General features: G+C 61.5%; 101 protein-coding genes, 13 tRNA genes and 2 pseudogenes (1 of these 116 running past the window's edge). 38 read left to right on the forward strand and 78 right to left on the reverse strand.

What is annotated here, in order from left to right:
* Together ISP15_RS01615 and ISP15_RS01620 are read right to left on the reverse strand one after the other, a co-directional pair.
* Positions 1-107, reverse strand: a pseudogene (locus ISP15_RS01615) (IS481 family transposase); the annotation flags it as partial.
* A gap of 69 nt (positions 108-176) precedes the next feature.
* Positions 177-398: pseudogene (locus ISP15_RS01620) on the reverse strand (leucine zipper domain-containing protein); the annotation flags it as partial.
* A gap of 358 nt (positions 399-756) precedes the next feature.
* On the opposite strand from ISP15_RS01620, the gene ISP15_RS01625 reads away from it, so the two are divergent.
* The gene (locus ISP15_RS01625; protein WP_404544378.1) at positions 757-2,187 is read left to right on the forward strand and encodes an aldehyde dehydrogenase family protein; all 1,431 of its coding nucleotides are present in this window, start codon (positions 757-759) and stop codon (positions 2,185-2,187) included.
* Positions 2,188-2,239: 52 nt separating this feature from the next.
* On the opposite strand, the gene ISP15_RS01630 is transcribed toward ISP15_RS01625, so the two are convergent.
* A complete protein-coding gene (locus ISP15_RS01630) occupies positions 2,240-3,178 on the reverse strand; it encodes an AraC family transcriptional regulator (RefSeq protein ID WP_404544380.1) in 939 nt (312 codons plus the stop codon).
* A gap of 203 nt (positions 3,179-3,381) precedes the next feature.
* Here ISP15_RS01630 and ISP15_RS01635 point away from each other — a divergent pair, with 203 nt between their 5' ends.
* Entirely contained in the window at positions 3,382-4,443 is a 1,062-nt protein-coding gene (locus ISP15_RS01635) for an NAD(P)-dependent alcohol dehydrogenase (protein WP_404544382.1), read from the forward strand.
* A gap of 63 nt (positions 4,444-4,506) precedes the next feature.
* On the opposite strand, the gene ISP15_RS01640 is transcribed toward ISP15_RS01635, so the two are convergent.
* A complete protein-coding gene (locus tag ISP15_RS01640) occupies positions 4,507-5,265 on the reverse strand; it encodes a YdcF family protein (RefSeq protein ID WP_404544384.1) in 759 nt (252 codons plus the stop codon).
* A gap of 76 nt (positions 5,266-5,341) precedes the next feature.
* Between ISP15_RS01640 and ISP15_RS01645 the strand changes: the two genes are divergently transcribed.
* The 3 genes from ISP15_RS01645 (at position 5,342) to ISP15_RS01655 (ending at position 8,987) form a co-directional block, all read left to right on the forward strand.
* Positions 5,342-5,938, forward strand: a complete 597-nt coding sequence (locus ISP15_RS01645) for an IMPACT family protein (RefSeq protein WP_404544386.1) — start codon at positions 5,342-5,344, stop codon at positions 5,936-5,938.
* A gap of 97 nt (positions 5,939-6,035) precedes the next feature.
* Positions 6,036-7,187 (forward strand): acyltransferase family protein, encoded by a 1,152-nt coding sequence (locus ISP15_RS01650; protein ID WP_404544388.1) that lies wholly within the window; start codon positions 6,036-6,038, stop codon positions 7,185-7,187.
* 27 nt (positions 7,188-7,214) lie between these two features.
* On the forward strand, positions 7,215-8,987 hold the full coding sequence (locus ISP15_RS01655; RefSeq protein ID WP_404544391.1) for an ABC transporter transmembrane domain-containing protein: 1,773 nt from the start codon (positions 7,215-7,217) through the stop codon (positions 8,985-8,987).
* Between the two features lie 132 nt (positions 8,988-9,119).
* Here ISP15_RS01655 and ISP15_RS01660 read toward each other — a convergent pair whose 3' ends face one another.
* The 7 genes from ISP15_RS01660 to ISP15_RS01690 form a co-directional block, all read right to left on the reverse strand.
* Complete coding sequence (locus tag ISP15_RS01660) at positions 9,120-9,326, reverse strand: cold-shock protein (RefSeq protein ID WP_126672720.1); 207 nt, start codon at positions 9,324-9,326, stop codon at positions 9,120-9,122.
* Between the two features lie 162 nt (positions 9,327-9,488).
* The gene (locus ISP15_RS01665; protein WP_404544394.1) at positions 9,489-10,238 is read right to left on the reverse strand and encodes an S-methyl-5'-thioinosine phosphorylase; all 750 of its coding nucleotides are present in this window, start codon (positions 10,236-10,238) and stop codon (positions 9,489-9,491) included.
* 102 nt (positions 10,239-10,340) lie between these two features.
* Positions 10,341-10,904, reverse strand: coding sequence for a hypoxanthine-guanine phosphoribosyltransferase (locus tag ISP15_RS01670; protein WP_404544395.1), 564 nt, complete (start codon positions 10,902-10,904; stop codon positions 10,341-10,343).
* Between the two features lie 10 nt (positions 10,905-10,914).
* Positions 10,915-11,916, reverse strand: coding sequence for a beta-N-acetylhexosaminidase (nagZ, locus tag ISP15_RS01675; RefSeq protein ID WP_404544397.1), 1,002 nt, complete (start codon positions 11,914-11,916; stop codon positions 10,915-10,917).
* On the reverse strand, positions 11,916-12,446 hold the full coding sequence (locus ISP15_RS01680) for a CYTH domain-containing protein (RefSeq protein ID WP_404544399.1): 531 nt from the start codon (positions 12,444-12,446) through the stop codon (positions 11,916-11,918). Before ISP15_RS01680 ends, nagZ begins: the two co-directional genes overlap by 1 nt.
* A 9-nt stretch (positions 12,447-12,455) precedes the next feature.
* Positions 12,456-13,769, reverse strand: coding sequence for a 23S rRNA (uracil(1939)-C(5))-methyltransferase RlmD (rlmD, locus tag ISP15_RS01685; protein ID WP_404544401.1), 1,314 nt, complete (start codon positions 13,767-13,769; stop codon positions 12,456-12,458).
* Between the two features lie 124 nt (positions 13,770-13,893).
* Positions 13,894-15,915 (reverse strand): translocation/assembly module TamB domain-containing protein, encoded by a 2,022-nt coding sequence (locus ISP15_RS01690; RefSeq protein WP_404544405.1) that lies wholly within the window; start codon positions 15,913-15,915, stop codon positions 13,894-13,896.
* 47 nt (positions 15,916-15,962) lie between these two features.
* Here ISP15_RS01690 and ISP15_RS01695 point away from each other — a divergent pair, with 47 nt between their 5' ends.
* Positions 15,963-16,685 carry a response regulator gene (locus tag ISP15_RS01695; RefSeq protein WP_404544408.1) on the forward strand — a complete coding sequence of 241 codons (723 nt, stop codon included), beginning with the start codon at positions 15,963-15,965 and terminating at the stop codon, positions 16,683-16,685.
* Between the two features lie 5 nt (positions 16,686-16,690).
* Here the strand turns inward: ISP15_RS01695 and recO are convergent, their stop codons facing one another.
* From recO to ISP15_RS01750, 11 genes are all read right to left on the reverse strand, one after another.
* Positions 16,691-17,401: a DNA repair protein RecO gene (recO, locus tag ISP15_RS01700; protein WP_404544411.1), complete on the reverse strand. Its 711-nt coding sequence runs from the start codon at positions 17,399-17,401 to the stop codon at positions 16,691-16,693.
* Positions 17,402-17,449: 48 nt separating this feature from the next.
* Positions 17,450-18,385 carry a GTPase Era gene (gene era / locus ISP15_RS01705; RefSeq protein ID WP_404544414.1) on the reverse strand — a complete coding sequence of 312 codons (936 nt, stop codon included), beginning with the start codon at positions 18,383-18,385 and terminating at the stop codon, positions 17,450-17,452.
* 118 nt (positions 18,386-18,503) lie between these two features.
* Complete coding sequence (rnc, locus tag ISP15_RS01710; RefSeq protein ID WP_404544417.1) at positions 18,504-19,163, reverse strand: ribonuclease III; 660 nt, start codon at positions 19,161-19,163, stop codon at positions 18,504-18,506.
* 8 nt (positions 19,164-19,171) lie between these two features.
* Positions 19,172-19,654, reverse strand: a complete 483-nt coding sequence (locus ISP15_RS01715) for a DUF4845 domain-containing protein (protein WP_404545309.1) — start codon at positions 19,652-19,654, stop codon at positions 19,172-19,174.
* Positions 19,655-19,689: 35 nt separating this feature from the next.
* The gene (gene lepB, locus ISP15_RS01720) at positions 19,690-20,589 is read right to left on the reverse strand and encodes a signal peptidase I (protein WP_404544420.1); all 900 of its coding nucleotides are present in this window, start codon (positions 20,587-20,589) and stop codon (positions 19,690-19,692) included.
* Between the two features lie 22 nt (positions 20,590-20,611).
* Complete coding sequence (gene lepA / locus ISP15_RS01725) at positions 20,612-22,402, reverse strand: translation elongation factor 4 (protein ID WP_404544423.1); 1,791 nt, start codon at positions 22,400-22,402, stop codon at positions 20,612-20,614.
* A gap of 156 nt (positions 22,403-22,558) precedes the next feature.
* Positions 22,559-24,034: a Do family serine endopeptidase gene (locus ISP15_RS01730; RefSeq protein WP_404544424.1), complete on the reverse strand. Its 1,476-nt coding sequence runs from the start codon at positions 24,032-24,034 to the stop codon at positions 22,559-22,561.
* A gap of 118 nt (positions 24,035-24,152) precedes the next feature.
* Positions 24,153-24,836, reverse strand: a complete 684-nt coding sequence (locus ISP15_RS01735) for a sigma-E factor negative regulatory protein (RefSeq protein WP_404544427.1) — start codon at positions 24,834-24,836, stop codon at positions 24,153-24,155.
* Positions 24,833-25,429, reverse strand: a complete 597-nt coding sequence (rpoE, locus tag ISP15_RS01740; protein WP_404544431.1) for an RNA polymerase sigma factor RpoE — start codon at positions 25,427-25,429, stop codon at positions 24,833-24,835. Before rpoE ends, ISP15_RS01735 begins: the two co-directional genes overlap by 4 nt.
* Positions 25,430-25,571: 142 nt before the next feature.
* Positions 25,572-28,133 (reverse strand): putative bifunctional diguanylate cyclase/phosphodiesterase, encoded by a 2,562-nt coding sequence (locus ISP15_RS01745; RefSeq protein ID WP_404544434.1) that lies wholly within the window; start codon positions 28,131-28,133, stop codon positions 25,572-25,574.
* 32 nt (positions 28,134-28,165) lie between these two features.
* The gene (locus ISP15_RS01750) at positions 28,166-28,645 is read right to left on the reverse strand and encodes a hypothetical protein (protein WP_404545359.1); all 480 of its coding nucleotides are present in this window, start codon (positions 28,643-28,645) and stop codon (positions 28,166-28,168) included.
* A gap of 214 nt (positions 28,646-28,859) precedes the next feature.
* On the opposite strand from ISP15_RS01750, the gene ISP15_RS01755 reads away from it, so the two are divergent.
* Complete coding sequence (locus tag ISP15_RS01755) at positions 28,860-30,935, forward strand: 3-hydroxyacyl-CoA dehydrogenase NAD-binding domain-containing protein (protein ID WP_404544436.1); 2,076 nt, start codon at positions 28,860-28,862, stop codon at positions 30,933-30,935.
* A 49-nt stretch (positions 30,936-30,984) separates the two neighbouring features.
* On the opposite strand, the gene ISP15_RS01760 is transcribed toward ISP15_RS01755, so the two are convergent.
* From ISP15_RS01760 to ISP15_RS01780, 5 genes are all read right to left on the reverse strand, one after another.
* On the reverse strand, positions 30,985-31,548 hold the full coding sequence (locus ISP15_RS01760) for a DUF2058 domain-containing protein (protein ID WP_404544439.1): 564 nt from the start codon (positions 31,546-31,548) through the stop codon (positions 30,985-30,987).
* Between the two features lie 28 nt (positions 31,549-31,576).
* On the reverse strand, positions 31,577-31,789 hold the full coding sequence (locus tag ISP15_RS01765) for a SlyX family protein (RefSeq protein WP_404544441.1): 213 nt from the start codon (positions 31,787-31,789) through the stop codon (positions 31,577-31,579).
* Between the two features lie 5 nt (positions 31,790-31,794).
* Positions 31,795-33,135, reverse strand: coding sequence for a UDP-glucose dehydrogenase family protein (locus tag ISP15_RS01770; protein WP_404544443.1), 1,341 nt, complete (start codon positions 33,133-33,135; stop codon positions 31,795-31,797).
* 149 nt (positions 33,136-33,284) lie between these two features.
* Complete coding sequence (locus tag ISP15_RS01775; protein ID WP_404544446.1) at positions 33,285-34,085, reverse strand: FKBP-type peptidyl-prolyl cis-trans isomerase; 801 nt, start codon at positions 34,083-34,085, stop codon at positions 33,285-33,287.
* A 166-nt stretch (positions 34,086-34,251) separates the two neighbouring features.
* Positions 34,252-36,018 carry a cation:proton antiporter gene (locus ISP15_RS01780; RefSeq protein ID WP_404544448.1) on the reverse strand — a complete coding sequence of 589 codons (1,767 nt, stop codon included), beginning with the start codon at positions 36,016-36,018 and terminating at the stop codon, positions 34,252-34,254.
* A gap of 156 nt (positions 36,019-36,174) precedes the next feature.
* On the opposite strand from ISP15_RS01780, the gene ISP15_RS01785 reads away from it, so the two are divergent.
* From ISP15_RS01785 to ISP15_RS01795, 3 genes are all read left to right on the forward strand, one after another.
* Positions 36,175-36,250 (forward strand) — tRNA-Ala (locus ISP15_RS01785).
* An 8-nt stretch (positions 36,251-36,258) separates the two neighbouring features.
* Positions 36,259-36,334: transfer RNA gene (locus ISP15_RS01790), tRNA-Glu, on the forward strand.
* 85 nt (positions 36,335-36,419) lie between these two features.
* Positions 36,420-36,496 (forward strand) — tRNA-Asp (locus tag ISP15_RS01795).
* A gap of 64 nt (positions 36,497-36,560) precedes the next feature.
* Here the strand turns inward: ISP15_RS01795 and ISP15_RS01800 are convergent.
* Positions 36,561-37,025 carry a DUF1249 domain-containing protein gene (locus ISP15_RS01800; protein WP_404544450.1) on the reverse strand — a complete coding sequence of 155 codons (465 nt, stop codon included), beginning with the start codon at positions 37,023-37,025 and terminating at the stop codon, positions 36,561-36,563.
* Between the two features lie 19 nt (positions 37,026-37,044).
* The gene (gene ppsR, locus ISP15_RS01805; RefSeq protein WP_404544452.1) at positions 37,045-37,860 is read right to left on the reverse strand and encodes a posphoenolpyruvate synthetase regulatory kinase/phosphorylase PpsR; all 816 of its coding nucleotides are present in this window, start codon (positions 37,858-37,860) and stop codon (positions 37,045-37,047) included.
* Positions 37,861-38,082: 222 nt separating this feature from the next.
* Here ppsR and ppsA point away from each other — a divergent pair, with 222 nt between their 5' ends.
* The 3 genes from ppsA to ISP15_RS01820 all read left to right on the forward strand — a co-directional run bounded on the left by ppsA (position 38,083) and on the right by ISP15_RS01820 (position 41,478).
* A complete protein-coding gene (gene ppsA, locus ISP15_RS01810; protein WP_404544455.1) occupies positions 38,083-40,455 on the forward strand; it encodes a phosphoenolpyruvate synthase in 2,373 nt (790 codons plus the stop codon).
* Positions 40,456-40,599: 144 nt separating this feature from the next.
* Positions 40,600-41,313, forward strand: a complete 714-nt coding sequence (gene lepB / locus ISP15_RS01815) for a signal peptidase I (protein WP_404544457.1) — start codon at positions 40,600-40,602, stop codon at positions 41,311-41,313.
* A 75-nt stretch (positions 41,314-41,388) separates the two neighbouring features.
* Positions 41,389-41,478: transfer RNA gene (locus tag ISP15_RS01820), tRNA-Ser, on the forward strand.
* Between the two features lie 193 nt (positions 41,479-41,671).
* Here ISP15_RS01820 and ISP15_RS01825 read toward each other — a convergent pair.
* Positions 41,672-42,256 (reverse strand): DUF998 domain-containing protein, encoded by a 585-nt coding sequence (locus ISP15_RS01825; protein WP_404544459.1) that lies wholly within the window; start codon positions 42,254-42,256, stop codon positions 41,672-41,674.
* A gap of 394 nt (positions 42,257-42,650) precedes the next feature.
* Here ISP15_RS01825 and ISP15_RS01830 point away from each other — a divergent pair, with 394 nt between their 5' ends.
* Together ISP15_RS01830 and ISP15_RS01835 are read left to right on the forward strand one after the other, a co-directional pair.
* On the forward strand, positions 42,651-43,853 hold the full coding sequence (locus ISP15_RS01830; RefSeq protein ID WP_404544461.1) for an acyltransferase family protein: 1,203 nt from the start codon (positions 42,651-42,653) through the stop codon (positions 43,851-43,853).
* 303 nt (positions 43,854-44,156) lie between these two features.
* Positions 44,157-44,858 (forward strand): PP2C family protein-serine/threonine phosphatase, encoded by a 702-nt coding sequence (locus ISP15_RS01835; RefSeq protein ID WP_404544463.1) that lies wholly within the window; start codon positions 44,157-44,159, stop codon positions 44,856-44,858.
* A 17-nt stretch (positions 44,859-44,875) separates the two neighbouring features.
* Here ISP15_RS01835 and dnaQ read toward each other — a convergent pair whose 3' ends face one another.
* From dnaQ to ISP15_RS01850, 3 genes are read right to left on the reverse strand one after another with little or no spacing between them, the layout of a single operon-like run.
* Positions 44,876-45,592: a DNA polymerase III subunit epsilon gene (dnaQ, locus tag ISP15_RS01840; RefSeq protein ID WP_404544465.1), complete on the reverse strand. Its 717-nt coding sequence runs from the start codon at positions 45,590-45,592 to the stop codon at positions 44,876-44,878.
* Positions 45,589-46,032 (reverse strand): ribonuclease HI, encoded by a 444-nt coding sequence (gene rnhA, locus ISP15_RS01845; RefSeq protein WP_404544468.1) that lies wholly within the window; start codon positions 46,030-46,032, stop codon positions 45,589-45,591. Before rnhA ends, dnaQ begins: the two co-directional genes overlap by 4 nt.
* 31 nt (positions 46,033-46,063) lie before the next feature.
* A complete protein-coding gene (locus ISP15_RS01850) occupies positions 46,064-46,741 on the reverse strand; it encodes a class I SAM-dependent methyltransferase (RefSeq protein ID WP_404544470.1) in 678 nt (225 codons plus the stop codon).
* Positions 46,742-46,943: 202 nt separating this feature from the next.
* Between ISP15_RS01850 and gloB the strand changes: the two genes are divergently transcribed.
* From gloB to ISP15_RS01870, 4 genes are read left to right on the forward strand one after another with little or no spacing between them, the layout of a single operon-like run.
* Positions 46,944-47,708 carry a hydroxyacylglutathione hydrolase gene (gloB, locus tag ISP15_RS01855; protein WP_404544472.1) on the forward strand — a complete coding sequence of 255 codons (765 nt, stop codon included), beginning with the start codon at positions 46,944-46,946 and terminating at the stop codon, positions 47,706-47,708.
* Entirely contained in the window at positions 47,705-48,952 is a 1,248-nt protein-coding gene (locus ISP15_RS01860; RefSeq protein ID WP_404544473.1) for a LysM peptidoglycan-binding domain-containing protein, read from the forward strand. The genes gloB and ISP15_RS01860 overlap by 4 nt, the downstream gene beginning before the upstream one ends.
* A 39-nt stretch (positions 48,953-48,991) precedes the next feature.
* Positions 48,992-49,525 (forward strand): enoyl-ACP reductase FabI, encoded by a 534-nt coding sequence (locus tag ISP15_RS01865; RefSeq protein ID WP_404544475.1) that lies wholly within the window; start codon positions 48,992-48,994, stop codon positions 49,523-49,525.
* Between the two features lie 47 nt (positions 49,526-49,572).
* A complete protein-coding gene (locus ISP15_RS01870) occupies positions 49,573-49,845 on the forward strand; it encodes an SDR family oxidoreductase (protein WP_404544478.1) in 273 nt (90 codons plus the stop codon).
* A gap of 81 nt (positions 49,846-49,926) precedes the next feature.
* Here the strand turns inward: ISP15_RS01870 and ISP15_RS01875 are convergent, their stop codons facing one another.
* The 17 genes from ISP15_RS01875 to ISP15_RS01955 all read right to left on the reverse strand — a co-directional run bounded on the left by ISP15_RS01875 (position 49,927) and on the right by ISP15_RS01955 (position 63,069).
* Complete coding sequence (locus ISP15_RS01875) at positions 49,927-51,831, reverse strand: SurA N-terminal domain-containing protein (RefSeq protein ID WP_404544480.1); 1,905 nt, start codon at positions 51,829-51,831, stop codon at positions 49,927-49,929.
* A 221-nt stretch (positions 51,832-52,052) separates the two neighbouring features.
* Positions 52,053-52,129: transfer RNA gene (locus ISP15_RS01880), tRNA-Asp, on the reverse strand.
* A gap of 6 nt (positions 52,130-52,135) precedes the next feature.
* A tRNA-Val gene (locus tag ISP15_RS01885) sits at positions 52,136-52,210 on the reverse strand.
* 18 nt (positions 52,211-52,228) lie between these two features.
* Positions 52,229-52,501, reverse strand: a complete 273-nt coding sequence (locus tag ISP15_RS01890) for an HU family DNA-binding protein (RefSeq protein ID WP_126672756.1) — start codon at positions 52,499-52,501, stop codon at positions 52,229-52,231.
* A 332-nt stretch (positions 52,502-52,833) separates the two neighbouring features.
* Positions 52,834-55,353, reverse strand: a complete 2,520-nt coding sequence (gene lon / locus ISP15_RS01895) for an endopeptidase La (RefSeq protein ID WP_404544482.1) — start codon at positions 55,351-55,353, stop codon at positions 52,834-52,836.
* A 168-nt stretch (positions 55,354-55,521) separates the two neighbouring features.
* Entirely contained in the window at positions 55,522-56,823 is a 1,302-nt protein-coding gene (gene clpX, locus ISP15_RS01900; RefSeq protein ID WP_404544484.1) for an ATP-dependent Clp protease ATP-binding subunit ClpX, read from the reverse strand.
* Between the two features lie 105 nt (positions 56,824-56,928).
* Positions 56,929-57,558 (reverse strand): ATP-dependent Clp endopeptidase proteolytic subunit ClpP, encoded by a 630-nt coding sequence (gene clpP, locus ISP15_RS01905; protein WP_404544485.1) that lies wholly within the window; start codon positions 57,556-57,558, stop codon positions 56,929-56,931.
* A 91-nt stretch (positions 57,559-57,649) separates the two neighbouring features.
* Positions 57,650-58,942, reverse strand: coding sequence for a trigger factor (gene tig / locus ISP15_RS01910; protein ID WP_404544487.1), 1,293 nt, complete (start codon positions 58,940-58,942; stop codon positions 57,650-57,652).
* A 79-nt stretch (positions 58,943-59,021) separates the two neighbouring features.
* A tRNA-Leu gene (locus ISP15_RS01915) sits at positions 59,022-59,107 on the reverse strand.
* A 236-nt stretch (positions 59,108-59,343) separates the two neighbouring features.
* Positions 59,344-59,419: transfer RNA gene (locus ISP15_RS01920), tRNA-Lys, on the reverse strand.
* Positions 59,420-59,446: 27 nt separating this feature from the next.
* A tRNA-His gene (locus ISP15_RS01925) sits at positions 59,447-59,523 on the reverse strand.
* A gap of 14 nt (positions 59,524-59,537) precedes the next feature.
* Positions 59,538-59,614, reverse strand: a tRNA-Arg gene (locus tag ISP15_RS01930).
* A 22-nt stretch (positions 59,615-59,636) separates the two neighbouring features.
* Positions 59,637-59,713, reverse strand: a tRNA-Pro gene (locus ISP15_RS01935).
* 170 nt (positions 59,714-59,883) lie between these two features.
* A tRNA-Arg gene (locus tag ISP15_RS01940) sits at positions 59,884-59,960 on the reverse strand.
* Positions 59,961-60,101: 141 nt separating this feature from the next.
* Positions 60,102-60,905 (reverse strand): amidohydrolase, encoded by an 804-nt coding sequence (locus tag ISP15_RS01945; protein ID WP_404544489.1) that lies wholly within the window; start codon positions 60,903-60,905, stop codon positions 60,102-60,104.
* Complete coding sequence (locus ISP15_RS01950) at positions 60,893-62,038, reverse strand: pyridoxal phosphate-dependent aminotransferase (protein ID WP_404544492.1); 1,146 nt, start codon at positions 62,036-62,038, stop codon at positions 60,893-60,895. The genes ISP15_RS01945 and ISP15_RS01950 overlap by 13 nt, the downstream gene beginning before the upstream one ends.
* Positions 62,039-62,079: 41 nt before the next feature.
* Positions 62,080-63,069, reverse strand: a complete 990-nt coding sequence (locus tag ISP15_RS01955) for a LysR substrate-binding domain-containing protein (protein ID WP_404544495.1) — start codon at positions 63,067-63,069, stop codon at positions 62,080-62,082.
* A gap of 113 nt (positions 63,070-63,182) precedes the next feature.
* Here ISP15_RS01955 and ISP15_RS01960 point away from each other — a divergent pair, with 113 nt between their 5' ends.
* Entirely contained in the window at positions 63,183-63,764 is a 582-nt protein-coding gene (locus ISP15_RS01960; protein WP_404544497.1) for an FMN-dependent NADH-azoreductase, read from the forward strand.
* 63 nt (positions 63,765-63,827) lie between these two features.
* Here ISP15_RS01960 and zipA read toward each other — a convergent pair whose 3' ends face one another.
* From zipA to ISP15_RS01980, 4 genes are all read right to left on the reverse strand, one after another.
* Complete coding sequence (gene zipA / locus ISP15_RS01965) at positions 63,828-64,826, reverse strand: cell division protein ZipA (RefSeq protein ID WP_404544498.1); 999 nt, start codon at positions 64,824-64,826, stop codon at positions 63,828-63,830.
* A gap of 11 nt (positions 64,827-64,837) precedes the next feature.
* On the reverse strand, positions 64,838-68,347 hold the full coding sequence (gene smc / locus ISP15_RS01970; protein WP_404544500.1) for a chromosome segregation protein SMC: 3,510 nt from the start codon (positions 68,345-68,347) through the stop codon (positions 64,838-64,840).
* Between the two features lie 127 nt (positions 68,348-68,474).
* Positions 68,475-68,735: a BolA family protein gene (locus tag ISP15_RS01975; protein WP_404544502.1), complete on the reverse strand. Its 261-nt coding sequence runs from the start codon at positions 68,733-68,735 to the stop codon at positions 68,475-68,477.
* Positions 68,732-69,034 (reverse strand): YciI family protein, encoded by a 303-nt coding sequence (locus ISP15_RS01980; protein WP_404544504.1) that lies wholly within the window; start codon positions 69,032-69,034, stop codon positions 68,732-68,734. The genes ISP15_RS01975 and ISP15_RS01980 overlap by 4 nt, the downstream gene beginning before the upstream one ends.
* A 270-nt stretch (positions 69,035-69,304) precedes the next feature.
* Here ISP15_RS01980 and ISP15_RS01985 point away from each other — a divergent pair, with 270 nt between their 5' ends.
* From ISP15_RS01985 to ISP15_RS02010, 6 genes are read left to right on the forward strand one after another with little or no spacing between them, the layout of a single operon-like run.
* Entirely contained in the window at positions 69,305-69,625 is a 321-nt protein-coding gene (locus ISP15_RS01985; RefSeq protein ID WP_404544507.1) for a hypothetical protein, read from the forward strand.
* Between the two features lie 3 nt (positions 69,626-69,628).
* Positions 69,629-70,003 (forward strand): GntR family transcriptional regulator, encoded by a 375-nt coding sequence (locus ISP15_RS01990; RefSeq protein ID WP_404544509.1) that lies wholly within the window; start codon positions 69,629-69,631, stop codon positions 70,001-70,003.
* Complete coding sequence (locus ISP15_RS01995) at positions 70,000-70,857, forward strand: ABC transporter ATP-binding protein (RefSeq protein WP_404544512.1); 858 nt, start codon at positions 70,000-70,002, stop codon at positions 70,855-70,857. Before ISP15_RS01990 ends, ISP15_RS01995 begins: the two co-directional genes overlap by 4 nt.
* Complete coding sequence (locus ISP15_RS02000) at positions 70,854-71,822, forward strand: hypothetical protein (protein ID WP_404544515.1); 969 nt, start codon at positions 70,854-70,856, stop codon at positions 71,820-71,822. The genes ISP15_RS01995 and ISP15_RS02000 overlap by 4 nt, the downstream gene beginning before the upstream one ends.
* Positions 71,823-71,871: 49 nt before the next feature.
* A complete protein-coding gene (locus ISP15_RS02005) occupies positions 71,872-72,402 on the forward strand; it encodes a hypothetical protein (protein ID WP_404544517.1) in 531 nt (176 codons plus the stop codon).
* Between the two features lie 55 nt (positions 72,403-72,457).
* A complete protein-coding gene (locus ISP15_RS02010; protein ID WP_404544519.1) occupies positions 72,458-73,057 on the forward strand; it encodes a hypothetical protein in 600 nt (199 codons plus the stop codon).
* A 57-nt stretch (positions 73,058-73,114) separates the two neighbouring features.
* On the opposite strand, the gene ISP15_RS02015 is transcribed toward ISP15_RS02010, so the two are convergent.
* Complete coding sequence (locus ISP15_RS02015) at positions 73,115-74,503, reverse strand: class II fumarate hydratase (protein WP_404544522.1); 1,389 nt, start codon at positions 74,501-74,503, stop codon at positions 73,115-73,117.
* Between the two features lie 99 nt (positions 74,504-74,602).
* Between ISP15_RS02015 and purB the strand changes: the two genes are divergently transcribed.
* The 10 genes from purB (at position 74,603) to pilH (ending at position 86,868) form a co-directional block, all read left to right on the forward strand.
* Positions 74,603-75,970 carry an adenylosuccinate lyase gene (gene purB, locus ISP15_RS02020; RefSeq protein ID WP_404544524.1) on the forward strand — a complete coding sequence of 456 codons (1,368 nt, stop codon included), beginning with the start codon at positions 74,603-74,605 and terminating at the stop codon, positions 75,968-75,970.
* A 66-nt stretch (positions 75,971-76,036) separates the two neighbouring features.
* Positions 76,037-76,786, forward strand: coding sequence for a sulfite exporter TauE/SafE family protein (locus ISP15_RS02025; protein ID WP_404544527.1), 750 nt, complete (start codon positions 76,037-76,039; stop codon positions 76,784-76,786).
* 32 nt (positions 76,787-76,818) lie between these two features.
* Positions 76,819-78,030 carry a JmjC domain-containing protein gene (locus tag ISP15_RS02030; protein WP_404544529.1) on the forward strand — a complete coding sequence of 404 codons (1,212 nt, stop codon included), beginning with the start codon at positions 76,819-76,821 and terminating at the stop codon, positions 78,028-78,030.
* Between the two features lie 2 nt (positions 78,031-78,032).
* Positions 78,033-78,536 carry a DUF7931 domain-containing protein gene (locus ISP15_RS02035; RefSeq protein ID WP_404544532.1) on the forward strand — a complete coding sequence of 168 codons (504 nt, stop codon included), beginning with the start codon at positions 78,033-78,035 and terminating at the stop codon, positions 78,534-78,536.
* 244 nt (positions 78,537-78,780) lie between these two features.
* A complete protein-coding gene (locus ISP15_RS02040) occupies positions 78,781-81,618 on the forward strand; it encodes a 2-oxoglutarate dehydrogenase E1 component (protein ID WP_404544534.1) in 2,838 nt (945 codons plus the stop codon).
* Between the two features lie 50 nt (positions 81,619-81,668).
* On the forward strand, positions 81,669-82,868 hold the full coding sequence (odhB, locus tag ISP15_RS02045) for a 2-oxoglutarate dehydrogenase complex dihydrolipoyllysine-residue succinyltransferase (RefSeq protein WP_404544535.1): 1,200 nt from the start codon (positions 81,669-81,671) through the stop codon (positions 82,866-82,868).
* Positions 82,869-82,998: 130 nt separating this feature from the next.
* Positions 82,999-84,423: a dihydrolipoyl dehydrogenase gene (lpdA, locus tag ISP15_RS02050; protein ID WP_404544537.1), complete on the forward strand. Its 1,425-nt coding sequence runs from the start codon at positions 82,999-83,001 to the stop codon at positions 84,421-84,423.
* Positions 84,424-84,598: 175 nt separating this feature from the next.
* The gene (locus tag ISP15_RS02055) at positions 84,599-85,195 is read left to right on the forward strand and encodes an LOG family protein (RefSeq protein WP_404544538.1); all 597 of its coding nucleotides are present in this window, start codon (positions 84,599-84,601) and stop codon (positions 85,193-85,195) included.
* Positions 85,196-85,225: 30 nt separating this feature from the next.
* Positions 85,226-86,227: a YhdH/YhfP family quinone oxidoreductase gene (locus ISP15_RS02060; RefSeq protein WP_404544540.1), complete on the forward strand. Its 1,002-nt coding sequence runs from the start codon at positions 85,226-85,228 to the stop codon at positions 86,225-86,227.
* A 275-nt stretch (positions 86,228-86,502) separates the two neighbouring features.
* A complete protein-coding gene (gene pilH, locus ISP15_RS02065) occupies positions 86,503-86,868 on the forward strand; it encodes a twitching motility response regulator PilH (protein WP_404544542.1) in 366 nt (121 codons plus the stop codon).
* An 82-nt stretch (positions 86,869-86,950) separates the two neighbouring features.
* Here pilH and ISP15_RS02070 read toward each other — a convergent pair whose 3' ends face one another.
* On the reverse strand, positions 86,951-87,850 hold the full coding sequence (locus ISP15_RS02070) for a DnaJ C-terminal domain-containing protein (protein WP_404544544.1): 900 nt from the start codon (positions 87,848-87,850) through the stop codon (positions 86,951-86,953).
* Positions 87,851-88,091: 241 nt separating this feature from the next.
* A complete protein-coding gene (locus ISP15_RS02075; RefSeq protein ID WP_404544546.1) occupies positions 88,092-88,547 on the reverse strand; it encodes an Hsp20/alpha crystallin family protein in 456 nt (151 codons plus the stop codon).
* Between the two features lie 139 nt (positions 88,548-88,686).
* Here ISP15_RS02075 and ISP15_RS02080 point away from each other — a divergent pair, with 139 nt between their 5' ends.
* Positions 88,687-89,178, forward strand: a complete 492-nt coding sequence (locus ISP15_RS02080) for a peroxiredoxin (protein ID WP_404544550.1) — start codon at positions 88,687-88,689, stop codon at positions 89,176-89,178.
* A 150-nt stretch (positions 89,179-89,328) separates the two neighbouring features.
* Entirely contained in the window at positions 89,329-89,610 is a 282-nt protein-coding gene (locus ISP15_RS02085) for a hypothetical protein (protein WP_404544554.1), read from the forward strand.
* 116 nt (positions 89,611-89,726) lie between these two features.
* Here the strand turns inward: ISP15_RS02085 and gyrA are convergent, their stop codons facing one another.
* The 21 genes from gyrA to nuoG all read right to left on the reverse strand — a co-directional run.
* Entirely contained in the window at positions 89,727-92,330 is a 2,604-nt protein-coding gene (gyrA, locus tag ISP15_RS02090; RefSeq protein ID WP_404544555.1) for a DNA gyrase subunit A, read from the reverse strand.
* 138 nt (positions 92,331-92,468) lie between these two features.
* The gene (locus ISP15_RS02095; RefSeq protein WP_404544557.1) at positions 92,469-92,879 is read right to left on the reverse strand and encodes a GtrA family protein; all 411 of its coding nucleotides are present in this window, start codon (positions 92,877-92,879) and stop codon (positions 92,469-92,471) included.
* Complete coding sequence (mtnA, locus tag ISP15_RS02100) at positions 92,876-93,901, reverse strand: S-methyl-5-thioribose-1-phosphate isomerase (protein ID WP_404544559.1); 1,026 nt, start codon at positions 93,899-93,901, stop codon at positions 92,876-92,878. Before mtnA ends, ISP15_RS02095 begins: the two co-directional genes overlap by 4 nt.
* Before the next feature lie 123 nt (positions 93,902-94,024).
* The gene (gene phaC / locus ISP15_RS02105; protein ID WP_404544561.1) at positions 94,025-95,092 is read right to left on the reverse strand and encodes a class III poly(R)-hydroxyalkanoic acid synthase subunit PhaC; all 1,068 of its coding nucleotides are present in this window, start codon (positions 95,090-95,092) and stop codon (positions 94,025-94,027) included.
* Between the two features lie 9 nt (positions 95,093-95,101).
* Positions 95,102-96,142: a poly(R)-hydroxyalkanoic acid synthase subunit PhaE gene (locus ISP15_RS02110; protein ID WP_404544564.1), complete on the reverse strand. Its 1,041-nt coding sequence runs from the start codon at positions 96,140-96,142 to the stop codon at positions 95,102-95,104.
* A gap of 109 nt (positions 96,143-96,251) precedes the next feature.
* On the reverse strand, positions 96,252-98,357 hold the full coding sequence (gene pnp, locus ISP15_RS02115; protein WP_404544567.1) for a polyribonucleotide nucleotidyltransferase: 2,106 nt from the start codon (positions 98,355-98,357) through the stop codon (positions 96,252-96,254).
* Between the two features lie 77 nt (positions 98,358-98,434).
* A complete protein-coding gene (rpsO, locus tag ISP15_RS02120) occupies positions 98,435-98,704 on the reverse strand; it encodes a 30S ribosomal protein S15 (protein ID WP_115476760.1) in 270 nt (89 codons plus the stop codon).
* Positions 98,705-98,847: 143 nt separating this feature from the next.
* On the reverse strand, positions 98,848-99,810 hold the full coding sequence (truB, locus tag ISP15_RS02125; protein ID WP_404544570.1) for a tRNA pseudouridine(55) synthase TruB: 963 nt from the start codon (positions 99,808-99,810) through the stop codon (positions 98,848-98,850).
* A 63-nt stretch (positions 99,811-99,873) separates the two neighbouring features.
* Positions 99,874-100,233, reverse strand: coding sequence for a 30S ribosome-binding factor RbfA (gene rbfA, locus ISP15_RS02130; protein ID WP_404544572.1), 360 nt, complete (start codon positions 100,231-100,233; stop codon positions 99,874-99,876).
* Positions 100,234-100,392: 159 nt separating this feature from the next.
* Positions 100,393-103,173, reverse strand: a complete 2,781-nt coding sequence (infB, locus tag ISP15_RS02135; protein ID WP_404544575.1) for a translation initiation factor IF-2 — start codon at positions 103,171-103,173, stop codon at positions 100,393-100,395.
* 124 nt (positions 103,174-103,297) lie between these two features.
* On the reverse strand, positions 103,298-104,803 hold the full coding sequence (nusA, locus tag ISP15_RS02140) for a transcription termination factor NusA (RefSeq protein ID WP_404544578.1): 1,506 nt from the start codon (positions 104,801-104,803) through the stop codon (positions 103,298-103,300).
* Positions 104,804-104,862: 59 nt separating this feature from the next.
* Complete coding sequence (locus tag ISP15_RS02145) at positions 104,863-105,375, reverse strand: ribosome maturation factor RimP (RefSeq protein ID WP_404544580.1); 513 nt, start codon at positions 105,373-105,375, stop codon at positions 104,863-104,865.
* Positions 105,376-105,561: 186 nt separating this feature from the next.
* Positions 105,562-105,638: transfer RNA gene (locus ISP15_RS02150), tRNA-Met, on the reverse strand.
* A gap of 89 nt (positions 105,639-105,727) precedes the next feature.
* Positions 105,728-107,167 (reverse strand): NADH-quinone oxidoreductase subunit NuoN, encoded by a 1,440-nt coding sequence (gene nuoN, locus ISP15_RS02155; protein ID WP_404544583.1) that lies wholly within the window; start codon positions 107,165-107,167, stop codon positions 105,728-105,730.
* A gap of 12 nt (positions 107,168-107,179) precedes the next feature.
* Positions 107,180-108,688 (reverse strand): NADH-quinone oxidoreductase subunit M, encoded by a 1,509-nt coding sequence (locus tag ISP15_RS02160; protein ID WP_404544586.1) that lies wholly within the window; start codon positions 108,686-108,688, stop codon positions 107,180-107,182.
* A gap of 15 nt (positions 108,689-108,703) precedes the next feature.
* Positions 108,704-110,818, reverse strand: coding sequence for an NADH-quinone oxidoreductase subunit L (gene nuoL / locus ISP15_RS02165; RefSeq protein WP_404544588.1), 2,115 nt, complete (start codon positions 110,816-110,818; stop codon positions 108,704-108,706).
* A gap of 5 nt (positions 110,819-110,823) precedes the next feature.
* The gene (nuoK, locus tag ISP15_RS02170) at positions 110,824-111,129 is read right to left on the reverse strand and encodes an NADH-quinone oxidoreductase subunit NuoK (protein WP_126682804.1); all 306 of its coding nucleotides are present in this window, start codon (positions 111,127-111,129) and stop codon (positions 110,824-110,826) included.
* On the reverse strand, positions 111,126-111,779 hold the full coding sequence (locus ISP15_RS02175) for an NADH-quinone oxidoreductase subunit J (protein WP_404544591.1): 654 nt from the start codon (positions 111,777-111,779) through the stop codon (positions 111,126-111,128). The genes nuoK and ISP15_RS02175 overlap by 4 nt, the downstream gene beginning before the upstream one ends.
* 11 nt (positions 111,780-111,790) lie before the next feature.
* Entirely contained in the window at positions 111,791-112,282 is a 492-nt protein-coding gene (gene nuoI, locus ISP15_RS02180; protein WP_404544593.1) for an NADH-quinone oxidoreductase subunit NuoI, read from the reverse strand.
* An 8-nt stretch (positions 112,283-112,290) separates the two neighbouring features.
* Positions 112,291-113,319 carry an NADH-quinone oxidoreductase subunit NuoH gene (gene nuoH / locus ISP15_RS02185; protein ID WP_404544595.1) on the reverse strand — a complete coding sequence of 343 codons (1,029 nt, stop codon included), beginning with the start codon at positions 113,317-113,319 and terminating at the stop codon, positions 112,291-112,293.
* A 3-nt stretch (positions 113,320-113,322) separates the two neighbouring features.
* Positions 113,323-115,343, reverse strand: partial view of an NADH-quinone oxidoreductase subunit NuoG gene (gene nuoG, locus ISP15_RS02190; protein WP_404544598.1) — the 3' portion only. 307 nt of this gene lie beyond the right edge of the window; only the last 2,021 of its 2,328 coding nucleotides appear in the window; its start codon lies off the right edge, out of view; its stop codon occupies positions 113,323-113,325.

Raw genomic sequence — 115,343 nt, forward strand, 5'->3', positions numbered from 1 at the left:
ATCCGGCCCAGCTTCTTGATATCCAGGTGCAGCAGGTCACCGGGGGCGTCGTGTTCATAGCGGCGAATCGGCATCGGCGGCTGCAACGGTGGCAGTCGGTTCATGCCCTGGCTGGCGAGCCAACGTCGCACGGTGGAGACTGCTGCGGTGACGTGACCGGCCACCTCCCGAATGGTCTGGCGTTCGCTTCGTAGCGCGCACGCCTTGGCCCGTTGGTCGATCGTCAGGGACGCGCGCAATCGGCGCGGACGACTGGAACGATCCACCAATCCGGCTTGGCCTTCATCACGATAACGCGCCAGCCACTTGCGGGCCGTGCGNACCCCATGGGCCGCGATACGGATCATCAATCGCTTTCGACCTTGCAACGTCAATCGGGCATGCTTATGGCTGTTCATCCGGTTCCCTGGCGCGGGTTACTGATGTCTCGACAACCTCAGCTTCCTTCACCACAGCCGGATGAACAACCTATCGAATCGCAACACCTAGGGACCGATTGCCGCGTGCCACCGGGGCCCGCTTATTCACACAAATAAAACGCTTTCCCGCACATATCGCACATCAAGGTACAGATAGCATCCGCCTACCACCAAGGAGGCGATGCATGAAAGCGACCATGAAAGCATCGGAAGCCGATGACGCACGGTGAGTCCCTGCTGGAGCATGTGCGCAAAGACCTCGCCATCGATTATCCGATAGCCATGAAGTGCTCGACGTGGAAATCCATCTCTTGAGCGCCGTCGAACGGGAGTGACCATGTTGGAAAAGACCTATCCCTATTACCTGGCCAATCAGCCGCAGACCTCCAAGACCATGATGGAGGTCTACGACAAGTACAGCGGCAAGGTAGCCACCCGCGTGGCGGTACCCGAAGCGGATGCCACGGAAAAAGCGATCGAGGCGGCGGTGAAAGCCGCCGGCCCCATGAAGAATTTTCGCCCCTGGGCGCGACAGGCCGTGCTGCTGCATTGCGCCCAGCGCTTCGCCGAGCGGCGCGATGAACTGGCCATGGCGCTGTGTATCGAAGCGGGCAAGCCGATCAAGGACGCCAGCGGCGAAGTAACGCGCCTGATCGAAACCTTCCGCATTGCCGCCGAAGAAGCCGTGCGCGTTAACGGCGAGACGCTGAACCTCGAGCTGGCGTCGCGCCTGGACGGCTATCGCGGCTACACCCGGCGCATGCCGCTGGGGCCGGTGGCGTTCATCACGCCCTTCAACTTCCCATTGAACCTGGTCGCGCACAAAGTTGCGCCGGCTATCGCGGCGGGCTGCCCGTTCGTGTTGAAGCCCTCGGAGAAAACGCCGATCGGCGCATTGATCATCGGCGAAGTCCTGGCGGAAACGGACCTGCCCAAAGGCGCCTTCTCCATCCTTACGCTGGATGGCAAGCGCGCCGCGCCGCTGGTCGAGGACGAGCGCCTGAAGCTGCTTTCCTTCACCGGCGGACAGGTCGGCTGGGACCTGAAGGCGCAGGCCGGGCGCAAGAAGGTCACACTGGAACTTGGCGGCAATGCCGCGTGCATCGTCGATGCCGACCAGCAACCACGGCTGGACCAGGTGATCGAGCGATTGATCTTCGGCGCGTTTTACCAATCAGGGCAAAGCTGCATCAGCGTGCAGCGCATCTACGCGCACGCATCGATCTATGAGTTGCTGAAAAAGCATCTGGTCGAAGCCGTGAAGCAGCTGAAAGCGGGCGATCCGAAAAACAAAGACGTGTTCCTCGGCCCGATGATTGACGAAGCTGCCGCCGAACGCCTGGAAAACTGGATCGAGGAAGCGCGCAAGGCCGGTGGCAAGCTCCTGTGCGGCGGCAAGCGCAAGGGCAACATGCTCGAAGCCACCGTGATGGAAAACGTGCCCGACGACGCCAAGGTGAACCGCATGGAAGCCTTCGGCCCCTTTGTCCTGCTCGCGCCCTTCAAGCATATCGACGATGCCATCGACATGGTCAACGATTCGGACTTTGGCCTGCAGGCCGGCATTTTTACCGACAGCCTGGAGCACGCGATGCGCGCGTGGAACGAGCTGGAGCAAGGCGGCGTGATCGTCAACGACGTGCCCAGTTTCCGGGTGGACAACATGCCTTATGGCGGGGTGAAGCTTTCCGGCATCGGCCGCGAGGGCGTGCGTTATGCGATCGAGGACATGACCGAATTGCGCCTGATGGTGATGCGCGAAACCTGAGGCGCACGTACACGGGATGTCTCGTCACACGCCATCATCACTGCCCGTTGCGCTATCCCGCGGCAAGCGGCGCCATGGTGCGCAGCCTGGTGACGTCCCGCAGCGGCGGCGCGCCATGCTGGCGGCTGTATTCGCGGCTGAACTGCGAAGGACTTTCATAACCCACGCGGTGCGCCGCCGTGGCGACATCGCAGCCTTCCGTCAGCAGCAGGCGGCGTGCCTCGTGCAGGCGCAGCATCTTCTGGTATTGCAGCGGGCTCATCGCGGTGATCTCGCGGAAATGATGATGCAGCGACGACGCGCTCATGTTCACCATGCTGGCGAGATCGCTGATGCGCAGCGGCTTGTTGTAGTACTGCTTCAGCCATTGGATCGCCCGCGCGATCTGCTGCCCCTGCCCGCCCGCCGCCGCGATTTGCGCCAGGCTGGCGCCCTGCTCTCCGGTGAGCAGGCGATAGATCAGCTCGCGTTCGATCAAAGGCGCCAACAGCGGCAGGTCGCGCGGCGAATCGAGCAGGCGCACCAGGCGCAGCAGGGGATCGAGCACGTCCGTGCTGAGCGGGCTCAAGGCCAGCCCGCGCGCCGTGGCCGTGGCCGGCTTGGGCAGTTTCACCTCGGACAGCCATTCCCCGATGCGCACGGGATCCAGGCGCAAGGTCAGGCACAGGCATGGCTGCTGCGCAGAGGCGCGCATCACTTGCGCCGATACGGGCACGTCGATGGAATTGATCAGGTAATGGCCGTTTTCCTGCTCGAAGCGTTCCTCGCCCAGCAAGATATGCTTGTGACCTTGCAGCAATACGCCCAGGCAAGGCTCGTACATCGCGCAACTGCGATCGCTGGGCGAATCGGCCCGGAACAGCGAAAGTGCCGGCCACGCAGTCGGCGTGAGGCCTTCGGATCGCGCGTATCGTTCAACGATGGCTGTCAATTCCTCGCGATCCCGATCCAGGCGAGAAAATGGCTCGGCAGGCTTCAATTGGCTATTCATAAGCAAAACCCAACTTCAATGAACCGCGATAGATTGCCTGTTCCTACGGACGTTGGCGATCGTCCTGAACGCCATTTGCAGGATCATGCAAGCATTTCGCAGGATTCGGCTACCCGCGTTCGCACCGTGCTGCGCATACTTCCACGCTGTCGGCGCGTTCCTTGCGCACCGCCGCTCCATCTTCATCCTTGAAGGAGAAACCCATGGCTCTCGCTATCCGCGGCTACGCCGCGCAATCCGCCACCACACCGTTGGCACCGCATCGCTTCGAACGGCGCGAACCGCGCGCGGACGATGTGGTGATCGATATTCTTTATTGCGGCGTTTGCCATTCGGATATCCACCAGGCGCGCAACGAATGGGGCGGCAGCCATTACCCGATGGTGCCAGGACACGAGATCATCGGGCGCGTGGCCGCCGTGGGCGAACAGGTCACCGGGTTCAAGCCGGGCGAGCTGGTGGGCGTTGGCTGCATGGTCGACTCCTGCCAGCACTGCGATGCCTGCGCACAGGGCCTGGAGCAGTACTGCAAGGAAGTGGCCACCTTCACCTACAACAGCACCGACCGCCGCGACGGCCTGCCGACCTACGGCGGGTATTCCGAGCGCATCGTGGTGTCCGACAAGTTCGTGCTGCGCGTGCCCGATGGGCTCGACCCGAAATCGGCGGCGCCGCTGCTGTGCGCCGGCATCACCACCTGGTCGCCGCTGCGCCACTGGAAGATCGGCAAGGACCACAAGGTCGCCGTCGTCGGCCTGGGCGGCCTGGGCCACATGGGCCTGAAGTTCGCCAAGGCGCTGGGCGCGGAGGTCACGCTGTTCACCCGTTCGCCCGGCAAGGAGAAAGAAGCTCGCCGGCTCGGTGCCGATCACGTGGTGTTGTCCACCGACGCGAAGCAGATGGCGGCGGTTGCCGGGCGTTTCGATTTCATCCTCGACACAGTGCCCCATCAGCACGACCTCAATCCCTACCTGTCCACGCTGAAGCTGGACGGCGTCCATGTGCTGGTTGGACTGGTGGAGCCGATCGATCCTCCGGTGCATGCCGGCGGCCTGATCTTCGGCCGCCGCGCGCTGGCCGGCTCGCTGATCGGCGGCATACCGGAAACGCAGGAGATGCTGGATTTCTGCGCTGCGCACAATATCGGCGCGGACGTGGAAATGATCGATATCCAGCAGATCAACGAAGCCTATTCGCGCATGCTCAAGAGCGACGTGCGCTATCGCTTCGTGATCGACCTGGCTTCGCTGGAGCGCCAGGGCTGACGAGGTGCGCTGGCTGGATGGCAACGCGCCATCCAGCCAGCAGGAAACAGTCAGGCAGGGTACTCAGGGCGCCCCGTACCGGCTGGGCGGCGCACTCCAGCCCATCGCGCTGGAGATATGGTAAATGAGCACGCCGAGGTATTCGTGCAGGGCCAGGTCCGTCAGCGAAAGATTCAAGGCGTTCGGCCAGTGGGTGAGGCGTACATCTTCGTAATCGCCGCGCACCGGTGTCGCATCGATGCCGAAGTGCGTGAAATATATCTGTGCCCGGCGCAGATGCACCGCCGAGGACACCAGCACGATGCGTTGCGCCTGATAGGCCTTGAGCATCGGCTGCACGAACTGCGCGTTCTGCCACGTGTTCATGCTGCGCGTTTCCAGCAGCAGGTCCGTGCGTTCCACACCCATCGCCTGCAGCACTTCAGCGTAGGCCGTCGCCTCCGGAACGCCGTTGCGGAACGGATCGCCGCCGCTCACTACCAGTTTGCAATCGCCCTCGCTTTGTCGGCATGCGTGGTAGAGCGTGTAGGCCTCCAGGATGCGGCCATCGGCAAAGATGTTCGGCACCACTTGTCCGGTGCCGGCGACCTTGGTGGTACCTGATCCCAGCACCACGATCGCATTGCGCGGTGTCCAGGCGATATCCGGCCGCGTCGCATACGGCGCTTGCAGGTGCACGAGCAACCATGCCGGCAGCGGGCCGCAACTGGCGGCGATGAAAAGCACGCCGGCCAGCCCATAGCACAACCAGGACACATGGCGCCGGCCGAACCGCCCCACGACATAGCCAAGCAGGCAAAGCAGCAACAACAGGAGCAGCATGCGACGCATCCGTGTAAAAGGCGGCAGGGTAACCCAAGTCGTATGACCGTTGGCTGCGATTGGTTAACCTGCGCACATGAGTCCGATATGGCATTCCCTGGTCGCTGCCTGCCGCCACAGCGAGGACATTCGCAAGAGCCGCTTCCTGGCGCAGGCAATGCCGGTGGGCACGTCGCAGCAAGCGCTGGCTTACGTGCAGGAAGCGAGCGATCCATCCGCCACCCACAACTGCTGGGCCTATCGGATCGGCCAGGACTATCGCTTCAACGATGACGGCGAACCGGGCGGCACGGCTGGCCGGCCGATTCTGCAGGCTATCGAGGGACAAGGTATCGATCGCGTCGTCGTGCTGGTCACCCGCTGGTACGGCGGCATCAAGCTTGGCGCGGGTGGCCTGGCGCGCGCCTATGGCGGCACGGCGGCCGAATGCCTCCGCCTGGCCGAACGTGCGCCCATCGTGGCGATGGCGCGGCTGGGCGTGCGTTGCGAATTCGGCAACCTGCCGCGCATGAAAGCGCGCCTGAAGGATCTCGGCGCGGAGATCGAGCAGGAACATTTCGGAACCGATGGCGTAACGCTGCACATGCGGTTGCCAGAGGACCGCCTATCCGAAGCCCGGATGCGTATCGTCGATATCAGCCGTGGCCGCAGTGAGGCCTATCCGCTCGAATAAGGCATGGCGCAGTCATCGAAAACACCGACGGCCGCCTTGGTCGTGGCAGATCACTTATCTACACTCGCGATGTCATCGGCGTGCCGGCGCGAACGGCATGCCCATCCAAAGTGGGGACATCATGCATCGCCTGCCCGGCCTCGACCTGCTGCGCGCCATCGCCATCGTATGGGTGATGCTGTTCCATTCCTGGATCGTCGGCGCCCACCTGGGTTATCCGCTGCAAGGCATCGCCGACGATGGATGGATGGGCGTGGACCTGTTCTTCGTGCTCAGCGGTTATCTGATCGGCCATCAGTTGTTGCAGCCGTTGCGCCTGGGCGAACCGCTTGGCCTGGGCCAGTTCTACCGGCGCCGCGCATATCGCATCCTGCCTGCGTTCCTGGTCGTGCTCGCAGTGTATGCATGGTTCCCGGCCTGGCGCGAAGCGCCTGGCATGCAGCCTGTCTGGCAATTCCTGACCTTTACGCTGAATTTGCTGATCGACTACCAGCATAACCAGGCGTTCTCGCATGCATGGTCGCTGTGCGTCGAGGAGCAGTTCTATCTGGTCTTTCCGTTGCTGGCGTGGTGGTTGACGCGCCGCCCTTCGCGGCGCCTCGCGCTAGGCATCGGCGCGGTGGTGGTGGTCGGCGGCATGCTGGCGCGCGGCTTTGCGTCGTTTTACGGCAAGGATTATCTCGAAGCCATTTATTATCCGACCTATACCCGGCTCGACGGCTTGCTCGCGGGCGTGGCGTTGGCGGCGATCCAGGTGTATTTGCCCGTGCACTGGCAGCAGTTGCAGCGGCATGCCAATAAGTTGGCTGTCGCGGGCCTGGCGATCGCAGGCATAGCGATGTGGCTGTTCCGCGATCGCACCGCATGGATGCCCTCCGTCTTCGGCTTTCCGGTGCTTTCCTTCGGCATCGCCCTGCTGGTCATCGCCGCAACGAGCCGCCAGAGCATCGGGCGCTGGCGAGTACCCGGCGCCAGCTGGATCGCCGCGATGTCGTACAGCCTGTATCTCAGCCACAAGCTGGCCATGCATGCGACGGCCACGGCGCTGGCTGCTCGCCCGGACGTGCATGGTTGGAGTGCTTTCGCCTGCTACGCCATCGCCATCCTTGGCATCGGCGCCGCGCTGCACTATGGCGTGGAAAGGCCGATGCTGCGCCTACGCGACCGCGGCAACACCAAGCCGCTGGCGGCAATAAGCGGGCTGGAATCGCCGGCGGCGATTGAATCACCCGGCCAAAGCCCCATGTGAATCCGGTCCATATTGCGCCGAGACCTCATGAGCACGCCTCCAGCGAACGATCCCAAGCCGCCTCGCCGCATCGGCTCGCTGCGCCTGTTATGGCCCTTCGTTAAACCGCACCGCAAGCTGGCGATAGGCTGGCTGGTGTTCCTGGGCATCTCCTCGGGCGCCACGCTGGTACTGCCGATGGCGGTGCGGCATATGATCGACCACGGCTTTCGTGGTTCCAGCACGGTCGCCATCAACCACAGCTTCCTGGGTTTGTTCGCGGTGGCGCTGGTGATGGCCTTCGCCACCGCGGCGCGTTTCTACTGCATCTCGCTGCTGGGCGAACGCACGCTGGCGGCCTTGCGGTCGAAATTGTACGCGCACGTGATCCGCCTGGACGTCGGCTTCTACGAGCGCAATCGCGTCGGCGAACTGATCTCCCGGCTCGGTACCGATACCGAGGTCGTGCAGGCCCTGGTCGGCTCGGGTATCTCGGTGGCGCTGCGTAGCGCCGTGATGCTGGTGGGCGCGACGATCGCGATGATCTGGACCAGCCCGCGCCTGGCCGGACTCACGGCGCTGGTTATCCCGGCAGTGGTACTGCCGATCCTGATTTTCGGACGTCGCGTGCAGAAGCTTTCGCGTGCCAGTCAGGATCGTCTGGCGGATACGGCGGCGATTGCCAATGAAACGCTCAATGCGGCGCCGGCGGTCAAGGCCTATGCGCGCGAAGGCATCGAGAGCGCACGCTATGCCCAGGCCATCGACCGCGCCCTGGCCATGGCGCGCCGGCGTATCAGCATGCGCACCATGCTTACCGCGGTGGTGATCGTGCTGTTCTTCGGCGCGATTACGCTGGTGCTGTGGGCAGGCGCGCGCGACGTACTGGCCGGCACGCTGGACGCTGGCGTACTGGCGCAGTTCGTGGTGTACGCGATGCTTTCCGGTGGCTCGATGATGGGCCTCTCCGACGTATGGGGCGATGTGTTGCGGGCCGCTGGCGCAATGGAACGGATCGGCGAATTGTTCGGCGAGCAGGCAACGATCGCGGACCCGCCGCATCCGTCGGCGTTGCCGCAACCGGTACGCGGTGCGCTGCGTTTCGAGGGCGTCCAATTCCACTACCCCACACGACCGGATGCACCCGCGCTGCATCATTTCGATCTGGATATCCGGCCGGGCGAAACGGTGGCATTGGTTGGACCTTCCGGCGCAGGCAAGAGCACGGTATTTGCCTTGCTGCTGCGCTTCTATGATCCGCAACGCGGGCGCATCACCTTCGACGGCGTCGATCTGCGCGCGCTGACCTTGCCTGGATTGCGCGGCGCGATCGCGCTGGTGCCGCAGGAAACGGTGATCTTCGGCGGCACCGCCGCCGACAACATCCGCTTCGGCCGGCAAGATGCCAGCGACGAGGAAGTGCGGTCCGCCGCCCGCGCCGCCGAGGCGCACGACTTCATCCAACTGCTGCAGGACGGTTACGGCGCGGAACTGGGCGAACGCGGCGTGCGCCTGTCCGGTGGCCAGCGCCAGCGCATTGCCATTGCGCGTGCGATCCTGCGCAATGCGCCCCTGCTGTTGCTGGACGAAGCCACTTCGTCGCTGGATGCGCAATCGGAAGCAGCCATCCAGCAAGCCCTGGAACGGCTGGAAAAAGGCCGCACGACGCTGGTGATCGCCCATCGCCTGGCGACCGTGCAACGTGCGGATCGCATCGTCGTGATGGATGGCGGCCGCATCGTGGCGCAAGGCACGCATGAAAGCCTGTTGGCGGAACAAGGCTTGTATGCCGAACTGGCAAGATTGCAGTTCGTGGTCTGAAGGGCCGTCGCCCGCGTATCGGCATCAAACCGGCTGCGCGCGCCCGTGCATGGATGGATGCCGCGGGAATCCCTGAAAAGAGAAAGCCCCGCACGAGGCGAGGCTTTCCCGGAACTGCATACGACGGGTTGATCAGACCGCGAGTTCGACCCCTGAAGCCTGGGCACCCTTGGGGCCCTGGGTAACTTCGAACTTCACGCGCTGGCCTTCCTGCAAGCTACGGAAGCCCTTGGAATTGATCGCTGAGAAGTGGACAAACACGTCCTCCCCGCCGTCCTCGGGTGCGATGAATCCGAAACCCTTGGCGTCGTTGAACCACTTGACCGTACCGAAACGCATTGCGTGAACCTCTGAATCTAAGGACTGGATGCACCAAGTCTTTGCGAGAACCACCTCTACCCCTAGGTCCGCCGCCCCTGGCACGGGAGAAAGTATCTGCATGTTTTCAGTTAAAGCGCAATATGCGCCTGCGTCAGGCTCGATCCAGGCCTGGCCGGCTGCTTAGCTTTTGAGCAGTTCGGCCAGGATCGGCGGCACCGCCTCGGTGGCCGCCTTCAGGTGCGCGAAGATTTCCTCGATGCTGATTTCTGCCTCGTCCCCGCAGCCGGCGGCAAAATTGGCAACCAGGGCCAGGCACGCATAATCGAGCCCCAGCTCGCGCGCCAACGCTGCCTCGGGCATGCCGGTCATGCCGACCAGATCGCAGCCGTCGCGCTTCATGCGGGCGATCTCCGCGCGGGTTTCCAGGCGCGGGCCCTGGGTAGCGCCGTAGCAGCCGCCGTCGATCGCGGCAATGCCCGCTTTGTTTGCCGCATCGAGCAGGGCCAGGCGCAGCGAGGCCGTGTACGGTTCACTGAAATCGATATGCCTGACTTCGGCGCCGTCCACGTCGCAGAAGCTGGTAAAACGGCCATGGGTATAGTCGATGACCTGGTCCGGCACCACGATCACGCGCGGCCCCATATCGCCACGGATCCCCCCCACCGCATTGACGCCGACGACCTGGCGCGCGCCCAGGTGGTGCAACGCCCACAGGTTGGCGCGGTAGTTCACCCGGTGCGGAGGCAAGCTATGGCTTTCGCCATGGCGCGCAAGAAAGGCGATGCGCCGGCCGGCGAAGTCCCCGGTCACTACGTCGCCGGAAGCCGGCCCATACGGGGTATCGATGCGCTGGCGCGAGGTGTTGGTCAGGCCCGGGAATTGGTACAGGCCGCTGCCGCCGATCACGGCCAAGTCGATGGGATGGGTCATAAAGGATTCCAGAACAGGAAACAAAGAAGCGACGAGCGGCGTTGGAATGCGGCGATGCAAAAACGATGCGTTTGAGGCGGGCAGGAAGTGCCTGCTCCTGCATCACTTCAACGCATAGATCCCCGGCAGGTTCCGGCCTTGCTCGTAATAATCCATGCCATAACCGAACACATAGCGATCGGGCAATTCGACCCCGTTGAAATCGCTCTGGATCCCTTCGACGCAGCGGCCATGCAGCTTGCGACACAACGTCGCCACCAGCACGCGCCGGGCTCCGCGGCGCAAGCAATCGTCGCGCACCGCCTTGAGAGTGTGGCCTTCGTCGAGAATGTCATCCACCAGCAGCACGGTGCGTCCCTGCAGCGACGCCGTGGGTTCGCGCAGCCAGTGCAATTGGCTGCCGGCGGTCGTGCCGCGATAGCGGGTGGCATGCACGTAGTCAAACTCCAGGTCGGTGCGGATCGACAACGCCAGTTGGCCGCCGAACATCAACGCGCCGTTCATCACGGTAAGGAACACCGCGCGCTCGCCGTCGAGCGCCACATCGATGGCACGTCCCATGTCGGCGATCAGCGTATCCAGTTCCTCGCGTTCGAACAGGATGTCGGCGTTGAGCAGCGCGGCGGCCAGGGTCGGCACCGCCGGGGTTGGCTGGGATGAATGCATGGCGGAATCCTCACTGATCCAGGGCGGTGATGCGGCCGACAAAGCGGTCGCGTTGCGGATTGTCGAGCAGACCGGCCCAACTGGCGCCGATAGCGCCGCGCAAGCTTGCCATACGCTGCTGGCTGGCGCGGGAAGGTTCGGGCATGGCGGCCATTGCCTCCTCCACCACCTCGGGGAAACACGCCAGGACCAGGTCGCAGCCGGCTTCCAGGTGCCCGCGCACACGTTCGGCGATGCCGCCGGCAATGCCGGCCGCGGCCATGCTGATGTCGTCGCTGATCACGACGCCCTGGAAACCGAGTTGTTCGCGCAAGATCGTCTGGATCCAGCGGCGGGAATAGCCGGCCGGCCGGTCGTCCACGGCGGGATAGACCACGTGCGCCATCATGACGGCTTCGGCATGCGCCGGAAACGCTTCCAGGAACGGCCGCAGATCATGGCGCTGGATCTGTTCCCATGGCCGCGGGTCGATCGCCTGCGCCTTGTGTGTGTCCGTCGCTACCGAACCATGGCCGGGAAAATGCTTGAGCACGGCGGCCATGCCGCCGAGGTGCATGCCACGCACGTAAGCCTGGAGCAGTTCGCCGGCAATGTCCGGATCGGCATGGAACGCGCGCATACCGATGGCTTCGTTGCCGCGCGCCAGGTCGGCCACCGGGGCGAAACTGAAATCAATACCGCTGGCGCGCAGCTCGCTGGCCATGACCCAGGCATGTTCCTCGGCCAGGCGCACGGCCTGGGCGGGGTCGCGATCGTACACGGCACCGATCTTCGCCAGCGCGGGCAAGCGCGTGAAGCCGTCGCGGAAGCGCTGCACAGGACCGCCTTCCTGGTCGACGGCGATCAGGCAGGCGTCGCCGGCCACCTCGCGGATCGATTCCACCAAGGCCAGCAACTGATCGCGGCCGGTGTAATTGCGCGAAAACAGAATGACGCCGGCAACTCCGCGCGCGGTCAGCCATGCCCGCTCGTGTGGCAGCAACGTGGTTCCAGCGATACCAATCAACAACATCAGGCCGTCCCCGGTGTTGCATCGAGTGCATCGCGCTCGACCGCATTCCAATGGACGAACGGACGTTCGATCAGATTCACGTTGTAGTAGCGCGCCAGTTCGCTGACTTCACGACCCAGCCAGGCCGGACGCGGAAAAACGGCATCGACGGCAGGCAATTCGATTTCGGCCACGACCAGCCCGCGATTGTCGCCGAGGAATTCGTCGATCTCGAACAGCCAGCCGTCGATCTCGACATGGTGGCGGATTTTTTCCAGCACGCTATCGCACAAGGTTCCAAGCATGGATTGCGCATCCGCCAGCGGCAGCGGCAATTCGTATTCGGCGCGCGACACGCCTAGCTCCACCGACTTGATGTTGAGCCAAGCCTGTTCGCCACTGACGCGCACGCGCACCGATGCGCGCGCGGCGCCTTCGCGCAGGGCACGCACACCGACCAGGTAGCCCTGCGCGATGGACATGCTGTGCGTTACCGACGTTCGCCAATCATCGCTGGCGAGCAGAAACTTGCGTTCGATCTCGATACCCATGCGCCGATGTTACCTGCGTTCGAACAACACAATGGATTCCACGTGGGCGGTATGCGGGAACATGTCCATCACACCGGCCGACCGCAAGCGAAATCCATGCTGACCAACCAGGATGCCGGCATCGCGCGCGAGCGAGGCCGGATGGCAGGAAACGTAGACGATGCGCCCGGTGTCCTTGTGCGGCAGGTAATCGAGCACCTTGTCCGCGCCGGCGCGCGGCGGATCGAGCAGCAGCTTGTCCCAGGGCTTGCGCGCCCATTCGCTGCTGCGCTGGTCTTCGAACAGGTTCGCAACATGGAAATGGGCGTTGGCGATGCCGTTGCGCGCGGCGTTCTCGGCGGCGCGCGCCACTAATCCATGCTCGCCTTCCACGCCGGTGACTTCAGCCACGCGGCGCGCCAGCGGCAAGGTGAAATTGCCCAGGCCGCAAAACAGGTCCAGCACCCGATCCTGCGCTTGTGGATCGAGCAGTTCCAGCGTGCGCGCCATCATGCGGCGATTCATGCCGGCGTTCACCTGCACGAAGTCCAGCGGCTGGAATTCCAGTTCGACATCATCGATGCCCAGGCCCACCGGAATGCGGAACGCAAGCCGCGGGTGCTCGGGCCACAACGCATGCACGCTGCTCACGCCGCCGGGCTGCAGGTAGATCGCGAAACCATGTTGTTGTCCGAACGCGATCAACTTTGTGCGATCGCTTTCGCTCAACGGCTTGAGGTGACGGAAAACCAGCGCAACCGTTTCGTCGCCGGCGGCGAATTCGATCTGCGCGATATCGGCTGCCGCATCCATGCCGCCGACCAGTTCGCCGAGCAGGCCGATCTTCGGGCCCAAGGCGGGGTGGACAACATCGCAGTGCGATATATCGGCAACGAAACGCGGATTGCTTTCTTCGCGAAAGCCAACCAGCACCCGCCCTTTCTTGGCTACCGCGCGTACCGACAGGCGTCCTTTGCGGCGATAGCCCCACGGCTCGTCGGTAAGCGGCGGCAGCCAGCTTTCGGGTTCCACTTTGCCGATGCGCGCAAAGTTATCCATCAGCACACGTTGCTTGGCTTCGATCTGCGCGGCGGCGTCCAGGTGCTGCAACGAACAGCCGCCGCATTGCCCGAAATGACCGCAGCGCGGCGCCACGCGATGGGGCGACGGCGTAATCACCTGGATGGTTTCGGCTTCGTCGAAATGGCGGTGGCGTTTGCGCATGCGCATGCGCACCTGCTCGCCGAGCAGCGCGCCACTGACGAATACCGTTTTGCCGTCGATCCGGGCGACGCCCCGTCCGTCGTGGCTCAAATCGGTAATGGAGACTTCAAACTCGTTCATCGCACTCTTGGAAAGCATCGCGCCCGGACCGGCCGATCCAGGCGAATGAAAAGGAAATGGATTCGAAGCACGGCAGTCATCCGGGCTACTGGCGCATGATACCAGCCGGCACCCGTCCGCTCGCCTAGCGTTCCGCGGTGGCGCCCTGCACCGCCGCCTTGAGGCGATGCAGCAGTTGCGGCCATTCGATCCGGGATTGATTGCCCACCACGCGCAGATAGGGCAAGCCGCTGCCTTCAACAACGGTATAGCCATTGGCATCTGTTGCCAGGCCGCTCATGCTGCACACGCCGTCATGCAAGTTGCTGTTGAGCCCGATCCGTTTGTAGCTGGCGGCCTTGAAAAGCTTCAGCACCGCGCCTTGCAGGCCGTTGACAGGACTTCCGCCGGTAAGCACGGAAAGGTTGTTGGCGGCACGTAGACTGATCTTTCCGCCGCCCTGGGCAAGCAGGGCGGCCTGGAACGCCACCGGGCCGCCGCCCGCGAGTTGCAGGCCATTGATCGAGCCATCCAGTTGTCCCGTCATGTCACCGAAGTTGAACGTGCTGGTGAGCGCGGCCAGGTCCAGCCGGTGCAACGTGAGATTGCCCATCAGCACGGCATCGGCGCTCAACGGCTGCTGCACGGCAAGCTGCCCAAGCACGGCCGTACCATTGAAAGCCTTGATCGTCAGCGCGCCGTCCAAGGCGTAGCGATCGCCGGTCCACTGCACGGAGGAAATCGTGCCGTCCAGCGTACCGGCAAATGGCGTCCAGCCCAGTGTCTGGTCGAGCGCCGCCATGTCGATGCCAGCCACGCTGGCGGCAACATTCAAACGCTCGGACTTTGGTGCGGCGGGATACCATGCCAGCGCACTGAGTCGCACTTGTCCCTTCAGCAGCGACAGGTCCAGCGGCGACTGCAGAATCAGGCCGCCGCCATGGCTGCGCCAGCGCGATTGCCCCGCGCCCAGGTCCAGCTGGTGCAGCGTCAGGTGGTCCCAGGCGAGCGTGGTCGCCGGCTTGTCGCCTTGCGCGGACCAGTCCAGTTCGCCGCGCAGGCCATTAGCCTGTAGCAGGCCACTGCTATCGGCGATGTCGAGTCCGTCGGTATGGAAGGCGAAGCTGCGCCAGTTGTCGGCGGCGTAATCGACGTGCCCGCTGAGCTGTCCGGCGCTATGCAAGTCGGGTACGGCGGCGCTGTCGAGCCATGGCTGGCCGTATCGATCGTAGGCGGCAGGAAAGCGCGCCTGGAAACGGTCCAGTTTCAGTTTTTGCAAATTGCCCTTCGCGTCGATGGCGAGCACGCCATCCAGCTGGAGCGCGTCGGCATCATCCAAATGCAACCGGGTGATGTTCAGTGCACCGCGTTCGGAGCTAGCGTCGAAATCAAGCACTACGTCGTGGGCAGGCAGGTGCGCATGCACCGGCCCGAGCTGTAGCTCCCCGCCATGTATGCCGCCATTGAGGGCCAGTTGTGCCGGATGGGACGTGGCATCGAGCGAGAAACGCGCCCGAGCGGCCAGGCCCTGCCCCGCGATAGTGCCTGAGGGGGTGGCGTATTTGAGGTCGGATACGGTGAAATCGCCGGACGATTGGAAACCCTCGTTGCGCATGTCCACGGCAAGCTCGGCATCCAGCTTGCCTCCTGCGATGCGCATGCCGGTCCAGACCGTGCCAAGCAGTCCCTGCACCCAGCCAGCAGGCAGGCTGCGTAGATTGACCTGGGCGTGAGTTGGCTGGTCCAGCGGAAAGGCTGTGTCGATATGCGCCGGGCCCTGGTCGGCGTCGACCTGCAATGTGTTGGCGGAGGCGTCCACCACCACGTTGACCGCGGCATTGCCAAGCGCGCCACCGGGCACATCGATGAGCCGCAACGTGCCGCTGAACACCCAGCGCATCTGTAGATCGCGGCGCAGGTTGCCGTCCAGGGCCAGGCCGATCCGCCGCCAGCCGAGGCTGGGAATGTCCGCTTTGCCTGCGTGGAGGCTGAGCTGCAACGTATCCGGGTCGGCGCCGGGCATGAGCTTTGCCCGCACATCGAACAAGCTGCCGCCTGGCAGGTCGATCCGTTTGGCCATCACGACGGTATCCGCCCAGGCGGGCGCCGTCCACGAGAGGACCAGGATGGCGTAGAGGATGATCAGACGGCAGGATGTGCAAAACATGTCAGCCCATTCTGCCAAACTAAGCTGAACGATGTGGACACAATCCCATGCCGTATTCCGACCGTCCCTGCGTCAAGCCCAGCGTTCTGGTAGCCGATGACGATGCGATCAGCCGCAGCTTTCTGGGCGAGGCGTTGAGCCAGCTCGGCGTCAACGTCGCGCTAGCCGCGGATGGCGGCGAAGCCCTGCAACTGGCGCGCGACGAATCTTTTGATCTGCTGATACTCGACTGCCGGATGCCACTCGCCGGGGCGCTCGAGGTATTGGCCGCCCTGCGCCAGGACCCGTCGGCCGGATCGGTGGGCACCCCCGCCATCGCCAGTAGCGCCGAACTCGATACCCACGAGCAGCGCGCCTTGCTGGCTGCTGGCTTCGATGCCGTACTGCTCAAGCCCTGTGGAATGCAGGAGCTGCAAGACGCCTTGGCGCTGGCCGCACCCCAACCCCGGCACCTGCCTTTGCTGGACGACGAGCTCGCCTTGCGTGCCAGCGGTACACCCGCCGTAGTGCAAGCATTACGCGGCCTGTTCCGGCAGGAACTGCAGACGCTTTGCCTGGAACTGGATGACTTGGGTACGGATGCCAAGGCGCTGGAAGCGCGTTTGCACAAACTGCGCTCATCGTGCGGCTTCTGCGGCGCGGCATCGTTATCCGGACAGATCGTTTCCTTGCAGCGTCACCTGCGGCTGGGCCATCGCGGCGCGATGTTGCCGCTGATGGACTTCCGGCGCGCGCTGCTGCGGACAAGCGAGGCACTGGAAACGCCATAAACCCGTCAGCGACGGGTGAGCGCGCCGCGCAAGACCCGCCATGCACGCAGCTCGACGCCGCCCAGGTGAAACCGGATCAATGCGCGCATCATGCCGCGCAGGGCATGCAATCCCTGCGGATCGGGCATCCGGTCTTCAAGCAGTGCGCGCAGATCGCCCCCGCGCAAGGCATGCGGATCGTTGGCGCGGCACAATACCGGGCCATGCTCCGGACGATACGCATACAACGCATCGGCCTGCAGCGGTTCACCGCTATCTGCATCGGTATCGAGCTGCAGCGCATAGCCGAGCGCGGCCAGCAGGTCGCGCTCGAAACGCCGTAATTGCCACGCCAGCGCTTCTCCGGCAGCCAGGCGTGCAAGCGTCTGTGCATAGGCAGCATAGAGCGAAGCGTGCGGGTCCTGGCGCTCGGTCAAACGCACCACTAACTCGTTGACGTAAAGGCCGGCAATACCCGCATCACCCACGAGCCGCAGCGGCAGCGCCGCGGATTCGGCTCCGCGCAGGGAGGCCAGTTCGCCGCGCATGTGCAGATCCAGCACCAACGGCTGGAACGGCTCGAGCTGCGAGCGCTGGAGGCGGCTTCGCTGGCTTCGCACGCCGCGAGCCACCACGCCGAGGCGGCCGTGGTCGCGGGTCAGGCATTCGAGCAGCAGCGACGTTTCCCGATAAGGGCGCGTATGCAGCACATAGGCTGGTTGCTGTTCGAGGAACATGGATAGCCGCAGGTGTAAGCGAGACCGTTGCGCCCTGCTCTTCGCCTGTCAGTCGGTATAGCCAAATTGCTTGAGGACAGCTTCGTCGTCTACCCAGCCCTCGCGCACCTTGACCCATAGCTTGAGAAATACCTTGCGGTCGAACATGCGCTCCATGTGGCGCCGCGCCGCGGTACCGATGGCTTTCAGCTGCGCGCCGCCCTGGCCGATGACGATGGCTTTCTGGCCATCGCGCTCCACCCAGACCACGGCATGGATTTCCGCTACCCCGTCCGGACGGTCCACGAACTGTTCGATCTCCACGGTGGTGGCGTAAGGCAATTCCTGGTCCAGCCGCAGCATCAGTTGTTCGCGCACCATTTCGGCCGCCAGGAAGCGTTCGCTGCGATCGGTGATTTCGTCTTCGCCGAACATCGGCGCGCGCACCGGCAACCGGTCGAGGATATCGCGGCTCAATGCATCCAGGCCCTTGCGCTTGAGCGCACTGACATAGTGGATGGCATCGAAATGATGTTTTTCGGATAGCTCGGCGACGAAGGGCAACAAGGCGGTCTTGTCCTTGCTGAGGTCGACCTTGTTGATGACCAGCAGGCGCGGGATCTTCTGTTCGGCAAGGGCTTCGTAAAGTGCTTCGTCCTCATCCGTCCAGCGTCCTGCCTCGATGACCTGGGCAGCCAGTTCCACCTCGCCGATGGCAGAACGCACGGCGCGGTTGAGGCTGCGGTTCATGGCGCGCTTGGCGCCGCGATGCAGGCCGGGTGTATCGACGTAGAGAATCTGGCCTGCTTCGCTGGTGGCGATGCCCAGGATCCGATGGCGAGTGGTCTGCGGCCGCGGGCTGACGATCGACAGGCGAAAACCGATCAGCGCGTTGAGCAAGGTCGACTTGCCCACGTTCGGCCGGCCGGCCAGCGCCACGAAGCCGCAGCGGAAATTTGGATGCGGCAACTCGTTTTCGGCGATCTCATCGCGTTCGTCGTTCATGGTACGCAGGCACTCTTCGATAGGCGGGGACAAGCATGGCGCCGCGCGCTCGCGAACGCCACTGGATAGCGCGATGCGCCAGCAAACGGTTAAGGTCGAAACGGCAAGCCGCCGTCGGTCAATGCCCGTCCTGGGCAACCCGCAGCCGGCTCAATACCACCTCGGCGGCATCCTGCTCGGCAAGCCGCCGGCTGTTGCCCCGGCCCGGGGCGGAAATGGATACCGGCTGGGTAACCACGCAGTTCACATCAAAGATGCGTGCGTGATCCTCGCCTTCCGTCGCCACCAGCTCATACTGCGGTAACGGCCATCCTTGTGCCTGCAACCATTCCTGCAGCCGGGTCTTGGCATCCTTGGAGGAACGCGGCAAGGCGGCCACGCGATTGGCAAACAAGCCGCGCACGGTGTCCCGGCATGCTTCGAAGCCCCCGTCCAGGTAAACCGCGGCCACCAGTGCCTCGAAGGCGTCGGCAAGAATGGAATCGCGCCGGAAACCGCCACTCTTGAGTTCACCCGAGCCGAGCTTCAGGCGTTCGCCGAGTTCCAGCTCGCGCGCCATGACCGCCAGTGCCTGCCCGTTCACCAACTGCGCGCGCAAGCGCGACATTTCGCCTTCGGTGGCCTTGGGGTGCGTTTCGTACAACATCTCCGCGACGATGGCGCCGAGCAATGCATCGCCAAGGAATTCCATGCGCTCGTTGTTGGGCTTGCCTGCGCTGCGGTGGGTGAGGGCCAGGGCGACCAGCGCGGCATCGCGAAAGGTATAAGTCAGTTCCACTGTGGGGCTTAATTGGGTGCAGCGATATTGCCCGTTATGGGCACACTTTTTTCGAAGTGGACGAGGAAGTCGATGTTGTACACGAAGGGGATGTCCTTGTCGTAGGCCACGCGCAGTTCCGTGCCTTGCGCTCCCTGCCCGATCGAGATATCACCGGGCTGCACGGTACCGTCGCTTACATATTGGTAATCCATCTTGCGAATAAGATCGCGGCGGATTTCCTCGAACGATTTGCCGTCGTTGTTTTCGCCGGCCATCTCGCCCATGGCTTTTTGCACGCCCATGAATTCGGTGTAGGCAGGAACCAGTTTCATCGCCATATAGGCGAAAAAGCCAGCCACCAGCACCACAATGAGAAAGGAAATCAACGTGATGCCCGCATGCTTCGATTTCATAGTCCCCTCGCTATGCCGCCGACGCGGCGCGCCCTGTTCCGGATAAACCCGATAGGGCGTACTTTGCCCGGTCGGCGCGCGTCTCGCCAGCGACATGTTCACGGTTCGCGCCAACCGGGGCCTTGCGGCGGTCAGTGGATGATCGTGCCGATCCGGTGGAAATCGACCGCGCCGGTATGCATACCCTTCCAGCTGAACCAGATCATGAAGGCCCTGCCGACCAGGTTTTGCTCGGGCAGGCAGCCCCACCAGCGGCTGTCCTCGCTGTTCTCGCGATCGTCGCCCATCATGATGTAGCAGTTCGGGGGCACTACGGAAGGTACGCGGGCGTTCGGGATCGGCGGAGTCGGCCCACGCGATGGCATGCGCGCGATCAGGTGCTTGACCGAACCAAGTTGTTCGCTCCAGAGGGTGGCGTTGTAGTACAGCAGCTCGTTGTCTTCGAGGCGGGCCGCATTGCCCTTGAACGGACCGATTTCCGTATCGACGACGGGCTTGCCGTTGATCACGATCTGGCTGTCGTGGACTTCGATCGTGTCACCCGGCATGCCGATGACGCGCTTGATCCAATTCTGGTTGGGAACCGGTGCGTGCGGGTCGGCGCAAGTCATGTCGCCGCTGCGCACGATGCTGCCGTCCTGGTCCTGGCAGATGTAGCCCGGAAAGCGGAATACCACGACATCGCCACGCCTGGGTTCGCCGGTGCTGACGACCTTGTTGTTGAACGCGGGCAGGCGCAGGCCATAGGCAAACTTGTTGACCAGGATGAAATCGCCGACATCCAGCGTAGGCATCATCGAACCGGACGGAATGCGGAAGGGTTCGGCCACGAAGGAACGCAACAGCAGTACCACGAAGATGACCGGAAACAGCGAGCGCGCCCAGTCGACTGGCGCCGGATCACGATAATCCTCGCCGGCCGCGGCAAACCGCGCCTTGCGCCCTTGGTAGAAAAACAGACGATCAACGCCCCATACCACACCGAACACTACGGTGAGGGCCAGCAAAATTGCCGAAAAATCAAAATCCATGCAATGACTCCATAGCCAGCTGCTACTTGTCCACTTTGAGCACAGCGAGGAAAGCTTCCTGCGGAATCTCAACCCGGCCGACCTGCTTCATGCGCTTCTTGCCTTCTTTTTGTTTCTCAAGAAGTTTTTTCTTGCGGCTAACATCGCCGCCATAGCATTTGGCGAGAACATTCTTGCGCAACGCTTTCACTGTCGAGCGTGCGATGACCTGGGCGCCGATAGCGGCCTGGATCGCCACGTCGAACTGCTGGCGCGGGATCAGGTCTTTCATGCGCTCGACCAGATCGCGGCCGCGGCGATCCGCATGGCTGCGATGCACGATCAGGCTGAGCGCATCAACGCGATCGCCGTTGATCAATACGTCGACACGCACGAAAGGACCCGCGTCGAAGCGCTCAAGGTGGTAATCCATCGAGGCATAGCCTCGCGAGACCGATTTCAGTTTGTCGAAGAAATCCAGCACCACCTCGGCTAACGGCAATTCGTAGCTGATTTGTACCTGGGTCGCCAGATACTGGATCGAACGCTGCACACCGCGCTTTTCTTCGCATAGCGTGATGACATTACCGATGTAATCGGGCGGCGTGAGGATATTGGCGACGATGATCGGTTCGCGGATTTCCTCGATCTGCGGCGTCGGCGGCAGGCGCGCCGGATTGTCCAGCTGCATCACCTTGCCGTCGGTCTTGAGGATTTCGTAGACCACGGTCGGTGCGGTGGTGATGAGATCGAGGTCGTATTCACGTTCCAGGCGTTCCTGCACGATTTCCATGTGCAACATGCCAAGAAAGCCGCAGCGGAAACCGAAGCCCATCGCTTCGGAACTCTCCGGCTCGAAAAACAGGGCGGCATCGTTGAGGCGCAGCTTGTCCAGCGCTTCGCGCAACGCGGGATAGTCATCCGCGGAAACGGGAAACAGCCCGGCGAACACCCGCGGCTGCATCGTCTGGAAACCAGGCAGCGGGTGGGACGCAGGCTTGCCGGCCTGGGTCAGGGTATCGCCCACCGGCGCGCCATGGACGTCCTTGATGGATGCGGTGATCCAGCCCACTTCGCCCGCGGCGAGTTTTTCCAGTTTTTTGCGCTTGGGCGTGAACACGCCTACTTCGCTCACCTCATGGGCGCGGCCGGTAGACATCACCAGCAGCTTGTCGCCCGGCTTGATCTCGCCCTGCATGATGCGCACCAGCGACACCACGCCCAGGTAGTTGTCGAACCATGAATCGATGATCAGCGCCTGCAGGCGATCGGTATCGCGCGGCTTCGGCGGCGGGATACGCGCGACGATAGCCTCCAGCACCTCGACCACGTTCTGCCCGGTCTTGGCACTGACGGCCACGGCATCCTCGGCGTGGATACCGATCACCGCCTCGATCTCGCCTTTCACCTTTTCTGGATCGGCGGTGGGCAGGTCGATCTTGTTGAGCACGGGTACCACTTCCAGGCCCTGCTCCACGGCGGTGTAGCAGTTGGCCACTGACTGGGCTTCCACGCCTTGTGCCGCATCCACTACCAGCAGCGCCCCCTCGCATGCGGCAAGCGAACGGCTTACCTCATAGGAGAAGTCGACGTGTCCAGGCGTGTCGATGAAATTGAGCTGATAGATCTTGCCGTCGCGCGCCTTATACGGCAGCGAGACGGACTGGGCTTTGATGGTGATGCCGCGCTCGCGTTCGATGGGGTTGCTGTCTAGCACCTGGGCTTCCATCTCGCGCTCGGCCAGTCCGCCGCAAATCTGGATGATGCGGTCAGCAAGCGTGGATTTGCCGTGATCGATATGGGCAATGATGGAGAAATTGCGGATCAGTTCCATGGGCACGCTGTCATCTTCACCGCCTCGCGCGATGCATAGGCAGCCTATCACCGGGATGGCGATATTAGCCGTTCATTATCGCATGGATTGAGAACGTGAACCTCGCAGCCTGCAAAACGAAGGCCCGCCCCTTGGGGACAGGCCTTCCAGAACGGATCAGTCGCTCTTGTCGTCGGGTATGGTCAGGCCGATGAAGTTGCTGGAATCGCCCCGGCGTACCAGCAGCAGCACGGTATCGCCAGGTTTCAGGCCGGCGGTGGCGGCACGGAACGCATCCACGCTACCGATCTTTTTTTGATTCACCATCAAGATCACGTCGCCCGGCTGCAGACCGGCCAGGCCGGCGACCGGCCCCGTCACGTTCGCAATGGCGACGCCCTCGCCTGGTTGCAGGCCAAGCTGACTGCGCGTCGCCGAATCCAGGCTTTGTACACTCATTCCTAGCGCGTCGGCCCCGGAACTGGCTGCCGATTTGTTCATGGCGGAGCGAGCGTTCTGGTCGCGCGGCATGGTGCCGATCGCAACGTCGACGGTCTTTTCCTGACCATTGCGCAGAATCTGCACGGGAACGACGGTTCCGGGCCTGGTCAGCGCCACCAGTGGCGGCAAGTCCGAACCCTGGTCGATCGGCCGGCCACCGAAAGCAAGAATGATGTCACCCGATTGCAGGCCTGCTTTCTGCGCCGCGCTGTTCGGCGATACGCTGACAACGATGGCGCCCTTCGCGCTATCCAGCTTCAGCGCCTTGACAACATCGTCATCCACCGGCTTGATCAGCACGCCCAATTCGCCGCGCGTGACATAACCTTTGGTCTTGAGCTGCTCGACCACGTTCATGGCCACGTCGATCGGGATCGAGAACGCCACGCCCTGGTAGCCGCCCGTGTCCGAATAAATCTGGGAATTGATGCCAACGACCTGCCCCTGCAGGTTGAACAGGGGACCGCCGGAGTTGCCGCGATTGATCGGCACGTCGGTCTGGATGAAGGACGTATCGGGCTGGTCCTGGGTTCCCAGGTTGCGGCCCACTGCGCTCACGATGCCCTGGGTAACGGTGTAATCGAAACCAAAGGGAGAGCCGATCGCCAGCACCCATTGGCCTGGCTTGAGCAGGCGCGAATCGCCGATGGAAACGGTGGGAAGATTGCGGCCGGCATCGACCTTCAACAGCGCGATATCGTAGGTGGGGTCGGTACCAATCACTTTGGCGGTGAGCGTGCGCCGGTCCTGCAGCCGGACGGTAACGATGTCGGCGTGGTCGACGACGTGGTTGTTGGTAAGGATGTAACCGTCATTTGAAATGATGAAACCCGAACCGAGCGAAGTGTGGGCCTGCTCTTCCGGCGACGGCATCATCGGCATGCCGAAGAAGCGGCGGAAAATCTCCGCCTGACCAGGATCCATTCCCTGCAGCGGCATGGCGCCTGCGCCATTAGGGCGGCGCCCGGTGTATTTGGCCTCCACGTGTACGACGGCGGCAGCGTTTTTCTGCACGATCCCAGTGAAATCGGGCAACGCGGCTACTGGCGCGGTCTGCGTCCAGGCCATGCCGGGAACGGCAAGCCCCATGGCCAACGCACAACAAAACAGCCCACCGGAGAGACGACTGCGGACGAGACGGGGGTGAATCATGGTTCCTCCTCGGTTCTGGGCACCCTACTCCCGCTCCATGGCTCGTAGGGTGGGACGGGAGGAGAGCGCAATGAAGAATAACGGGAAGCCTCGCAGCCAAAGCCGGAGGCAGTGGGAATCAGCGTCCCACGGCCCTCTGGTAAACCGGCTGCGCAGCCTGCGCCGCGGACTTTGCCTGCGGCGTGTCGATCAGCAGCAAGTAGCTGCCGTCACGATTGTTCATCGCCTTGTAGCCATGCATGGAATATTCCTGGCTGGGATAGCGCTGAAACAAAGGATTGTCGGACGGGTCGCCCAGCGTGACCGAAGCGCGCTGGCTCAGCGCCGAGGCCGAGTAGGGGCTCAAGGAGGGTGGCACAGCCGCAAGCGTGTCGCTGCTTGGACGGGTGGCCTCGGCCATGGCTTGCACAGCACTATCGCCGGCGCCACGGGACGTGGCGCTGGCAAGCGCAGCGGGACGCCTGGAGTCGGGGGCGGTAGGCTGGGAGACCATCAGAGCTGCCACGGCCACGCTGGCGGCTATCGCGCCACCGACCGACAACCGCAGCCAATCCCGACGCTTGGGTGCATTGCCGACAGCTTTCTGCTCGCCCTCGATGGCTTCCATGACACGTGCTGCGAAGCCGGTGCTGACAATGCCCGGCAAACGGCGACGCAAGCCATCGCCCGCGACGTGGTAGCGGGCCCAGCACTGCGCCAGGGAAGCATCGTGATCCAGCCTGCGCAGCAGGAAGCGCAGTTCCTCTCTGGACAGCTCGCCGTCCATCGCCGCGGAAAGGGTTTCCAGATTGGCTTCACTCATGACATTGGATCCTCGCGGTCTGAAAGCAACGGCCGCAGCTTTTCATCGATTGCCTCGCGTGCCCGGAAGATGCGAGAACGCACCGTACCGATCGGGCAGCCCATGGCTTCGGCAATCTCTTCATAGCTGAGGCCTTCCACTTCACGCAGGGTAATGGCTGTCCGCAGCTCCTCGGGCAGAGCTTGGACAGTGGCAAATACCGTTTGTTCAATTTCTTGACGCATTAATTCGCGTTCGGGGGTAGCACTTTCCTGCATGCGGTCCGCGCCAGGCACGAAAACGGCATCTTCGATCGCAATATCGTCCGCTGGCGGCCGCCGCCCCATCGCCACCAAATGGTTCTTGGCGGTGTTGACGGCAATCTTGTACATCCAGGTATAGAAAGCGCTCTCTCCGCGAAAAGAGCCGATTGCCCGCCAAGCCCTTACGAAGGCCTCCTGGGCAACGTCTTCGCACTCGGCGTAATTGTGTACGTAACGGGAGATGAGGCCGATGACCTTATGCTGGTATTTGCGCACCAGCAAGTCGAAAGCACGCCTGTCCCCACTTTGTACACGTTCAACCAGCGCACTATCGAGTTCGTTGTCGCCCATCCGGGCCGTCTCCTTCGTCACTGCACCATACCGGGATGCCTTCCATCGGATGGGTGAGCTGCTCTGACCTGCGACATGCCGGCAAGTTCAGCACGGAGCCGAAGCCCACCGACATTCTAAGATAAGGGCGACCGCCGCGGGCTCAAGCCGGCAGCTTGTCCTGCACCCCGGTCAGCAGGCGCTCGCGCTCGGCCAGGAGGCGTTCGAAGCTGCCCTGGGGCAGCGGGCGGCAGAACAGATAACCCTGCAACTCATCGCAATGATTGGCGCGCAAGAATTGCAGGTGCTGCTCGATCTCCACGCCCTCGGCCACCACGCCGCGCTTTAGGCGGTGGGCCATTTCGATGGTGGCGCGCACAATCGCCTCGTCATCCGGGTCTACCCCGATATTGCGCACGAAGCTCTGGTCGATCTTGATGCGATCGGCGGGCAGTTTGCGCAGATAGTCCAATGACGCCGCGCCAGTGCCGAAATCGTCGATGGCGATGTGGCAACCCAATCGGTGCAGCCCCTGCATATTCTCCATCAGATTGGGCACGGCCTTGATGCTGATGCTTTCGGTCACTTCCAATTCCAGCAGCCCCGGATCCAGGCCAGTCTCCTGCAGCACGGCCGCTACCACCTCGGAAAGGTCCGGCTGCATCAATTGCACCGCCGACAGGTTGACGCCAAGCCGCAAGCGCAGGCCAAAGCGATCATCCCAGGCCTTGGCCTGCTTGCAAGCGGTACGCAATACCCATTCGCCGATGGAAACAATGAGGCCGGTTTCTTCGGCCAGGGGAATAAAAAAGCCAGGACCGATGTTGCCCAGCTCGGGATGCTCCCAGCGCAGCAACGCTTCCATTCCCACGATATCTTCCGTGCCCGCATTAATCTGCGGCTGATAGAACACCCGCAGTTCGCCATTGCCTTCCGCATGACGGAGGCGCGCCTTCAAGGCGGCATTCTGCTGTTCCTGCGCAGGGCTGACATCGTAAACGCGATACTTGTTGCGCCCCATGCTCTTGGCCGCGTACATCGCTTCGTCCGCATGCTTGAGCAGGGTCTCGGCATCCGGCGCGTCTTCCGGAAAAAAGCTGATGCCGATCGACGCGGTGACCTGCAACTCCGGACCATCGTCCAGGTGCAAGGGCGCATCCATCAACTGCACGATTTTTTCGGCTATCCGCAGCACATCGTCGGTTTTCACGATGTGCCTGAGGACGATGATGAATTCGTCACCGGCATAGCGTGCAACCGTATCGGAAGCACGCACGCTGCTGCGCAGTCGCTGTGTGACCGCCACCAGCACTCGGTCGCCTACGGCATGGCCGAGCGTATCGTTGATGAATTTGAAACGATCCAGATCAACGAACAGTACGGCAAAGGTTTCGCCGGTGCGCGTCGCCTCGCGGATGATGGTATCGAGACGATCATTGAACAACAGCCGGTTGGGCAAGCCGGTCAAGGCGTCCAGCAGGCCCTCTGCGCGGCCTTGCTCGCGCGTGCGCCGCAACTCGAGCATGTGCGCAAAATACGCCGCCGCGCAATGCAGCACAGGTTCAACAATTTCAGGCGCACCGAACGGATTGCGGCTCCCCGCCAGCAAGGCACCCAGGACGCTGCGGCGCTCGTCAAGCAACGGCAGGCCCACGAAGCCGCGCAGCCCCAACTGCCCGACCAGCGGATCGACATCGGCAAGCCGACGAGCGTCATGTGGATACATCAGCGGCTGTCCACCCAACACCAGTCGCAGCGAGCTTTGCAATTGCGGGCCCGGCCATATCTGTTCTTCACCGCGCCAGTGCTGCACGATCTGCGTGGGAACGCTGCTGTCTTCCGGGCGTGCCGACCAGACGGCCAGGTAATCCAGCCCCATTTCATCGAGCAACAGACGCGCGGCGTCGACCACGTCCGCATCATCGCGGCCACTGCTGAACAGGCGCGCCAGCAGCGTCAATGCAACCGCCGGGCGGGTGCCGGCTTGATTGCTTCGGAATTGCAACGCCACCAGTTCGCGACCGTTCTGACGCACGCGCCGCACACTCGCCTCGCCCGTATCGCTGCCGCGAATCGATTTGCGCAGGCAGGCCAGCCAGCGTCGGCCGGCGTCGCCAAAGGCCTTTTCGATGCCTACGGCTTCGAACGACAATACCTCGCGCAGCGGCAAGCCGGTCAGCACACTATTGGCGAGGCCGCTATGGCGCGTGTAGGCCGGACTTGCCTCGACCACACGTTCGGCAACGGGGTCAACAATCAGCCAATCGCCATCACCGTCCTCGAAGACAAAGCGGTAATCGCCCCCGGATGAGGACAGCGCCATGGACGACGGCGCACCCGACGCATGCGGCATTTTCGGCAACTCAGTCACGGATGCGCTTCGATGCAACTGCTGCCAACGTGGAATCAGTTCGGTGCCGATTTGAGAGGCATATAACCAGCCGCTGACTATCTCAGGCAGTTGGGTGGGCCTTATCGTCGCCTCGTCGATCAAGACTGCGATGATGGGTGCATCGACACATGGCGCCAGCAATCGCAACTGCTCGCAAAGCATAAGGCCCGACCGCCCATCGCCGTCGAACGCCACCACGATCAGCGCCAGTGGCTCGCGTCCTTCCAACAAGATGGCTGCGTGCGTGGTATCGCGTGCCGAATGAATGGTTGGATGGCCTTCGCGGTCCAGCACGTCGAACAGCTCTCGCCGAAGCTCGCGCTGCGAAGCCACCAATAGAATGCCCCCCTGAAGCATCGCGCCGGTCACAATAGCCAGCGTCCGTCGCGCAGGCGCGGGCGTTGCGCTGCATGGGCGTTACTGCTCAAGCGCACTGCCACATCATCGAAGCTGGCGATCAATGCCGGGGCCGCGTCGAGCAGCACTACCCGCCGGACATGCCCGGCTGGCGCCCGCGCCAGTTGACGCAACAAGGTGCTATCCACCGCCGACATGGGCAACGGAAACCGCGACAGCAGATAGACGCCGAAATGGATGCTTTGCTGGATATAGCGAAGGGCATTGCCAAGGCGTTGCGAACCGGGAATGCGCGCGTGCGCTTCGCGCAGGTTTTCCATGCCGCTTTCGGCCTGCCAGGCATATACCGACTGGCCGTTGAGCCGGGCAATGACGCGAAACTGTTCAATCAGGGCACCGCTATCGGCGTGCTCGAGCACGACCAGCCCCCCGGGCGCCGTCAGGATGCGCTCGTAGATGTCGCTGCCGGCAAGCGGCGCAGGAGCCATCAGGGAAGTCATAACGCCCAGTAAGGAAAGTCATCGCGTGTTGTACGTTACGCGGTCGCGCGCGAAGCGCAATAGCCCGAATGCCGTGGCGTGACGCATACGGCAGACGGCTTGCGGCACTGCGGCATAACCCCCTACCCCAAGCAACCCGGCGTCTCGCAATCGTGGCGGCGGGACGGTATGGTGATGGTCTCTCGGCTATACCCCTATCCCCATGTTCGAAGGATTGCGTTTCAATCATTGGAAAACGAGCCTGGACGACAGTGGCATCGTCACCCTCACCCTGGATCGCGCACACAGCAGCGTCAACGCCATTTCCCGCGAAGTACTGGATGAACTGGGCCAGATCGTCGAGCGGCTGGCGATCGAAAGGCCGGCCGGCGTCATCATCCACTCGGCCAAATCGAACGGGTTCGCGGTCGGCGCGGACATCAAGGAATTCGTCGAATATGCCAGGCAGGGCACGGTGCAGGAAAACATCGAGAACGGCCAGCGGGTCTACGAGTCGCTGGCCCGCCTGCCCTGCCCGACGGTGGCTGCCGTGCACGGCGCCTGCATGGGTGGCGGCGCCGAACTGATCCTGGCTTGCCGCCAGCGCATTGCCGTCGATGACGACAAGACCCGCATTGGGCTGCCCGAAGTCATGCTCGGCATCCATCCCGGCTGGGGCGGATCGGCGCGCCTGCCGCGCCTGATCGGCGCGCCGGAGGCACTGCCGATCATGCTCACCGGCAAGTCACTATCCGCCCGGCGGGCCAAGAGCCTGGGCGTGGTCGACCGGCTGGCGCGCCAGGAAGAACTGTTGGCCGAAGCCCGCGCGCTGCTGCGGCATCCCCATGCCCGCCCATTCGCACAGCGCGCCACCGCATGGATCACCAACACCTGGCTTGCGCGACAGATCCTGGCGCCGATGGTGATCAAGCAGACCTCGGCAAAAGTACGCAAGGAACATTATCCGGCGCCGTTTGCGTTGATCGATGTGTGGAAACGCGGCGGCAGCAGTATCCAGCAACGCCTGAAGCTGGAGGCACGCTCGGTTTCCAGGCTTGCGCAGACACCTGCCGCGCATAACCTCATCCGTATTTTCTTCCTGCAAGAACGACTCAAGAACCAGGGCAGCGGTATTGATGCCCAGATCCATCGCGTGCACGTTGTAGGCGCAGGCGTCATGGGTGGCGATATCGCCGCATGGGCCGCGTTCAAGGGGTTTGATGTAACACTGCAGGATCGCGAGATGAAACTCATCCAGCCGGCGCTGGATCGTGCCCGTGCGCTGTATGAAAAGAAACTCAAGGCGCCGGAAAAAGTGGAAGAAGCATGTCGTCGCCTGCGCGCAGACGTGGAAGGCACCGGCGTTGCACGGGCCGATCTCGCCATCGAGGCTATCTTCGAGGATGCCCTGGCGAAGGAATCGCTGTATGCGACCATCGAACCACAGTTCAACGGCAATCAGATTCTCGCCAGCAACACCTCTTCGATCCCGCTCGACGAATTGCGCAAGGGACTGAAAGCGCCGCAGCGATTCCTGGGCCTGCATTTCTTCAATCCGGTCGCGCAGATGCCGCTGGTCGAAGTGGTGCGCCACGACCGGCTCGATCCGGCTATCGAGAAGCGTGCCCTGGCGTTCTGCAAGGCGATCGGCAAATTGCCGGTAGCCGTCAAGGGGACACCAGGCTTCCTGGTCAACCGCATCCTGATGCCTTACCTGCTGGAAGCCTTGCGCCTTTACAACGAGGGCGTGCCGGGACCGGTACTGGACAAGCAGGCCAAGGCGTTCGGCATGCCGATGGGGCCGATCGAACTTGCCGACACCGTCGGCCTGGACGTGTGCGCGTCAGTGGGCCAGGAACTCGCCCCGTTCCTGGGCCTGGAGCTTCCGCCTGGGCTCGAAAACAAGCTCGAGGCCGGCAAGCGTGGCAAGAAGGATGGCCAGGGTTTATACACGTGGCAGGACGGCAAACCGCAGAAGCCGGAAGTCGATCCCAATTACACCCCGCCTCCGGATCTGCAGGACCGCATGATCCTGTCCATGGTGAACGAAGCCGTGGCTTGCCTGGGAGATGGCGTGGTAGACGATGCCGACCTGCTCGACGCCGGCGTGATCTTCGGTACCGGATTCGCACCTTTTCGGGGCGGCCCAATCCAATATGTGCGCAGCGAAGGCGCCGATGTTCTCCGCCAGAAACTCGAAACGCTGGCGAAGCGCTATGGCGAGCGTTTCACGCCCAAGAACGGATGGGACCATGCAGCTCTTGCGCACCAGGGCAATGAATTTCCAACTGCCGCGTAGCCCCTGCACCTAAAACCAAGGGCGCCTGCGGCGCCCCTGGTTTAGATACTCACCACATCAGATCATCCGGCACGCCGTCTTCACCGATGCCGCCGGCTGAAGGATCAACCAACAAAGCCAACAGATGCGGATCGATATCGCGCACCTGCTCGGCGATGGATTGCGTCACAAGTACGTACCGCCCGCCATTCTGCACGATACCCAATTTACCCGTATTGAGTTCCGCCAACTGCCCGGCGTCCACATACAAACGGCGAATCTTGCCGCCGTATTCGAAATGACGCACCTGGTCGGCGTCGGCCTTGTTGAGGGCGTTGCCATCCAGCAGCTTTTGCACCTTGGCTTTGCGTTCACGTTTCAGGCGCGCCTGTTCCGCCGCCGCCTGCTCGGCACGCTTGCGTTCGGCCGCCTCGGTTTGCGCACGGACCGCATAAGCTTTGGCCAGGTCGATTTCTTCCTGGCTGCGCGCGGGCCTTTGCTTGGGCTTGTGCGACGGCTTGCCATGTCCCGAGGGGGCATTCGGTCTGGACGCAGGCTGTTGCTGCCGCTTTTCATCCTTGAGCTGTTTGACGATGCCGCTCTTGAGCAGCAGATCTCGCAAAGAATCGACCATGATCAAATCCGATGTTGCGTGTTGCGTTTCAATAATGCGGCGGGGGTGGTTCGCTATGCGGGTCATGGCCTTGACCCGTGCGTACCGTCGCCAGTTCGCTGCGCAGATCGCTCACCATGCGCTCCAGCGCGGCGATGCGCATGGACTGCTCCGCATCAGCCGCAATCAGCGCCTGTACTGCGTCGTCGATGAAGGCGAGCCGGACCTCCAGTTCGGTGAGTCGATGCTCATTATCGCTCATCGTCATCAGGACCGGAGCACGCTGCGACCACGACCGATACCGTAGTAGGCCAGACCCGCCTCTTCCACGACTTCGGGCCGATACAGGTTGCGCCCATCGAAAATGGCCGGCTCCTTGAGCGCCGCGCGAATGCGTGCGAAATCCGGACTGCGAAAGGCCTTCCATTCGGTGACGATCGCGAGCACGTCGGCGCCATCCAATGCCTGGTAAGCACTGTCACACAACACGAGGTCTTTACGTTCGCCATATAGGCGTCGCGTTTCCTCGCGCGCTTCCGGATCGAACGCGCGGACGCTGGCGCCAGCCTTCCACAAGGCCTCCATCAAGCGGCGACTGGAAGCTTCGCGCATATCGTCGGTATTGGGCTTGAAGGCAAGCCCCCACAGCGCGATGGTGCGTCCTTGCAAATGGCCGTCAAAGTAGCGTGCGATGAAGTCGAACAGCTTGGTTTTCTGGTCATGGTTGACCGCTTCCACTGCGCCGAGCAAGCGCGCGTCGTAACCAAAAGTACGCGCGGTGCGTTCCAGCGCCTGGACGTCCTTCGGAAAACACGAACCGCCGTAGCCTGCCCCCGGATAGATGAAGTGATAGCCGATGCGCGGATCCGATCCGATGCCCTGGCGTACCAGTTCTATATCCGCACCCACGCGCTCGGCGATATTGGCGATTTCGTTCATGAAACTGATCTTGGTCGCAAGCATCGCGTTGGCGGCGTACTTGGTGAGTTCGGCCGAACGCACATCCATGACGACGGTACGATCATGGTTGCGGTTGAACGGCGCGTACAACTTGCGCAGCAGTTCGACCGCGCGATGGCTCGAGCTGCCGATGACGATGCGATCGGGACGCAGGCAATCCTCGACCGCATCGCCTTCCTTCAGAAATTCCGGGTTGGATGCCACATCGAAATCAGCACCGGCGCCACGCGAGGAAAGTTCGCCAGCAATGGCTTTGTGTACGCGATCGGCCGTTCCCACCGGCACGGTGGATTTATTGACGATGACCGCATAGCGATTCAGATGCCGGCCGATAGTCTTCGCTACGCCCAGTACGTATTGCAAATCGGCGCTGCCGTCTTCATCCGGAGGCGTGCCCACGGCGATGAAAATGATCTGCGCGTGCTCGATGGCCGTCGCGGCGTTCGTCGTGAACTCAAGCTGTCCGTTGGCATGGTTGCGACGGACAATCGGTTCAAGGCCTGGTTCGAAGATGGGAATTTCGCCGCGCTGGAGACGCGCGACCTTGTTTTCATCGATATCTACACAGACGACGTGGTTGCCCATTTCAGCCAGGCATGCTCCGGTGACCAGGCCCACGTAACCGGTACCAAAAATGGTGACTTTCATCGGATGGCGTCATGACCTTGTTGAGGGGCGCCGATTCTAGCAGCCTCACTGGAATCCCCAGTGTCAATGCCACGAACACATATGCACAAAAGAACGGGGCGCGAATGCTTCGCGCCCCGTTCGCAAAAACACATGCAACGTATCAGCGATTACTGCTGTTCGCCGCCGCCCTGACCACCAGGAGCACCAGGACCGCCCTGCGGTGCGCTGGCTGTTGTCGGGCCTGTGCTCACCAGGGTCACGTCGAAGATCAGCGTGGCATTCGGCGGGAACGGACGCTGCGGTTCAGCACCGTAGGCCAGGCTTGCCGGAATGAAGAGCTTGTAATGACCGCCCACCTGCATCAACTGCAGGCCTTCGCGAAAACCAGGAATCACGCGAGCCAGCGGAATCGCGGTCGGTCCGGGCGGGTTGTTCTTCGAGGAGCTGTCGAACACTTCGCCACTTACGAAAGTACCGGTGTAGTTCACCTTGACGGTGTCATTCGGGCCCGGGCGTGCGCCAGTACCCTGCGTGATCACCTGATACTGCAGGCCCGAAGCGGTGGTCTTTACGCCAGGAGCCGACTTGTTCTTGGCAAGGAACGCTTCGCCCTCGGCCTTGTTCTTGGTGGAGGCGGCATCGAACTCGGCCTTCGCCTTGTTACGCAGCTGCGCTTCGAAAGCCTGGGCGGTGGAGTTGAATTCCGTTTCGTTCATCGGCGGCTTCTTGCCTGAAAGCGCATCCTGGAGAGCCCTGGCCACGGTGGCCGGATCCACGGCATCACGCATGATCGGAGGCACGGAACCGGCCAGTTCATAGCCGACTACAGTGCTGGCCTTCTCCTTATCCACAGTGCCGGTGGCGGAACTGGTGGACGACTTGGACGTCTGGGCCTGCGCGCCAGCGGTCATGCCCAGCGCAACGGCCAGCGCGGCCGCCGTCAGCGTGGGTCGCAGAAAATGCTTCATTTGGAACTCCCTCGTAATGGATATGCCGGCGTACCGGCCGGACCTCCCCCAAATGGAGGCTGGCCCCGCATTGTGCGGTGTCCAGTCCGGTCTTGGCAACGACGTTCAGCCATGGACCATCAGCCCGGATAAAGGTTCACACCGGCAATTGTGCCCGGTTTCTCATTCACCTTGATTCGTTGGGTGGCGGCGAAGGCTTTTCCAGCGTTTCGCGTAATGCAGCCTGCAAGCGGGCATGCACTTTCACCAGCCCTCGCCAGAGCACTACAGCGAGCGCCACGCACACAACAAGGAGGAATAGCGCTACACCCCTGGGCGGCAAAATGGCCGAGCCCAACACGCTGACCAGCATGGCCAGGGCCAGCAGTGTCGCCAGGGGAATCAATTTCGCAAGAACCTGTCGGATGGCTTGCGTATACGCCCCCGCGAAACGTTCGCGAATACCAAGCTCGGCCAGCAACATTCCCAGGGCTTCGGCCTTGCGATACACCGCGATCAACAGGGGCAGCGACACAAACAACGCGCACGCCCAAATCAACGAATGGCGCATGTCCAGGCCGAGCCCCCAGTGCTCGAACCAAGCCGCGTTATGCGCATTCACATAAGCACCCACGACGAACAGTGTCACCACCAGGGCGACGTTGACCGCGATGTGCCAGATCAGCCGCCTGAATATAGCCGCCAAGGCAGCGTTCTCATTGACGGGACGCAGATTCTCCAGCCATCCGCTGTAGCTGGCCACCAGCAACCGCAAGGGGCGCGGCAGAACACGGTGCCCGATACGCACGAGCAGCTCGGTGGAGCCGAGCAGATAAGGCGAGGCGACCATGCAGATCAAGGCAGCCGCCACCGCAGTCGGATAGATGAAGTTGTCCACCGCGTGAAGCGAAAGTCCTAGCGTGGCGATCACAAATGAAAACTCGCCGATCTGCGCCATGCTCAGCCCGGTACGCAATGCGGTCCGCGGATCGTGTCCAATGAAGAACATCCCGACGCTGCAAACCATGCTCTTGCCGAGCATGACCGTGAATGCGACCAGCACGGCCGGCAAGGCGTAATGCGCCAGTTGCGAAGGATCGATCTTCAGGCCGATCGCCACGAAGAACAACGCGGCGAACATGTCGCGCAACGGCTCGACCAAATGCACGATACGCGCGGCGCTGCGCGCTTCGGCCACCACGGCTCCCGCCAGGAATGCTCCCAACGCAACGCTGAAACCTAGCCACGCGGCCAGCAGGCTGGCCCCGAAACAGATGCCCAGCACGCTGACCAGCAAAGTTTCGTCGCGATCGAACCGCGCCACGTAGTCCACCAGGCGCGGCAGCAGCAGCAGGCCCACGATCATGCCGGCAACGATAAACAAGCTCAGGTGTCCGACCAGGCTGAAAGCCGCCACGGTCTGCACGCTTCCGCCGATGGCAATCGCAGTCAGCAGGGTGAGGATCACGATGGTCAGCATGTCTTCCGCGACCAGCATGCCGACCACCAGTCGCGCAAACGGCCATTGGCGCAAACCGCTTTCGGTCAGCGTGCGCGTCGCGACCATGGTTGAAGACAGCGCCATGATCGCGCCCAGGAACAAGGCATTCCGGCCACCCCAGCCGAATAACAGCCCCAGTTCATAACCTACCCAAAGCATGAAGCCCACTTCGATCACGGTGACCAGCAGCAAGCTGCCGCCGACCTGACGCAGCTTGCGCACGCTGAACTCGAGTCCCAGCGTGAACATCAGCAACACCACGCCAAGGTTGGAGATATCGCCAATGGCGCGCGGATCGGCCACCAGCACGCCTGGCGTATGCGGCCCGATCACCACCCCGGCCAGGATGTATCCGGGCAGCACCGGCAGACGCAAACGCTGGAACAACACGGTCGTGGCGCCGGCCACCAGCATCACCAGCGCAAGATCGCGGATAAAACCAATATCGTGCATGCCGCCCTCTTGGCGCAGTCTGGTCCACAGCTTAAACCGAAGCATCGTCGCTACCGCTTATCGCAAAGCGCAACAAGTCGCTCCAACCGTGAGTGCTTTCTAAAAAAGCGCTTGACGGAATCGGGAACCCAGCCTATTCTTTCGGGCTTCCAGCGGGGGGCCATAGCTCAGCTGGGAGAGCGCTTGCATGGCATGCAAGAGGTCGCCGGTTCGATCCCGGCTGGCTCCACCAACACATACGTCCCCATCGTCTAGAGGCCTAGGACATCACCCTTTCACGGTGGCGACCGGGGTTCGAATCCCCGTGGGGACGCCAATTCAAGCGACAGCCAGCGGAACCGGCCATCGCCTTGCATCGGAGACGGATTTAGTGTGTTGGCGATGGGAATGTTGTACGACGCGGAGCGGTAGTTCAGTCGGTTAGAATGCTGGCCTGTCACGCCGGAGGTCGCGGGTTCGAGTCCCGTCCGCTCCGCCATTCGTCGTAAGCCGTATCGCAAAAAGCCCGCTTGAAGCGGGTTTTTTTGTGCCTGCGGCGGCGACTACTTTGCCACCCGTTCCAGGGTGCCGCACGAGTGCCCCTGCTCGGCCAGGTATTCGAGCCAGCGCGCCAGGAAGCCATTCATCTGCAGCCTATGCTGGAACACCGTATGTGCGGGCGTGAAAGGTCCCAGCACTTGCCACAGGTGTCGCCCCGGATGGCAATGCAGCGCCTCGGCCACGTGCGCATCGTTATACATACGCAGCTGCGCCGACGGTGCGCGGCGGCCGGTCTGTGCGTCGACGAAACCGTAGGTAAGCTCCAGCTCCAGGGTATATGGATGGCACTCCTGCACCACCAAGTGCACCGGCAAACCATCGTCGACATCCGAGATGTAGTCGCCCAGCTCCAGCTTCTGCGGGGCGAACAGGCGCGTGAGCCGATGATAATTCTCGGCATACAGGCCCATCAGGAATTCGAAGCGTCCCGGCAGGAGGGCGGTACGGCGGTCGAGCACGGCACTCATAGGGTTAAGGCAAGCTCCATCAGAACATGGTTTTTTCGATACCGAATTGGTCGAAGATCTTGCTCGCAATCTCTTCGATCGAAACGTGCGTGGTGTTGAGGTACGGAATGCCGGCCTGCCGCATCAAGCGGTCGGCCTGCTCCAGTTCCCAGCGGCATTGCTTTAGCGTGGCATAACGGCTGCCCGGACGCCGCTGCTCACGGATCTGTGCCAGGCGTTCAGGTTCGATGGTCAGGCCGAACAGACGTTGCTTATGGTTGCGCAAGCGCAAGGGCAGTTCGAGCTTTTCCAGGTCTTCGTCGGTGAGAGGGTAATTGGCGGCGCTGACGCCATAATGCAAGGCCATGTAAAGACAGGTCGGGGTCTTGCCCGAGCGCGAGACCCCGATCAGGATCAGGTCGGCCTGGGCATAATCCACGTCCATGCCGTCATCATGGCTGAGCGCGTAATTGGTGGCATTGATGCGTGCTTCGTATTTGGCGAAATCCACCAGGCCATGGGAGCGATTTACCGCGCCGGAGTGCCGGGTGCCCAGTTCATCCTCCAGCGGCCCGATAAATGGCGCGAATACATCCAGCATCAGCGCGCCGCTGGTGGCCACGATCTCGCACAAGCCAGGATCGGCCATGGTATTGACCACAATCGGCCGCTGACCGCTTTGCGCATACCGGGTCTTGATGCGCAGCGCGGCATTCTCCGCCTTATGCGCGTCGTCGATGAACGGCAGGCGATGTTTTTCGAAGTGCACCCCCTCAAATTGGGCCAGGATGCTGTTCCCGATCGTTTCGGCGGTAATACCAGTGGAATCGGAGATGAAAAAAACCGAGCGTTGCATGCGTATTCCATGGGCGAATGAAGTTCCTGCCCTGCACCATATCGCAAGCGCGAATCCCTGTCTTTGCCCCGCCGGCGCCTGACTGGTATGCAGGTGGCGCGGCACGCGGCCGCAATGGTCTTCTTGTGCCACGCACCATCGGCAGCGGACAATACCAGTCTTATGCGGCCAGAACCCACGCCGCTTTCAGCTTATTAATGACGAGCTCTTGAGGAGACTCCCTTGAACGATCTGGTGCTTTGGCTCGACCAACTGCGCATGACCGACCTCGGCAAGGTCGGCGGCAAAAATGCGTCGCTCGGCGAGATGATTGGTAACCTGGCCCAGTTGGGGGTGTCCGTGCCCGGCGGCTTCGCCACGACCGCCGACGCCTTCCAGCAATACCTGGAAAAAAGCGGCCTGTCCAAGCGGATTGCCGAACGGTTGGCCACGCTGGACGTCGATGATGTCGACGCACTGGTAGCCGGCGGCAAGGAAATCCGCGGCTGGATCGTGGATACCGCCCTGCCCTCCGAACTGGAACAGGCGATCCGCGACGCTTACGCCAAGCTGTGTAAGGACGCAGGCAGCAATGACATCGCCGTGGCCGTGCGCTCCTCCGCTACCGCCGAAGATCTGCCGGACGCCTCTTTCGCCGGACAGCAGGAAACGTTCCTCAACGTGGTCGGCATCGACGACGTGCTGCACAAAGTGAAAGAAGTCTTCGCGTCGCTTTACAACGATCGCGCGATCGCCTACCGCGTGCACCAGGGCTTCAAGCACGAAGATGTGTTCCTGTCCGCCGGCGTGCAGTTGATGGTGCGTTCGGACGTGGGCGCTTCCGGCGTGCTGTTCACGCTGGACACCGAATCCGGCTTTCGCGACGTGGTCTTCGTCACCGGCAGCTATGGCCTGGGCGAAATGGTCGTGCAAGGCGCGGTCAATCCGGATGAGTTCTATGTTTTCAAACCCACGCTCAAGGCAGGCAAACCGGCGGTACTGCGCCGCAGTCTCGGCGCCAAACAGCAACGCATGGTGTATTCGAACCAACCCGGCGAACGTGTGCGCATCGAAGAAACACCCGCCGCCGATCGCAGCCGCTTCTGCATTAGCGACGACGATGTGCAGGAACTGTCCAAGCAGGCGCTGGTAATCGAACAGCACTACCAGCGCCCGATGGATATCGAATGGGCGAAGGACGGCAACACCGGCAAGCTCTACATCGTGCAGGCGCGCCCGGAAACCGTGAAGTCGCGCGCGCACGCCACGCAACTGGAACGCTTTCATCTCAACGAGAAAGGCAAAGTGCTGGCGGAGGGCCGCGCCATCGGCCAGAAGATCGGCGCCGGCAAGGCGCGCGTGATCCGCTCGCTGTCGGACATGAACAAGGTGCAGCAAGGCGATGTGCTGATCGCCGACATGACCGACCCCGACTGGGAACCGGTGATGAAACGCGCTTCGGCCATCGTCACCAATCGTGGCGGGCGTACCTGCCATGCGGCGATCATTGCGCGCGAACTGGGCGTCCCGGCCGTGGTCGGCACTGGCAATGCGCTGGATTTGATTGCGGATGGACTCGACGTAACGGTCTCGTGTGCCGAGGGCGACACCGGCCTGATCTACGAAGGCCAGTTGAAGTTCGACCGCGTTACCGCCGATCTTGGCGCCATGCCCGAAGCGCCGCTGAAGATCATGATGAATGTCGCCAACCCGGAACGGGCCTTCGATTTCGGCATGCTGCCGAACGCGGGCATTGGCCTGGCCCGCCTGGAAATGATCATCGCCAGCCATATCGGCGTACATCCGAAGGCCCTGCTCGAATACAGCAAGCAGGATGCCGAGACCAAGGCGAAAATCGACGCACGCATCGCCGGCTACGCCGACCCGGTGCGTTTCTATGTCGATCGCCTGGCCGAAGGCATCGCCACCATCGCCGCCTCGGTGTATCCCAAGCCGGTGATCGTGCGCCTGTCGGACTTCAAGTCCAACGAATATGCCAACCTGCTCGGCGGCGCGCGCTACGAGCCGCACGAAGAGAACCCGATGATCGGCTACCGCGGCGCCAGCCGTTACGTGGATGCCGGCTTCAGCGAATCGTTCGGCCTGGAATGCAAGGCTGTGAAGTACGTGCGCGAAGTGATGGGCCTCACCAATGTCTGGGTGATGATTCCATTCGTGCGCACGCTCGATGAAGGCCGCAAGGTGATCGAAGTGCTCGGCAAGAACGGGCTCAAGCAAGGCGAGCACGAACTGAAGATCATCATGATGTGCGAACTGCCGTCCAACGCCCTGCTCGCGGACGAGTTCCTCGATATTTTCGATGGGTTCTCGATCGGTTCGAACGATCTTACCCAGCTCACCCTGGGCCTGGACCGCGACTCCAGCGTGGTCGCCCATCTGTTCGACGAACGCGATCCGGCGGTGAAGAAACTGCTGGCCATGGCGATCAAGACAGCGCGTGCCCGTGGCAAATATGTTGGCATCTGTGGACAGGGCCCGTCCGACCACCCGGACCTGGCCGAATGGCTGATGGACCAGGGCATCGAATCGGTATCGCTCAACCCGGATACCGTGGTCGACACCTGGTTGCGACTGGCCAAGAAAAAAGCCGGCTGATCCACGATACCCATAGAGGCGGACGGGGCGGTGGCAATACCGCCCCGTTTGTTTTCTGGGTGGTGAAACTGCGTAAAGATCATGCGGTCTCATTCCAGCGAGCAACGACCATCCACTCATCGCAGCAACTCCTGGGGGTATTTCATGCGCGGCCTGATCTCCTTTTTCGTGAAGAACAAGGGCTTCATCACCTTCATGCTGTGCATGATCATGTTCCGCAGCGCACTGGCGGATTGGAACGTGGTGCCCACCGGCTCCATGCAACCTACGATCCGGATCGGCGACCGCATCATCGTCGACAAGGCCGCCTACGACATCCGCGTGCCACTCACCCACCTATCGCTCATCCACTTGGCCGACCCACAGCGTGGAGACATCGTCGTGCTCGATTCGCAGGCTGCGCACGAGCGACTGGTGAAGCGGGTAATCGGTCTGCCCGGCGATGAAGTGGCACTGCGCGGCAACGTTCTCTACGTCAACGGCGTAGCGGCGCGGTACTCGCCTACCGCAATAACCGGCATCCATGACGATGAGCATGATCTGGCCCGTTACGAGGTGGAACAACTGGGCGCCATGCAGCACCTCGTCCGGCTCTCGCTCGGCCAGCCCAGCCCGATGCGCGATTTTGGTCCTGTTTACGTGCCCGCCGGCCATTACCTGTTGCTTGGGGACAACCGCGACAACAGCCTGGATTCGCGCTACCTCGGGTTCTTTCCGCGCACGGAGATCATCGGGCGATCACGCTACGTGGCCTTGTCGCTGGATCCCGATAACGATTACCTTCCCCGCAAGCAGCGCCTGGCAGTGCCACTCGACGGTTCCAGCCAGCCCGCATCGCCCGGCCGCATCGCCGAATAAAAATCTGCCGGCAGTTGTCACGACGGCAGCCAACACGTATCATTTCCGGCTCGCGCGGACCACGCGCACCCTTTCGGAGAGGTGGCAGAGTGGTCGAATGTACCTGACTCGAAATCAGGCGTACGTGTAAGCGTACCGTGGGTTCGAATCCCACCCTCTCCGCCAGAAACGCAACTAAGCCGCTGAATAGGCGGCTTTTTTGTGGCCCTGTGTCATTAACCCATACCTTGTTGACCTTTCGCCGCCATCCGCATGCGGGCGCCGACCGGACGCGGATGGGGGATGGATTCAAGGGAGGTAGTCAAAAAAAGGGGGATGCATCCTTCCGGCCGAAGAACCTCCTAGCTTTTTGCTGCGACTAGTGGCGCATGACGACGCGATCATCAACTTGGCTTATCGCAAGGCTCGCCAACGAATACCAGCCGAAGGCGATGACGGAAAAGATCCGCTGGGTGAGTCCTTGAAGCCCCGGTGGGTCGAGATGGACGATCATCGACCAATTGTAGACAAGGCATACGACAGAGACAGCCATGGATGCGGTCGTCAAGCTTTTGAGCCCACGTGGAGCGGCGATTTCGGCTGCGAAGAACGCCGGCACGAGCATATCGAAGAGCCCAATTCCATAGAGTCCGTGCCATGGACTACCCATCGTGAAAACGCCGTTGCCTATCATGCTTACACCAAAGATCACGGCAGCCAGCATGGTGAACCGACTCTCCCTTGGATAGCGAAGGAGTAGTCCCATCCCAAACAGAGCGATGGAAAGGCCGGATACGATAGCTGCCACACGAGTCGCTACATTTGGTAGCGTGGCGTACATCTCCAGCTCACTCATTTGTTGCGAAAGCACCGAATAGCCCGGTACGAAAAGACCAATAGCTATCGGGACCAACATCGCGCCCAAGGGTGTGAATGTGGCTTGCCTGATTGCGATGTTGGTCATCGGCTTCTCCAGATGGATAGGATAAACGGAAGTTTGGGCGACCTATCACCGGTTGCGAGCTAACTCTCGCATCGGATCGCGGTTGCCAGGAGCAAAATTCGTTCCAGCCATTGCGTTCAGTTACTTAAGTCATCACACAGGTGTCCGCGGACATGGCCGGACAAAGATGCGGACATGCATAATGCCCGCTTTCGAAAATCCAAGACGGGCATTCTTCTGTCGGTAACGGCAATTATTTTGAGGGCTTGGCTAAGGGGTAACCCTCGTGTATCTCATAATATGAGTGGTCCAGACGGATCATTGATGTCGCGGTAATACTCGACGTTTCGCCACATGGACGCCTGGGATTTGCCTGGATGGTCCGAAAAAAAACGCCGCAAAGGATCGACAACCGATGGCATCATCAATGACCGGATGCACCGAGAAGGAACGCCGCAATCTTTATATCGATGTAATGCGGGGCGTCTGCATCAGTTTGGTGATGCTGCTGCATTACAGCTTGTCCTATCACCTGCAGGTGAGCCCCCTGCAAAACTGGATTGGGATACCGACGCTGCGCGCAATCCTCTACAACGGCAATTATGGTGTCGACATTTTCTTCGTGATCTCGGGCTTTCTCATTACGTCAAACGTTGTTCGCCGCTATGGGTCGCTTGGCGGGATCAATGGCTTGCACTTCTACAAGCTTCGATTCTTCAGGCTCTATCCGCTGGTTATGTTTGCCTTGATGGTGATCACGGCACTTGGTCTTGCCGGACTTCCAAATTTTTCCAACCTCCAACATGGCACAAATCTTGGCGGCGGCTTCTTTTTCATCGCCGACCTGTCCGTGCTCACGTTCTGGCACAACCTGCTTATGGAAGCCGTTGGCTACTTTAATTACGCCATGAACATCTACTGGTCGCTGTCAGTGGAGGAAGTATTCTATTTGCTGTATCCCGTAGTGCTACTGATTGCCCGTCGGCGTTGGCAACTTGGCTTGCTGGCATGCGTCTGCATGGCAGCAGCACCCGTCTATCGCTACATGCACAAAGAGAACGAACTATTTTTCATGTACGGCAACATAGCGTGTATCGACCTGTTGGCATACGGATGTGTCGCCGCCATCGTCGCGGAAAGCCTGAATCTGGCGAATGCGCCAAGACGGATGCTGGCCGCGCTGAGTTGCGGCACGATGGGCTGGGTCTACATGCGAGGCATGCATGGCAATGAGGCGCTCGGGGCAACGTGGTTAGGCATGGCAACAGCATTGTTTCTCATAGCCGTGTCCCGCCTGCCGGCAAGCAGCTTCTCACGCCGATGCGCAAGCCCGTTGGCATGGCTAGGTTCACACAGCTATGAGTTATACCTGTTCCACATCATAGTGTTGGGTATCATCGTAGAGCTTGTACCGCGGCAAACGATGGCGATAGATCAAAAGCTCCCGGTTTTCGCCCTGTTTTTCGCGCTTTCGGCTTTATTGGCCGGGATGACGGCACGATTCTTCGGCAATCCCATGAACCAGTGGTTACGTAGCCGTTTTGCACGAAGTGAAGCAAAGCCGCGCGACAGCGTAGCAATGCATGGCGTGGGGGCCGCGCGACCTCATAGCCGCTGACATCTTTCGTATCATGTTTTCGTTTGCTTCAATCAACTGACCGCACCATGCAAGCAAATTTCACCAGTCGGCCGCACCAGTATTCGCTAATATGGTTGTCAATATCTCGAAACTGCCAAGCGATATCGATTCAACCCAAAGCGGCGCTGCGTCGAATCATCTGGGCGCCAATCAGGGAGCCTGGGCGCTGGGCGCAGCCAGGCGTGCGGTGTAGTGGCGGCTCGACCTTGCATGCCTACGCATGCGTTTTTGCGCGGGGCATCCACATCCGGCATGCTGCGCTTATCCAGCTGGTGAATGCCCATGATTGAATTCGGACACGGAACACATGTCGGATTGCGCCGCACGCGCAACGAAGACACTTATTACGCCGACGCGGCGCTCGGCCTTTTCCTGGTCGCTGATGGCATGGGCGGCCATCAGCATGGCGAAGTGGCCTCGGCGCTGGCCAGGGATTGGATCGTGGCATTCGTCCGCCAAGGCCGGTCGCTGGCTGAAGCCATACATGGCGCCGCCGCGCGCTTGCTGGAACACGCCCAACGCTACGATGATGCGCTTCCAATGGGCACCACCGTGGCCGCCATGCGCTTTTCCGAACAGGGCTACGAAGTGGCCTGGGTCGGCGACAGTCGTATTTACCAATGGAAGGACGGACTGCATCAGATCAGCCATGATCATTCACTGGTACAGCGATTGGTCGAAAGCGGCGCAATCGATGAGGCCCAGGCAAAGCGTCACCCCCAGCGCAGCATGCTAACCCAGGCGCTCGGCATCACGGCCCTGGCACAACTGCACATCAGCATGGCCAAAGGCCCGCTCGCTTCCGGCATGGCGTTCCTCGTTTGCAGCGACGGCCTTACCGAGGAAGTGAGCGACGCAGGTATCGCGGACATCGTCAGGCGCCACGACCTGGCCGCGCAAGAGTGCGTCGATCATCTGCTGCTCGCCGCGCTCGATGGCGGCGGCGATGACAATGTCACGGCGATCCTTGCACGCATCCGCTGATACGCGCGGTTAGCGCCTCAGGCCTCTGTTTCCTGCCTTCGCCAGACGGACTGGCCGCCCGCGCTTTTATCCAGCGCATCAAGGCGGCGCAGATGCGCGCCGATCTCTTCATCGCTGGCGCGCAATATCCGTGGACGGCGCGCAAGCACCACCGGGGCGATCACCGCGCGGACGCCGGTTTCGTTCCCGCCTTCAAACCCCAGGTCGAGCACGACCTGGCCCGACGTCATGGCGAGATAGACGTCCGCCAGCAGCTGGGCATCGATCAGGCCGCCATGGAGATCGCGCGCCGAGTTGTCCACTCCCAGGCGCTTGCACAGCGCATCCAGGCTGTTGCGCTGGCCTGGATAGCGCTCGCGTGCCATCGCCAGGGTATCGAGCACGGAACAGCGATCGGCAATGCAGCCATAATGCACGCCCAGACGCGCCAGCTCGGCATTGATGAACCCAATGTCGAAGGTGGCGTTGTGGATGATCAGCTCGGCACCGTGGATGAAGGCCAGGAATTCATCCACCACTTCATGGAAACGTGGCTTGTCGAGCAGGAACTCGTCGGCAATACCAGTGACTTCGCGCGCGCCCTCATCGATGGCCCGTTCCGGGTTGAGATACGTCTGGTAGTGGCGGCCGCTCGGTCGACGTTCGATCAGCTCGACACAGGCGATTTCGATCAGGCGATGGCCCTGGCGTACTTCAAGGCCAGTGGTTTCCGTATCTAGGACGATCTGTCTCATGCCTGGTCCCGAAATTGTTCTGCTTGCTGGCGTGCCGCCTGGTCGACGCGCTCGTTTTCAGCGTGCCCGGCGTGGCCGCGCACCCACTTCCAGCGTACTTGATGGCGTGCTACCACGGCGGCCAGGCGCTGCCATAGATCCTGGTTCTTCACCGGCTTTTTGTCCGCGGTGCGCCAGCCGTTAATGATCCAGCGCGGCACCCATTCTTCCATGCCTTGCATGACATAGCGCGAATCGGTGGTCACTGTCACTTGGCATGGATGCTTGAGTGCCTCCAAGGCGTGGATCGCGGCAAGCAATTCCATCCGGTTATTGGTGGTTTGCGCTTCGCCGCCGCTCAGCATGCGCTCGCTTCCTTTTGCCCTCAACAGGGCTGCCCATCCGCCCGGTCCGGGGTTGCCGAGGCACGCGCCATCGGTAAACGCTTCCACATCCGTCACTTGTTCCGCTCCACTTCTTATTTTTAGATAGTCAGCTGACCGAGCTGCGACGTGCACCCGACGCAAGGCCGGCGCCCACGGGAGCAGTGACCGGCCTTGGGCGCAACCGTGTGGGCACACTCGCCGGGCCTTTTTTGCGCGCGATCAATACATAGCCGCCCCCCAGCCAACCGGTTGCCCTGCCAAGCTCAAAGGAAGGCAACGGCAGCATCCGGCCGACATGCTGCACGCGCTCTACTTGCACATCCGCCCGCCGCAGGCGCGCCGCCAATCGGAGGGGAGAACTGGCCTGCGAGGCACTTCCCCGCGTCTGCCACAGCCACCATGGAGTCCATCCGCTCAGCGGATTTACGCCGGTGAGCACCAGCAAACCGCCCGGCGCGAGGATACGAACAATCTCGTCCAGCGACAGCGGCGCGGGTTCCAGGGCATGGCGCAGCAGGATCAGATCGAAAGCACGATCGACGAAGGGTAACGGTTCGGCGACGCTGGCGCGCACGTCGCCCTGAAGCCGGTCTCCAGCGATGCGCAATGTCACCCACTGACCAAGGTAGGGTGGGTCAGGCGGTGCGTCGTGCGCCGCGGCCGATAGCAGCAAAGCCCGCGTACCCGGGCAACGGCGCACATCGGGCATGAATGCCACGGTCTCATCGGCCAGCAGGTGACGCATGGGCGTACTTGCGTAGATATCTTGGGCGCGCTGTGGCATGTACGAAGGCCTGTCGCGGACGTATGGAACAGAGTTTAACGGCTGGCCTCACAAAGACGAACCAGCACGCAATCGCATTCGAACGATATTTCGATTAACGCATATCTAACGATCAGCCGGCGTCTGGGCCTTATATTCGGCGATCTCGCGCACCCACGGACGGCTGCGTCAGTCGATACGAGTTAACAGAGCGGAGTTCGCCTTGCACGTCGTACCGTTACCGGCGCTTGCCGACAACTACATTTGGCTGCTGCACGATGCATGCGGCCAGGCCATCGTGATCGATCCGGGCGAAGCCCACCCGGTGGAAAACGCCCTGGCGGAACGCAGGCTGCGACTGCGCGCGGTCCTGCTGACACATCACCACGCCGATCATATCGGTGGTGCTGGTTATTTGCGCGACAAGTACAAAGTACCGGTCTACGCGCCCGATGATGATCGCATCACCGTCGCCACGCATCACGTCAAGGATGGTCAGGTATTGACTTTGCGGGAGCCCTCGGCGCGCTTTGACATCATGGCCGTGCCAGGCCACACCTCGAGCCATATCGTCTACGCGGGCGAAGGCGTGCTGCTCTGCGGCGATACGCTGTTCAGCCTCGGCTGTGGCCGCCTGTTCGAAGGCACCGCCGGACAAATGCTGGCTTCGCTGCAACGCCTTGCTTCGTTACCCGGCGCTACCTTGGTGTGCTGTGGCCACGAGTACACCGCCGCCAATGGCCGTTTTGCGCAAACCGTAGAGCCCGATAACCAGGCGCTCAGGCAACGACTGGAGGAAGTGGCAACGTTGCGCGCCCAGAACCGGCCAAGCGTACCGGTAACGCTATCGAGCGAGCTCGCCTGCAATCCGTTCTTGCGCGTAGATAGCGAGTGCGTCATGCAGTGGTGCGGACGGCATGGCGCAGCCCATGACCCGGTCGCCCGTTTTGCTGCGTTGCGCTCGGCCAAAGATGCGTTCCGGGCATGAAGGTTTCCTCGCAACGATGGCTCCCTGTTGTGCTTGCGTCGCTGTTGGCGGCCTGCGCAACCCCGCCTGCCACGCAACCGATGCGCACGCCGGCGAAGATCGTCCCCGTAACGCCGCCGCCATCCGTCGCACCTTCTCAACCACAACCACCTTTTGCACCACCGCCTGTTGCGTCGCCGACCGCCGCGGCTACTCCCACCGACGTCTGGGATAAATTGCGCAACAGCTTTGCCATGGCCGACTGCGATGCGGATCCGCAGATCACGATATGGGCGCATCGCTATACGCAAAACCCGCAGCACTTTGAAGCGCAGATGGACGCCGCGCTGTCTCAGTTGGTGTACGTGCAACAGGTTGCCGAGAAGTACCAAGTAGCAGGCGAATTCGTGCTGCTGCCATGGGTCGAGAGCCAGTATCGGCCTGTAGCAGGCCATCGCAATCTTCCGGCAGGTATGTGGCAGCTCGTGCAAGGCACTGCGCGGGTGATGGGCCTGCATGTGGATCACCGATACGACGGTCGACTGGATACTTCTGCCGCCACCGATGGCGTTATGCATATGCTGCACGACTACTATGGGCAGCTACACGACTGGCGGCTGGTCGACTACGCATTCAATCGTGGCGAATCCGCCGTGCGGAAATTGGTTCAGAAACACGGCTTACCACCAGAAGAGCCGGCCATTCCGAACCTGCCGGTACCGCGCGTGACGCGCGAACACTTGACCAAGCTGCTTGCCATTTCATGCGTGGTGCGCGATCCATCCCGCTTCAATGTGAAGTTACCGACCCTGCCCGCCGACCAGCATCTGGAAACGGTCCAGATCAAGCATGACATGAGCTTGTCCAATGCCGCCAACCATGCAGGCATGCAAACAGATGCGTTGAAACGCTTCAATCCCGCGCTCAACAGCGACCTGCTTGAGGCCAACACGCTTGGACATCTCCTGCTGCCTCACCGCAATGCCCAACAGTTTCGCGATGCGATGCAATCGGCGAACGAACAGAGCATGACTGCCAGTGTGTCTCCCACAGATGTGTCCTCTGCATCGTCCGTGGCAAGCTTTGACAGTGCGAAAGCACATCCGATTCGAACGCATACTGTGCAGCCAGGCGAAAGCCTTTGGCAGATTGCGCACCGCTACTCCATCAGCGTCAACAAGCTCGAACGCTTGAATAACCTGCACGGCAAGGCACTCAAGCCGGGTCAGGTGCTGAAATTGGATGAACCGGACAATCATCACTGAAAGCCAGGCGGCCCCGGTCCACTGGAGCCTGTCGCCACCTTGTACGTCCGCCTGCCAAACGCCAAGAGCTATGCCACCCGGCAGACAGGCAAATCTTCTGGAGGACGCACGGGATTTCTGCACGGCAAACGCGCCCTAATCACCGGCATCGCCAACCAGCGCTCGATTGCGTGGGGGATCGCCAATGCCATGCATCGCGAAGGCGCGCAATTGGCTTTTGCTTATCCGAACGAACGCATGAAAGACCGCGTGGATGAAGCGGCCAATACGTTCGGCTCCAATATCGTGCTTCCGTGCGACGTGGCGGAGGAGCCGCAGATCGAAGGGCTTTTCAACTCACTCGGCAAATATTGGGATGGCTTTGACATTCTCGTGCATTCGATTGGCTTTGCGCCGCGCGAAACCATCGAGGACCCGTTCCTGGATCATTTGACACGTGAGAGTTTTGCAGCGGCACACGATATTTCCAGCTACAGCCTCGCCGCCCTGGCCAAGGCGGCGCGACCGATGATGTCCGGACGCAACGGCGCCATCCTCACCCTTGCGTACCTGGGCGCCGAACGCGCGCACTGAGCCATTACAACGTCATGGGGCCGGCCAAAGCCAGCCTGGAAGCAAACGTGCGCCATCTGGCGTTCAATCTCGGACCGGAAACGACGCGCGTGAATGCCGTCTCAGCCGGTCCCATCAAGACCCTCGCGGCAGCCGGTATCGCCAATTTCCGCAAGATGCTGGAGCACGTGGAAGAGCACGCACCGTTGCGTCGCAGTGTAACGATCGACGAGGTGGGCAACGTCGGCGCGTTTTTATGTTCTGACCTGGCATCGGGCATCACTGGCGAGGTCATCTATGTGGACGCCGGTTACAACATCCTCGGCATGACCGGCGTCTAAGTCGTTTGCGAAAAAAATAAAAAAGGGCGACTGCAGCAGCCGCCCTTTGAACATGGCTCACCGTGGCGAATGGGCACGAGGCTACATGCGATCCTTGGCGATCTCGATCTTGGTATTCGACTTCAGCATGTCGACAAAGCCCTGGGTTTCCACACCGCCGTAAGCCTGCATCATCTGGCGATAAAGCTGCTGGCGATCATCCGCCGTGAACTTGGACAGATCGCCACCTTCCACCTTATCGACCGCCAGCACGGCATAGGTACCGTGATCCAGCGAGACATCGGCATACTGCGGCTTGCCATCCGCCGGATGTGGCGTCACAAAAGCCTGCGTCAATATCGCCTGCGGTACACCCTGCTGCACGCGCTGCGCCTGGCCAAGCGTTAGCAGGTCGGCATGTTCGGCCTTCGCGAGCGTAGTCATGTCCTCGCCCTTGCCCAGGCGCTGCACGAGCACATCCGCCTTTTGGCGTGCGGTATCGGCTATACGCTGATCGAGGATCTTCTGCACGATCGCGTCACGCACATCGGCAACCGCACGCGGCGACGCCGGCACGTGCTTGTCGAGGCGTACCACGACCGAATCGGTTTTGCTCAGGTTGATCAAGCTTGAATTATTGCCTGAGGCGAGTACATCGTTGGAGAACGCCGCCGCAAGCACCTTCTGGTTCGAAGCAATGCCTGGGCCGCCTGCACGACTGAACAGCGGCGTTTCCTTGACCTGCAGTTGCAGTGCCTGTGCGGCCGGTTCCAACGAGCCGGGATTCTGCGAAGTAAGATCGGTCATCTTGCCCGCGGCGTCGTTGTAGACACGATCGTGATCGGCTGCCACGGCCTCCTTCAACAACTGATCGCGGACCTGTTCGAAGGACTTGGTCTGCCCACTGCGGACATCGCGCAAGTAAATGATATGGTAGCCCTCGTCGGACAACACGGGCTTGGATATCTGACCTTTCTGCAAGGCGAACATGGCCGCGTCGAATGCCGGATTGGTCACACCCTTCTGCAACCAGCCAAGGTCGCCACCTTGCAGCTTGGAGCCCAGGTCGTCTGAATCCTGCTGGGCCAGCTTGGCGAAGTTGGCGGGCGTTGTCTGCGCGGCGATCTTGTCAGCCTTTTCCAGCGCCGCTTTTTGCTGAGCCGGCGTTGCGTTCTTCGGAACGTTGATCAGGATGTGCGAAACCTCGCGCTCTTCCGGCATGCCGAAACGGGACATTTCGTCCTGGTAGCGCTTCTTCAGCTCTTCGTCGGTGGGCTGCGCTTCCGGCTTGAGATCGGCCGCATTCACTTCGATGTATTTCAGCGACACTTGTTCCGGATTCATGAAATCCGCCTGGTGCGCCTTGTAGTAATCCTGCACTTGCGCATCCGTCACCTGGCTATCGGCCGGAGCCGGGCGCGGCAGGATGAAATAGCGGACGTCCCGCCGCTGCAATTTGATTTCCAGATAGCGATCCACATCCGCGTTGGTGATGATGGTGCTGCCGCTGATTGCGTCTGGCAGCAAGCTGCTCTGCAGCGATGTACGCACACTGTCCTGGTACATATCCGGCGTCATCCCGGCACCGGCCAGCTGCGCGCGGTACATGTCCGCGTTGAATTTGCCGTCGACCTGGAATGCGGGCATGGCGGCGATGGTATCGCGCAGCGCCTGGTCGGATACCCGCATGCCCAGATCATCGTTGGCCTGCAACAAAAGCTGCTGTCCAACCAGCTCATCGAGCATCTGCTGCTTGAATTCGGGCTTGTCGAACAGTGTCGGATCGAACTGATCACCCATCTGCGCACGCTGCTGCTGCCGGATGCGGTTCATCGCATCCTGGTATTGCTGCTGGCTGATTTCGCGCTTGCCGACCTTGGCGACGAAAGTTTCCACCTGCGAACTGAAGTAACCCTCTATGCCGAAGAACGACATGGCAAATACGGCGATGCCCAGCACGACGATGGCCGGCCATCCGTGCATTTTGTCTCGTAGCGACTGCAGCATGCGATCTTCCCGCGATGTTGTGGACGCGCTATCGCGCGTGGTCTGTACGGCGTAATCCCGACAGGCAAGAACCACCCTGCCCCGAACCAGGTACTGTAGGCGCCCGGTTCATACATGACGAGCTCGGGCATTCCCGGGCCCGGCCATCGAAAAGTATTGGAAGCAACTTTCCGATATCCAGCTAAACAACAAGGGCGCCACGGGGGCGCCCTTGCATACCGTGGCGGAGCGGACGGGACTCGAACCCGCGACCTCCGGCGTGACAGGCCAGCATTCTAACCGACTGAACTACCGCTCCACATTCTGGTGGGCGCTGTAGGGATCGAACCTACGACCCTCGCCTTGTAAGGGCGACGCTCTACCGCTGAGCTAAGCGCCCGCGAGCCTTGCGGGCCGCTTAGTTTAAGGCGTCCTTGAGCGTCTTGCCAGCCTTGAACGCCGGAACCTTGGATGCGGCGATCTTGATTTCTTCGTTGGTGCGCGGATTGCGGCCGGTACGAGCGGCACGGCTGCGCACAGTGAAGGTACCAAAGCCGACGACCGATACATCATCGCCATTTTTCAGTGCCTTCTGCACGGTCTCGAAGAAAGCCTCGAGAGCGCGGCCTGCGTCGGCCTTGGTCAGTTCGGCGTGTTCGGCGACGGCATTGATCAGATCGGTTTTATTCATTGAGTTACTCCCTTAAACAGGTATTCGGCCCGCGGATAGGTTGGGACGGGACAACGCGGGAAAGGATCGTTGATTCATGGGGGCGTTGCCACGCAATCCCGCATCGCTGTGCATCTGCTGAAGCCCCAGGATGGCGGTGAGCCTTTATACCAGCGCCCTCCGGGGTCCGCAATACAAGTGTTACCAACGCTTTGCGGGGATTCATCGGCAAAAGTCGCGCATGCCAAATGCCATACGGCCGTTGCCTGACAATCGTATGGCATGGCATGAAACAGACGACACGTAAAACGTGTCGCCTATCGCAAATCCCAGAAAAGGAAGCAGTTGCTCGCTTAATGCGTGCGCGCGGGAGACTCGGCTCCGTCGTCGTGCGTCGTCGCAGGCTCTGCTGCGGGAGCTGCCGCCTCCGTCGTTGTTGCTTCCTCCTTGGCTGGGAGCGGCTGCAACGGATGTTCCAAGGCGATGTCGAGGACTTCATCGATCCAGCGCACCGGATGAATGTCCAGCGAACTGGTGATGTTTGCCGGAATATCCGCGAGATCCTTGCGGTTTTCGTCCGGAATGATCACGGTGGTAATTCCGCCGCGATGCGCGGCAAGCAATTTTTCCTTCAGGCCACCAATGGGCAATACGCGACCACGCAGCGTGATTTCGCCCGTCATCGCCACCTCCGAACGCACCGGCACCTTGGTCAGCGCCGACACCAGGGCGGTACACATGGCGATACCGGCACTGGGGCCATCTTTCGGTGTCGCGCCTTCCGGCACATGGATATGCAGGTCGAATTTTTCATGGAAATCCGGCTCGATACCAAATCGATTGGCGCGCGCACGAACGACCGAAAGCGCAGCCTGAATCGATTCCTTCATGACATCGCCCAATTGACCGGTATGCACCTGGCGACCCTTGCCCGGCACGATCGATGCTTCAATGCTAAGCAAGTCACCGCCAACCTGAGTCCATGCCAAGCCGGTCACCAGGCCGACTTCGTTCTGCTGCTCCTTCCGGCCGAAGTCAAAGCGGCGCACGCCAAGGTAGTTATCAAGATTGGAGGAATCGACGTTTACCTTGCCTGGCGCAGCAGCCTTGCCCTTCTTCTTCGTTTCCGGCGCCTTCGCTTTCCCGGCAACTTTTTTGTGCTCGCCGAGGGTCAGTTGCTTGACCACCTTGCGACAGATCTTGGAAATCTCGCGTTCCAGGTTGCGCACGCCTGATTCGCGCGTGTAGTAACGCACGATATCGCGGATGGCCTCTTCATCTACGGTGACTTCATCGGGCTTCAGGCCATTCGCCTTGATCTGCTTGGGCAGCAGATATCTCTGCGCAATCGCCAGTTTTTCGTCCTCGGTGTAGCCGGGGATGCGAATGACTTCCATGCGGTCCAGCAGCGGCCCGGGAATGTTGAGGGAATTGGCTGTCGCCACCCACATTACTTCGGAAAGGTCGAGATCCACTTCCAGATAGTGGTCGTTGAACGCATGGTTCTGCTCCGGATCGAGCACTTCCAGCAGCGCCGACGAGGGGTCGCCGCGAAAATCCATCGACATCTTGTCGATTTCGTCGAGTACGAACAACGGATTCTTGCTGCCGACCTTGTTCATGTTCTGCACGATGCGCCCAGGCATCGAACCGATATACGTGCGGCGGTGACCACGAATCTCAGCCTCGTCACGCACGCCGCCGAGACTCATGCGAACAAATTTGCGGTTGGTCGCCTTGGCAATCGATTGGCCCAGCGAAGTCTTGCCCACGCCGGGGGGGCCGACCAGGCACAGGATAGGACCCTTCATGGTGCTTACGCGCTGCTGCACGGCCAAGTACTCAAGGATGCGTTCCTTGACCTTTTCCAGGCCGAAATGGTCGGCGTCGAGTACGTCCTGGGCCAACGCGAGATCCTTGTGGATCTTGCTGCGCTTTTTCCACGGCACCCCAATCAGCCAATCCAGGTAATTGCGCACCACCGTGGCCTCGGCCGACATCGGCGACATCTGCTTGAGCTTGCCGAACTCCTGCCGCGCCTTGGTCAGGACAGGCTTGGGCATGCCGGATTCTTCAATCTTCTTCTGCAGTTCCTCGATCTCGTTCGGGCCTTCTTCGCCTTCGCCCAGTTCCTTCTGGATGGCCTTCATTTGCTCGTTGAGGTAGTACTCGCGCTGGCTCTTTTCCATCTGCGACTTCACACGGCCGCGGATGCGCTTTTCTACTTGCTGCAAGTCGATTTCACCATCGACCAATCCGATCAGTAATTCCAGGCGCTGGCCGACATCCGCCGTCTCCAGCACCTTCTGCTTGTCGGACATGCGCACGGTGAGATGCGCAGCGATGGAATCGGCCAGGCGCGAGGGATCGTCGATACCCGATAGCGTTGCCAGCACTTCCGGCGGCAGCTTGCGGCTTTGTTTCACCAGTTGCTCGAACAGCGAAACCAGCGTGCGCGACACGACATCCAGTTCGCGTTCTTTCGCATCGTAGACGGGCTCGATCACGCGCGAGCGCGCGGTAAGCATGCCGTTCTCGTCGTGATACTCCTCGATCGACACGCGGGCTTGGCCTTCGACCAACACCTTTACCGTGCCGTCGGGCAACTTCAACAACTGCAATACGCCGGCAAGCGTGCCTATTTCATGCAGATCCTTGACTGCCGGATCATCGATATCCGGGCTCTTCTGCGCGACAAGCAGGATCTGCCGCTCGCCTTCCATCGCACGCTCGAGTGCACGCATGGATTTATCGCGTCCGACGAACAGTGGAATCACCATGTGCGGGTAAACGACTACGTCACGCAGCGGAAGCACCGGCAACGCATCCAGGGAGGCACTGTTAGAAGCAGGAATTGCGGCAGTTTTTGCCATCGCAGGATATCTCTCGCGAAAAATGAGGCGGACGGCCCCGACACTGCGCCGAGGTCGCTGACTCGTCAAGTGGAGGCGACGCAGGCCGCGCACAAGTGCCGACCCTGCAACAGAAAACAAACGGCCCCGGCGGTAACGCCAGGGCCGCGTTCAAACCATTCCCGAAAATCAGGCGGCGGCGTCGCCGCTTTCGCTGCTAATGCGCGGCTGCTGCTGCAGGTTTCCGCGATAGATCAGGTAAGGCTCGGCCTGCCCTTCGATCACGGCATCGTCTACCACGACTTTGCTGACGTGCTCCAGCGAGGGCAGCTCGTACATCGTGTCCAGCAATACCTGCTCGAGGATGGTTCGCAGGCCGCGGGCACCCGTCTTGCGCTTGAGCGCCTTGCGAGCCACCGCTTGCAACGCTTCCGGACGGAATTCCAGCTCGACACCCTCCATCTCGAACAGCTTGCGGAACTGCTTGGTGACAGCGTTGCGCGGCTCGGTGAGGATCTTCACCAGCGCAGGTTCGTCGAGCTCATCCAGGGTCGCCACTACGGGCAGGCGTCCGACGAACTCAGGAATCAGGCCGAAACGCACCAGATCCGCGGGCTCCACTTCGGCCAACACCTTGCCCAGGTTCTCGGTACGCTCTTTCGAGCGGACTTCGGCCGAAAAGCCGATGCCGGTGGTTTCGGAACGCTGCTGGATGACTTTTTCCAGACCAGCGAATGCACCGCCGCAAATGAACAGAATATTCTTGGTGTCGACCTGCAGGAATTCCTGCTGGGGATGCTTGCGGCCACCTTGTGGGGGCACCGATGCCAACGTACCTTCGATCAGCTTCAACAATGCCTGCTGAACGCCTTCGCCGGAGACATCGCGGGTAATCGACGGGTTCTCGCTTTTGCGCGAGATCTTGTCGATCTCGTCGATGTAGACGATGCCCGACTGCGCCTTCTCGACGTCGTAATCGCACTTTTGCAACAGCTTTTGAATAATGTTCTCGACATCCTCGCCCACGTAGCCGGCTTCGGTCAGTGTGGTGGCATCGGCAATCGTGAACGGCACGTTGAGCAAACGGGCCAGGGTCTCGGCCAGCAGCGTCTTGCCCGAACCGGTCGGCCCGATCAACAGGATGTTGGACTTGCCCAGCTCGATCTCGTCGCTGCGCTGGCGCGACTCCATCCGTTTGTAATGGTTGTAGACCGCGACGGCGAGCGCCTTCTTGGCACGTGTCTGCCCGACCACGTACTGATCGAGGGTCTCCATGATTTCCTTGGGCTTGGGCAGCTGATTGCGCCCGGAGGCGGCCTTCTCCTCCAGCTCCTCACGGATGATGTCGTTGCACAGCTCCACGCATTCGTCGCAGATGAACACGGACGGACCCGCGATCAGCTTGCGTACCTCATGCTGGCTCTTGCCACAGAAGGAGCAATAAAGAATCTTGCCGCTGTCGTTGGAACGGCCCTGCCGCTCGTCGCTCATTCGTTTGATCCTGCTAGAAAATCCCAGTACGGGTCGAGAATAGCACAGGGTCCCGAGTCCGCATCCGGACGCAGGACCCCGTTTATGAGGATAAATCGGCCGAAATCAGGCCGACTTGACCGTTTCGACACTACGACGATCGAGAACGGCATCGATCAGGCCATATTCCTTGGCGGCCTCGGCGCTCATGAAGCGGTCACGCTCCATGTCACGCTCGATCTTGTCCAGGGGCTGGCCGGTGTGCTGGACGTAGATATCGTTCAGTCGGCGGCGCAGGTACAGGATTTCCTGGGCCTGGATTTCGATGTCGGTTGCTTGGCCACGGGCACCGCCCGAAGGCTGGTGGATCATGACGCGCGAATTGGGCAATGAGTAGCGCTTGCCCTTGGCGCCGGCCATCAGCAGCAGGGAGGCGGCACTGCACGCCTGCCCGACGCACATGGTGCTGATATCGGGCTTGACGAACTGCATGGTGTCGTAGATGGCCAGCCCAGCGGTGACGGCACCGCCAGGACTGTTGATGTAAAGATGAATGTCCTTGTCAGGGTTTTCCGACTCAAGGAACAGCATCTGCGCCACAAGAAGGTTGGCGACCTGGTCGTTCACTTCACCGACCAGGAAGATCACACGCTCCTTCAAAAGGCGCGAATAGATGTCATACGAACGTTCGCCACGAGCGGTCTGCTCGACGACGATCGGCACCAGATTGAGGTTCTGGATCGGGTCCATGGTCATGCGTGGGACTCTCCGCGTGTGGGACTGAAAGGCGATTCAGGGGGATCGGGTCAGACTATATCGCTATATCGCCGGACCTGATCGAATCGTTTCAGGCACCGGCTGGGCGCATCACTTCGTCGAAGCCCAGGTTCTGCACGGTGGTCTTGGCATTCTCCGCCACCCACTCCGCCACCTGGTCCTCCATCACGCGATTCTGCAACCCTGACATCAGTTGGGGATCGCCGTTGTAGAGTTCAATGACCTTTTCCGGCTCCTCATAGGTGGAGGCGATGGCGGCAAGTTGCTCGGCCAGGCGGGTGCGATCCAGCTTCAATTCCTGCTTGCGGGCAATTTCCCCCATCAGCAAGCCGGCGATGACACGCATGCGCGCGGCGGGAAGCGCCGCGTCGACCAGCTGCTGAGGCGGCTGCTGACCACGCGGCACGCTGCCGGCGGCGAGACTGCGTGCCTCGGATTGCACCATCAGGTTCGGCACTTCGAGTTCGCTGTGCGCCTGCGCCAGCTTCTCGGCTACCTGGGATTTCAGGCGCCCCATGAGGGCGGCCTTAAGCTCACGCTCGAGGTTGGCGCGGACTTCCTTGCGGAAACTATCCAGATCGCCATCGTTGATGCCAAATAGCTTGACGAACTCGGCATCCACTTCCGGCAGCTTGGGCTCCTGCACCTTCACGATCTTGAAGCTGACTTTCGCCGTCTTGCCGGCGAGCTGGTCGTTACGGAAATCAGCCGGGAATTCGATCTCGGTCTCGAATTCCTCGCCAGCCTTCCGGCCCGTCAGCGCCGTGTCCAACGCCTTGAACAGGGTGCCTGAACCGATCACGCTGCCGGCGCGCTCCAGCCCCTCGGCCGGAAAACGGTAGTCGCCAGCGACGGCGGCATATTCGAACATGACAAAGTCGCCTTCGGCGGAAGCACGCTCGACTTCGTCGAAGCTGCGCCGCTGCTGGCGCAGGGTCTCGATCATCTTCTCGATGTCGGCATCGGTGACTTCTGCCACCGGGCGACTGATTTCCAGCGTGGCGATATCGATTTCCGGGAATTCCGGCATCACCTCGAAGGTAGCCGTATAGGCGATTTCACCGTTTTCCGGCTTGCCGGTGGTATCGATCGCGGGATTGGCGACCGGACGCAGGTTTTCCTTTTCGAAGGCCTCGCGCAGCGTGCTGCCGATCAGGTCCGAAAGCACCTCGCCACGCACCTGCGCGCCGAAGCGCTGCTGGATCACGTTGGCGGGCACCTTGCCCGGACGGAAGCCCTTCAGGCGCACCGTGCGGCTCATCTCGGCGATGCGAGCGCTAACTTGCGTCTCGAACCGCTCTGCCGGAAATTTGACCGTGAGCTTGCGCTCAAGCTTGCCGACGTTTTCAACGGAAAACTGCATGACGTCTCCTGGAATTACCTGTAATGGCCCGTAACGGGGCCGCAGCGGCCCGGCCGCCCGCAAAATCAAGCCAAGGTAATGGTGCGAAAGGCGGGACTCGAACCCGCACGGGGGTTACCCGCTGGAACCTAAATCCAGTGCGTCTACCAATTCCGCCACTTTCGCATCGGCTGCCGGCCCGCAAATCGTAGGTTTTCAATGATTTCCGCAGTGATGCAGAGCTCGTTAAAAAGCTGCCGGAACGGGACCCAAGTCGATGATTACCTTATGCCAAGCCACCCATTTTACGGTTGTGCATTGGACCAGCACAAGCGCCGGATCGCCCGTTTATGGGTCATCCGCGCCCCTTTTCAGGGCGCCCAAAGAAAAAGGACCCGCATGGCTGCGGGTCCTTCGGTAGCTGGTGGGCCGTGTAGGGATCGAACCTACGACCAATTGATTAAGAGTCAACTGCTCTACCAGCTGAGCTAACGGCCCAGGGAACGCTGTTTGTAAAGCTAAAATTGGGGTGGACGATGGGACTCGAACCCACGACAACCGGAATCACAATCCGGTACTCTAACCAACTGAGCTACGCCCACCGTAACCACGAATCTGGCGCGCCCGACAGGAATCGAACCTGCAACCGTCGGCTTAGAAGGCCGATGCTCTATCCGGTTGAGCTACAGGCGCTTGACTGAAGCAGAACACCTGATGGTCGGGGCAGAGGGATTCGAACCCACGACATCCAGCTCCCAAAGCTGGCGCTCTACCAGGCTGAGCTATACCCCGTTTCGAAACCCGGTCAGCTTTCGCGTACCGAAGCCTTGAAATGCTACGGGTGACACTCTGGCCCGTCAATCCGTATCGAACACGCCGAACACACATTTTCGTCCGGTTTTGCAGGCGATGCTTTGCCTGCAATGCAAACACGATTCCAGAGGCATCGTGACTTGCGAATATGGCGCGCCCGGAGAGATTCGAACTCCCGACCACCAAGTTCGTAGCCTGGTACTCTATCCAACTGAGCTACGGGCGCGTGGTTAAAACCTGTTGCTGCCGCCCTGACCCAAAATTCGGAAGGCGCCGAAGCAAGAAGCGGAATTATTCAGGTACTGGTCGCAGCCGTCAATACTCTTTGTGAAGTTTTTTGAAACACAGGGTCATGTCCGCCGGTTTCTTACATGAGGTTGAGCGAGAAATCATCCGCATCCATCCAGGCGGGAAAACGCTCCCGATGCGCCAGCAAAGGCGCAGGATCGAGCACGACGGTCACTACTTGCTCCTGTGTGCCGAGCTCGATCAGCGGCTCGCCGATCGGATCGATCGCCGCACTATCGCCGGCATACGGCAAATCGTTGCCGTCCGTACCGACACGGTTCACGCCGATCACGTAAGCAAGGTTTTCGATGGCACGGGCGCGCAGCAACGTTCGCCAAGGCTGTCGGCGCGGCGCCGGCCAGTTGGCCACGAAGATTGAAAGATCGTAATCCATGCCGCCTGCCGCCGAGGTCAGGCGACGGTTGCGCAACCACACTGGGAAGCGCAAGTCGTAACAAACTTGCGGCAGAATGCGCCAGCCTTTCAACTCCACGATCAAACGTTCCGAGCCGCCGCCGTAGCGTGTGTGCTCACCCGCCATGCGAAACAGATGGCGCTTGTCGTATTGAGCAAAGCCGCCATCCGGCCGGGCCCAGATCAGTCGGTTGTAGACCTTCCCGCCTTCGCGAATCGCCAGGCTGCCGGTGATGACGGCGCCGATTTCAACGGCAAGCGCGCGCAGCCAGGCGACACCTTCGCCGTCCATGCCCTCCGCGCTGGCGCGCGTATCGTTGCTGAAGCCAGACATGAAGGTCTCGGGCAAAACGACCAAATCGCTCTGCCCTGCCACGCGCCGCACCAGCGATCCGTAGTAATCACGATTGGCTTGCGCGTCGTGCCAACGAGTCGCGCCCTGTACCAGGGAAACATTCAAAGTCTGCATAAACGCTCCGCTGCAGCTTGCATGGTGGCATCGCTCTTGGCGAAGCACAGCCGCGCCAGGCGCGTGCCCGGTGCTTTTTCATAGAACGGCGTCAGCGGGATCGCCGCCACCCCGCCTTCTTTTACCAGCCATTCGCAGAAAGCCTGGTCGTCTTCATCGCGGATGGCCGAATAATCCACCAACTGGAAATAACCACCCGGCACGTCGAGCAGCTTCAGGCGCGATGGCGCCAGCAAGTTCCGGAAGCGATCGCGCTTGGCTTGATAGAACGCCGGCAACTCCAGGTAATGTTCCGGCGTGCTGGCGAGGAATTCGGCGAATGCAGCTTGTGCGGGATGGAAGGTGCAGAAAGTCAGGTATTGATGCACTTTGCGAAATTCCGCGGAGAGCTTCGGCGGCGCCACCGCGTAGCCGACCTTCCAGCCCGTGCAGTGGTAGGTCTTACCGAAACTGGACACCACGATACTGCGCGCAGCAAGTTCCGGATGACGCAACACGCTCTGGTGCGCCATGCCGTCGTATACGATGTGCTCGTACACTTCATCGGACAACACCACGATCGAGGTGTCGCGCACAATCGCCGCCAGTTCGTCCAGGTCCGCAGACGACAGCACTGCACCGGAAGGGTTGTGCGGACTGTTGATCAGGATCATGCGCGTCCTGGGCGTTATGGCATCGCGCACGCGCTGCCAGTCGATCGAGAAGCTTGGCACGGTCAGCGGGATATGAATCGTGCGCGCGCCTTGCAAATCGATTGCAGGTTCGTAGGAATCGTAGGCAGGATCGAACACGATCACTTCTTCGCCTGCGCGCACCACGGCGGCGATGGCGGCAAAAAGTGCCTCTGTGGCGCCAGAAGTGACCGTGACATCGGTGTCCGGGCTAACTTCACGTGCATACAACCGCTCGGTCTTCAGCGCGATCTGTTCACGCAACGCAGCGGTGCCGATACCAGGCGCATATTGGTTGAGTCCGTTCGCCATGGCGCGCCCCAGCGCATCGCGCAAAGCCTGCGGCGGCTCGAAATCAGGAAAGCCCTGGCCAAGGTTGACCGCCTTGTGCTGCACGGCCAGATGGCTCATCACGCTGAAGATGGTGGTGCCTACTTTCGGAAGCTTGGTTTCGATAGTCATGGGCGGCAGTATGGATGTCCAAACGCAAAGACTAGCATGGCTTACAACGGAGACGGTCCGGGCGTTTCCAGCGCATCGAGCGGACGGCTCATGCATTTCTCGTGGCTTTGGCGCGTGGCCTCCGGCAAGCGCTCGGCCAGGAAGTCCACCAGCGCACGCACACCGGGCAACATGCCGCGCCGGCTCGGATAGACAAAATGCATCACGCCCTGCGGCGCACTCCACTCTGGCAGTACCACTTCCAATTCGCCGCGCGTGATGGCCGGCGCACATACGAATTCGGGCAGCAACGTCACGCCGATGCCTCGCCGCGCGGCCTCCAGCAATACCGCGAAATCACCGGTAATCAGGCGCGCCTGCACGTCCACGCTAACCCGCTCACCCTTGGCATCGATCAGTTCCCAGACCTGCGCGCCTTCATGCTCCTGCATGGACAGCGCCGGCAGGCGCGCCAGATCGTCCGGGTGCATGGGGCGGCCATGCGCCTTGAGCAGGGCTGGGCTCGCCACCGGCAACACGCGCGATTGGCTGAAGCTTCGCACGATCATGTTGGCGTCCGTATCGAGCTTGCTTCGCACCCGGATAGCCAGGTCGAAGCCTTCGCCGATCAGATCGACGCGGCGGTTGTTCGATAGCACCCTGACCTGCAGCTTGGGATACATCGCCATGAATTCCGGCAGGATGTAAGCTAGTACAGTCTGCGCGATCGATACCGGACAGCTGAGCCGAACTACGCCACGCGGTTCGGCACGCAATTCCTCTACCGCGTCCTGCGCGGCGCGCGCCTCCTCCAGCACGGCCCGGCAATGGCCATAAAAACGTTCGCCGACATCGGTCACCACGAAGCGCCGGGTGGTCCGTTGTAGCAGACGCACTCCCAGACGGTCCTCCAACTGGGCAATACGCTTGCTCAGCCTGGACTTAGGCACTCCCAGGGCCCGCCCTGCCGCCGAAAAGCCACCGTGCTCCACCACGGCCGCAAAGAAATACAGGTCGTTCAAATCCTGCATCGCACCCGGTAAGGCCGCCATCGTTGTTTCCCTCTTGGAACAATAAGTTCAGGGATACCTATCTTATCGTTCATTTGTTCTGAATCTATCTTTATTCCAGCGTCGGCCTGCCCGACTGGAATTGAGAAATCACCATGAAACTCCTGCATCTTGACGCAAGTGCGCTGGGCCAACATTCCGTCTCGCGCGAGCTGACGGCCGCCATCGTGGCCCGGGTCGCCCAGGAACACCCCTCCCTGGCGATCAACTATCGCGACCTGACCGCCCAGCCGCTGCCGCATTGGGCACCGGTGGTCGATGCCGAGAGCGAAGCGGCGAAGCTTGGCCAACAAGTCATGGACGAATTCCTGGCCGCCGATGTGATCGTGATCGGGGCGCCGATGTACAACTTCTCGATCCCCAGCCAGCTAAAGGCCTGGATCGATCGCGTATTGGTCGCCGGCCAGACGTTCCGCTACACCGAAAATGGCCCCCAGGGGCTGGCCGGCGGCAAGCGCGTGATCGTGGCGTCCAGCCGTGGCGGCATCTATAGCAGCGGTCCGGCAACCAGCCTGGATTTCCAGGAAGCCTACCTGCGCACCGTGCTGGGCTTCATCGGTATTACGGATGTGCATTTCATTCGCGCCGAGGGCATAGCCATGGGCGGCGAGCACAAGACGAAGTCGATCGCCCTGGCGCACGACACCATCGGCAACATGGTCACCAAAGCTGCCTGATCTCGGTCTGGAACATTCCATAGGGAGCGCCCTGCATGGGCGCTCCCTTGCATGGGTCGCAGATCAATGGCCGAAACGGATCTCGCCGCCGTCGTGCTCTCGGTCCCAGCCTCGCAGCTCGTCGCGGATGTGGGCAATGCGCTGGCGGCCGAGTGCGTTGCGTTCCTCGTCCAGCACCAGGCCATCCAGCAGCTCAGCCAAACGCTGGGCAGTCGGCAACATCGCGTCCCAGGCATCGAGCGCAATCACTGGTCCTGGTAGCGCCATGAAGAAACTCAGCCCGGGCGTGCGCAGGGCATCCAGACGTGTCAGGTCGAAGCTGCCTGGCTTGAGCATGTTGGCCACGCTGAAAATGGGGCCCAGCTCGCGCTTGCCATCGACCAGGCGGTGATAGATGCCCATGTCGCCATACTCCAGCCCGGCCTTCTCGGCGGCGACGATCAGGTCGGCCCCATTGAATGCATGGCCTTCGCGCGCCACCACGAACAGACTGACGATCCGTTCGACGGGCATTTGGACCGGGCGCTTGCCCAGGTCGGAGCGCGGCGGGATGCGTGGTGATGGAGCGGGAGCCGGCACTGCTGTGGACACCGATGACACGACGGGCGCGGCGGACGCCATCGGCACGGACTCGGCAGGCGCAACTTGGACCGGTTCCGGCTGCGATGGCGAACGCAGCACCTCTACGATGGACGCCGCATGTCCGGTCGGCTTGGGCATCTGCAGCGTCGCATGGCGTTCGTCGGCCAACGCCGCGCCGAGCTTTTCAAGCTCCATGCGCAAGCCGACGTCCAATTCGCCCTGCTTTGGCGCGGGTTCTGAAAAGAGGGGATCGATCCGGTCGCCGTCGCCGAAAGCCTCTGCTTCGCCGTCGGATTCACCAAAGGTAGGTTCACGCCGCTCTCGCTCGGCGCCGGGCTCCAGAGCAGGACGGCGCCTGCCCTGCTCTTTCTTCGGCTCGCCGAACAACCAGACCAGCACCAGCACGATCACGCCACCGATCAGCATCGGGATGCCGACCCACGGATTCCATGCAACAGCCAATTCGGATCCAAGCAACATGATGTAACTCCTCAGGCAGCGCCGGCCAGTTTGGCTGCCTCGGCAAGATCGACCTGCACAAGACGCGATACGCCCGGCTCGCGCATGGTAACGCCACAGAGCTGGCTGGCCGCTTCCATGGTGGCCTTGTTGTGGCTGACAAAGATGAACTGCACCTTTTCGCTCATCTCGCGCACCATGTTCGAGAAACGTCCGACGTTCGCCTCGTCAAGCGGCGCGTCCACCTCGTCGAGCAGGCAGAACGGAGCGGGATTCAGGGCGAAGATCGCAAACACCAGCGACACCGCCGTAAGTGCCTTTTCGCCGCCTGAAAGCAGCGTGATGTTGGAAACGCGCTTGCCCGGCGGACGCGCCATGATCGATACGCCGGTGCTGAGCAGGTCATCACCCGTGAGTTCCAGGTAGGCGTGACCGCCACCGAACAGCCGGGGGAACAATTCCTGTACGCCTGCATTGACGCGGTCGAAGGTTTCCTTGAAACGCTGACGTGTCTCGCGGTCAATCTTCTTGATGGCATTTTCCAGCGTTTCCATTGCGCTGGTGAGGTCGCCCAGTTGCGTATCCAGGTAAGTCTTGCGCTCGCTCTGCTCGGCATGTTCCTGGATCGCAGCGAGGTTCACCGGCTCCAGGCGCGCGATCTTCTGCCCGAGATCGGTCAGCTGCTGGCGCCATTGGGTAGCATCGACGTCTTCGGCCAGTTCCGCGAGCAGCGTTTCGAGATCGAGTCCGGAAGCCGCGATGGCCTCGGCCAGTTGGTCGGCGCGCATTTGCAGCGCCTGGGCGGCCAGCCGCTTCTCAGACAAGCCTTCGCGCAGCGCGGATAGTTCCTGTTCCAGATGGTGCCGCTGCTGCTCGAGCCTGCGGAATTCGATATCGCAATCTTCCAGCGCACGGCGAGCTTCGACCAGTTGGCGGTCCACCAACAGGCGCTGGTCAAGATAGGTCTGGCGCTCGGCTTCCAGTTCCGCGATCGGATCGGAGCCCGCCGCCAGTTGGCCGGCGATTTCGCTGCGGCGTGCCTCGATCTGGCGTATCTGGCTATCCATGCGCGCCAGCGCCTGCTCCAGCGACGTCAGCGAGGAACGTTTCGATTCCATGCTCAGCGCCAGCGCGTGTGCCTGGTCGGCTGCCTCGCGAGCGTTCATGCGCGCTTCTTCACGTGCTTCCAGCAACGCCCGGCGTTCGTTTTCGAGCTCTCGGCGCTGGTCCTCCAGATCGCCCATATTGTTGACCGACTCATCCAGGCGCGCACGCGCCTCGCGCGTCTGCGACTGCAATTCGTCCATCTGCTCGATCAGCGCGGAAAGCTCGCCGGCCACTTTTTCGGCGCGCGCACGCGCGGTCTCGACCTTGCCGCGATGACTCTGCAACTGTCCTGCCAGTTCGGACTGGCGCCGGTGCGCGTTATACAGTTCGCGCTGCGCATCATCGCGGGCGCGCTCGGCCTCGAACTTGCTGGTGCGCAGATCATCCAGTTTCGCGCCGGCTTCTTCGATCTGCGCTTCCAGCGATTCAATCTGTTCGGTCAGCACACGGATGTCGCGCTCACGCGCCAGCACACCTATCTGGTTGCCTTGCGCACGGCGCACCCGCGCCCAGCCTGGGCCCAGCCATTCACCGGAGCGCGTGATCACCGATTGATAAGGCGCCAGCGCGGAAAGCCCCGAGACCCGGCGGTGCGCCTCCTCGACGCTGTCGGCGACCAGCACATGGCCGAGCATCGTGATCGCGGCGGCCGGGCCGCGCACGTGCGCAGCCAGCGTGCCGGCCGTAGCGGCACCACCCTCGGCGGTATCCAGCAGGCCTATATCGGCGTTGCTCAGCGTTGGGAGCTCGCGCGCGAGATCATGCGCACTGTCGACCAGCACATTGTCGATGAATCCCGACAGCACCGTTTCTACCGCGGTTTCCCAACCTGCTTCCACCTGCAGTACTTCGCCCAGGCGACGCTTCTTGTCGAGGCCGAACTGCGCCAGCCATTGGCTGGCGGCGCTTTCTTCCTGACCCAGGGCCGCGTGCTGCAAGGCCTCCAGCGAAGCGAGGCGGCCGCGCGCGGTCTGCAGTTGCTGGCGCGCCTCGTTGAGCACGCCTTGCACTTGGCGCTCTTCGTCGAGCACCTTTTCGTAGCTCAATTTGTGCTGGTCGAGCAGGCCACCCAGCGACTCGACCCGTTCGCGCTGCGTATCATGTTCGTTATGCAATTGCTCGGCAGCCGCATCGAGCGCGGCAACATCCATGGCCTTTTGTTCGGTTTCCAGCGTCTCCTTACGCTTGCCCAGATCGATCGATTGACGATCGAGATAGGCCAGTTTGGTGCGTTCCACTTCGGCGCCACGGCTCGCTTCGCCCGCCGTGCGCGTGTAGGTATCCCAGCGCTGTTGCCAGTCAGCCAGCTTGGCCTCGGTGTCGCGCTGCGCTTCAGCGGTTTCATCCTGCATCTGGTGCAAGGATTCCAGTTTCGGCTCGCCCTCGGACAGCGCCAGGCGCAAGGTCTCGACCTGCTCGCGATCGGTGGCTATATGCGCGGCAAGTTCACCATGCTCGCGCTCGGCATCCTGCTGCGCACGCTGCAGACGCTCGGATGTTTCACGGTTATAACGAACCTGCTGTTCGACTCGCGCAATCTCCGCGCCAACCTTGTAGACCTCGGCCTGCACCGCATTTAGATGTTCGCTGGCTTCGGCGTGGCGCTCGCGGGCCGCCTCGATCTGTGATTCAACCTGACGCTGCGCGGCGAGTCGCTTTTCGATGTCGATTTCCGCCGCGGACAAACCTTGGCCCTGGCCTTCGTGCTGGCTCTTGAGTCCCCGGTATTCCAGTGCGCGCAGCTCGGCCTCCTTGCGGGTCTGCTCTTCTTTATAGGCCTTCCAGCGTTCGGCCGCGCGCGCTTGGCGGTTGAGATGTTCAAGCTGCTTGTCCACCTCGTCGCGTACATCGCGCACGCGGTCGAGATTTTCACGTGTTGCCTTGATGCGGCTCTCGGTTTCCTTGCGGCGCTCCTTGTATTTGGAAATGCCGGCCGCCTCTTCAAGATGCGTGCGCAGCTCTTCCGGGTGCGCCTCGATGATCTGGCTGATCATGCCCTGTTCGATGATCGAGTAGCTGCGTGGGCCAAGGCCCGTACCGAGGAACAGGTCGGTGATATCGCGGCGCCGGCAGCGCGCGCCATTGAGGAAGTAGGCCGACTGCCCATCCCGCGTCACCTGGCGTTTCACCGAGATTTCGGCGTATTGGCCGTATTCGCCCTGGATCGTGCCATCGGCGTTGTCGAAGATCAGCTCGACCGTCGCCTGTCCTACTGGCTTGCGCGCATTCGAACCGGAGAAGATCACGTCGGTGAGCGAATCACCACGCAAGCGGCTGGCTGCGCTCTCGCCCATCACCCAGCGAATCGCGTCGATGATGTTGGATTTGCCGCAACCATTGGGCCCCACCACACCGGTCATATTGGTAGGCAGATGCAAGGTAGTCGGGTCGACAAAGGACTTGAATCCAGCGAGTTTTATCGTAGTTAGGCGCATGCAGATTCAATAGTTCGGAAGTTGATGGCCCGCCTGGGCGGGTGACGGGTCACTGTGCCAAACGCCGGACAACGTCGCAATGCATTCGGCCTCCTGCCCGGAGCGTGACCCGAGCGACTGATTGGAATCAATCTGGAACGCTGGCGTCGATGGAAAGCGCGTGGATACCGTTATCCAGCAATTCCCCAAGGGCAGCGTAAATCAGCCGGTGCCGCTTGATCGGCGACAGGCCAGTGAAATCGGCACTCACGACCCGCACGCGGAAATGCCCCTTCCCTTCATTGGCGTGGCCCGTGTGCTTGTGGCCCTCGTCCAGCACCTCGAGCGCGACGGGATGAAGCGCGTCAGTGAGACGCCGACGGATTTCCTCGACCATGGCGGTCGTCATGCCGGCAATGTCTTGCGGAAGGGCTTGACGCTGACGCTGGCATAGACTTCGGCAGCAACATAAGGATCGGCCCTGGCCCACTGCTCGGCTTCGGCAAGCGAAGCAAACTGCGCGACGATCAGGCTACCGGTGAAACCGGCCGGGCCGGGCTGTTCGGCGTCGACCGCCGGGAATGGGCCCGCCAGCAACAGGCGCCCTTGCTCTTGCAGCTTTTCCAGGCGTGCCAGGTGCGCACCGCGTGCCGCCAGGCGGCGTTCCAGGGAGTCAGGATGATCCGTGCCGGTGATCGCGTACCACATAGGTTGTCGTGCTCCCTCAGGCAATCGCTGATTTTAGCCGACTGACGTTCGTCAGACGCGATTCCTGACATCACGCCCTGCTCCAGCCCTCGCCAGCGGCGCAAGCTTGCATGGCCCTGAATGTTTCAGGTGCGCCGGGGTGCATGCCCTGTCATTTCAGGACGCTCCGGCATCTAGCCCATCAGTCATGGGAGCCCGCGCTTGACGGGCGCAAACATGGTGTTATAGTTAACTACAACACCGGTCCACGAGATCACTAGGAGAGCCGTCATGAAAGCACCGAACCCGATCGCCATCACCGCTGCGGTTCTGTTGACCACGGTCAGCCTGATTGCCCTGAGTCCCAGCACTTCCAGGGTCCACGTTACCGAAATCAACGGCGCCAAGGTCATTGACCTGGCCCCGGTAGAAGTCCATCCGACATCCAGCGACTTGCATGCCGCCACCTTGCTGACTTCGGCCAGCCTGACGATGACCAACTCGCCGGTCATGGATGCCGCGGAAAGCGGCGCCAGCTTGCTCGGAGCGCAATTGGCCATGCCTTACTATTCGTTTGGCTCTACCAAGTTCGCCAGCATCAGCAAGGAATAATCCATGTCCATCACCTGGAACGACAGCGTCCCGATCTATCGCCAGCTCCGCGAACGTGTGGTGGCGATGATCCTGGACGGCGCCTTGAACGAGGGCGACCCGCTGCCGTCAGTGCGCCAGGTGGCTGCGGATTTCCAAATCAATCCGCTCACCGTATCCAAGGCGTACCAGGAACTGGTCGACGATCAACTGGTGGAAAAAAGGAGGGGACTGGGCATGTTCGTTACCGATGGAGCACGCGAGGCATTACTCAAGTCCGAACGCGAGCGCTTCCTGCGCGAGGAATGGCCAACGCTGTTTGCACGCCTGCAGCGCCTGGGGCTGGACCTGAAAACCCTGATGCGCGAAGCGTCGCAAGACCCGGAGAGCCATTCATGAACGCGGTCATTACCGCCAGCAGCCTGAGCAAGCGCTACAAGCATGCCACCGCTCTGGACGACGTAAGTTTCGAGATCCAGCCCGGCCGCATCGTCGGCCTGATCGGCCCGAATGGCGCGGGCAAGACTACCGCCCTGAAAGCCATCCTGGGGTTGACCGACTTCCAGGGCCAGCTGAACGTGCTGGGATTCGACCCGCGCACCCAGCGCGACAAGTTGATGGAGCAGGTCTGCTTCATCGCCGATGTCGCCGTGCTGCCGCGATGGATCCGGGTACGCGAAGCGATCGATTTCGTCGCCAACGTGCATCCCCGCTTCAACCGTGCCAAATGCGAAGCGTTTCTCGCCCGTACCAAACTGGTGCCTGATCAGCGCGTGCGGCAAATGTCCAAGGGCATGATCGTGCAACTGCATCTTGCGCTGGTCATGGCGATCGACGCCAAGGTGCTGGTACTGGACGAGCCGACCCTGGGCCTGGATATCCTTTACCGCAAACAGTTCTACCAGAGCCTGCTGGAAGACTATTTCGACGAAAACAAGACGATCATCGTCACGACCCATCAGGTCGAGGAGATCGAACACATCCTTACCGACCTGATGTTCATCCGCGACGGCAGGATCGTGCTCAACACCGACATGGAGGCCTTGGGCGAACGCTTCGCGGAAGTAATGGTGGATGCCGGCATGGCCGCCGCCGCACGCCAGCTCAATCCACTGGACGAGCGCCAGGTATTTGGCAAGAGCATCTTCCTGTTCGACGGCGTCGATCACGCCCGACTTCAAACTCTGGGCGAGATCCGCCGTCCGTCCGTCAGCGACCTGTTCGTCGCCACCATGAAGGGAACCTACGCATGAAAACCCTCTACTGGCTGATCAAGCGCGAATTCTGGGAACACCGCGGCGGCTTTCTGTGGGCACCGTTGATTACGGGCGGCGTATTCTTGCTGCTGAACGTGATGGGCATCATCAGCGGCGAGGTTTTCGGATCGCGCCTCGGTTTCAACATCGGTGACCGGGATGGGCAAAATAGTCTTGCCGCCATGATCCATTCGCTCGACGCGCGTCATATGGAGATCGTGGGTTCCGGACTGGACCTCGCAATGTTGTCCGCGACTTCCCTGATCAGCGTGGTGCTGTTCTTCGTCGTATTCTTCTATTGCCTGGGCGCGCTCTATGACGAGCGCCGCGATCGCAGCATCCTGTTCTGGAAATCGCTACCGGTGTCTGACACTGCCACCATCGTTTCCAAGGTCATCGCCGCAACAGTGCTTGCGCCGATCATCGCCGTGGTATGCGGCGTGCTGACCGGCATCGCCATGCTGCTGCTGTTCGCCATCACCCTTTCCCTGCATGGCGTAAGCGTGTGGTCGCTGTTGATGGCGGCCCATCCGTTCCAGGTCACCGGCTTCCTGATTGCCTCCATTCCGCTTTATCTGATGTGGGCACTGCCGACCGTAGGCTGGTTGATGCTCTGCTCAGCCTGGGCCAAGAGCAAGCCCATCCTGTGGGCAATAGTGATTCCGGTGGCGGTCGGCGTGATGATCAGCTGGTTCAACCTGCTTGGTTCAGCTGGACTGCGCAGCGGCTGGTACTGGCGCGACATCGCCGCCCGCATCCTGTTCAGCGTGTTTCCTGGCGGCTGGCTTCGTGATGCCGCCATGCGCGAATTTGGCAACGACGCACAGTCAATCAGCGGCTTCTTCACGCTGTCCAACTCCTACGCAGTGCTGGCGACACCCGATATCTGGATCGGCATCGTCGCCGGTGCCGCCATGCTTGCCGCCGCGGTCTGGTTCCGCCGCTGGCGCGACGACAACTAACCTGCGCCCTTGCCCATCGGCAAGCCAGATCTGAAAGGGGAGCATCACTATGAAGCATCAACGCGCGGCTTTTCTGCTGGCCATGTGCACCACGCTGGCTGCTTGCGATCCGAGTACTACGATTGGCGACAGCGGCGGCAAGATCGTGCTGAGGAATAACCTGCTGACGCTGCACGTCGATGGCAAGCCCGACGCCATGATTAGCGCCAAAGGCGATCTCGATATCGATGCCAGGCCGATCTCGGCCACACCGGCCGAACGCGGCATGCTGATGCTTTATTACCAAGACGTGCTGGCGATGCGCGAGCAGAGCCTGCAGATGGGCCAGGCCGGCGCCAAGCTGGGCTTCGAGGCCATGAAGAACAAGCTCAGCGGCAATTCGACTACCGAAAGCAAGAAACACCTCGACGATGAAGCCAGGCTGCAAACACGCCAATTGCAGCTTAAATTCTGCCAGGACCAGATCGACATCAAAGCCGTCCAGGGTCAGCTCGCCGCGCAACTCTCTGCTTTCGCCCCCTATGGAGCCATCGTCAGCGACAAGGACATCACCGATTGCCAGAAGGATGCAGCCGATTGAACACGGTCCCGGACAAGCCATCCGATCCTCGCCAACCAAACATCCGGAACAGCTCATGAAACACGCAACCGTATGCAGTACCCTGGCATTGTGCAGCTTGCTGGCGGCGTGCGGTGATCATTCGGCCGATCGCTCCATCACCTTCATCCATTCAGGCGATCACCACCTGCTTTCCGTAACGGGCAGCGTGAACGACATGGCGCATGGCAGTATCCGCCTGGGCGATGGGCAGGTAACGATACGTGCCCAGGACGCGCCAGATGCCATAATCACAGCCGAGGGCGATCTGCGGATTCGCGAGCAAGCGGTTGCGGTCGATCCCGCGGAACGCGCACTGCTCAAGGCCTACTACACCAGCGCCATGATGATCCGCACCGATGGCATTGCTACCGGCAAGGCCGGAGCCGAAGTCGGCGAACAGGCGGTAAAAAGCGTTGCAACGAGGTTGGCCAATGGCGATCCCGACCAGATCGAGCACGACATCGACGCCAAGACCAAGTTGGTAAAAGAGGCGGCAATGAAGATCTGCCTGGATCTTGGCAACACCATGAGCAGCCAGCATCAGCTGGCCGCCACGCTGCCTGCGTTCAAACCCTATGGCAATGTCATAAGCCCCAGCGACGTAAGCGACTGCAGCAAAGATCAAAATGACTGACCCGCTGCCAGCACGGCCATGCCGCTGCACAGCGCAACGGCACGGCCGCTAAAGCAGTCATCCGCCACCGCCATGGATACCGCCCTTGGTCAGTGCGCGCGGGTCGAGCAGCTTCTTCAGGTCATCCTTGGAAAGCCCCGAGCTTTCCATCGCGACATCGATGATCGGCCGTTTTTCCTTGTAGGCCTGCTTGGCGATGGCCGCGCCCTTTTCGTAGCCGATCACCGGATTTAGCGCCGTGACCAGGATCGGGTTCATCGCCAGGGCCTGGTTTACGCGCCCGGTATTGACGCGAAAACCCGCAATTGCCCGATCGGCCAGCAGGCGCGATACGTTCGCCAGGATGTGGATCGATTGCAGCAGGTTATAGGCAATCAGCGGCAACATGACGTTGAGCTGGAAATTGCCGGATTGGCCCGCAACGGTAATCGCCGCATCGTTACCGATCACTTGCGCCGCGACCATCGCGGTAGCTTCCGGAATCACCGGATTCACCTTGCCAGGCATGATCGATGAACCTGGCTGCAGCGCCGGCAATTCGATTTCGCCCAAGCCCGCCAGCGGACCGGAATTCATCCAGCGCAGATCATTGGCGATCTTCATCAGCCCGACCGCCAAGGTTTTGAGCTGACCGGAAAGCTCGACCGCGGCATCTTGTGCTGCCATGCCTTCAAAGTAATTCAGGGCGGAATCGAAGCGAACATTCGTGAGCTTTTTCAGTTCACGTGCGACAGCGCTACCAAATTTGAGGTCCGCATTGATGCCGGTGCCTACCGCAGTACCACCTAAAGGCAATTGCCGCATGCGACGCAAGCTGTCCTGGATCCGCCCGATGGCCGATTCGATCTGCGCCGACCAGCCGGACAGTTCCTGCCCGAAAGTCACCGGCATGGCATCCATCAGGTGCGTGCGTCCGGTTTTGGGGACATTGCGCAACTGTCGGGCGCGGCGATCGATCACGCGCTTGAGATGCTTCAACGCCGGCAACAATTGTTCGTGCGTGGTCAATGTCGCACTCACATGAATCGCGGTCGGGATGACGTCGTTGGAACTCTGCCCATAATTGACGTGATCGTTCGGATGAATGGTGCTGCCGCCATTCGCCGCAAGATGCGCAATCACCTCATTGGCATTCATGTTGGTACTGGTACCCGAGCCCGTCTGGAAAACGTCAATCGGGAATTGGTCGTCGTACTGTCCGTCGGCTACCGCCAGGGCCGCCTTGCGGATCGCGGCGGCCTGGCCTTTCTTCAAATAGCCCAGGGCGAGATTGGCGTCCGCGGCAGCCGCCTTGATCAGCCCGAGCGCCCGGACGAACGCGCGCGGCAAGTGCAGTCCGGAGATCGGAAAATTGTCGATCGCGCGCTGGGTCTGCGCGCCGTAGAGGGCGTCGTCAGGCACCTTCAATTCGCCCATGCTGTCGTGTTCGATGCGGAAACCGCTCATGGCTATGCCTCATGCTTGGGGTCGCCCCACTATAAGCCTGCCGACGCCGGAGAGCCGCTCAATGTAAAATGGCGGATTCTGATCCCCGGAAGCTGCCCGATGTCCACCCACGCCCTCACCGCCCTGTCACCGCTGGACGGCCGCTACGCCAGCAAGACCGAGGCGTTGCGCCCGATATTCAGCGAATTTGGCCTGATGCACCGTCGCGTGCAGGTGGAAATCGAATGGCTGCTGGCGTTGGCTGCCGAATCTGGCGTCGCCGAGCTGCCCGCATTCACGGCGGCGCAGATCGCCACGCTCAAGGCCATCGCCACGGATTTCAGTGTCGAGGACGGTGCGCGCATCAAGGCGATCGAAGCCACCACCAATCATGACGTAAAGGCAGTGGAATACTTCATCAAGGAACGCATCGGCAACGATGCGGGGCTGGCACAAGCCAAGGAATTCGTGCATTTCGCATGCACCAGCGAGGACATCAACAACCTTTCCTATGCGCTCATGCTGCGCGATGCACGCACCCACGTATTGCTCCCGTGGCTGGACAAGATCACTGCCAGGCTGCGCGAGCTTGCGCACGCCAATGCCGAGCTGCCGATGCTGTCGCGCACGCACGGCCAGACCGCCTCTCCCAGCACCCTTGGCAAGGAGCTGGCCAATGTCGTGGCACGCCTGGAGCGCCAGCGCAAGCAACTGGCGGCCGTGGAGATCCCTGGCAAGATCAATGGCGCGGTAGGCAATTACAACGCGCACGCCATCGCTTATCCGGAAGTGGACTGGCGCGCGTTCTCGCAGCGTTTCGTCAGCGGCCTGGGCCTGGACTACAACCCGTACACCACCCAGATCGAACCGCACGATGGCGTGGCCGAATATTGCGACGCCGTGCGCCGTGCCAACACCATCATGATCGATCTGGCGCGCGACGTATGGGGTTACATTTCGCTGGGCTATTTCAGGCAGGCGCTGAAAGCCGGCGAAGTCGGCTCCTCGACCATGCCGCACAAGGTCAATCCGATCGACTTCGAGAATGCCGAAGGCAACTTCGGCCTTGCCAATGCGTTGCTTGGCCACTTTGCCGAGAAACTGCCGATCAGCCGCTGGCAGCGCGATCTCACCGATTCCACGGTACTGCGCGCGCTCGGCACCGCGTTCGGACATACGCTGGTGGCGCTGGAATCGCTCCAGAAGGGCCTTGGCAAGCTCAACGTGAATGCCGATCGCCTGGCCGCCGACCTCGACGCCAGTTGGGAAGTATTGGCCGAGGCCGTGCAAACCGTGATGCGCCGCTACGGCCTGCCCGAGCCTTACGAACAGCTCAAGGCGCTCACCCGAGGCCAAGGCATGACCCGCGAATCGATGCGCCAGTTCATTACCGGCCTGGCATTGCCTCACGATGCCAAGCAGCGCCTGCTCGATCTCGCGCCAGGTACCTACACGGGACTTGCCGGCGATCTGGCAAAGATGATCTGACCGCCGGACCGGACAAATCAGCGTGGCATTTGCCATGATGGGCGCCGTCCGGTTGCAACGAGTCTCATGTCGCCTCTTTCCGAATTCCTGATCTTCACCGGCATCGGTGCGCTGGCCCAGTTGGTGGATGGCGCGCTGGGCATGGCTTATGGGGTTACCTCGGCGGGCATGTTGCTGGGCATTGGCATGCCGCCGGCCCTGGCCAGCGCAAGCGTGCACTATGCGGAAACCTTTACCTGTGGCGCGTCCGGAATCAGCCATTGGTGGGCCGGCAATGTGCAGCGCCGATTGTTCCTGGTACTCGCCATCCCGGGTGTAATCGGCGCGATCATCGGCGCCACCCTGCTCGCTCATCTGCCACCGACATGGATAAGGTATTTCCTCACGCCATATCTGCTGGCCATGGGCCTGTTCCTGCTCTTTCGTAGCACACGACGCAAGGAACGCCGGCAGGATGTCCCGCGTGGCACGGGTCTGTTGGGATTCGTCGCCGGCTTGCTTGATGCCGCGGGCGGCGGCGGATGGAGTGCGCTGACGGTGACCACCATGGTGGCGCGCGGACAGGAACCGCGCCTGGTGATCGGCAGTGTGCACCTGGCCAAGTGCATCGTGAGCCTGGCGGCCAGCATCACCTTTCTGCTCAGCATCGGGGAAAGCAAGCTGCACGTCGTGCTTGGGCTGATACTGGGCGGGGTGATCGCCGCCCCCTTCGGCGCGTGGCTGGTTCGCAGGCTGCCGCCTCGGGTGTGCACCTTGCTGGCTGGCTTGACCGTGCTGACGTTAGGCCTCTACAACTTCTATCGAATCCTGCGCTGAGCACGGGGCTGGTCCGCTTACAATGCCAGCCCATGATCCCCAGACAATCCCCCCGCAAGCCACTGCCGATCGAAGTACGCGGCACTACGAAGCAGCCGTTCGGCATGAGCCCGGCGCAGTTCTTGCGCGACTACTGGCAAAAACGTCCACTGCTGATTCGCAACGCCTTTCCCGATTTTCAATCCCCCGTCGCGCCGGAAGATCTGGCCGGGCTTGCCTGCGAGGAAGGCGTGCTGTCGCGCCTCATCCGGCACGACGAACAACGTGAGCACTGGCGCGTGAAAACCGGTCCGTTGAGCGAAAGCGATTTTGCCAAGACCGGGCATGCCAACTGGACGCTGCTGGTGCAGGACGTCGACAAGTGGGACATGGACGTGGCCGCCCTGCTCGATCACTTCAGCTTTCTGCCAAGCTGGCGTGTGGACGATGTCATGATTTCCTACGCCGAACCCGGTGGTGGCGTGGGTGCGCATGTCGATCAGTACGACGTGTTCCTGTTACAGGGCCTGGGCCAACGGCATTGGGCCATCAGCACCGATCCGCATGCGCCAAAGGATTTCCGCAGTGACGTGGAACTCAAGCAGTTGCAAGCGTTCGAATCCACCCACGAATGGCTGCTGGAGCCCGGCGACATGCTGTATTTGCCGCCCGGCGTTCCCCACGATGGCGTGGCCTTCGGCGGCCCCTGCATGACTTTTTCGGTGGGTATGCGGGCGCCATCGCACGCCGAACTAGTTGGCGACCTGGCCGACTATCTGGCCGAACGTCTTTCCGACGAGCAGCGATATACCGACCCGGACCTGGCTCCAGCCAAGCGCAGCGGCGAAATCGATCCGACAGCGCTGAAGCGCGTGCGAGCCTCGCTGCCACTCACGGCCGGGATGGAAGAGGCCGTATTGGCCGACTGGTTCGGCCGCTTCATCACGCGCTATCGGAGCGCGCAAACGCCCCTGCCTCCCGCCAAACCGTTGAGCGATGCGGCCTTGGTGAAGCAATTGGCGGACGGTGCATCGTTGTTGCGCCATCCATGGTCGCGCCTGGCCTGGTCGCGCTGCGGTTCGCAGTGCACGCTGTACGCCAATGGCCATGCCTACCCGGCATCGACCGCGCTCGCTACGCAACTCTGCGCGCAACGCATCCTGTCGCCCGTTGGGGAGCTAACTGCCGAGGAGCGCGCACTGGTGCTTGCGCTGGTCAATGACGGACATTTGATTACCCGTCGCCTGCGTGGACGACGCGCTTGACCGTGACGCCATCACCGGAAAGCCAGCCGCGCGCCATCGAAGGGCGCGAAGAACTTGCCGCTATCCGCCTGCAACTTTTGGCAGCCACCCGCTACAAGCTGGCGATCTATCTGCCGGCCTTGCCGGCGGACGTGCTCAGCCGGCCAGCGGAACTGGCCGAGCTGCGCCGGATTGCGACCTCGGGCCGCGGCGCGGAGATCCGCCTCGTGCTAGGCGATCCGGCAGCAGCCCTGCGCTCCGGCCACCGTTTGATTGACCTGGCACAGCGGGTTCCCAGTACCTTACAAATCCGCATGCCGGTCGAGGATGACGCAAGCACCATTCGGAACAGCCGGGCCTGGCTGCTCAACGACAGCCTGGGCTACCTGTTTCTACCCGATGCCGAACGGCTTGCGGGGCGGGCGGCCTTGAGCGACGGTCCGGGACTGGCGCCTTTGCTGCTGCAATTCGACCAGTTGTGGGGGCGAGCCGTGCCGGCTACCTCATTGCAGCCCCTCGGCTTATAGACCCCTGGCTGAACGGCCATGAAGACGGGCCACCAGTCCGCCGGCCAGCCAACCGAGGGAAAAACGGCCAGGCCTTGCCATCATTGGACTTGCGCTCACCGGCGCAAGACCGGCTCGTTCCATTCCGATCGTCAATCGGCTTGCCGCGCCGCAGCAGCCACAGGCTATAATTAACAGGATTTTTCGCCAGCGAACCGCCACGATCAGGCGGTCGCTGCAGGCCCCCTTCCCTGCCGGTGGTGACGTGAGCACAAACCTGATCCGCGAGTTCTTCGAATCCTCGCAACTCGCAGGCGGCAACGCCGATTACGTTGAATCGTTGTATGACGCATGGCTTGCCGACCCCCAGTCGGTACCCGCCGAGTGGAATACTTACTTCAAGACCTTCAAAGGCCGCGAGTCGGGAGATATTTCTCACACCGCGGCCATTGCGCGTATAGAAGCCGCGCAAAAGCAGCGCTTTGCCGTTGCGGCGGCCACCCCCGCCAGCGACGAGCACGCACGCAAGCAGGCAGGCGTACTGCGCTTGCTGACCGCCTATCGTTCGCGCGGCCATCTCGCCGCCGACCTCGATCCGCTGGGCCTGGCCCACAAGATGGAAGCGCCCGACCTCGGCCTGGCATTCCACGGGCTCTCGGACGCGGACCTGGATACCGAATTCGACTGCGGCAATTTCGCCGGTGGCGGCCAGCCCATGAAGTTGCGCGAGCTGTACGCCCGCCTGAAGCGCATCTACACCAGTACGGTGGGTGCGGAGTTCATGTACATCTCCGACCACACGCAACGTAACTGGATCTACTCGCACCTGGAGCGAGCCAACGCCAGCCTGGACAAGGCGGGCAAGCAACGAGTGCTCGACGGGCTGACCGCGGCCGAAGGCCTCGAGCGCTACCTGCATACCAAGTATGTCGGCCAGAAACGCTTTTCGCTGGAAGGCGGCGACAGCCTGATCCCGATGGTGGATGAGGTAGTCCGTGCTGCCGGCGACAACGGCGTCAAGGACCTGGTCATCGGCATGGCCCACCGCGGCCGCCTGAACGTGCTGGTGAACATCCTCGGCAAGCCGCCGAAAACCCTGTTCAACGAGTTCGAAGGCAAGTTCGAACACCACGAGGACGATCCGGCCCATTCCGGCGACGTGAAATACCACATGGGCTTCTCTGCCGATGTGCGCACGCCCAAGGGCGGTGTGCACGTCGCCTTGGCGTTCAATCCGTCGCATCTGGAAATCGTCAATCCGGTGGTCGCCGGCTCCGTCCATGCGCGCCAGGTTCGTCGCCGCGACCATGAGTGCACGCAATCGCTCGCCATGCTCATCCACGGCGACGCCGCGCTGGCCGGCCAGGGCGTGAACATGGAACTGTTCAACATGTCGCAGGCGCGCGGCTTCAAGATTGGTGGCACGCTGCACATCGTGGTCAACAACCAGGTCGGCTTCACCACCTCCAATCCGCAGGACGCGCGTTCCACGTTGTACTGCACCGATCTTGCCAAGATGGTCAACGCGCCGGTGTTCCATGTGAACGGCGACGATCCGGAAGCGGTGATCCAGGTCACGCGCCTGGCCTACGAATTCCGCAAGCAGTTCCGCAAGGATGTGGTGATCGATCTGGTGTGCTACCGCCGCCACGGCCATAACGAAGCCGACGAACCGGCCGCCACGCAGCCGGTGATGTACCAGATCATTCGCAAGCGCCCGACCACCCGCGAGCTTTACTCGCAGCAATTGGTGAAGGAAGGCGTGCTGGCCGAAGGCGACGCGCAAAAGCAGTTCGAGGCTTACCGCGACCGTCTCGAAGCGGGCGCGGCGATGACCGACCTGCACCCGTCCCTGACCAAGGATGTGGAAGTGGACTGGAGCCAGTTCATCGGCGGCAAGCTCTCCACGCCGGCCAACACCACCGTGCCGAAGAAGAAGCTGGTCGAACTGGCCCAACGCATCCTGGACGTGCCGAAAGACCTGACGCTGCAATCGCGCGTGGCAAAGATCTACGACGACCGCCGCAAGATGGCCAGTGGCGAGCTGCCGGGAGACTGGGGTTTTGCCGAGAACCTCGCCTACGCCACGCTGATCGACGAAGGCCACAACCTGCGCATGGTCGGCCAGGATTCGGGCCGCGGCACCTTTTTCCATCGGCATGCCGTGCTGCACGACCAGAAAGATGGCCGCACTTACATGCCGCTGGCGACGCTGCGCCCGGATGCCAATGTCGAGGTCATCGATTCGCTGCTCAGCGAAGAAGCGGTGATGGCCTTCGAGTACGGCCACGCCACCACCGATCCCTACACGCTCAACATCTGGGAAGCGCAGTTCGGCGACTTCGCCAATGGCGCACAGGTGGTGATCGATCAGTTCATCAGCTCCGGCGAGGCAAAATGGGATCGCCTGTGCGGATTGGCCCTGTTCCTGCCGCACGGTTACGAAGGCCAGGGACCGGAGCACTCGTCCGCCCGCCTGGAGCGCTTCCTCCAGCTTTGCGCGCTGGACAACATGCAGGTTTGCGTGCCGACCACGCCGGCCCAGGATTTCCACATGATCCGCCGGCAAATGTTGCGCCCGGTGCGCAAGCCGCTGATCGTGATGACGCCGAAGTCGCTGTTGCGCCACAAATTGGCCGTGTCTACGCTGGACGAGCTGGCCAACGGCAGCTTCCAACTGGTGATCGGTGAGCATCGCGAACTGCCGGCGAAGAAGGTCAAGCGTGTGGTGCTGTGTTCGGGCAAGGTCTACTACGACCTGCTGGAGGATTCGGAAAAGCGTGAACTCAAGGACGTCGCCATCGTGCGCGTCGAGCAGCTCTATCCGTTCCCGCGTCCTGAAGTAGTGGCCGAACTGGAAAAGTATCCGGCGGCCAAGGAAGTGATCTGGTGCCAGGAAGAGCCCATGAACCAGGGGGCCTGGTTCCAGATCCGGCACCATTTGCAGGCCTGTGTCGGCAACAAGCAAAGCCTCTCTTACGCCGGTCGTGCACGATCCCCGGCGCCGGCGGCCGGCCATCTCAACGATCACATTGCCGAACAGGCGTCGCTGGTCGAGCAAGCGCTGGTCGCACCGATCGGCGACGATCAATCTGCTGAATAATATCCAGGATTCTCGCGCTCACGGATGAGCGACCAACCCCAGGATCATCTATGTCCACCGAAGTCAAAGTCCCTGTTCTGCCCGAGTCCGTCTCCGACGCCACCATTGCCACCTGGCACAAGAAAGCCGGTGACGCGGTCAAGCGCGACGAGAACCTGGTCGACCTGGAAACCGACAAGGTCGTGCTGGAAGTGCCCGCTCCGGTCGATGGCGTGGTCAAGGAGCTGAAGTTCCAGGCCGGCGACACCGTAAACAGCCAGCAGGTGATCGCGATCATCGAGGAAGGCGCTGTGGCAGCCGCACCAGCCCCTGCGGCGGCGGCGCCCGCACCGGCCGCACCGGCCCCCGCCCCATCCGCGCCGAAGGCTGCCGCCAAGGGCGCCGAAGATCTTTCCCCCGCCGGCCTGCGCGTGGCTACCGAGCAGAGCATCGACCCGTCCAAGGTCTCCGGTACCGGCCGCGACGGGCGCGTGACCAAGGAAGACCTGGTCAATTACGGCAAAGGTGGCGCCCCCGCCGCAGCACCGGCCACGGCGCCGACGCCAGGTTCGCGTCCGGAAGAACGTGTGCCGATGACGCGCATCCGTGCCCGCATCGCCGAACGTCTCATGCAATCGAAGAATTCGATCGCGATGCTTACTTCGTTCAATGAAGTGAACCTCGCCGAAGTCACCAAGATGCGCAAGACGCTGGGCGAGCAGTTCGAAAAGGCAAACGGCGTGAAGCTCGGCTTCATGAGCTTCTTCGTGAAGGCAGCGGCCGAGGCGCTCAAGCGCCACACCATCGTCAATGCTTCGGTCGATGGCAACGACATCATCTATCACGGCTATCAGGACATCTCGATCGCCGTGGCTACCGAAAAGGGGCTGGTGACGCCGGTGCTGCGTGACGTGCAGAACATGAGCTTCGCCGACGTCGAGCGCGGTATCGCCAACTACGCCAAGAAGGCGCGCGAAGGCAAGCTGGGGCTGGAGGACCTGCAAGGCGGCACCTTCACCATCACCAACGGCGGCACGTTCGGTTCGCTGCTGTCGACACCGATCGTCAATCCGCCGCAAAGCGCGATCCTGGGCATGCACACCATCAAGGAGCGCGCCATCGTTGAGAACGGCCAGGTGATCGCCGCGCCGATGATGTACCTGGCGTTGAGCTACGACCACCGCATCATCGACGGCAAGGACGCGGTGCTGTTCCTGGTCGATATCAAGAACCAGCTGGAAAATCCACAGCGCATGCTGCTCGGCATGTGAGCGCCCCGCTCACATACGACTAGGCAATGAAACTCCGGTGGCGGGACGTGCGCAAAGTCGCACGCTCGCCACAAAGACAAAGCTCCCTTGATGCGCTTTTTGTGAGCGCACCACGTTTCAAGGAAAAATCATGAGCGATAAATTCGACGTCATCGTCATCGGCGCCGGCCCTGCCGGATATGTGGCCGCGATCCGCGCCGCCCAGCTGGGCCTGAAAACCGCCTGCGTGGATGCCTTCGTCGGCAAGGACGGCAAGCAAGCGCTGGGCGGCACCTGCCTCAACGTGGGCTGCATTCCTTCCAAGGCACTGCTTGATTCGTCCAAGCAGTACTTCAATCTGTCGCACAATCTTCCGGCGCACGGCATCACGGTCGAGAACGCGAAGGTCGACATGGGTACCTTCATCGGCCGCAAGGACAAGATCGTCAAGCAATTCACCGGCGGCATCGGCCAGCTGTTCAAGGCCAACAAGATCACCCCGTTCTTCGGCAAGGGCAAGCTGCTGAAGGGCAATAATGTCGAGATCACCGGCAACGACGGCAGCAAGCAGACGATCAGCGCCACCAATGTCATTCTGGCCCCCGGTTCGGTGCCGATCGAGCTGCCCTTTGCCAAGTTCGACGGCAAGAACATCATCGACAATGCGGGCGCACTGGACATCAACGAAGTACCCAAGCGCCTGGGCGTGATCGGCGCCGGCGTGATCGGCCTGGAACTGGGCAGCGTATGGAACCGCCTGGGTTCGCAGGTAACGATCCTGGAAGCACTGCCGGATTTCCTCTCGGTCGCCGACGCCGACGTCGCCAAGATCGCCGCCAAGGAATTCGCCAAGCAGGGCCTGACGATCAAACTCGGCGCCAAGCTGACCAAGGCCGAGGTCAAGAAGAATGAAGTCGCACTGACCTATGAAGACAAGGACGGCTCGCACGAACTTGCCGTCGACAAGCTGCTGGTGGCTGTGGGTCGCCGTGCCTACACCGAGGGCCTGCTGGCCGACGACACTGGCGTGAAGCTCGACGAGCGCGGACGCATTGCGGTGGACGAACACAACCATACCGGTGTGGATGGCGTGTGGGCGATCGGTGACGCCGTGCGCGGCCCGATGCTGGCGCACAAGGGTTCCGAGGAAGGCGTCGCCGTGGCTGAATGGATTGCCGGCAAAGCCGGCCATATCAATCTTGAGACGGTGCCGTGGGTGATCTACACCGAACCGGAAATCGCCTGGGCCGGCAAGACGGAGAAGCAGCTGAAAGATGAGGGAGTGCCGTACAAGATCGGTACCTTCCCGTTCGCAGCAATCGGCCGCGCCGTGGCCATGAATGAAGCCATTGGCCAGGTAAAAGTGATCGCCCATGCCGAAACCGATCGCCTGCTCGGCGTCCACATGGTCGGCCCTGGCGTGTCCGAGCTGATCGCCGAAGCCGTGGTGGCGATGGAGTTCAAGGGCTCGGCCGAAGATCTGGCCCGCATCGTTCACGCGCATCCGACCTTGTCCGAGGCCGTGCACGAGGCCGCGTTGTCGGTCGACAAGCGCGCGATCCACAAGGGCAACTGAGGCATAGCGGCTGTGCTCGACGGCTCGCTCGTGGCGACATGAGCGGGCCGTCGCATTTTTCCAGGGTGCAAGCGTCCAGCCTCCGAATATCAAGTGCCTGCATGGGCTGAAACTTACGCAATGATGCTATCGCGATTCATCGCTGCTCCTCTTTCCATCATCCCATGAGCCTCTTATGCCTCAACCCACGGCCCTGTGCGTCTATTGCGGCTCCAACTCCGGCAGGCATCCTGAGTATGTCGAAAGCGCCCATGCTTTCGGTACGGAGCTGGCGCGGCGCGGTATAGCGCTGGTTTACGGCGGAGGAAAAGTAGGCCTGATGGGCACCGTCGCCGATGCGGTACTGTCGGAAGGAGGCAAGGTTATCGGCGTCATCCCACGCCAATTGGTGGAACGCGAGGTGGCACATCCCCGTCTCACGGAAATGCATGTGGTCGAAACCATGCACCAGCGCAAGACGCGCATGTACGAATTGTCGGACGCCTTTGTCGCCCTGCCCGGGGGTTTCGGGACCATGGACGAGATGTTTGAAATGCTCACCTGGGCACAATTGGGCTTGCACAAATACCCATGCGCATTTTTTGATGTGCGGGGCTACTACACGCAGCTGCGCGAGATGATGGATCACATGGTGCACGAGAATTTCGTTCGCAAGGCGCAGCGCGAAAGCATCTGGTTCGGTGATTGCATGGAGACATTGTTCGACTGGATGGCTCATTATGAGAGTGGCTATATGCCCAAGTGGATCGACAGCAGCAGCGTCGAAGCCTGAAACCTCCCATGCCTTGCACGGACATTCGCCATGACCGCTTCCAATGACTTCCGCGCCTTCCGCATCCATAACGATGCCGGTTACCGCGCAAGCATCGAGACCATGAATACCGATGCGCTCAGTGCGGGCGAAGTGCTGGTGAACGTGGCGTATTCGTCGGTGAACTACAAGGACGCCCTCGCCGGAACCGGCAAAGGCAGAATTCTGCGTCAATTTCCACTCAACGGTGGCATCGATGCCGCGGGGGTGGTGGCAGCCTCCACCGATCCGGCCTTCAAGGAAGGCGACCGGGTGCTATGCACCGGCAGCGGCCTTTCGGAAACGAGCGATGGCGGCTACGGTGAATACGTCCGGCTGTCCTCGCAATGGACGATTCCCTTGCCTGAAGGACTGGACCTGCGCCAAAGCATGATCCTGGGCACGGCTGGCTTTACCGCCGCACTGGCACTGCTGCGCATGCAACACAATCGCCAGTCGCCCGCGCTCGGACCGATTGCCATCAGCGGCGCCAGTGGCGGCGTGGGCATGCTGGCGATCGACATCTTCAGCCGGGTGGGCTACGACGTGCACGCCATCAGCGGCAAGGCCGAGCATTTCGATTTCCTGCGCAGTCTCGGTGCGGTGGAGTGTATCGACCGCCACACATTGAGCTTCAGCGGCAAGCCGATGGATTCGGCCCGCTTTGGCGGCGCGCTGGATAACGTGGGCGGCCCCATGCTCGCCGGGTTGCTGCCGCAGATCGCTCCCTATGGCAATGTCGCCATCTGTGGCAATGCTGGCGGCATCGCCTTCGACAGCACGGTCATGCCGTTCATCATCCGCGGCGCCAGCCTGCTCGGCATAGCCTCGGCGGGTACTCCGCGCGACCTGCGTGACGAGGTATGGCAACATCTGGCCAGTGACTGGAAACCTCGCCATCTTGACCGTATCGCCACCCGGGAAATCAGTCTTGACCAGCTTCCAGACGTATTCGAGCGTATGCTGGCAGGCGACTCGTTCGGCCGCACTGTTGTGCGTATTGGCAAGGCGTGATGCGCCTAAGGCAACACTGATCAAGTACCGCCGCCGTCATCCGTCCTGGCGGCTCGCAGACCACACGGCCATCGGCAAGGGCAGACTGGCGGCCGTCGAGACGGCCGACCGCACTCGGCTTGAGGTGCGAGGAAGGGATGGACAGACAGAACGGGCCCGACGTGTTGAATTTCACGTGGCGGGGTGATGGCAATACTTGATCAGTATTGCCTTAAACTTGGAAGCGTCGCCGCGGCGACTTAGAATTGACGAATCAACAAGGGGACTCCCAGCTTATGGCACGCATCCTGATTGTCGACGACTCCCCGTCGCAGCTTCTTGGCATCAAGCGCATCGTCGAAAAGCTCGGCCATGAAACGCTGACAGCCGAAGACGGCGCGGCCGGTGTCGCGGTAGCGAAGCAGGAAAAGCCATCGCTGATCCTGATGGACGTGGTCATGCCCAACCTCAACGGTTTCCAGGCCACCCGCACGATCAGCAAGGATCCCGAAACCGCGCACATCCCGATCGTGCTGGTCACGACCAAGGATCAGGACACCGACAAGGTTTGGGGCATGCGCCAGGGCGCGAAAGCCTATGTGACCAAGCCGATCAAGGAAGAAGAATTGATGGCCGTCTTGAAGGAACTGCTTCCAGCGTGATTCCCCGCGCAGGGTGAATAGGGAGCGGCGAAAGCAAAGTGGCGCTTTTCCGTTCTCTATCCACCACTGGCGATTTCCCTGCTTAGCGCCTCGGATCGTATTGCGCGAACTGCGCGCGCAACGCCTCGTATGCCTCGCGCTGCGATTCGCTCTCTGCCGCGGGCACCCGGATCGATACCTCCACCAATTGGTCACCGGGCGGATGGCCTGGCAGGCCGCGCCCCTTCAGACGCAACTTGCGGCCCGATTGCGTGCCCGCAGGTATGCGCAGGTCGACGGTGCCGGCCAGGGTAGGCACCGGTACCGCAGTACCCAACGCCGCTTCCCACGGGCTGACCGGCAAGACGTGCAATACGTTGCGGCCGTCCAGCTTGAAGCGCGCGTCCTCGCGGATACCGACTTCAAGCAGTAAATCCCCATTCGGGCCACCCGCCATGCCAGGCTGTCCCTGTCCGCTGAGGCGGATCACCTTGCCCGGCTGGATGCCCGCGGGAATCTTTACCTCCAGGATCCGCTCGCTGCCACTGCCATCGTCCAGGCTCAGCCGCGTGCGTCCACCATCGAAGGCGGTCTGCAGGTCGATTTGCACGTGGGCCTGCACGTCACGGCCCCGCCGCGCGTGGGATGCCCCATGCCTGCCGGATGCCGCGCGGCCGAACAGACTTTCGAAGAAATCGCTGAAATCACCCTCGCCGGCTTCGCCAAAATCGAAGCCCTGCCCTTGCCCCCAGTTCGGCGGGGGCCGGAATTGCTCGCCCGGCCTGTATCCACCGGCGCGTAGCTGGTCGTAGGCCCGGCGTTTTTCTGTATCGCGCAATACTTCATTGGCCTCGTTGATCGCCTTGAATTTGTCTTCGGCGCCGGCTTCCTTGTTTTTGTCCGGATGATACTTGCGCGCCAGCTTGCGATAGGCCGCCTTGATGTCAGCCTCGCTGGCATCGGGCTTCACGCCCAGGATGTCGTAATAATCTTTGAATTCCACTGCCACTCCCCGGCACTGATCTAGGGATGCTCTGATCCATTCTACGCAGGTGTCACCGTGGCTGTCTGTCGAGACGGCGCACCGAAGGCATGCGGATAGACAGCCACGACCCCAACGTATTGAATTTAGATTGATGGGTTGATGTCCAGAATGGATCAGAGCATCCCTTGGCAACACGCACAGACCGCCACGGATCATCGTCCGTGGCGGTCACCTTCGCAATATCAATCGATATGCGCGGCTATGACTGCGCGGTGTTGATGGTGATGCGGCGTGGTGCGGTTTCCGCCTTCTTGGGTATCACAATTTCCAGCACGCCATGCCTGCCGTTAGCGCTGACATTCTCGGCATCGGCACTGTCTGGCAGACTGAAACGGCGGTGGAAACTGCCGTGCGCGCGCTCTACCCGGGTAAAACGCCCACCTTGTTCATTTTTCTCGACCGTGCGTTCACCCTTGATGGTAAGCACGCCCTTTTCCATGCTTACTTCGATGTTGGCCGGGTCGATACCAGGCACATCCACGAAGATCACGAAGCGCTGGTCTTCCTCCTTGATGTCCACGCGCGGCGCCCACTGGCTGGTTACCACGTTGGAGGCGTCGCTTTCCCCCTGCTGGAAAAAGCGATCGAACATCTGGCGAATGTCCGAGGGCAGGGTCGCTGTCGTATCCCAAATTGCGTTGCGGCTCGTAGTCATATGCTTTCACCTCAAATGGTTGCGGTGGCGGCCACCGCCTGGGCGCTAAATAGTTCCGCTCCCCCGTTGTTTCAAGGCGACAGCTCTCCCCGCTGGCGGTAGCATGCGCGGCGTTGCCATGGCTTCAGCGAGCGCGTTCATGACCATCCAGATCGGCCAGACCCTGCCGGATATCGACATTGCCGTCATCGACGTGGACGTCGACATCCGACGTGCCTCCACCGCGTCGCTGTTTACCGGGCGCAAGGCGGTACTGTTCGCCATGCCCGGCGCCTTTACCCCGACCTGCTCGGAGCGCCATCTGCCGGGTTATGTAAAGCACTACGAGGCCTTCAAGGCGCGGGGGGTGGAGGTGTATGGCATGGCCGTAAACGACGCTTATGTCATGAAGGCCTGGGCCGCTTCGCAGCACACACCCGCCGGCCTCCTATTGCTGGCCGATGGAAACGGAGCATTTACCTCGGCGCTCGGACTGGAAACGGATGGCAGTGCCTATGGCCTGGGCCTGCGAGCACGTCGTTTTGCCTTGTACGCGGACGACGGCATGGTGGAGCAACTGTATGTGGAACATCCGGGCGAGCTCCGGGTGACCACCGCCGAAGCGATGTTAGCCGCGCTACCGCCTCGCTGATAATTCCTACAAAACAAAGAGATTAAAATCACATTACGAAGGTAGCTTCGCCTACAGAATCATTCTGCAGAACATGCGCACAGCTGAGCGCCCAGGCAAACCGCCTGTGCCATGGGACAGCGAGCCGCCACTTCTCGGAGAATGATTTTCATGAAAATCCTTGCGTTCGCGATGCTGATTTTCACTTCATCGTTGGCGTTTACCAGCCAGGCCACGACGGTATCGGGCGGAGTCATCTACTTCACTGGAGTAGTTTCAGTACCGGCGTCAGCAGCCTTGGTGGATCGTTCACCAGGGCCGGTGAGTTCCGGACACAGCAGCCAGGTAAACACGCTGGAAAGCGCCCGTCGCATGCTCTTCAGCGACTTGCTCGATTACTACGCGACCTATGCACCCAAAAATGCCAAGGTGGTCAGCGCGACTTATAACTGAGTCATCCTCATCGGAGCCACTGACAGGCGAAGCAAGGCGGCGATTGACGCTACATGTGCTTATCGGCAACAACAAGAAAGCCCCGGCAATCCGGGGCTTGATCTCTTGCCAGCGGGTTATTCCGCAGCTCCCGTGTCCATAGAGCCGGATTGCACTGGCGGAATGCTTTCATCCGTTTCGAGTTCGTCGCCATTGCCCTCGTCGGCATCCAGCCGCACTACGCTCACCAGCGATTCGTCAGCCGGCAAGCGGATGAGCGTCACACCCTGGGTATTACGGCCGAGCTGCGAGACTTCCGTTACGCGAGTGCGCACCAAGGTGCCCTGGTTCGAAATCAGCATCAGTTCGTGCGCTTCCGAAACTTGCGCCGCAGCGACGAGGGCGCCATTGCGATCCGAACATTGGATGCCGATCACGCCCTGTGTCCCGCGGCCTTTCTTGGGGAATTCATCGAGCTGGGTACGCTTGCCGTAACCACGCTCGGTGGCGGTAAGAATGTCGCCTTCAGCCGCAACGATCAACGATACGACTTCAGCATCCTCGGCCAGCTTCATGCCGCGCACGCCGGTGGCGGTACGTCCCATCGAACGCACCTCACCTTCGTCGAAACGCACGACCTTGCCATTGGAGGCGAACAGCAGGATATCGCTGTTGCCATCGGTAAGTTCGACGCCGATCAGCGCGTCGCCCTCGTCCAGGTTGATCGCGATCTTGCCTCTTTGCAATTGATAGGCGAATTCGGTAAGCGGCGTCTTCTTTACAGTGCCCTGTGAAGTGGCAAAGAAAACATAGCGATCTTCACTGTATTCGTGCACCGGAAGGACGGCTTGCACTTTCTCGCCTTCAGCCAGCGGCAGCAGATTTACCATCGGCTTGCCGCGCGCGTTCGGGCCAGCCTCTGGCATCTGGTACACCTTCAACCAGTAGACACGGCCGGTGCTGGTAAACGTGAGCAATGTGTCGTGCGTATTGACCACCCACAACTGCTCGACAAAATCCTCTTCTTTCAACGCTGATGCCGAACGACCTTTGCCGCCGCGGCGTTGGGCGCGATAGAGGTTGGCGGGCTGGCGCTTGACGTAACCGGCATGCGATAGCGTGACGACCACGTCTTCCGGCGCGATCAGGTCCAGCACGTTGAGATCTTCCTGAGAATGCTGGATCTCGGTGCGGCGTTTGTCGCCGAATTCCGTCTTGATGGCTTCGAGTTCATCGCGGATCACGGCCAGCAAGCGCGCAGGATCTTCCAATATCTGGATCAGGCCATGGATGGTGTCGAGGATCTGGCGATATTCGTCCGAGAGCTTTTCCTGCTCCAGGCCGGTCAGGCGATGCAGGCGCATGGCCAGGATTTCCTGGGCCTGCGTGTCGGACAGCTGGTAGCCATCCGCTTTCAGGCCATCGCGCGGATCCATGTCTTCCGGACGCGATGCCTGCGCACCTGCAGCGGCCAACAGCGACCCCACCATGCCCGGTTGCCACTTGCGCGCCAACATGCGTTCGCGCGCTTCCTGCGGCGATGCCGAGGTCTTGATCAGCTCGATCATCTCATCGATGTTGGCGAGCGCGACAGTGAGGCCTTCGAGGATATGAGCGCGGGCGCGGGCCTTGCGCAACTCGAAAATCGTGCGCCGGGTGACGACTTCGCGGCGATGACGGATGAATGCCTCAAGGATTTCCTTGAGGTTGAGCGTGCGCGGCTGGCCGTCGGCCAATGCCACCATATTGATGCCGAAGGTAACCTGCAGCTGGGTCTGCTGGAACAGGTTGTTGAGCACTACATCGGCCATTGCATCGCGACGGATCTCGATGACCACGCGCATGCCATCCTTGTCGGATTCGTCGCGCAGTTCGGAGATGCCTTCAAGGCGTTTTTCCTTGACCAGTTCGGCGATCTTCTCGATCAGCCGCGCCTTGTTCACCTGGTAGGGCAACTCGTGGACGAGGATCGTCTCGCGACCGTTGGCTTCGGTCTCGATCTCGGTACGGGCGCGCACCAATATACGGCCTCGGCCCGTGCGATAGGCTTCGACGATACCCGCCGCGCCATTGATGATGCCGGCAGTGGGGAAATCCGGGCCCGGCACGTACTGCATCAGTTCGTCGACGGAAAGCGAGGGCTCATCGATCAGCGCGATCGTCGCGGCGACGACTTCGGTGAGATTGTGCGGCGGCACGTTGGTCGCCATGCCCACCGCGATGCCTGCCGAACCGTTCACGAGCAGGTTCGGCACGCGCGTGGGCAGTACCAGCGGTTCGTGTTCGCTTTCGTCGTAGTTGGGGCCGAAATCGACGGTTTCCTTGTCGATGTCGGCCAGCAGCTCGTGGGTGAGGCGCGCCATGCGCACTTCGGTGTAACGCATGGCCGCGGCATTGTCGCCATCGACCGAGCCGAAATTGCCTTGACCGTCGACCAGCATGTAGCGCAACGAGAACGGCTGCGCCATGCGCACGATCGCATCGTAGACCGATGCATCGCCGTGCGGGTGGTATTTACCGATCACGTCACCGACGACACGCGCGGATTTCTTGTAAGGCTTGTTATAGGCATTGCCCAACTCGTTCATCGCGAACAATACGCGCCGATGCACCGGCTTCAGGCCGTCACGCACATCCGGGAGGGCGCGTCCCACGATCACGCTCATGGCGTAATCGAGGTAGCTCTGGCGCATTTCGTCTTCGATATTGACGCGAATGACTTCTTTGGCGAGCTCTGCCATCAATAGGCTTCCCTGGTAACGAATAAGAGCCTCGCGACAGGCGTGTCATACGCTTGTCGACAAGGGTCAGGCGGTAGCTTGAAAGTGTACCACAACGGCGCTCGAAAAGTCCTTATTTAAGCCTTTTAAATCAACAAGTTATGAGCGAGATTTGGCGCGCCGGAAAAGCAGTGTCCGGGCGCTCGCAAAATTGACGAGCGCAGCAAAAAGCGAACCGACGCCGACGGCCAGCGCCGGCCACCGGTGCAGGCTTGGAAATTCCATCAGGCAGACCACGAAAGCGGCGTAATTCACTATGGCCCCGCCACTCATCAAGGCCATCCAATGCAGCCATTCGGCCGGCAAGGAGTGACCACTCTGGCGTGCGGCAAACGTACGGCTGCGATTCCACCACCACGTGGCGGTAGCCGCCAGCAGGAAGGAAATCACCCTGCCGGCATAGGGATTGAAGTGCACAAAACTGACCAGCAATTGCACGATGCCCGCGTCGATGACAAAGCCGATCAGCCCTCCGACCGCGAACAGCATCACCTCGTGACGCAACCTCATGCGGCGAACACGGCTCGCATGCGTTCGGCGCTCGGCTGTTCGATGACGCCGCGCTCCGTGACGATGGCATCGATCAGGGAAGCGGGCGTGACATCGAACACCGGGTTCCAGGCCTGGGCACCCTCGATCACCGTGCGGCGTCCCGCCACGCTGAGCAGTTCGGCCGCATCGCGCAATTCGATCTCGATGTCATCGCCCGAAGCGGTGGCCATGTCGACGGTGGACGACGGCGCGACGACCATGAATTTCACGCCGTGGTGGCGGGCCGCAATGGCCAGCTGGTAGGTACCGATCTTGTTGGCGGTATCGCCATTGGCGGCAATGCGGTCCGCGCCGACAATCACCCATTTCACCTCACCGGCCTTCATCAGGTGCGATGCGGCCGAATCGGCAATCAGTTTCGCTGGAATGCCATCGCGGACCAGTTCCCACATGGTCAGGCGCGCACCTTGCTGCCAGGGCCGGGTTTCTCCCGCATAGACATGGAGAATGCGCCCAGCAGTGACGCCAGCGCGAATCACGCCTAGTGCCGTACCGTAGCCGGAGGTCGCCAGCGAACCGGTATTGCAGTGGGTCATGACGCTGGAACCCGGCTCGATCAGGGCCGCGCCCAATTCGCCCATGTGGCGATTGGCGGCGAGGTCTTCGTCCTGGATCGCCTGGGCCTCACGCTCCAGCGCCGCGGCGTCCGCACCTGCATCGATACGCGCCTTCATGCGATCGAGCGCCCACATCAGGTTCACCGCCGTGGGGCGGGCTGCGCGCAATTGCGCCAATGCCTGATCCAGGTGGGTACCTCGCTGCGCGGCAAGCACCACGCCCCAAGCTGCGGCAATACCGATGGCGGGCGCGCCGCGCACGGCCAGATCCTGGATCGCCTGGGTGACAGCCTCTGCATCATGGCAGTCAAGCCACTGCTCTTCGGCGGGCAGCAGGCGCTGGTCCAGCAGGCGCAGGTAATCGCCACACCATTGCACGGCGCGGATGGAGTCGTGGGTCTGGGTAAGGGAGGCAGAAGTCATCGCGCCATTCTATCAGGGCAACAAGACTCGATTGGAGCCTGGAATAAGCAAGCATGGGACATGTGGCCCGCGTTCCTTGCATGCCTCTCGCCGCTCCCCTGCCCCTGTTGATGTGCCTTGTTGTCAGGCTCTTTCCCGCAGCCATTGATGGACTGCCGGGGCGATTTCGCGTTGGGCGCGGCCGGACACATAGATGCCAATGTGCCCGCCTTTGAATGCCAGCTCGCTGTAATCGGCCGTACCCACATATCGCCTCAGCGCTCGCGATGCATCCGGCGGTACGAGATGATCCTGGGTGGCATAAATATTCAGTACTGGCTGGGTAATCATTCCCAGGTCAACCGGTAGCCTACCGATCTGCAACTCACCTTTGATCAACTTGTTCTGCTGGAAAAAGTCCTTGGTGAACTGACGGAACGCTTCGCCAGCCTGGTCGGGCGAATCGAAGATCCAGCGCTCCATGCGCAGGAAATTTTTCAGCTCGGCCGGGTTGTCGAGAATGTCGACCATGCTGACGTATTTCTGCTGATTCAGGCGCAGCGGCTTCAGCATCAGGTACACCCAGTTCATCAGCTGCGCGGGGACATTGCCCAGGGTGTCGACGAACAGGTCCACATCCATGGCCTGTACCCATTGCGAGAGCATGTTGTCAGGCGTGCGGAAATCCACCGGCGTCACCATGGTGACGAGGTTTTTCACTTTTTCCGGATGCGTCGCGGTGTAGCAAAGCGAGAACGTACCGCCCTGGCAGATGCCCAGCACATTGATCGCATCCACCCCGTGGCGCGCTCGAATGGCATCGATGCAACGATCGAGGTAGCCGTTGATGTAATCGTCCAGGGTCAACCAGCGATCGGCACCATCCGGGTAACCCCAATCGAGCAGATAGACATCCTCGCCTTCCGCCAGAAGGTTGCGAACCAGCGAGCGATCGTCTTGCAGGTCGGTCATCCAGACCGTGTTCACCAGTGCGTAGACGATCAACGTGGGCACTTTCGCGGTCGGCTTGCTGGCGCCCTTCATATGCCAGACCGTGAGCTTGTCCTCGCAATAAGCCGCTTCACGCGGCGTATTGGCGTACTCCTGCTCTCCCAGGCCACGCAGATTCTGCAAGCCCGCGGCAAGTTTGCGCTGGAAGGCAGCGACTTCGTTGAAGGCCTGCTGGGGATCGATGTGCAATGGGCTTTGCATGGCCAATCCTTACTTGCGCTTGCCAGCGGCCGAGCGCGTCGTCTTGGTGGGCGGCGAGGAAGTAGTCGCCTTGCCGTTACGGCCGGCCGGCTTGCGTTCGACCGGCTGCAGCGTTGCGGTCGATTTGCTATCCGCCAGCGCGCGCTTGAGTGCGGCAATTTCTGCCTTTAATGCATCCACCATGGGAGCATCCGCCTGCGAATGATGCTGACCGTGGGATTTGAGTTCGCGTCGCAACTGCTGCACGCGCTGGCCAAGACTGTCCACCTCGCTGCGCGTAGGAATACCCAATTCCCGGCAGAGCTGCTCGGTCTGCTGTTGTTGCAGCTTGCGTACTTGCATCTGCGCATTGACCAGTTCGCCGAACACATCACGAAACTCGTCGGTCAAAGCCATTTCCGAATAGGCGTCTTCCATGGCGTCGACCCATAGATCGTAGAGCGCCTTCATGGAGTCCAACTGCTTGCCAGGCTGCGCGTGCTCGGCAAGCGAATCCTGCAGGCGCGCGATGCCCTGCTTGTTCACTTGTTGCAGCAATGCCTGATAACGCGCGTGGATCTGCATGTATTCGTTTATGGCCGCCAGCAACGCCTGCTGATCCAACTGCTGTTCGCGCGTGATGCCTAACGCCGCCATGTGCCCTGGCATGCCCATCCCTGCGCGCTGCATCGCCTGCACCCAGGATTGCCATTGATGGTCCAGGCCGAAGGCGGATGCACTGTCGAGGCCGGTTAGTGCTTGCGCAAAAGGCTGGTTGAATGCTGCCAGGAAGGACTGAAGGGAGGCCGGTTGCTGCCAATTGCCCACGCCCATGTGGCCGAACTGCCCATGACCCACTCCGGCCCCGGCTGCCTGCTGCAGCCAGCTGCCATAGGCTTTAAGACTGGCGAGACTGCGCGTCAGCAGATCGTCCGTGGGAGCGGCGACGGGTTGTGCGACGAAGGGATTATGACTCCCCGCGGGCTGCTGCATATAACGCATCCAGGCATCCCAGGATTGCTGCGCAAACGCCTGGTAGTCCTTCAGGAAATCATTCGTCTGATCGGGCATGCCTGCATCCTCGAACTGAGGCGCCATCGTAGCAAAGACAAGCTTGCGGAAATGAAAACGCCCGGCTACAGAAGCCGGGCGTTTTCGATGATCAGCCTGTCAGAAAAGCTCAGGTACCGGTCGCCTCATCCTCGGTAACGGCCTTCATCGACAAGCGGATGCGACCCTGCTTGTCCACTTCCAGCACCTTGACCTTCACGATATCGCCTTCCTTGAGCTTGTCGGAAACTTTTTCCACGCGCTCATTGGAAATCTGCGAAACGTGGACCAGGCCGTCCTTGCCCGGCAGGATGGTGACGAAAGCACCGAAGTCCATCAACTTGGCGACCTTGCCTTCGTAGATGCGGCCCGGCTCGACGTCGGAAACGATCTGCTCGATACGCTTCCTGGCATCATCGGCGGCGAGGCGATTCACCGAGGCGATGATCACCGTACCGTCGTCGTTGATATCGATGGTGGTACCGGTTTCCTCGGTAATGGCCCTGATGGTGGCGCCACCCTTGCCGATCACTTCGCGGATCTTGTCCGGATGGATCTTGATGGTGAGCAGGCGCGGGGCATACTCGCTCATCTCCGAACGCGGGGTGCTGATCACCTTGGCCATTTCGCCCAGGATATGCAGGCGGCCGCGCTTGGCCTGTTCCAGCGCCACCTTCATGATTTCCTCGGTGATGCCGTCGATCTTGATGTCCATCTGCAACGCGGACACGCCGGCAGCGCTACCGGCCACCTTGAAGTCCATGTCGCCGAGATGGTCCTCGTCGCCAAGGATGTCCGACAGCACGACGAAGTCGCTGCCTTCCTTCACCAGGCCCATGGCAATGCCGGCAACCGGCGCCTTCAGCGGCACACCGGCGTCCATCATGGCCAACGAGGAACCGCAGACCGATGCCATCGAGGAAGAGCCGTTCGATTCGGTGATCTCGGAGACCACGCGCACCACGTAAGGAAACTCCTCGATGCTGGGCTTGACGGCCTGCACGCCGCGCTTGGCGAGACGGCCATGGCCGATTTCGCGACGCTTGGGCGCGCCGAAGCGGCCGGCCTCGCCCACCGAGAATGGCGGGAAGTTGTAGTGGAACAGGAAGGGATCCTTCGACTCGCCTTCCGGCGCGTCGATGATCTGCGCATCGCGGGTGGTACCGAGGGTGGCCACGACCAGGGCCTGGGTCTCGCCGCGGGTGAACAGCGCCGAGCCGTGCGTGCGCGGCAATACGCCAACGCGCACGGAGATCGGACGGATATCATCCAGCTTGCGGCCATCGATGCGGACTTTGGTTTTCAGAACGCCGTCGCGCATGGTGCGGTATTCGATCTCGGCGAACGCATTGCCGATATCCAGGTCGGTCCAGCCATGCGACGCTGCCGTTTCGGCGATACCGGCCTTGATCTCGCCCTTGAGCGCGGCAATGGCATCACGGCGCTCGAGCTTGTCGCGGATCGCGAACGCCTTCTCCAGGCGATCGCCCAGGATGCTGTGGATCGAGGCGAACAATGCTTCGTTGCGCGAGGGAGCTTCCCAATGGAATGCCTTGCGACCGGCTTCGGCGACGAATTCGTTGATCGCGTTGATGACCACCTGCATCTGCTGGTGACCGAACACGACCGCGCCCAGCATCACTTCTTCGCTGAGCAACTTTGCTTCGGACTCCACCATCAGCACGGCATTGGAGGTACCGGCGACGACCAGATCCAGATCCGAGGTCTTCAGCTCGGTCACGGTCGGATTGAGCAAGTACTTGCCGTTGGCATAGCCGACACGGGCCGCACCGATCGGGCCCTTGAACGGAATGCCGGCCAGGGTCAGCGCGGCGGATGCACCGATCATCGACAGTACGTCGCCATCCACTTCGGGATTCAGCGAAACGACCTGCGCGATGACCTGCACCTCGTTCTTGAATTCTTCCGGGAACAGCGGGCGTACCGGACGATCGATCAGGCGCGAGGTAAGCGTCTCTTTCTCGGTCGGCCGTCCCTCGCGCTTGAAGAAGCCGCCGGGAATGCGGCCGGCGGAGTAGAACTTTTCGACGTAATCGACGGTGAGCGGGAAGAAGTCCTGCCCCTCGCGCGCCTTGGTGGCTGCCACGGCGGTGACCAGCACCACGGTGCCGCCCATGCTGACCATGACAGCACCCGAAGCCTGGCGGGCGATTTCGCCCGTTTCCAGCGTGACTTCGTGATTACCGTACTGGAACGACTTGGTTACTTTCGCCACTGGGTTTGTCCTGAATTGAAAGGTGCGGCCATGGATGGCTGCTTCTTGATTTTCGCGATCATGGATGAGCGCAAAAATCAGCGACGCAGGCCGAGGCGCTCAATCAGGCTCTGATAGCGGCCCAGATCGCGATCCTTCAAATAGCCCAGCAGACGCTTGCGCTGGTTGACCAGCTTGAGCAGCCCGCGACGGGAGTGATGGTCCTGCTTGTGTGCCTTGAAATGATCGGTGAGGTGATCGATACGCGCGGAAAGCAGGGCAACCTGCACTTCCGTGGAACCGGTATCGTTCGGCGCGTGGCCGAAGTCAGCAATGATCTTGCCGGACTGTTCTGCGGTGAGGGACATGGGTATCTCTTCCTTAAAAGCGGGTGCGGAACTTGCGCAACATCACCGCCCGATGGCGTTGCGCAAGCTCCGACAGGTTGAATGAAAGCTCTGAATCAAGTGGGTTATTGTACCGAGCCCGAGCGCGTTGCAACAAGACCATGTTAAGCATGGCTTTTTCGTTTCCCCTCCCCGCATGAAGGCGGCGGAAGGTTAAAGCCGCGCAGGATACGCAGCCGGCCCTGCACATCGCAGTCGACCAGCGCCAACAGGCGCCCATCCGCGGCAAAGGCGGCGGATCGGCCACGCGGGAAAGCATCGGGCCAACTGATCTGGCGCCCCTGTGAGACGGCCAGGCTGGCCGCTGCATCCAAATGCAGGGCGGGGAGGTCCGACACCCCCGCTGACAAAGGCAGGACCCATTGATCCAGCACCTGTTCGCCCTGCTCCGCCGCCTCGCGCAGCTGATCCAGGGTCACCATGGCCGGCGTGCGGAAAGGATCGACCCATAGCCGACGCAGCGAGGCCAGGTGGGCTCCGCAGCCAAGGCTCTGGCCAAGATCGACCGCCAGGCTGCGGATATAGGTGCCTGAACCACACTCCACCTCGAGCATCAGCGTATCGGCGGTCCGGGAGACCAGTTCCAGCCGATCAACCTGCACTTCGCGGGGCGGAGCCTGAACGGCCTCTCCTCGCCGGGCCCTCAGGTATAGCGGCTCGCCATCCTGCTTCAACGCCGAATACACCGGCGGCACCTGGATGATGCGGCCTCGCAGCGGAGCCAATGCCGCCTCGACCATGGCGTCATCCAGCGCTGGTACCGGGCGCTGGTCGATAACTTCGCCCTCCCGGTCCGCCGTGGCGGTGATTGCGCCAAGGCGACATTCAGCGATGTAAGCCTTGCGCGACCCGAGCAGGTTGCCAGCGATCTTGGTCGCCTCGCCAAAGCACAGCGGCAGCAGGCCGGTAGCCAGCGGATCGAGGGCACCGGTATGGCCGCCTTTTGCAGCACGCAGGATGGCCAGCGCCATCTGCAAGGCTTTGTTCGAACTTACCCCCAGCGGCTTGTCGAGTAGCAAGATGCCGTGCAGGTCACGGGCACCGGGACGATGTCGGCGGCGGCTCATGGGCGGGATAACGTGTGAATCGTAACCGGAGAATGGTTCTGCGATGAGCGGGAAGGCCTTTTGTTACGTGCCATCCACTTCCCGATCCTTCCTCAACAAATGCTCGATGCGCTCGCCCTTGTCCACCGAATCGTCATACTTGAAACGCAGTTCCGGCACGCGGCGCAACCGCATTTGACGCGAAAGCGAGCGGCGGAATTCCACGGCCAGTTCATTGAGCGCCTTCACCGTCTCCCTCGACTGTTCCGGCAGCAGGGCCGTGACCCACACCGTGGCCCAGTCCAGGTCGCGCGTGACCTCGACATCCGAGACGCTGCATGATGGCAGCCCGTGGTCGCGCACGGCGGCATGGACGAGGGTGCCAAGTTCGCGGCGAAGCTCGGCGCCGACGCGGTCGGTTCGCTTGAAATCGCGTGAGGGCATGGATAACTCCTTCCCCGGAACGAGGAACAACTGGCGAATAGCTGGAGCGCGGATCGCCAGATTACGTCAAGTGAAAACCCGGACACGACATGCCCGGGCTTGAGTCATCAGGGGGATGGGATGTTCGTTTTGTCGCCACTTATCCCATATCCCTGCTTTTTACAGCGTGCGGGCAACCTCGATACGCTCGAAGCACTCGATTTGATCACCCACCTTCACGTCGTTGTATTGCTTCACGGCGATACCGCACTCCATGCCGTTGCGTACTTCGTCGACCAGTTCCTTGAAGCGGCGCAACGATTCCAGCTCGCCCTGGAAGATCACGGTGTTGTTGCGCAGCACACGGATCGGCTTGCTGCGTTTGACCGTGCCTTCCACCACCATGCAGCCGGCAACCGCGCCGAACTTGGAGCTGCGGAACACGTCGCGTACCTGGGCGACACCGATGATTTCCTCGCGCACTTCCACGCCGAGCAGGCCGGATGCCGCCTGTTTCACCTGATCGATCACGTCATAGATGATCGAGAAGTAACGGACATCCAGTCCCGCGGTATCGATAACCTTGCGCGCCGACGCATCAGCGCGCACGTTGAAGCCGATGATCAGCGCCTTGGACGCCGCCGCCAGCGTGGCATCGGACTCGGTGATGCCGCCTACGCCGGCGGCGATCACATTCACCTTTACGTTTTCGTTGCCGATCTGGCTCAGCGATTCGCGCAAGGCCTGCACCGAACCCTGCACGTCCGCCTTGACCAGAATGTTGAGGGTCTGCTGCTCGGATGCCTGGCCCATCTGCGCCATGATGTCCTCAAGGCGGTTGGCCTTGCTGACCATGCGCGTCTCGCGGCGCTTCAACTGGCGTTCGGCGGCCACTTCGCGCGCCAGACGCTCGTCGGCGACGGCAACGAAGTCATCGCCTGCTTCTGGCACACCCGAAAGGCCCAGCACCTGGACCGGAATCGACGGACCCGCTTCCTGCACGGTTTTGCCGGTCTCATCGACCAGCGCACGCATGCGGCCGTATTCGATCCCACACACCACGAAATCGCCGCGCTTGAGCGTACCTTGCTGCACCAGCACGGTAGCCACCGGACCACGGCCGCGGTCCAGGCTGGATTCGATCACCACGCCCGATGCCGCACCGTCCTTGACCGCCGTCAACTCCATCACTTCGGCCTGCACCGAAATGGCGTCCAGCAGTTCATCGATGCCCATGCCGGTCTTGGCCGATACCGGCACGAACATGGTGTCGCCGCCCCAGTCCTCCGGGATCACTTCCAGATTCGCCAGGCCTTGCTTGACGTTGTCCGGATTGGCATCGGCCTTGTCCATCTTGTTGACCGCGACGATCAGCGGCACCTTGGCGGCACGTGCATGCTGCACGGCTTCCTGCGTTTGCGGCATCACGCCGTCATCGGCCGCCACCACCAGAATCACGATGTCGGTCGACTGCGCGCCACGTGCACGCATTGAAGTAAACGCCGCGTGGCCGGGTGTATCGAGGAACGTGATGACGCCCTTCGGCGTTTCCACGTGGTACGCGCCGATATGCTGGGTGATGCCGCCCGCTTCGCCGGATGCAACCTTGGTACGGCGAATGTAATCGAGCAGCGAAGTCTTGCCGTGGTCGACGTGGCCCATGATGGTGACCACGGGTGGACGTGTGGAGCGCTCGCCATCGAGTTCCGCATTCTGCGTGTGCGCAGCCAGCGCCGCCTCGGCACCCTGGTCGCTGGCTTGCACTGGCTTGTGACCAAGCTCTTCCACCACCAGCACGGCGGTATCGAGATCGATGGTCTGGTTGATGGTTGCCATGACGCCCATCTTGAACAGCGCCTTGACCACTTCCGAACCCTTGACCGCCATCTTCTGCGCGAGATCGGCCACTACGTTGGCATCGCCGACGACGACTTCGCGCACGACCGGCGCGGTCGGACGGGAGAAGCCATGCGCACCACCCGCCGCCGGCGATCCGCCGCGCGTCGCTTCGCGCACGGAACCCTTGCCAGGCTTGCCGCGTTTGTTGGAACGGCGAGCGCGATCGGCCTCGGACAAGTGCAATTCACCGGCAGCAAAACGCTTGCCGCCTGGCGCCTCGTCACGGTCACGACCGCCATGACGCGCTTTGGCGCCACGATTGTCGGCGGCGGCGCCTGCAGCGGGCGCCGCAGGAGCTGGCGCGGGCGCCGGCGCGGGCACGACAACGGGCTTCTTTTCACGCTTACGCGGTTCATGGATGCGCGGCAGGATCATGCCCAGCGAATGCTGGTCGATCCGCTGCACAGCCGGTGCCTCGGGCGCGGCGTTCTTGTCTTCCCGCTGGACCGATTCGGGCGCCGGCGCGGAAACGACTTCTTCCTGCTCGACTTCGGGCTCTTCCTCGACCGCGCTCGCTTCTGCAGCGGCTTCTGCTTCGAGCCGTGCGCGTTCCGCCTCGGCTTCTTGCCGCGCTTCTTCCTCGGCGCGTTGATACGCTTCTTCCTGGCGCCGGCGCTCTACGTCGGCACGCTCGTTCTCTTCATGCTCGCGCTGCTGCTGCGATTCATGCAGCTTGCGCAGCGCATCCTCGCGCTCGGGCTCTACGCTCGCTTCTTCAGCAATCACGCTGCGCTTGACGTAGGTACGCTTGGCGCGCACTTCCACGTTGACGGTCTTGGCGCTGCTGGGCGTGCCGCGTCCACCGGGCGTGGCAACCTTCAGCTCGCTGATCTTGCGGCGCTTGAGGGTGATCTGCCGGGGCGATGAATCTTCCGCTTCGACGGCCACATCGGCCTTGCCATGGGTACGGCGCAAAAAGCCGAGCAGCTTCACCTTTTCGGTGCTGCTGATGACCTGCTCCGGATCGGAGAATTTCATGCCCGCTTCGCCAAGCTGGGTGAGCAGCTTGTCGACCGGCATGCCCAGCACCTGGGCTAATTGTTTGATCGTGACATCCGACATCGTGTTCTTTCTCCGCCGTTCCCGCGCTTATCGTCCGTACAAAATGTTTTGCACGGTCACCTCCGTCCCTGGTGGAGACCCATCGGCCTCCCGGCGCGCCCATCCGGGACGCGGCCGCCCGCGGTTAGCCGCCTTTCTCCAGCCGGGCAATCATCGGCGCACGAGCCGCCATGATGAGTGCCGCGGCACGCTCTTCATCCATGCCCTCGATGTCGATCAGGTCGTCGACCGCGAGGTCGGCCAGATCATCCACCGTGACGACGCCGCGCTCAGCGAGCGCGTAAGCCGTCGGTTCATCCATGCTTTCCAGTTCCAGCAACTCCTGCGATGGTTGCTGCCCATCGATGTTTTCCTCGACCGCCAGCGCTTCGGTCAGCAACGAATCGCGGGCACGGGCGCGAAGCTCTTCGACGATGTCTTCGTCGAAGCCTTCGATGGCCAGCAATTCGGCGCTCGGCACGTAGGCGATTTCCTCGACACTGGAAAATCCTTCCTGCACGAGGATATTGGCGATTTCCTGATCCACTTCCAGCTTGTCCATGAACAGCTGGCGCGCAGCTTCCTGTTCGGCCTCGCTCTTGGCGGCGACCTGGTCCTGGGTCATCACGTTGAGCTGCCAGCCGGTGAGCTTGCTGGCCAGGCGCACGTTCTGGCCGCCGCGGCCGATGGCTTGCGAAAGCTTGTCCTCGGCCACCGCAATATCCATCGAATGCTTGTCCTCATCCATGATGATGGACTGCACCTCGGCCGGCGCCATGGCATTGATGACGTACTGGGCCTGGTTTTCGTGCCACAGGATGATGTCCACGCGCTCGCCGTTGAGCTCGTTCGATACTGCCTGCACGCGCGATCCGCGCATGCCGATGCAGGCGCCGATCGGATCGGTGCGATGGTCGTGCGCCACTACCGCGATCTTGGCGCGGTCGCCCGGATCGCGTGCACAGCCCTTGATCTCGACCAGGCCCTGGCCCACTTCCGGCACTTCGAGCTTGAACAGTTCGATCATGAATTCCGGTGCGGCGCGCGACACGAACAACTGCGGACCACGCACTTCCGAGCGCACTTCCTGCAGATAGCCGCGCACGCGATCGCCGACGCGATGCGATTCGCGCGGAATCGTCTTGTCGCGCGGGATGAACGCTTCGGCATTGCTGCCCAGATCGAGGTAGACGTTGCCGCGTTCGACGCGCTTGACGATGCCGGTAACCAGCTCGCCGACACGATCCTTGAAAGCATCCACGACCTGCTGGCGCTCGGCCTCGCGCACGCGCTGCACGATGACCTGCTTGGCGGCCTGCGCGGCGATGCGGCCGAATTCGGCGTTTTCGATCTGTTGCTCGATGAATTCGCCGATGGCGGCGTCCGCGCGTTCGTCGGTGGCGTCCATGAGGCGCAGCTGGCGAAAGGGCGACTCCATCTCACCGTCGTCTGCGATCACTTCCCAGCGGCGGAAGGTCTCGTAATCGCCCGAGGTGCGGTCGATGGTGACGCGGATGTCCGGATCCTCATCCGGATAACGCTTTTTCGCGGCCGACGCCAGCGCGGCTTCCATCGCCAGGAAGATCACATCCCGCGATACGCCTTTTTCGTTGGCTACCGCATCAACCACCAGCAAAAGCTCTTTGCTCATTGCAACCACTCCGTGAACGCCGCTCGGCGCTCCATCGACAGATTGACCAGTCCAATACTCTATTTTTTCTTGCTCGGCTTGCGACCACCGGGCTTGGGCTGCGGCACATAACCGAGCGCCGCCCAGTCCGGCACGATACGCGCGCTTTCCACTGCGTCATGCCCGAATTGAAATGTCTTGCCTTCGGCTTCCAGCGCAATCTGGCTGCCTTCCACCGACACTACCCTGCCGCGCAAACGCCGACGACCATCAAGCGGCGCCTTGAGCAGCACCTTTACTTCCTGCCCGGCCACCTTGGCGAACTGCTCCGCCGTGAACAATGGTCGGTCGATCCCTGGCGAAGACACTTCCAGCAAGTAATGACCAGGGATCGGGTCTTCAACATCCAGCAAGGCCGAAAGCTCGCGGCTGGCAGCCTCGCAGTCGTCCAGGTTGACCTCCCGGCCCTCCGCGTCCAGATAGACGCGCAAGGTACTTTGCCCCTGCGAAGGGCTGAATTCCACACCGATGCATTCCAACTGCAGATCTGTCAAAACCTCGGTGAAGCGTTGTGCAAGCGCTTGCGTGTCCATTCTCGTCTACCGTCGCCAGAAACAAAAAATGGGCTCAAGCGGCCCATTCCCTTATCTCGCCGATGTCCCAACTCTTCCAGGCTCTTTCCTCGCAGCCACCGGCCAATTATGGCCCGATATGGCGCAACGCATCCTTGCGCCCAACAAAAAAGCCTCGCGAGGAGGCTTTCTTGTCCAAGAAAGATCTGGTAGCGGGGGCAGGATTCGAACCTGCGACCTTCGGGTTATGAGCCCGACGAGCTGCCAGACTGCTCCACCCCGCATCAGAGTCCGAGAATTCTAGCGATATGGCCGAATTCTTGCAAGCCTGAAATCGATCTTTTTCCTGTTTTGCGTAAGCGAATTACGCCTCTCAACCTACGAATGCCTGCTTGCACCAGCCAAGCAGCGGCCCCCAATACAGGCCCAGCGCGAGCAACGCCAATGCATTCAATGACAAAGCGATGCGTAGCGTGAAGTCGGGTTGAACACGCACTTCGGTACCAGCCACCGGCTTGTCGAAGTACATCACCTTCACCACGCGCAGGTAGTAGTACAGGCCAATGATGGCGAATACGGCACCGACAATCGCCAGCCACATCATGCCGGCATGAACGGCTGCCTGCAGCACCAGCAATTTGGCGAAGAAGCCGAACAGCGGCGGCACGCCTGCCAGCGAGAACATGCACAGCATCATCAGGAACGCCATCCACGGCGAACGTTGGTTGAGGCCCTTGAAGTCTTCGATTTCCTCGCACTCGAAACCGGCGCGGCTCAGCGCAAGAATCACGCCGAAGGCGGCGGTCGACATCAGCGCGTAGCTGATCGCGTAGAACATGGCGGCCGAATAGCCTTCCGGCCCCGCATTGACCAGGCCCAGCAGCAGATAGCCCATGTGGGAAATGGTCGAGTAGGCAAGCAGGCGCTTGATGTTCGTCTGCACGATGGCAACCAGGTTGCCGATCGCCAGCGACAACACTGCGATCGCCGCCAGCATGAGCTGCCAATGCTGGGAGAAATCTCCCATGCCAGTGGCAAGCAGGCGGAATGCCATACCAAAAGCGGCAAGTTTGGACGCCGAGCCGATGAACGCGGTGACTGCCGTAGGCGCCCCCTGGTAGACGTCAGGGATCCACATATGGAACGGCGCCGCGCCAAGCTTGAACGCCACGCCGATGACCATGAAGATCAGGCCGAACACCAGCAGGTGCGGCATCAAGCTATGCGGCGCCAGATCATGCAAGTGGACCAGGTCCAGCGTACCGGTGGCGCCGTAGACCATCGACATGCCGTACAGCAGCATCCCCGACGACAGCGCTCCCAGCACGAAGTATTTGATGGCCGCTTCCGAAGACAGCGCCGAATCGCGATTCAATGCGACCAGTGCGTAGGACGAAAGCGTCAGCAGCTCCAGGCCCAGGTAGATCATGACCAGATTGCCGGCCGAAACCAGCAGCATCACGCCCAGTACCGCGAAGATCATCAGGGTGTAGAACTCGCCCTGAAACAACTTGCGGTCCATCAGATAGGGCCGGCCATAGATGAAGACCAGGATCGTGGACAGCAAGGCGAAGACCTTCAGGATCTCGGCTACGCCGTCGCGGATAAACATGCCATGGAAGGCCGTCACGGCGCCATTGGGCTGTCCGGATACCACCAAATAGATGGCCACGAGCAGGACCGCGATGGAAAGCCAGTGCAGAATTCCGCGCTGGGTCGGCTTCATGAAAGCGTCCAGCAGCAAAAGCAGGCACGCCGCCGCGACCAGGTAAAACTCTGGCAGCAGGATCAGGATGTCGTTCAAAGTCGGCATGGTCGCTCTCGATCAGACCTTGTGGATGGCGAGCACGTGGACCAGCTGATTCACGGAGCTGTCCATCAGATGGGTCAACGGCTCGGGCCAGATGCCGATGATCAGCACCAGTGCAGCGAAGGCGGCCAGCACAAACGTTTCGCGCCCGTTGATGTCCTTCATTTCCGCAACGTGCGGATTGGTCACCTCGCCCCACAGCACTCGCTTGACCAGCCACAACGTGTAGGCGGCGCCGATGATCAAGGTGAACGCGGCAACCAGCGCGATCCACGGATTGGCGCTGAAGCTGGCCAGGATCACCATGAACTCGCCGACGAAGCCGCTGGTGCCGGGCAAGCCGCAATTGGCCATCGCGAACAGCACATAGAAGAAGCCGAACCATGGCATCACGTTGATTACGCCGCCGTAATCCTTGATCAGGCGGGTATGCAGGCGGTCATACAGTACGCCGATGCATGAGAACATCGCACCGGAAACGAAGCCGTGCGAGATCATCTGCACCATCGCGCCCTGCATGCCCAGGCGCGCGGCATCGGTGTTGCCCTGCTCGCGCACCAGCATGAAGGCAATGAAAATACCCAGTGTCACGAAACCCATGTGCGCGACGGATGAGTAAGCCACCAGCTTTTTCATGTCCTCCTGCACCAGCGCCACATAGCCGATGTAGACCACCGCGACCAGGCTGAGCAGGATGACCAGCCAGGCGAAATGCATCGATGCATCCGGCACGATCGGCAGGCTGAAACGCAGGAAACCGTACCCGCCGATCTTCAGCATCACTGCGGCCAGCACGACCGAGCCGCCGGTCGGCGCCTCCACGTGGGCATCCGGCAGCCAGGTATGCACCGGCACCATCGGCACCTTCACCGCGAAGGCAATCAGGAAGGCGAAAAACAGCCAGCTCTGCTCGGTCATCGTCAGCGGCAGCGACGCCAGCGTATGCAGGTCGAACGTGCCCGCCTTCAGGTACAGGTAGATCAGGCCGATCAGCATGAAGATCGAGCCGAGGAAGGTATAGATGAAGAACTTCAGCGTGGCGTAAACGCGGCGCGGTCCGCCCCAGATACCGATGAGGATGAACATCGGTATCAGCATGGCCTCGAAGAACACGTAGAACAGCAAGGCATCGGTGGCGCAGAACACGCCGATCATCAGGCCCTCCAGCACCAGCATGGCGGCCATGTACTGGTGCGGATTGTCCTGGATCACTTCCCAGGCCCCGATGATCACCAGGATGCCCACGAAGGTAGTCAGCAGGATCAGCGCCACCGAGATACCGTCCACGCCGAGGCCGTAGTGGACATTGAGCGACGCGATCCACAGATGGCTTTCGACCAGCTGCATGCCGGCCGCATCCGGGTGGTATTGCGGTATGAGGAACAGGCTGACGGCAAAGGTAAGTATCGCCATCAGCAGGGCAAGCCAGCGAGCCGTGTTGGGACGGCTGGAACCGGCCAGCAGGACAGGCACCGCGCCTGCGATGGGCAGCCAGATCAACAGGCTGAGCAGATGATTGAACATTGGAGCTCGCTTCCCTTATTGCCCGACCAGCCAATACCCGCCCATGAGCAGGATCAGGCCGAGGATCATCGCAAAGGCGTAGTGGTACAGATAACCGGACTGGATACGGCGCACGCCCGAGGCAATACGCTGGACCATACCCGCCGAACCGTCGATCAGGACACCGTCGATCACGGCAGCATCGCCGCCCTTCCAGAACATGCGCCCCAGCTTGACGCCGCCCCGCGCAAAGACCGCGAAGTAGATATCGTCGATCCAGTATTTATGATCGAGGACAATCCACAGCGGCTTCAGCGCGGACTTGATCTTGCCTGCCATCGCCGGGTTGAACAGGTAGATGTAAGTGGTAATGACGAAAGCCGACAGCACCAGGAAAAACGGCAGCTGGGTGAAGCCGATCATGCCTGTCGACAACCAACCCTGGAACTCCCGTGCCATTTCGCCCAGCACATTGTTCGCCTCATCCACACGGATGGCACCTCCAAACCAGCTGCCGTAGAGCAACGGCCTTACGGTGACGGCGCCCACCAGCAGCGACGGAATGGCCAGCAGGATCAGCGGCAGCGTCACCACCCACGGCGACTCCTTCGGCGCGTGTTCCAGCACGCCTGGCTCATGGCCACCGTGGCCACCATGCTTGGCCGGATCGTCCGTCATGGCATGTGCGTGCGGGCCACTGACGTCTGCGTGTTCCGGATGATGGTGCGCATGCTCATCCTTGGCCTGGTCATGGCCGTGCCCATGGTGGTGCTCGACCCGGAAGCGTTCCTTGCCGTGGAAAGTGAGATACATCTGGCGGAACGTATAGGTCGCCGTGACGAAGGCACCGGCCAGCACGCAGAAGTACGCATAGCCCGAACCCCAGCGGTGCGAGTCATGCACCGCCTCGATGATCGCGTCCTTGGAGTAGTAGCCAGAGAAGAACGGCACGCCGCACAGTGCCAGCGAGCCAATCCACATGGTGATCCAGGTGATCGGCATGTACTTGCGCAGGCCGCCCATGTAGCGCATGTCCTGCTCATGGTGCATGGCGATGATGACCGAACCCGCACCGAGGAACAGCAGCGCCTTGAAGAAGGCGTGCGTCATCAGGTGGAACACGGCGCCGGCATAGGCCGATACACCCAGCGCGACGGTCATATAGCCGAGCTGCGACAGCGTCGAGTAAGCCACTACCCGCTTGATATCGTTCTGCACGATGCCGATCAGGCCGGTAAAGAGCGCGCCGGTCGCCCCGATCACCAGCACGAAACTCAGTGCGGTGCTGGACAGTTCATATAGCGGTGACATGCGCGCCACCATGAAGATGCCGGCGGTCACCATCGTTGCCGCATGGATCAGCGCGGAGATCGGCGTCGGGCCTTCCATCGAATCGGGCAACCACACATGCAGGGGCACCTGTGCCGACTTGCCCATCGCGCCGATGAACAACAGGATGCAGATCACCGTCGCGGCATCCCAATGGATGTTCTGCGACAGCGTCAGCGTCTTGCCGACCAGGGTTGGCGCGGTCGAGAACGCCGTCGAGTAATCCAGCGTGCCCAGGAAATACAGGATGGCCGCAATACCGAGCAGGAAGCCGAAATCGCCGACACGATTGACCAGAAATGCCTTGAGGTTGGCGAAGATCGCGGTCGGACGCTTGAACCAGAATCCGATCAGCAGGTACGACACCAGGCCCACCGCCTCCCAGCCGAAGAATAGCTGCAGGAAGTTGTTGCTCATCACCAGCATCAACATCGAGAAGGTGAACAGCGAGATGTAACTGAAGAAGCGCTGGTAACCCGGGTCGTCGGCCATGTAGCCGATGGTGTACACATGCACCAGCAGCGACACGAATGTCACCACCACCATCATCATCGCGGTGAGGCGGTCAATCAGGAAGCCCACGCTGGCCGTGTACTTGCCAATCTCGAACCACGTATAGAGGTTGTGGTTGTAGACCGGTGCACCGCCCATGCTGATCTGGTACAGCACGTAGAACGAAAGACCGCAGGAGACGAGCAGGCCGAGGATGGTGACGCTATGTGCCCCGACACGCCCGATCTGCCTGCCGAGAAAGCCTGCGAGCAGACAGCCGACAAGCGGCGCCAGCGCGACGGTCAACAGAATGGAGGAGGAAAGTTCCATGGTGCTCAGCCCTTCATGCTGTCGATTTCGGCGACGTTGACCGTGCTGCGATTGCGGAACAGCAAGACCAGGATCGCCAGGCCGATCGCGGATTCCGCGGCAGCCACAGTGAGAATGAAGAAGACGAAGACCTGCCCCGCCACGTCATGGCTGAAGCGCGAGAAGGCTACGAAATTGATGTTGACCGCGAGCAGCATCAGCTCGATCGCCATCAGCAGCACGATCACGTTCTTGCGGTTGATGAACAGACCTGCGACCGAGATGCAGAACAGGATCGCGCCCAGCACGATGTAATGCGAAAGCGTAATCATGGCTTGGGCTCCTGGGTCGTCGCGGGCTGGCTATCGACCGGGCGCTCCGCCGCCATCTTCACGATGCGCACGCGGTCGCGCGCGTTTACTGCGACCTGTTCGCTCGCCTGCTGGTGACGCACGCCGGTGCGCTGGCGCAAGGTAAGCGCCACGGCAGCGATCACGCCCACGGTAAGAATCAGCGCAGCGATTTCGAACGGCAGCAGGTACTGCGTGTACAGCGCCATGCCCAGCCACGCCGTGTTGGACAGGCCCGCAGCCGTAGCGGGATTTTCGCCCATGGTCTGCGCATGCATCAGGCGCACGCCGATCAGGCCCAGCATTTCCAGCAGCATCACCACGGCCACGACCAAGCCGACCGGAAGAAACTTCACGAAGCCTTCGCGCAGCTTTTCCTGGTCGATGTCCAGCATCATCACCACGAACAGGAACAGCACCATCACCGCGCCGACGTAGACAACGATCAGGGCGATGGCCAGGAACTCGGCCTCGGCCAGCATCCAGATGCAGGCGGTGCTGAAGAACGTAAGCACCAATGCCAAAACGGCATGCACCGAGTTGCGCAGGGTGACCACCGCGAGCGCCGCCGCGACGGTAACCGCGGCGAAGGCATAAAAACAGACAAGTTGAAACAAGGACGGATCGATCATCGGTAGTGTCCTCAGCGATAGGCCGCGTCTTGCGCGCGAGCGGCCGCGATGTCCGCCTCGAAGCGGTCGCCGATGGCCAGCAGTTGCGGCTTGGTCACCACGTTTTCACCGCGATGTTCGAAGTGATACTCGTGCACATGCGTTTCGACAATGGAATCGACCGGGCAGCTCTCCTCGCAGAAGCCGCAATAAATGCACTTGAACAAATCGATGTCGTAGCGGGTGGTACGGCGCTGCCCATCGCTGGCGCGCGGCGCGGAGTCGATGGTAATCGCCAGTGCCGGACATACCGCTTCGCACAGCTTGCACGCGATGCAGCGCTCTTCGCCGTTGGCATAACGGCGCAATGCATGCAGGCCGCGGAAGCGGTTGGATTTGGGGATGTGCTCCATCGGATAACGCATCGTGTATTTCGGTGCGAACAAGTACCGAAACGTCAACGCCATACCCTTGAGCAACTCGATGAGCAGCAGGCTCTTGAAATAATTGGTAACGCGAGACATGGCTTTCTTTAGCCCCCCGTGCCGATGTGAACCAGGCCGTAGTACTTCATGCAGCCGGCTACGAGAACCCAAACGATGGCGATGGGAATGAACACCTTCCAGCCCAGCCGCATGATCTGGTCATAGCGGTAGCGTGGGAAGGTGGCACGGAACCACAGGAACAGGTTGGCGAACACAAATACCTTGGCAAACAGCCACAGGATGCTGGCGTGCCCGAGCACCGGCACGCTGGCCGGGAACGGACTCAGCCAGCCGCCCCAGAACAGCACCGAGGCCAGGAAGCTGACCAGGATCATGTTGGCGTATTCGGCCAGGAAGAACAGCGCGAAGGCCGAACCGGAATACTCGACGTGGAAGCCGGCGACGATTTCCGATTCGCCTTCCGCCACGTCGAACGGGGCGCGGTTGGTTTCCGCCACGCCCGAGACGAAATACACGACAAAGACCGGCAGCAGCGGCAACCAGAACCAGTCGAACAGGCCCTTGCCGCCTGCCTGCGCGTGCACGATGTCGGTGAGATTCAGGCTTCCGGCGAGCACCAGCACGCACACCAGGCACAGGCCCATGGCCAGTTCGTAGGAGATCACCTGGGCCGCCGAACGCATCGCGCCGAGCAGTGCGTAACGCGAGTTCGAAGCCCAGCCAGCCAGGATGATGCCGTACACGCCCAGCGAGGTCATCGCCAGCAGGTAAAGCAGGCCGGCGTTGGCGTTGGAAAGCACCAGTTTGTCGCTGAACGGAATCACCGCCCAGGCGGCCAGCGCCGGCACCAACGTGATCATCGGTGCAAGGTAGTACAGGAACCTGTTCGCATTGGTCGGAAGGATCACTTCCTTGACCAACAGCTTGACTACGTCGGCAAAGGCCTGCAGCAAACCAAGCGGACCGATCTTGTTCGGCCCCATGCGTACATGCATCCAGCCGATGATCTTGCGTTCCCAATACACGTACATCGCCACCGCGATAACCAGCGGCAGGATCACGCAAAGGGTATAGATGATGGGCCAGACGAGCTGGTTGAGGATCTGTTCGGCCATGAGTTACGCCTTGCTCAAGGTGATGGCCGCGCCGTAAGGCGGCAGCATCGCGGTCTGATCGTGGGCGGCTTCGATCCATACGGCGCCATCCGGCACCGTGGCATCAATGGCCAGCGGCAGCACAACATTCGCGAGCCTGACCTGGTCGCCAATAGCCAGGCCCTGCCGCTGCGCCTCGGCCGCGTTCACGCGCACGGCCGGTGCACGATTGAGCGGGTGGGCCTGCAAGGCGCCAGCGCGACGCAGTACGGCATCGCTGCGATAGATCGGCCAGGTGGCGAGCCGGCTCAAGCCTTGCGTGGGCTTGCGCTCGATCAGTTGCTGCGAGGTTGCCGACGTGCGCTCGACGATGCCATCACGCAGACCGGCCATGTCATCGAACTCGAAACCGGGGACTTTCATCAGCCCACCCAGCGCACGCAACACCCTCCAGCCTGCACGCGCTTCGGCCGGCGCCTTGGCGCCCGCTTCCACGCGCTGCGCATGGCCGTCGGCGTTCACCAGCGTGCCTTCGATTTCCGGCAGCAAACCGATCGGCAGGAGCACATGGGCTACCTCGCGCAGCGCCGGACCGGCAAACGCGCTAAAGGCAATGACCTGCTGCGCACCGTTCAAGGCCTGCGTAACCACCGTGCCGTCGGCAAAATCGTGTGGCAACTCCAGCCCATAGAGCACGTATGCCTTGCGCGGCTGGGTCAGCATGGCCTGTGCGTTCAAGCCACTCTGGCCCGGAAGCACGCCAACCTTGGCAAGACCCACCGCATTGGCGCCGGTCGGCAGTTCGTTGTACGCCGCTCCAGCAGCCTGGGCGATGAAGCGCGCAATCGCACGCAGCCACGAGGCCTGCGGATGCGTCACCGCTGCTTCACCGAGGATCACGACCGACTGTCCGGACTTCAATGCATCGACGGCTTCGCGCGACTTGTCGGTCACCTGCAGGTTGGCGAGCGCCTCCTCACGGATGAACTCCGGTCGCGTGGCGCCTGCCTCGATCGCCGTCTTGGCGAGCACCAGCAAGGAATCAACCAGGTAGTGCGGCGGCACGACCGCCTCGCCTTCGATCTTGTAGTTGAAATGGAATTCGGCCGGATTGACGGCATAGACCTTGGCGCCCTTCTTCACCGCCTGATGGACGCGATGATTGAGCAACGGCATTTCGTAGCGCAGGTCCGAACCGACCAGCAGCACCGCCTTGGCCTTGTCCACTTCGCTCACTGGCATGCCGAACGCCTGCGCAACGACGCCATCGGCAAAATCCAGCTGGCGCAGGCGATGGTCGACGTGCGCGCTTCCGAGCCCCTGCGCCAGGCGCATCAGCAGGTCGCCTTCCTCATTGGTGGTTGCCGGGTGGACCAGCACGCCGAGCGCATCGCCCGGCACACTCTTCAAGGCTTCGGCAGCGACGGCGAGCGCATCGTCCCAGGTGGTCTTCTGCCACTGACCATTACGCTTTACTTCAGGCGCATGCACGCGGTCGGCGGCATACAGGCCTTCATGGCTATAGCGGTCGCGATCCGACAGCCAGCATTCGTTGATGGCTTCGTTATCGCGTGGCACCGTGCGCAACACTTCGCCGCGACGGGTATGCAACCACAGGTTGGAGCCCAGCGCATCGTGATAGGCGACCGACGGCTTGGCGATCAGTTCCCATGCGCGCGCCTTGAACTGGAACGGCTTGTTGGTCAGCGCACCGACCGGGCATACGTCGATGATGTTGCCCGACAGCTCCGTCTCCAGCGTCTTGCCGATGTAGGTGCCGATCTGCAGGTTCTCGCCACGGCTCATGCCGCCGAGCTCGTAGGTGCCGGCGATCTCGCTGGTGAAGCGCACGCAGCGCGTGCACTGGATGCAGCGCGTCATTTCGGTGGCAACCAGCGAGCCGAGGTTTTCGTCGGCGATGGTGCGCTTGCGTTCGACATAGCGCGACACGCTGCGGCCGTAGCCCAGCGCCACATCCTGCAGTTCGCACTCGCCGCCCTGGTCGCAGATCGGGCAATCGAGCGGATGGTTGATCAGCAGGAACT

The sequence above is a fragment of the Dyella jejuensis genome (assembly GCF_044904675.1).
Taxonomy (GTDB): Bacteria; Pseudomonadota; Gammaproteobacteria; order Xanthomonadales; family Rhodanobacteraceae; genus Dyella_B; species Dyella_B jejuensis.

Coding starts and splice junctions, on each gene's coding strand:
- ISP15_RS01625 (WP_404544378.1), top strand. CDS start 757: ATGTTGGAAAAGACCTATCCCTATTACCTGGCCAATCAGCCGCAGACC.
- ISP15_RS01630 (WP_404544380.1), bottom strand. CDS start 3,178: ATGAATAGCCAATTGAAGCCTGCCGAGCCATTTTCTCGCCTGGATCGG.
- ISP15_RS01635 (WP_404544382.1), top strand. CDS start 3,382: ATGGCTCTCGCTATCCGCGGCTACGCCGCGCAATCCGCCACCACACCG.
- ISP15_RS01640 (WP_404544384.1), bottom strand. CDS start 5,265: ATGCTGCTCCTGTTGTTGCTGCTTTGCCTGCTTGGCTATGTCGTGGGG.
- ISP15_RS01645 (WP_404544386.1), top strand. CDS start 5,342: ATGAGTCCGATATGGCATTCCCTGGTCGCTGCCTGCCGCCACAGCGAG.
- ISP15_RS01650 (WP_404544388.1), top strand. CDS start 6,036: ATGCCCATCCAAAGTGGGGACATCATGCATCGCCTGCCCGGCCTCGAC.
- ISP15_RS01655 (WP_404544391.1), top strand. CDS start 7,215: ATGAGCACGCCTCCAGCGAACGATCCCAAGCCGCCTCGCCGCATCGGC.
- ISP15_RS01660 (WP_126672720.1), bottom strand. CDS start 9,326: ATGCGTTTCGGTACGGTCAAGTGGTTCAACGACGCCAAGGGTTTCGGA.
- ISP15_RS01665 (WP_404544394.1), bottom strand. CDS start 10,238: ATGACCCATCCCATCGACTTGGCCGTGATCGGCGGCAGCGGCCTGTAC.
- ISP15_RS01670 (WP_404544395.1), bottom strand. CDS start 10,904: ATGCATTCATCCCAGCCAACCCCGGCGGTGCCGACCCTGGCCGCCGCG.
- nagZ (WP_404544397.1), bottom strand. CDS start 11,916: ATGTTGTTGATTGGTATCGCTGGAACCACGTTGCTGCCACACGAGCGG.
- ISP15_RS01680 (WP_404544399.1), bottom strand. CDS start 12,446: ATGGGTATCGAGATCGAACGCAAGTTTCTGCTCGCCAGCGATGATTGG.
- rlmD (WP_404544401.1), bottom strand. CDS start 13,769: ATGAACGAGTTTGAAGTCTCCATTACCGATTTGAGCCACGACGGACGG.
- ISP15_RS01690 (WP_404544405.1), bottom strand. CDS start 15,915: ATGTTTTGCACATCCTGCCGTCTGATCATCCTCTACGCCATCCTGGTC.
- ISP15_RS01695 (WP_404544408.1), top strand. CDS start 15,963: ATGCCGTATTCCGACCGTCCCTGCGTCAAGCCCAGCGTTCTGGTAGCC.
- recO (WP_404544411.1), bottom strand. CDS start 17,401: ATGTTCCTCGAACAGCAACCAGCCTATGTGCTGCATACGCGCCCTTAT.
- era (WP_404544414.1), bottom strand. CDS start 18,385: ATGAACGACGAACGCGATGAGATCGCCGAAAACGAGTTGCCGCATCCA.
- ISP15_RS01715 (WP_404545309.1), bottom strand. CDS start 19,654: ATGTCGCTGGCGAGACGCGCGCCGACCGGGCAAAGTACGCCCTATCGG.
- lepB (WP_404544420.1), bottom strand. CDS start 20,589: ATGGATTTTGATTTTTCGGCAATTTTGCTGGCCCTCACCGTAGTGTTC.
- lepA (WP_404544423.1), bottom strand. CDS start 22,402: ATGGAACTGATCCGCAATTTCTCCATCATTGCCCATATCGATCACGGC.
- ISP15_RS01730 (WP_404544424.1), bottom strand. CDS start 24,034: ATGATTCACCCCCGTCTCGTCCGCAGTCGTCTCTCCGGTGGGCTGTTT.
- ISP15_RS01735 (WP_404544427.1), bottom strand. CDS start 24,836: ATGAGTGAAGCCAATCTGGAAACCCTTTCCGCGGCGATGGACGGCGAG.
- rpoE (WP_404544431.1), bottom strand. CDS start 25,429: ATGGGCGACAACGAACTCGATAGTGCGCTGGTTGAACGTGTACAAAGT.
- ISP15_RS01750 (WP_404545359.1), bottom strand. CDS start 28,645: ATGGCTCCTGCGCCGCTTGCCGGCAGCGACATCTACGAGCGCATCCTG.
- ISP15_RS01755 (WP_404544436.1), top strand. CDS start 28,860: ATGTTCGAAGGATTGCGTTTCAATCATTGGAAAACGAGCCTGGACGAC.
- ISP15_RS01760 (WP_404544439.1), bottom strand. CDS start 31,548: ATGGTCGATTCTTTGCGAGATCTGCTGCTCAAGAGCGGCATCGTCAAA.
- ISP15_RS01765 (WP_404544441.1), bottom strand. CDS start 31,789: ATGAGCGATAATGAGCATCGACTCACCGAACTGGAGGTCCGGCTCGCC.
- ISP15_RS01770 (WP_404544443.1), bottom strand. CDS start 33,135: ATGAAAGTCACCATTTTTGGTACCGGTTACGTGGGCCTGGTCACCGGA.
- ISP15_RS01775 (WP_404544446.1), bottom strand. CDS start 34,085: ATGAAGCATTTTCTGCGACCCACGCTGACGGCGGCCGCGCTGGCCGTT.
- ISP15_RS01780 (WP_404544448.1), bottom strand. CDS start 36,018: ATGCACGATATTGGTTTTATCCGCGATCTTGCGCTGGTGATGCTGGTG.
- ISP15_RS01800 (WP_404544450.1), bottom strand. CDS start 37,025: ATGAGTGCCGTGCTCGACCGCCGTACCGCCCTCCTGCCGGGACGCTTC.
- ppsR (WP_404544452.1), bottom strand. CDS start 37,860: ATGCAACGCTCGGTTTTTTTCATCTCCGATTCCACTGGTATTACCGCC.
- lepB (WP_404544457.1), top strand. CDS start 40,600: ATGCGCGGCCTGATCTCCTTTTTCGTGAAGAACAAGGGCTTCATCACC.
- ISP15_RS01825 (WP_404544459.1), bottom strand. CDS start 42,256: ATGACCAACATCGCAATCAGGCAAGCCACATTCACACCCTTGGGCGCG.
- ISP15_RS01830 (WP_404544461.1), top strand. CDS start 42,651: ATGGCATCATCAATGACCGGATGCACCGAGAAGGAACGCCGCAATCTT.
- ISP15_RS01835 (WP_404544463.1), top strand. CDS start 44,157: ATGATTGAATTCGGACACGGAACACATGTCGGATTGCGCCGCACGCGC.
- dnaQ (WP_404544465.1), bottom strand. CDS start 45,592: ATGAGACAGATCGTCCTAGATACGGAAACCACTGGCCTTGAAGTACGC.
- ISP15_RS01850 (WP_404544470.1), bottom strand. CDS start 46,741: ATGCCACAGCGCGCCCAAGATATCTACGCAAGTACGCCCATGCGTCAC.
- ISP15_RS01860 (WP_404544473.1), top strand. CDS start 47,705: ATGAAGGTTTCCTCGCAACGATGGCTCCCTGTTGTGCTTGCGTCGCTG.
- ISP15_RS01875 (WP_404544480.1), bottom strand. CDS start 51,831: ATGCTGCAGTCGCTACGAGACAAAATGCACGGATGGCCGGCCATCGTC.
- ISP15_RS01890 (WP_126672756.1), bottom strand. CDS start 52,501: ATGAATAAAACCGATCTGATCAATGCCGTCGCCGAACACGCCGAACTG.
- lon (WP_404544482.1), bottom strand. CDS start 55,353: ATGGCAAAAACTGCCGCAATTCCTGCTTCTAACAGTGCCTCCCTGGAT.
- clpX (WP_404544484.1), bottom strand. CDS start 56,823: ATGAGCGACGAGCGGCAGGGCCGTTCCAACGACAGCGGCAAGATTCTT.
- clpP (WP_404544485.1), bottom strand. CDS start 57,558: ATGACCATGGACCCGATCCAGAACCTCAATCTGGTGCCGATCGTCGTC.
- tig (WP_404544487.1), bottom strand. CDS start 58,942: ATGCAGTTTTCCGTTGAAAACGTCGGCAAGCTTGAGCGCAAGCTCACG.
- ISP15_RS01945 (WP_404544489.1), bottom strand. CDS start 60,905: ATGCAGACTTTGAATGTTTCCCTGGTACAGGGCGCGACTCGTTGGCAC.
- ISP15_RS01950 (WP_404544492.1), bottom strand. CDS start 62,038: ATGACTATCGAAACCAAGCTTCCGAAAGTAGGCACCACCATCTTCAGC.
- ISP15_RS01955 (WP_404544495.1), bottom strand. CDS start 63,069: ATGGCGGCCTTACCGGGTGCGATGCAGGATTTGAACGACCTGTATTTC.
- ISP15_RS01960 (WP_404544497.1), top strand. CDS start 63,183: ATGAAACTCCTGCATCTTGACGCAAGTGCGCTGGGCCAACATTCCGTC.
- zipA (WP_404544498.1), bottom strand. CDS start 64,826: ATGTTGCTTGGATCCGAATTGGCTGTTGCATGGAATCCGTGGGTCGGC.
- smc (WP_404544500.1), bottom strand. CDS start 68,347: ATGCGCCTAACTACGATAAAACTCGCTGGATTCAAGTCCTTTGTCGAC.
- ISP15_RS01975 (WP_404544502.1), bottom strand. CDS start 68,735: ATGACGACCGCCATGGTCGAGGAAATCCGTCGGCGTCTCACTGACGCG.
- ISP15_RS01980 (WP_404544504.1), bottom strand. CDS start 69,034: ATGTGGTACGCGATCACCGGCACGGATCATCCTGACTCCCTGGAACGC.
- ISP15_RS01985 (WP_404544507.1), top strand. CDS start 69,305: ATGAAAGCACCGAACCCGATCGCCATCACCGCTGCGGTTCTGTTGACC.
- ISP15_RS01990 (WP_404544509.1), top strand. CDS start 69,629: ATGTCCATCACCTGGAACGACAGCGTCCCGATCTATCGCCAGCTCCGC.
- ISP15_RS01995 (WP_404544512.1), top strand. CDS start 70,000: ATGAACGCGGTCATTACCGCCAGCAGCCTGAGCAAGCGCTACAAGCAT.
- ISP15_RS02000 (WP_404544515.1), top strand. CDS start 70,854: ATGAAAACCCTCTACTGGCTGATCAAGCGCGAATTCTGGGAACACCGC.
- ISP15_RS02005 (WP_404544517.1), top strand. CDS start 71,872: ATGAAGCATCAACGCGCGGCTTTTCTGCTGGCCATGTGCACCACGCTG.
- ISP15_RS02010 (WP_404544519.1), top strand. CDS start 72,458: ATGAAACACGCAACCGTATGCAGTACCCTGGCATTGTGCAGCTTGCTG.
- ISP15_RS02015 (WP_404544522.1), bottom strand. CDS start 74,503: ATGAGCGGTTTCCGCATCGAACACGACAGCATGGGCGAATTGAAGGTG.
- purB (WP_404544524.1), top strand. CDS start 74,603: ATGTCCACCCACGCCCTCACCGCCCTGTCACCGCTGGACGGCCGCTAC.
- ISP15_RS02025 (WP_404544527.1), top strand. CDS start 76,037: ATGTCGCCTCTTTCCGAATTCCTGATCTTCACCGGCATCGGTGCGCTG.
- ISP15_RS02030 (WP_404544529.1), top strand. CDS start 76,819: ATGATCCCCAGACAATCCCCCCGCAAGCCACTGCCGATCGAAGTACGC.
- odhB (WP_404544535.1), top strand. CDS start 81,669: ATGTCCACCGAAGTCAAAGTCCCTGTTCTGCCCGAGTCCGTCTCCGAC.
- lpdA (WP_404544537.1), top strand. CDS start 82,999: ATGAGCGATAAATTCGACGTCATCGTCATCGGCGCCGGCCCTGCCGGA.
- ISP15_RS02055 (WP_404544538.1), top strand. CDS start 84,599: ATGCCTCAACCCACGGCCCTGTGCGTCTATTGCGGCTCCAACTCCGGC.
- ISP15_RS02060 (WP_404544540.1), top strand. CDS start 85,226: ATGACCGCTTCCAATGACTTCCGCGCCTTCCGCATCCATAACGATGCC.
- pilH (WP_404544542.1), top strand. CDS start 86,503: ATGGCACGCATCCTGATTGTCGACGACTCCCCGTCGCAGCTTCTTGGC.
- ISP15_RS02075 (WP_404544546.1), bottom strand. CDS start 88,547: ATGACTACGAGCCGCAACGCAATTTGGGATACGACAGCGACCCTGCCC.
- ISP15_RS02080 (WP_404544550.1), top strand. CDS start 88,687: ATGACCATCCAGATCGGCCAGACCCTGCCGGATATCGACATTGCCGTC.
- ISP15_RS02085 (WP_404544554.1), top strand. CDS start 89,329: ATGAAAATCCTTGCGTTCGCGATGCTGATTTTCACTTCATCGTTGGCG.
- gyrA (WP_404544555.1), bottom strand. CDS start 92,330: ATGGCAGAGCTCGCCAAAGAAGTCATTCGCGTCAATATCGAAGACGAA.
- ISP15_RS02095 (WP_404544557.1), bottom strand. CDS start 92,879: ATGAGGTTGCGTCACGAGGTGATGCTGTTCGCGGTCGGAGGGCTGATC.
- mtnA (WP_404544559.1), bottom strand. CDS start 93,901: ATGACTTCTGCCTCCCTTACCCAGACCCACGACTCCATCCGCGCCGTG.
- phaC (WP_404544561.1), bottom strand. CDS start 95,092: ATGCAAAGCCCATTGCACATCGATCCCCAGCAGGCCTTCAACGAAGTC.
- ISP15_RS02110 (WP_404544564.1), bottom strand. CDS start 96,142: ATGCCCGATCAGACGAATGATTTCCTGAAGGACTACCAGGCGTTTGCG.
- rpsO (WP_115476760.1), bottom strand. CDS start 98,704: ATGTCCCTCACCGCAGAACAGTCCGGCAAGATCATTGCTGACTTCGGC.
- truB (WP_404544570.1), bottom strand. CDS start 99,810: ATGAGCCGCCGCCGACATCGTCCCGGTGCCCGTGACCTGCACGGCATC.
- rbfA (WP_404544572.1), bottom strand. CDS start 100,233: ATGCCCTCACGCGATTTCAAGCGAACCGACCGCGTCGGCGCCGAGCTT.
- infB (WP_404544575.1), bottom strand. CDS start 103,173: ATGTCGGATGTCACGATCAAACAATTAGCCCAGGTGCTGGGCATGCCG.
- nusA (WP_404544578.1), bottom strand. CDS start 104,803: ATGAGCAAAGAGCTTTTGCTGGTGGTTGATGCGGTAGCCAACGAAAAA.
- ISP15_RS02145 (WP_404544580.1), bottom strand. CDS start 105,375: ATGGACACGCAAGCGCTTGCACAACGCTTCACCGAGGTTTTGACAGAT.
- nuoN (WP_404544583.1), bottom strand. CDS start 107,167: ATGCCGACTTTGAACGACATCCTGATCCTGCTGCCAGAGTTTTACCTG.
- ISP15_RS02160 (WP_404544586.1), bottom strand. CDS start 108,688: ATGTTCAATCATCTGCTCAGCCTGTTGATCTGGCTGCCCATCGCAGGC.
- nuoL (WP_404544588.1), bottom strand. CDS start 110,818: ATGGAACTTTCCTCCTCCATTCTGTTGACCGTCGCGCTGGCGCCGCTT.
- nuoK (WP_126682804.1), bottom strand. CDS start 111,129: ATGATTACGCTTTCGCATTACATCGTGCTGGGCGCGATCCTGTTCTGC.
- ISP15_RS02175 (WP_404544591.1), bottom strand. CDS start 111,779: ATGATCGATCCGTCCTTGTTTCAACTTGTCTGTTTTTATGCCTTCGCC.
- nuoI (WP_404544593.1), bottom strand. CDS start 112,282: ATGTCTCGCGTTACCAATTATTTCAAGAGCCTGCTGCTCATCGAGTTG.
- nuoH (WP_404544595.1), bottom strand. CDS start 113,319: ATGGCCGAACAGATCCTCAACCAGCTCGTCTGGCCCATCATCTATACC.